Annotated in this window: 117 protein-coding genes, 2 pseudogenes and 3 riboswitches (2 of these 122 running past the window's edge); of the genes and pseudogenes, 73 read left to right on the top strand and 46 right to left on the bottom strand. The window is 47.5% G+C overall.

The window, feature by feature from the left end; translation table 11 throughout:
* The 9 genes and pseudogenes from NYE36_RS19855 to NYE36_RS19815 all read left to right on the top strand — a co-directional run.
* On the top strand, window positions 1-240 hold the end of the coding sequence (locus NYE36_RS19855; RefSeq protein WP_063093836.1) for a hypothetical protein. 240 nt of this gene lie to the left of the window's left edge; the window shows 240 of its 480 coding nt (coding positions 241-480); its start codon lies beyond the left edge, outside the window; it ends in the stop codon at window positions 238-240.
* 42 nt (window positions 241-282) lie between these two features.
* Window positions 283-1,110, top strand: coding sequence for a hypothetical protein (locus NYE36_RS19850; protein ID WP_032869339.1), 828 nt, complete (start codon window positions 283-285; stop codon window positions 1,108-1,110).
* A 61-nt stretch (window positions 1,111-1,171) separates the two neighbouring features.
* The gene (locus NYE36_RS19845) at window positions 1,172-1,681 is read left to right on the top strand and encodes a hypothetical protein (RefSeq protein ID WP_015240874.1); all 510 of its coding nucleotides are present in this window, start codon (window positions 1,172-1,174) and stop codon (window positions 1,679-1,681) included.
* Window positions 1,663-1,950: pseudogene (locus tag NYE36_RS19840) on the top strand (hypothetical protein); the annotation flags it as partial. The gene NYE36_RS19845 and the pseudogene NYE36_RS19840, both read left to right, overlap by 19 nt.
* A 135-nt stretch (window positions 1,951-2,085) precedes the next feature.
* On the top strand, window positions 2,086-2,547 hold the full coding sequence (locus NYE36_RS19835) for a DUF2716 domain-containing protein (RefSeq protein WP_094032026.1): 462 nt from the start codon (window positions 2,086-2,088) through the stop codon (window positions 2,545-2,547).
* A 49-nt stretch (window positions 2,548-2,596) separates the two neighbouring features.
* Window positions 2,597-2,962: an SMI1/KNR4 family protein gene (locus NYE36_RS19830; RefSeq protein ID WP_014306109.1), complete on the top strand. Its 366-nt coding sequence runs from the start codon at window positions 2,597-2,599 to the stop codon at window positions 2,960-2,962.
* Window positions 2,949-3,293: a hypothetical protein gene (locus NYE36_RS19825; RefSeq protein ID WP_144664751.1), complete on the top strand. Its 345-nt coding sequence runs from the start codon at window positions 2,949-2,951 to the stop codon at window positions 3,291-3,293. Before NYE36_RS19830 ends, NYE36_RS19825 begins: the two co-directional genes overlap by 14 nt.
* The gene (locus NYE36_RS19820) at window positions 3,274-3,648 is read left to right on the top strand and encodes a hypothetical protein (protein ID WP_144664750.1); all 375 of its coding nucleotides are present in this window, start codon (window positions 3,274-3,276) and stop codon (window positions 3,646-3,648) included. The genes NYE36_RS19825 and NYE36_RS19820 overlap by 20 nt, the downstream gene beginning before the upstream one ends.
* Before the next feature lie 54 nt (window positions 3,649-3,702).
* Window positions 3,703-5,142 (top strand): DEAD/DEAH box helicase, encoded by a 1,440-nt coding sequence (locus NYE36_RS19815; protein WP_033574330.1) that lies wholly within the window; start codon window positions 3,703-3,705, stop codon window positions 5,140-5,142.
* Window positions 5,143-5,172: 30 nt separating this feature from the next.
* On the opposite strand, the gene NYE36_RS19810 is transcribed toward NYE36_RS19815, so the two are convergent.
* The gene (locus NYE36_RS19810; protein ID WP_094032049.1) at window positions 5,173-6,423 is read right to left on the bottom strand and encodes an MFS transporter; all 1,251 of its coding nucleotides are present in this window, start codon (window positions 6,421-6,423) and stop codon (window positions 5,173-5,175) included.
* 171 nt (window positions 6,424-6,594) lie between these two features.
* On the opposite strand from NYE36_RS19810, the gene NYE36_RS19805 reads away from it, so the two are divergent.
* Window positions 6,595-7,422: a PRD domain-containing protein gene (locus tag NYE36_RS19805; protein WP_064115247.1), complete on the top strand. Its 828-nt coding sequence runs from the start codon at window positions 6,595-6,597 to the stop codon at window positions 7,420-7,422.
* Window positions 7,423-7,657: 235 nt separating this feature from the next.
* Window positions 7,658-8,389 carry a glycoside hydrolase family 16 protein gene (locus NYE36_RS19800; protein WP_007407782.1) on the top strand — a complete coding sequence of 244 codons (732 nt, stop codon included), beginning with the start codon at window positions 7,658-7,660 and terminating at the stop codon, window positions 8,387-8,389.
* 41 nt (window positions 8,390-8,430) lie between these two features.
* Here NYE36_RS19800 and citH read toward each other — a convergent pair whose 3' ends face one another.
* Window positions 8,431-9,711, bottom strand: a complete 1,281-nt coding sequence (gene citH, locus NYE36_RS19795; RefSeq protein ID WP_042635615.1) for a citrate transporter CitH — start codon at window positions 9,709-9,711, stop codon at window positions 8,431-8,433.
* A 200-nt stretch (window positions 9,712-9,911) separates the two neighbouring features.
* On the opposite strand from citH, the gene NYE36_RS19790 reads away from it, so the two are divergent.
* The 3 genes from NYE36_RS19790 (at window position 9,912) to NYE36_RS19780 (ending at window position 13,347) form a co-directional block, all read left to right on the top strand.
* Window positions 9,912-11,963: a catalase gene (locus NYE36_RS19790; RefSeq protein ID WP_095352524.1), complete on the top strand. Its 2,052-nt coding sequence runs from the start codon at window positions 9,912-9,914 to the stop codon at window positions 11,961-11,963.
* A gap of 260 nt (window positions 11,964-12,223) precedes the next feature.
* Window positions 12,224-12,532: a hypothetical protein gene (locus NYE36_RS19785; RefSeq protein ID WP_015418528.1), complete on the top strand. Its 309-nt coding sequence runs from the start codon at window positions 12,224-12,226 to the stop codon at window positions 12,530-12,532.
* A gap of 140 nt (window positions 12,533-12,672) precedes the next feature.
* Window positions 12,673-13,347, top strand: a complete 675-nt coding sequence (locus NYE36_RS19780; protein WP_124935059.1) for a DUF3298 and DUF4163 domain-containing protein — start codon at window positions 12,673-12,675, stop codon at window positions 13,345-13,347.
* A gap of 45 nt (window positions 13,348-13,392) precedes the next feature.
* On the opposite strand, the gene NYE36_RS19775 is transcribed toward NYE36_RS19780, so the two are convergent.
* On the bottom strand, window positions 13,393-14,586 hold the full coding sequence (locus tag NYE36_RS19775) for a NupC/NupG family nucleoside CNT transporter (protein WP_007407776.1): 1,194 nt from the start codon (window positions 14,584-14,586) through the stop codon (window positions 13,393-13,395).
* 135 nt (window positions 14,587-14,721) lie between these two features.
* A riboswitch (purine riboswitch) is annotated at window positions 14,722-14,822 on the bottom strand.
* Between the two features lie 361 nt (window positions 14,823-15,183).
* Between NYE36_RS19775 and NYE36_RS19770 the strand changes: the two genes are divergently transcribed.
* Window positions 15,184-16,065 (top strand): methyltransferase domain-containing protein, encoded by an 882-nt coding sequence (locus NYE36_RS19770; protein ID WP_124692664.1) that lies wholly within the window; start codon window positions 15,184-15,186, stop codon window positions 16,063-16,065.
* 34 nt (window positions 16,066-16,099) lie between these two features.
* Here NYE36_RS19770 and NYE36_RS19765 read toward each other — a convergent pair whose 3' ends face one another.
* The 4 genes from NYE36_RS19765 to pepT all read right to left on the bottom strand — a co-directional run bounded on the left by NYE36_RS19765 (window position 16,100) and on the right by pepT (window position 20,042).
* Window positions 16,100-17,236: a 5-methyltetrahydropteroyltriglutamate--homocysteine S-methyltransferase gene (locus tag NYE36_RS19765; protein WP_015418525.1), complete on the bottom strand. Its 1,137-nt coding sequence runs from the start codon at window positions 17,234-17,236 to the stop codon at window positions 16,100-16,102.
* 78 nt (window positions 17,237-17,314) lie between these two features.
* Window positions 17,315-17,401, bottom strand: a riboswitch (SAM riboswitch).
* Between the two features lie 84 nt (window positions 17,402-17,485).
* Window positions 17,486-17,962, bottom strand: a complete 477-nt coding sequence (locus NYE36_RS19760) for an LURP-one-related family protein (protein WP_012118790.1) — start codon at window positions 17,960-17,962, stop codon at window positions 17,486-17,488.
* Between the two features lie 103 nt (window positions 17,963-18,065).
* Window positions 18,066-18,233, bottom strand: a complete 168-nt coding sequence (locus NYE36_RS19755) for a hypothetical protein (RefSeq protein WP_003150808.1) — start codon at window positions 18,231-18,233, stop codon at window positions 18,066-18,068.
* A gap of 576 nt (window positions 18,234-18,809) precedes the next feature.
* On the bottom strand, window positions 18,810-20,042 hold the full coding sequence (gene pepT / locus NYE36_RS19750; RefSeq protein ID WP_265450966.1) for a peptidase T: 1,233 nt from the start codon (window positions 20,040-20,042) through the stop codon (window positions 18,810-18,812).
* Between the two features lie 210 nt (window positions 20,043-20,252).
* Between pepT and galE the strand changes: the two genes are divergently transcribed.
* Entirely contained in the window at window positions 20,253-21,269 is a 1,017-nt protein-coding gene (gene galE / locus NYE36_RS19745) for a UDP-glucose 4-epimerase GalE (protein ID WP_014419237.1), read from the top strand.
* 46 nt (window positions 21,270-21,315) lie between these two features.
* Here galE and NYE36_RS19740 read toward each other — a convergent pair whose 3' ends face one another.
* On the bottom strand, window positions 21,316-21,855 hold the full coding sequence (locus NYE36_RS19740; protein WP_132106642.1) for a DUF4352 domain-containing protein: 540 nt from the start codon (window positions 21,853-21,855) through the stop codon (window positions 21,316-21,318).
* A gap of 345 nt (window positions 21,856-22,200) precedes the next feature.
* Window positions 22,201-22,302, top strand: a riboswitch (guanidine-I (ykkC/yxkD leader).
* A gap of 65 nt (window positions 22,303-22,367) precedes the next feature.
* Here NYE36_RS19740 and NYE36_RS19735 point away from each other — a divergent pair.
* From NYE36_RS19735 to NYE36_RS19720, 4 genes are all read left to right on the top strand, one after another.
* A complete protein-coding gene (locus tag NYE36_RS19735) occupies window positions 22,368-23,204 on the top strand; it encodes a YitT family protein (RefSeq protein WP_003150818.1) in 837 nt (278 codons plus the stop codon).
* A 166-nt stretch (window positions 23,205-23,370) separates the two neighbouring features.
* Window positions 23,371-24,264, top strand: coding sequence for a helix-turn-helix domain-containing protein (locus NYE36_RS19730; RefSeq protein WP_342496867.1), 894 nt, complete (start codon window positions 23,371-23,373; stop codon window positions 24,262-24,264).
* Window positions 24,265-24,380: 116 nt separating this feature from the next.
* Window positions 24,381-25,481 (top strand): sn-glycerol-3-phosphate ABC transporter ATP-binding protein UgpC, encoded by a 1,101-nt coding sequence (gene ugpC / locus NYE36_RS19725; protein WP_061581619.1) that lies wholly within the window; start codon window positions 24,381-24,383, stop codon window positions 25,479-25,481.
* A 99-nt stretch (window positions 25,482-25,580) separates the two neighbouring features.
* On the top strand, window positions 25,581-26,423 hold the full coding sequence (locus NYE36_RS19720) for a polysaccharide deacetylase family protein (RefSeq protein ID WP_012118785.1): 843 nt from the start codon (window positions 25,581-25,583) through the stop codon (window positions 26,421-26,423).
* A 34-nt stretch (window positions 26,424-26,457) separates the two neighbouring features.
* On the opposite strand, the gene NYE36_RS19715 is transcribed toward NYE36_RS19720, so the two are convergent.
* Complete coding sequence (locus NYE36_RS19715) at window positions 26,458-27,801, bottom strand: 2-hydroxycarboxylate transporter family protein (protein ID WP_265450965.1); 1,344 nt, start codon at window positions 27,799-27,801, stop codon at window positions 26,458-26,460.
* Between the two features lie 502 nt (window positions 27,802-28,303).
* On the opposite strand from NYE36_RS19715, the gene NYE36_RS19710 reads away from it, so the two are divergent.
* The 5 genes from NYE36_RS19710 to NYE36_RS19690 all read left to right on the top strand — a co-directional run bounded on the left by NYE36_RS19710 (window position 28,304) and on the right by NYE36_RS19690 (window position 35,062).
* Window positions 28,304-29,710: a cytochrome ubiquinol oxidase subunit I gene (locus NYE36_RS19710; RefSeq protein ID WP_007407763.1), complete on the top strand. Its 1,407-nt coding sequence runs from the start codon at window positions 28,304-28,306 to the stop codon at window positions 29,708-29,710.
* A complete protein-coding gene (gene cydB / locus NYE36_RS19705; RefSeq protein WP_053104103.1) occupies window positions 29,694-30,710 on the top strand; it encodes a cytochrome d ubiquinol oxidase subunit II in 1,017 nt (338 codons plus the stop codon). Before NYE36_RS19710 ends, cydB begins: the two co-directional genes overlap by 17 nt.
* A complete protein-coding gene (gene cydD, locus NYE36_RS19700) occupies window positions 30,710-32,413 on the top strand; it encodes a thiol reductant ABC exporter subunit CydD (RefSeq protein ID WP_012118782.1) in 1,704 nt (567 codons plus the stop codon). The genes cydB and cydD overlap by 1 nt, the downstream gene beginning before the upstream one ends.
* A complete protein-coding gene (gene cydC, locus NYE36_RS19695; RefSeq protein ID WP_144664741.1) occupies window positions 32,410-34,140 on the top strand; it encodes a thiol reductant ABC exporter subunit CydC in 1,731 nt (576 codons plus the stop codon). The genes cydD and cydC overlap by 4 nt, the downstream gene beginning before the upstream one ends.
* A 91-nt stretch (window positions 34,141-34,231) precedes the next feature.
* The gene (locus NYE36_RS19690) at window positions 34,232-35,062 is read left to right on the top strand and encodes an NAD(P)H-hydrate dehydratase (RefSeq protein ID WP_052827997.1); all 831 of its coding nucleotides are present in this window, start codon (window positions 34,232-34,234) and stop codon (window positions 35,060-35,062) included.
* A 13-nt stretch (window positions 35,063-35,075) separates the two neighbouring features.
* Here the strand turns inward: NYE36_RS19690 and NYE36_RS19685 are convergent, their stop codons facing one another.
* Window positions 35,076-36,434, bottom strand: coding sequence for a cytosine permease (locus tag NYE36_RS19685; RefSeq protein ID WP_326243853.1), 1,359 nt, complete (start codon window positions 36,432-36,434; stop codon window positions 35,076-35,078).
* A 316-nt stretch (window positions 36,435-36,750) separates the two neighbouring features.
* On the opposite strand from NYE36_RS19685, the gene NYE36_RS19680 reads away from it, so the two are divergent.
* Window positions 36,751-37,737, top strand: coding sequence for a choloylglycine hydrolase family protein (locus tag NYE36_RS19680; RefSeq protein ID WP_265450962.1), 987 nt, complete (start codon window positions 36,751-36,753; stop codon window positions 37,735-37,737).
* Window positions 37,738-37,775: 38 nt separating this feature from the next.
* On the opposite strand, the gene katX is transcribed toward NYE36_RS19680, so the two are convergent.
* From katX to NYE36_RS19615, 13 genes are all read right to left on the bottom strand, one after another.
* Window positions 37,776-39,389 (bottom strand): catalase KatX, encoded by a 1,614-nt coding sequence (gene katX, locus NYE36_RS19675; RefSeq protein ID WP_061581625.1) that lies wholly within the window; start codon window positions 39,387-39,389, stop codon window positions 37,776-37,778.
* Between the two features lie 77 nt (window positions 39,390-39,466).
* Window positions 39,467-40,549: a glycosyl hydrolase gene (locus NYE36_RS19670; protein ID WP_076424746.1), complete on the bottom strand. Its 1,083-nt coding sequence runs from the start codon at window positions 40,547-40,549 to the stop codon at window positions 39,467-39,469.
* Window positions 40,550-40,568: 19 nt separating this feature from the next.
* Window positions 40,569-41,513 (bottom strand): mannose-6-phosphate isomerase, class I, encoded by a 945-nt coding sequence (manA, locus tag NYE36_RS19665; protein WP_094032015.1) that lies wholly within the window; start codon window positions 41,511-41,513, stop codon window positions 40,569-40,571.
* Window positions 41,510-42,391 carry an ROK family protein gene (locus NYE36_RS19660; protein ID WP_094032014.1) on the bottom strand — a complete coding sequence of 294 codons (882 nt, stop codon included), beginning with the start codon at window positions 42,389-42,391 and terminating at the stop codon, window positions 41,510-41,512. Before NYE36_RS19660 ends, manA begins: the two co-directional genes overlap by 4 nt.
* A gap of 19 nt (window positions 42,392-42,410) precedes the next feature.
* Window positions 42,411-43,811: a glycoside hydrolase family 1 protein gene (locus NYE36_RS19655; RefSeq protein WP_076424744.1), complete on the bottom strand. Its 1,401-nt coding sequence runs from the start codon at window positions 43,809-43,811 to the stop codon at window positions 42,411-42,413.
* A gap of 29 nt (window positions 43,812-43,840) precedes the next feature.
* Window positions 43,841-45,160, bottom strand: a complete 1,320-nt coding sequence (gene celB / locus NYE36_RS19650; protein WP_012118772.1) for a PTS cellobiose transporter subunit IIC — start codon at window positions 45,158-45,160, stop codon at window positions 43,841-43,843.
* 18 nt (window positions 45,161-45,178) lie between these two features.
* A complete protein-coding gene (locus NYE36_RS19645; protein ID WP_007407750.1) occupies window positions 45,179-45,496 on the bottom strand; it encodes a PTS lactose/cellobiose transporter subunit IIA in 318 nt (105 codons plus the stop codon).
* Between the two features lie 14 nt (window positions 45,497-45,510).
* Window positions 45,511-45,822, bottom strand: coding sequence for a PTS sugar transporter subunit IIB (locus NYE36_RS19640; protein WP_020958028.1), 312 nt, complete (start codon window positions 45,820-45,822; stop codon window positions 45,511-45,513).
* 152 nt (window positions 45,823-45,974) lie between these two features.
* Complete coding sequence (locus NYE36_RS19635; RefSeq protein WP_061581630.1) at window positions 45,975-47,273, bottom strand: arsenical efflux pump membrane protein ArsB; 1,299 nt, start codon at window positions 47,271-47,273, stop codon at window positions 45,975-45,977.
* Window positions 47,274-47,286: 13 nt separating this feature from the next.
* Window positions 47,287-47,637: a metalloregulator ArsR/SmtB family transcription factor gene (locus tag NYE36_RS19630; RefSeq protein ID WP_059367547.1), complete on the bottom strand. Its 351-nt coding sequence runs from the start codon at window positions 47,635-47,637 to the stop codon at window positions 47,287-47,289.
* 102 nt (window positions 47,638-47,739) lie between these two features.
* A complete protein-coding gene (locus tag NYE36_RS19625) occupies window positions 47,740-48,636 on the bottom strand; it encodes an ABC transporter substrate-binding protein (RefSeq protein WP_007614657.1) in 897 nt (298 codons plus the stop codon).
* A gap of 16 nt (window positions 48,637-48,652) precedes the next feature.
* Complete coding sequence (locus NYE36_RS19620; protein WP_007407745.1) at window positions 48,653-49,666, bottom strand: iron ABC transporter permease; 1,014 nt, start codon at window positions 49,664-49,666, stop codon at window positions 48,653-48,655.
* Complete coding sequence (locus tag NYE36_RS19615) at window positions 49,667-50,665, bottom strand: iron ABC transporter permease (RefSeq protein ID WP_042635747.1); 999 nt, start codon at window positions 50,663-50,665, stop codon at window positions 49,667-49,669.
* 242 nt (window positions 50,666-50,907) lie between these two features.
* Here NYE36_RS19615 and NYE36_RS19610 point away from each other — a divergent pair, with 242 nt between their 5' ends.
* From NYE36_RS19610 to licH, 7 genes are all read left to right on the top strand, one after another.
* The gene (locus NYE36_RS19610) at window positions 50,908-51,498 is read left to right on the top strand and encodes a DNA-3-methyladenine glycosylase (protein ID WP_007407743.1); all 591 of its coding nucleotides are present in this window, start codon (window positions 50,908-50,910) and stop codon (window positions 51,496-51,498) included.
* Between the two features lie 60 nt (window positions 51,499-51,558).
* Window positions 51,559-51,684, top strand: a complete 126-nt coding sequence (locus tag NYE36_RS19605; RefSeq protein ID WP_003150859.1) for a hypothetical protein — start codon at window positions 51,559-51,561, stop codon at window positions 51,682-51,684.
* A 146-nt stretch (window positions 51,685-51,830) separates the two neighbouring features.
* Window positions 51,831-53,786, top strand: a complete 1,956-nt coding sequence (licR, locus tag NYE36_RS19600; RefSeq protein ID WP_053573932.1) for a transcriptional regulator LicR — start codon at window positions 51,831-51,833, stop codon at window positions 53,784-53,786.
* A 98-nt stretch (window positions 53,787-53,884) separates the two neighbouring features.
* On the top strand, window positions 53,885-54,193 hold the full coding sequence (gene licB / locus NYE36_RS19595) for a PTS lichenan transporter subunit IIB (RefSeq protein ID WP_003150863.1): 309 nt from the start codon (window positions 53,885-53,887) through the stop codon (window positions 54,191-54,193).
* 15 nt (window positions 54,194-54,208) lie between these two features.
* Complete coding sequence (celB, locus tag NYE36_RS19590) at window positions 54,209-55,567, top strand: PTS cellobiose transporter subunit IIC (protein ID WP_015240833.1); 1,359 nt, start codon at window positions 54,209-54,211, stop codon at window positions 55,565-55,567.
* An 18-nt stretch (window positions 55,568-55,585) separates the two neighbouring features.
* Window positions 55,586-55,918, top strand: a complete 333-nt coding sequence (gene licA, locus NYE36_RS19585; RefSeq protein ID WP_003150867.1) for a PTS lichenan transporter subunit IIA — start codon at window positions 55,586-55,588, stop codon at window positions 55,916-55,918.
* The gene (gene licH / locus NYE36_RS19580; protein ID WP_014419213.1) at window positions 55,915-57,243 is read left to right on the top strand and encodes a 6-phospho-beta-glucosidase LicH; all 1,329 of its coding nucleotides are present in this window, start codon (window positions 55,915-55,917) and stop codon (window positions 57,241-57,243) included. Before licA ends, licH begins: the two co-directional genes overlap by 4 nt.
* Before the next feature lie 39 nt (window positions 57,244-57,282).
* Here licH and NYE36_RS19575 read toward each other — a convergent pair whose 3' ends face one another.
* The 6 genes from NYE36_RS19575 to NYE36_RS19550 all read right to left on the bottom strand — a co-directional run bounded on the left by NYE36_RS19575 (window position 57,283) and on the right by NYE36_RS19550 (window position 62,844).
* Window positions 57,283-58,371, bottom strand: a complete 1,089-nt coding sequence (locus tag NYE36_RS19575) for a branched-chain amino acid aminotransferase (RefSeq protein ID WP_014419212.1) — start codon at window positions 58,369-58,371, stop codon at window positions 57,283-57,285.
* Between the two features lie 186 nt (window positions 58,372-58,557).
* Window positions 58,558-59,736 carry a D-alanyl-lipoteichoic acid biosynthesis protein DltD gene (gene dltD / locus NYE36_RS19570; protein ID WP_012118763.1) on the bottom strand — a complete coding sequence of 393 codons (1,179 nt, stop codon included), beginning with the start codon at window positions 59,734-59,736 and terminating at the stop codon, window positions 58,558-58,560.
* Window positions 59,737-59,973, bottom strand: coding sequence for a D-alanine--poly(phosphoribitol) ligase subunit 2 (gene dltC / locus NYE36_RS19565; protein WP_003150875.1), 237 nt, complete (start codon window positions 59,971-59,973; stop codon window positions 59,737-59,739).
* A 16-nt stretch (window positions 59,974-59,989) separates the two neighbouring features.
* Window positions 59,990-61,171 carry a D-alanyl-lipoteichoic acid biosynthesis protein DltB gene (gene dltB, locus NYE36_RS19560; protein ID WP_064107975.1) on the bottom strand — a complete coding sequence of 394 codons (1,182 nt, stop codon included), beginning with the start codon at window positions 61,169-61,171 and terminating at the stop codon, window positions 59,990-59,992.
* Window positions 61,168-62,679 carry a D-alanine--poly(phosphoribitol) ligase subunit DltA gene (dltA, locus tag NYE36_RS19555; protein WP_012118761.1) on the bottom strand — a complete coding sequence of 504 codons (1,512 nt, stop codon included), beginning with the start codon at window positions 62,677-62,679 and terminating at the stop codon, window positions 61,168-61,170. Before dltA ends, dltB begins: the two co-directional genes overlap by 4 nt.
* A 15-nt stretch (window positions 62,680-62,694) precedes the next feature.
* Window positions 62,695-62,844: a teichoic acid D-Ala incorporation-associated protein DltX gene (locus tag NYE36_RS19550; protein WP_003150882.1), complete on the bottom strand. Its 150-nt coding sequence runs from the start codon at window positions 62,842-62,844 to the stop codon at window positions 62,695-62,697.
* A gap of 443 nt (window positions 62,845-63,287) precedes the next feature.
* Between NYE36_RS19550 and NYE36_RS19545 the strand changes: the two genes are divergently transcribed.
* From NYE36_RS19545 to NYE36_RS19535, 3 genes are all read left to right on the top strand, one after another.
* Window positions 63,288-64,223, top strand: a complete 936-nt coding sequence (locus tag NYE36_RS19545) for a 1,4-dihydroxy-2-naphthoate polyprenyltransferase (RefSeq protein WP_265450961.1) — start codon at window positions 63,288-63,290, stop codon at window positions 64,221-64,223.
* 131 nt (window positions 64,224-64,354) lie between these two features.
* Entirely contained in the window at window positions 64,355-64,987 is a 633-nt protein-coding gene (locus NYE36_RS19540) for a GTP pyrophosphokinase family protein (protein ID WP_007407732.1), read from the top strand.
* A gap of 259 nt (window positions 64,988-65,246) precedes the next feature.
* The gene (locus NYE36_RS19535) at window positions 65,247-66,107 is read left to right on the top strand and encodes a glycosyltransferase family 8 protein (protein ID WP_041482227.1); all 861 of its coding nucleotides are present in this window, start codon (window positions 65,247-65,249) and stop codon (window positions 66,105-66,107) included.
* A gap of 55 nt (window positions 66,108-66,162) precedes the next feature.
* On the opposite strand, the gene NYE36_RS19530 is transcribed toward NYE36_RS19535, so the two are convergent.
* Window positions 66,163-67,908 (bottom strand): S8 family peptidase, encoded by a 1,746-nt coding sequence (locus NYE36_RS19530; protein WP_094032048.1) that lies wholly within the window; start codon window positions 67,906-67,908, stop codon window positions 66,163-66,165.
* A 161-nt stretch (window positions 67,909-68,069) separates the two neighbouring features.
* Here NYE36_RS19530 and celB (NYE36_RS19525) point away from each other — a divergent pair, with 161 nt between their 5' ends.
* Window positions 68,070-69,404, top strand: coding sequence for a PTS cellobiose transporter subunit IIC (gene celB / locus NYE36_RS19525; protein ID WP_007407728.1), 1,335 nt, complete (start codon window positions 68,070-68,072; stop codon window positions 69,402-69,404).
* Between the two features lie 28 nt (window positions 69,405-69,432).
* On the opposite strand, the gene NYE36_RS19520 is transcribed toward celB (NYE36_RS19525), so the two are convergent.
* Window positions 69,433-69,816 carry a VOC family protein gene (locus tag NYE36_RS19520; protein ID WP_032875731.1) on the bottom strand — a complete coding sequence of 128 codons (384 nt, stop codon included), beginning with the start codon at window positions 69,814-69,816 and terminating at the stop codon, window positions 69,433-69,435.
* A 94-nt stretch (window positions 69,817-69,910) separates the two neighbouring features.
* Between NYE36_RS19520 and NYE36_RS19515 the strand changes: the two genes are divergently transcribed.
* Complete coding sequence (locus NYE36_RS19515) at window positions 69,911-71,098, top strand: class I SAM-dependent rRNA methyltransferase (RefSeq protein WP_007407727.1); 1,188 nt, start codon at window positions 69,911-69,913, stop codon at window positions 71,096-71,098.
* Between the two features lie 82 nt (window positions 71,099-71,180).
* Here the strand turns inward: NYE36_RS19515 and NYE36_RS19510 are convergent, their stop codons facing one another.
* The 6 genes from NYE36_RS19510 to NYE36_RS19485 form a co-directional block, all read right to left on the bottom strand.
* Entirely contained in the window at window positions 71,181-72,083 is a 903-nt protein-coding gene (locus tag NYE36_RS19510; RefSeq protein ID WP_094032010.1) for a DUF2268 domain-containing protein, read from the bottom strand.
* Window positions 72,070-72,831: a MerR family transcriptional regulator gene (locus NYE36_RS19505; protein WP_012118755.1), complete on the bottom strand. Its 762-nt coding sequence runs from the start codon at window positions 72,829-72,831 to the stop codon at window positions 72,070-72,072. Before NYE36_RS19505 ends, NYE36_RS19510 begins: the two co-directional genes overlap by 14 nt.
* 181 nt (window positions 72,832-73,012) lie before the next feature.
* Window positions 73,013-74,163, bottom strand: a protein-coding gene (locus NYE36_RS19500) for an IS3 family transposase (protein WP_241457897.1) whose coding sequence is annotated in 2 segments (ribosomal slippage) — window positions 73,013-73,890 and window positions 73,890-74,163 — 1,152 coding nt in all. Because the reading frame shifts where the segments join, the coding sequence is not laid out codon by codon here.
* A gap of 112 nt (window positions 74,164-74,275) precedes the next feature.
* Entirely contained in the window at window positions 74,276-74,470 is a 195-nt protein-coding gene (locus NYE36_RS19495) for a YwbE family protein (RefSeq protein WP_003150901.1), read from the bottom strand.
* A 128-nt stretch (window positions 74,471-74,598) separates the two neighbouring features.
* A complete protein-coding gene (locus tag NYE36_RS19490; RefSeq protein ID WP_015240826.1) occupies window positions 74,599-75,279 on the bottom strand; it encodes a CidB/LrgB family autolysis modulator in 681 nt (226 codons plus the stop codon).
* On the bottom strand, window positions 75,261-75,647 hold the full coding sequence (locus NYE36_RS19485) for a CidA/LrgA family holin-like protein (protein ID WP_007407725.1): 387 nt from the start codon (window positions 75,645-75,647) through the stop codon (window positions 75,261-75,263). The genes NYE36_RS19490 and NYE36_RS19485 overlap by 19 nt, the downstream gene beginning before the upstream one ends.
* 106 nt (window positions 75,648-75,753) lie before the next feature.
* Here NYE36_RS19485 and NYE36_RS19480 point away from each other — a divergent pair, with 106 nt between their 5' ends.
* From NYE36_RS19480 to NYE36_RS19455, 6 genes and pseudogenes are all read left to right on the top strand, one after another.
* Window positions 75,754-76,662: a LysR family transcriptional regulator gene (locus NYE36_RS19480; RefSeq protein ID WP_003150908.1), complete on the top strand. Its 909-nt coding sequence runs from the start codon at window positions 75,754-75,756 to the stop codon at window positions 76,660-76,662.
* A 2-nt stretch (window positions 76,663-76,664) separates the two neighbouring features.
* Entirely contained in the window at window positions 76,665-77,546 is an 882-nt protein-coding gene (thiM, locus tag NYE36_RS19475) for a hydroxyethylthiazole kinase (protein WP_342496866.1), read from the top strand.
* Window positions 77,543-78,217: a thiamine phosphate synthase gene (thiE, locus tag NYE36_RS19470; protein WP_265451100.1), complete on the top strand. Its 675-nt coding sequence runs from the start codon at window positions 77,543-77,545 to the stop codon at window positions 78,215-78,217. Before thiM ends, thiE begins: the two co-directional genes overlap by 4 nt.
* A gap of 105 nt (window positions 78,218-78,322) precedes the next feature.
* Window positions 78,323-78,611: pseudogene (locus NYE36_RS19465) on the top strand (Efem/EfeO family lipoprotein); the annotation flags it as partial.
* An 18-nt stretch (window positions 78,612-78,629) separates the two neighbouring features.
* Complete coding sequence (efeB, locus tag NYE36_RS19460) at window positions 78,630-79,886, top strand: iron uptake transporter deferrochelatase/peroxidase subunit (RefSeq protein WP_144463820.1); 1,257 nt, start codon at window positions 78,630-78,632, stop codon at window positions 79,884-79,886.
* Between the two features lie 85 nt (window positions 79,887-79,971).
* Complete coding sequence (locus NYE36_RS19455; protein WP_095352553.1) at window positions 79,972-80,574, top strand: DsbA family oxidoreductase; 603 nt, start codon at window positions 79,972-79,974, stop codon at window positions 80,572-80,574.
* 20 nt (window positions 80,575-80,594) lie between these two features.
* On the opposite strand, the gene NYE36_RS19450 is transcribed toward NYE36_RS19455, so the two are convergent.
* From NYE36_RS19450 to NYE36_RS19440, 3 genes are all read right to left on the bottom strand, one after another.
* Window positions 80,595-81,269 carry a glycosyltransferase family protein gene (locus NYE36_RS19450; protein ID WP_095352554.1) on the bottom strand — a complete coding sequence of 225 codons (675 nt, stop codon included), beginning with the start codon at window positions 81,267-81,269 and terminating at the stop codon, window positions 80,595-80,597.
* Window positions 81,269-81,949, bottom strand: a complete 681-nt coding sequence (locus NYE36_RS19445; protein WP_014306063.1) for a class I SAM-dependent methyltransferase — start codon at window positions 81,947-81,949, stop codon at window positions 81,269-81,271. Before NYE36_RS19445 ends, NYE36_RS19450 begins: the two co-directional genes overlap by 1 nt.
* A gap of 216 nt (window positions 81,950-82,165) precedes the next feature.
* Complete coding sequence (locus NYE36_RS19440; protein WP_003150917.1) at window positions 82,166-82,327, bottom strand: anti-repressor SinI family protein; 162 nt, start codon at window positions 82,325-82,327, stop codon at window positions 82,166-82,168.
* Between the two features lie 335 nt (window positions 82,328-82,662).
* Between NYE36_RS19440 and NYE36_RS19435 the strand changes: the two genes are divergently transcribed.
* From NYE36_RS19435 to galT, 4 genes are all read left to right on the top strand, one after another.
* Window positions 82,663-83,286: a TetR/AcrR family transcriptional regulator gene (locus NYE36_RS19435; protein WP_251257823.1), complete on the top strand. Its 624-nt coding sequence runs from the start codon at window positions 82,663-82,665 to the stop codon at window positions 83,284-83,286.
* A 79-nt stretch (window positions 83,287-83,365) separates the two neighbouring features.
* Window positions 83,366-83,752, top strand: a complete 387-nt coding sequence (locus NYE36_RS19430; protein ID WP_032863219.1) for a GtrA family protein — start codon at window positions 83,366-83,368, stop codon at window positions 83,750-83,752.
* A gap of 51 nt (window positions 83,753-83,803) precedes the next feature.
* Window positions 83,804-84,988, top strand: coding sequence for a galactokinase (locus tag NYE36_RS19425; protein WP_251257822.1), 1,185 nt, complete (start codon window positions 83,804-83,806; stop codon window positions 84,986-84,988).
* Window positions 84,978-86,519 carry a UDP-glucose--hexose-1-phosphate uridylyltransferase gene (gene galT / locus NYE36_RS19420; RefSeq protein WP_251257821.1) on the top strand — a complete coding sequence of 514 codons (1,542 nt, stop codon included), beginning with the start codon at window positions 84,978-84,980 and terminating at the stop codon, window positions 86,517-86,519. Before NYE36_RS19425 ends, galT begins: the two co-directional genes overlap by 11 nt.
* 16 nt (window positions 86,520-86,535) lie before the next feature.
* Here the strand turns inward: galT and NYE36_RS19415 are convergent, their stop codons facing one another.
* Entirely contained in the window at window positions 86,536-86,781 is a 246-nt protein-coding gene (locus NYE36_RS19415; RefSeq protein WP_241457756.1) for a GlsB/YeaQ/YmgE family stress response membrane protein, read from the bottom strand.
* A gap of 502 nt (window positions 86,782-87,283) precedes the next feature.
* Between NYE36_RS19415 and qoxA the strand changes: the two genes are divergently transcribed.
* The 4 genes from qoxA to qoxD are packed head-to-tail and all read left to right on the top strand — an operon-like array spanning window position 87,284 to window position 91,225.
* Window positions 87,284-88,249, top strand: a complete 966-nt coding sequence (gene qoxA / locus NYE36_RS19410; RefSeq protein WP_012118744.1) for a cytochrome aa3 quinol oxidase subunit II — start codon at window positions 87,284-87,286, stop codon at window positions 88,247-88,249.
* Window positions 88,250-88,276: 27 nt separating this feature from the next.
* Window positions 88,277-90,226, top strand: a complete 1,950-nt coding sequence (qoxB, locus tag NYE36_RS19405) for a cytochrome aa3 quinol oxidase subunit I (RefSeq protein ID WP_012118743.1) — start codon at window positions 88,277-88,279, stop codon at window positions 90,224-90,226.
* Between the two features lie 14 nt (window positions 90,227-90,240).
* Complete coding sequence (gene qoxC, locus NYE36_RS19400) at window positions 90,241-90,855, top strand: cytochrome aa3 quinol oxidase subunit III (protein WP_003150930.1); 615 nt, start codon at window positions 90,241-90,243, stop codon at window positions 90,853-90,855.
* A gap of 1 nt (window position 90,856) precedes the next feature.
* Complete coding sequence (gene qoxD / locus NYE36_RS19395; RefSeq protein WP_007407711.1) at window positions 90,857-91,225, top strand: cytochrome aa3 quinol oxidase subunit IV; 369 nt, start codon at window positions 90,857-90,859, stop codon at window positions 91,223-91,225.
* A 43-nt stretch (window positions 91,226-91,268) separates the two neighbouring features.
* Here the strand turns inward: qoxD and ywcE are convergent, their stop codons facing one another.
* On the bottom strand, window positions 91,269-91,529 hold the full coding sequence (gene ywcE, locus NYE36_RS19390) for a spore morphogenesis/germination protein YwcE (RefSeq protein WP_003150937.1): 261 nt from the start codon (window positions 91,527-91,529) through the stop codon (window positions 91,269-91,271).
* Window positions 91,530-91,820: 291 nt separating this feature from the next.
* Here ywcE and NYE36_RS19385 point away from each other — a divergent pair, with 291 nt between their 5' ends.
* The 3 genes from NYE36_RS19385 (at window position 91,821) to nfsA (ending at window position 94,520) form a co-directional block, all read left to right on the top strand.
* Complete coding sequence (locus NYE36_RS19385; protein WP_060673853.1) at window positions 91,821-92,279, top strand: GNAT family N-acetyltransferase; 459 nt, start codon at window positions 91,821-91,823, stop codon at window positions 92,277-92,279.
* Window positions 92,280-92,480: 201 nt separating this feature from the next.
* On the top strand, window positions 92,481-93,668 hold the full coding sequence (locus tag NYE36_RS19380; protein ID WP_007407709.1) for an FtsW/RodA/SpoVE family cell cycle protein: 1,188 nt from the start codon (window positions 92,481-92,483) through the stop codon (window positions 93,666-93,668).
* A gap of 102 nt (window positions 93,669-93,770) precedes the next feature.
* Window positions 93,771-94,520: an oxygen-insensitive NADPH nitroreductase gene (nfsA, locus tag NYE36_RS19375; protein ID WP_007407708.1), complete on the top strand. Its 750-nt coding sequence runs from the start codon at window positions 93,771-93,773 to the stop codon at window positions 94,518-94,520.
* Between the two features lie 58 nt (window positions 94,521-94,578).
* On the opposite strand, the gene NYE36_RS19370 is transcribed toward nfsA, so the two are convergent.
* Window positions 94,579-95,729 (bottom strand): IS3 family transposase gene (locus NYE36_RS19370; RefSeq protein ID WP_095352997.1). Its coding sequence is split into 2 segments (ribosomal slippage): window positions 94,579-95,456 and window positions 95,456-95,729, totalling 1,152 coding nucleotides; the frame shifts between segments, so codons are not numbered across the junction.
* Window positions 95,730-95,969: 240 nt separating this feature from the next.
* Here NYE36_RS19370 and NYE36_RS19365 point away from each other — a divergent pair.
* Entirely contained in the window at window positions 95,970-96,971 is a 1,002-nt protein-coding gene (locus NYE36_RS19365; RefSeq protein ID WP_094032585.1) for an LLM class flavin-dependent oxidoreductase, read from the top strand.
* A 41-nt stretch (window positions 96,972-97,012) separates the two neighbouring features.
* Here NYE36_RS19365 and NYE36_RS19360 read toward each other — a convergent pair whose 3' ends face one another.
* Window positions 97,013-99,424 carry a S8 family serine peptidase gene (locus NYE36_RS19360; protein WP_094032584.1) on the bottom strand — a complete coding sequence of 804 codons (2,412 nt, stop codon included), beginning with the start codon at window positions 99,422-99,424 and terminating at the stop codon, window positions 97,013-97,015.
* 525 nt (window positions 99,425-99,949) lie between these two features.
* On the opposite strand from NYE36_RS19360, the gene NYE36_RS19355 reads away from it, so the two are divergent.
* The 5 genes from NYE36_RS19355 (at window position 99,950) to NYE36_RS19335 (ending at window position 104,495) form a co-directional block, all read left to right on the top strand.
* On the top strand, window positions 99,950-100,264 hold the full coding sequence (locus NYE36_RS19355) for a hypothetical protein (protein ID WP_025285458.1): 315 nt from the start codon (window positions 99,950-99,952) through the stop codon (window positions 100,262-100,264).
* 23 nt (window positions 100,265-100,287) lie between these two features.
* On the top strand, window positions 100,288-101,118 hold the full coding sequence (locus tag NYE36_RS19350; RefSeq protein WP_253612734.1) for a transcription antiterminator: 831 nt from the start codon (window positions 100,288-100,290) through the stop codon (window positions 101,116-101,118).
* A gap of 219 nt (window positions 101,119-101,337) precedes the next feature.
* On the top strand, window positions 101,338-102,720 hold the full coding sequence (locus NYE36_RS19345; protein WP_144463827.1) for a sucrose-specific PTS transporter subunit IIBC: 1,383 nt from the start codon (window positions 101,338-101,340) through the stop codon (window positions 102,718-102,720).
* A complete protein-coding gene (locus NYE36_RS19340) occupies window positions 102,717-104,156 on the top strand; it encodes a sucrose-6-phosphate hydrolase (protein ID WP_265451096.1) in 1,440 nt (479 codons plus the stop codon). Before NYE36_RS19345 ends, NYE36_RS19340 begins: the two co-directional genes overlap by 4 nt.
* Before the next feature lie 63 nt (window positions 104,157-104,219).
* Window positions 104,220-104,495, top strand: coding sequence for a hypothetical protein (locus NYE36_RS19335; RefSeq protein WP_042635591.1), 276 nt, complete (start codon window positions 104,220-104,222; stop codon window positions 104,493-104,495).
* Window positions 104,496-104,526: 31 nt separating this feature from the next.
* Here NYE36_RS19335 and NYE36_RS19330 read toward each other — a convergent pair whose 3' ends face one another.
* Entirely contained in the window at window positions 104,527-105,339 is an 813-nt protein-coding gene (locus NYE36_RS19330; RefSeq protein ID WP_020958004.1) for a bifunctional hydroxymethylpyrimidine kinase/phosphomethylpyrimidine kinase, read from the bottom strand.
* A 149-nt stretch (window positions 105,340-105,488) separates the two neighbouring features.
* Here NYE36_RS19330 and NYE36_RS19325 point away from each other — a divergent pair, with 149 nt between their 5' ends.
* The 8 genes from NYE36_RS19325 (at window position 105,489) to NYE36_RS19290 (ending at window position 110,871) form a co-directional block, all read left to right on the top strand.
* A complete protein-coding gene (locus NYE36_RS19325) occupies window positions 105,489-105,827 on the top strand; it encodes a PadR family transcriptional regulator (RefSeq protein ID WP_003150960.1) in 339 nt (112 codons plus the stop codon).
* The gene (locus NYE36_RS19320; protein ID WP_136396702.1) at window positions 105,820-106,455 is read left to right on the top strand and encodes a permease prefix domain 1-containing protein; all 636 of its coding nucleotides are present in this window, start codon (window positions 105,820-105,822) and stop codon (window positions 106,453-106,455) included. The genes NYE36_RS19325 and NYE36_RS19320 overlap by 8 nt, the downstream gene beginning before the upstream one ends.
* A 44-nt stretch (window positions 106,456-106,499) precedes the next feature.
* Window positions 106,500-107,027 (top strand): hypothetical protein, encoded by a 528-nt coding sequence (locus NYE36_RS19315; protein ID WP_144664808.1) that lies wholly within the window; start codon window positions 106,500-106,502, stop codon window positions 107,025-107,027.
* Window positions 107,028-107,111: 84 nt separating this feature from the next.
* Entirely contained in the window at window positions 107,112-107,918 is an 807-nt protein-coding gene (locus NYE36_RS19310) for a glycosyltransferase family 2 protein (RefSeq protein ID WP_199022236.1), read from the top strand.
* A 14-nt stretch (window positions 107,919-107,932) separates the two neighbouring features.
* Entirely contained in the window at window positions 107,933-108,616 is a 684-nt protein-coding gene (locus tag NYE36_RS19305) for a uracil-DNA glycosylase (RefSeq protein ID WP_012118732.1), read from the top strand.
* A 59-nt stretch (window positions 108,617-108,675) separates the two neighbouring features.
* Window positions 108,676-109,098 carry a YwdI family protein gene (locus NYE36_RS19300; protein ID WP_032868202.1) on the top strand — a complete coding sequence of 141 codons (423 nt, stop codon included), beginning with the start codon at window positions 108,676-108,678 and terminating at the stop codon, window positions 109,096-109,098.
* A gap of 18 nt (window positions 109,099-109,116) precedes the next feature.
* On the top strand, window positions 109,117-110,436 hold the full coding sequence (locus NYE36_RS19295) for a purine/pyrimidine permease (RefSeq protein ID WP_007407695.1): 1,320 nt from the start codon (window positions 109,117-109,119) through the stop codon (window positions 110,434-110,436).
* Window positions 110,437-110,499: 63 nt separating this feature from the next.
* The gene (locus NYE36_RS19290; RefSeq protein ID WP_003150969.1) at window positions 110,500-110,871 is read left to right on the top strand and encodes a DUF423 domain-containing protein; all 372 of its coding nucleotides are present in this window, start codon (window positions 110,500-110,502) and stop codon (window positions 110,869-110,871) included.
* A gap of 46 nt (window positions 110,872-110,917) precedes the next feature.
* Here NYE36_RS19290 and gerQ read toward each other — a convergent pair whose 3' ends face one another.
* Window positions 110,918-111,463: a spore coat protein GerQ gene (gerQ, locus tag NYE36_RS19285; RefSeq protein ID WP_007614539.1), complete on the bottom strand. Its 546-nt coding sequence runs from the start codon at window positions 111,461-111,463 to the stop codon at window positions 110,918-110,920.
* 280 nt (window positions 111,464-111,743) lie between these two features.
* Between gerQ and NYE36_RS19280 the strand changes: the two genes are divergently transcribed.
* The 4 genes in view from NYE36_RS19280 to NYE36_RS19265 are tightly spaced (at most 22 nt apart) and all read left to right on the top strand, a layout consistent with a single transcriptional unit that may run on beyond the window.
* Window positions 111,744-112,514 carry a glycosyltransferase family 2 protein gene (locus NYE36_RS19280; RefSeq protein WP_015240806.1) on the top strand — a complete coding sequence of 257 codons (771 nt, stop codon included), beginning with the start codon at window positions 111,744-111,746 and terminating at the stop codon, window positions 112,512-112,514.
* A gap of 4 nt (window positions 112,515-112,518) precedes the next feature.
* Complete coding sequence (locus NYE36_RS19275) at window positions 112,519-113,943, top strand: CDP-glycerol glycerophosphotransferase family protein (protein ID WP_094032580.1); 1,425 nt, start codon at window positions 112,519-112,521, stop codon at window positions 113,941-113,943.
* 22 nt (window positions 113,944-113,965) lie between these two features.
* Complete coding sequence (locus NYE36_RS19270) at window positions 113,966-115,135, top strand: DegT/DnrJ/EryC1/StrS family aminotransferase (protein ID WP_007407691.1); 1,170 nt, start codon at window positions 113,966-113,968, stop codon at window positions 115,133-115,135.
* On the top strand, window positions 115,136-115,343 hold the beginning of the coding sequence (locus NYE36_RS19265) for a GNAT family N-acetyltransferase (protein WP_094032579.1). The gene runs 656 nt beyond the window's last position; 208 of the gene's 864 nt are visible here — the first part of the coding sequence; its start codon is at window positions 115,136-115,138; its stop codon lies beyond the right edge, outside the window. It abuts the gene before it with no gap.

Genomic DNA, 115,343 nt, shown 5'->3' with positions numbered 1-115,343 from the left:
TCGAAGAAGTTCATTCATATTGAATGTGCCCTAACCAAAGAACAATTGATGGCAGATCACTTATTAGATGAATTATATTTTTTAGCATCGATCAATGACTTTGTAGTTATAATAGCAAACCCTGCCAAAAATAAGTCCTACATGAACCTGAACACTCAAAAGGTTGATGTAACTACTGAAAATAATGAAAAAATCATTTGGTTTGAATACGATGCAGCAAATTTATATATCATTGATTAATTTAATATAAATTCCAGATTCTTAATCTATGGAGTGTTGCTGATGTTAGAACTTATCGCGGAGCGGGTTGGGTCATATAAAAGAGAGCACATCATTTATTTCAATGCGGGTCGGGATGATCAAGTATTTATTGTGTCGGTGCACGATCACAAAGTAATATTGGAGGTTATGAAAGGCAGCTCTCTTTTAATCAAAAAAGAGTTACACGGATTTTCTGAAGATGCCCATTTCTATCTGGTTGATTCGTATGATGACACTATCGTGATCGTTTACCTGGAAAATCATACGTGTCAATTGGCTGCATACTGCGTAAACAGTAATAAAATCAATCCGATTTGTTCTTTTCTATTAAGCGCTAATGTATTTCTTCTGGGTGAGGATGGATTACTATGGATCGGATTAACGGACGAGGGTATGTATGATGAGAGAAATCCTCAAGGAAAAGCGATATTTGCTTTTCATGCAGAAGACAGAACGTTTTATTTTGAAGACGATTTTAAAGAAATGATGCATGAATGCTATGCCGTACAATCGATCAAATCTGATTTGTATGTATGTTTCGAGGGAGAGGATTGCTGTATCATCGGGCATTATCAGATTGGACGGGACAGAATTCGTACTGTTGCAGAATATGTGCTGGACGGCGATCAATACTCCTATTGTGATCAGCTATCCGTTTCGAAAAAAAGGGTGCTGCTGATTCAGAGTCACGAGGATACCCTATTTGCATTTCATGAAGAGAACAAAGGCTTATCAGAGACTGACGTCATGATACACGGTATTGATAGAAAAGGAGAAACAACGTACAGAGCCGTACAGGACCGCATGTTTATCTTTAGTGATAACGATTTATATCTGGTGAAGTATTAATTACTTCTATGTAGCATACATGCCGGCAGAATGAAAATATCCTGTAAGGAAGTGTTCAGTGATGAGAGAAAAGTTAATTGACAAGCTTGAGGAAAACAAGAGGCATTTTTTAATGAAACAGGTGCGTGCCTCGCTAAGATCTTGTGAAGAATCAGGGTTTGTTTATCAATTAGCTGAGGCAGAACAAAGCAGGCAGATATTTGAGACTATATTATCGAATTCTTTCCCAAGTGCAGTGCGTGAAGTTGATATAAGCGACAAGGAGACAGCCATATCGCTTATTTTAGAAAACATTGCGGATACGGGGGTTGAACGGATGAATGATATTGTTTATCTGTTTCATCCGTATAGTAATGAAGTCGGTGCTATCAAATGTGCGCTGAAGGATTGTGCAAGTCATCTGCACTGTCTCATGGATTTTATAGATTTTGAAGGCCGGCTGCTTTCTAACAGCTTTATTTTAGTGGAGCCGTCCTTCTCATTTTCTGTCTGTTTATTTCACACAGAATACGGCTGTGAGCTTGTGTGTAAACCGCCGAAAAGAGGTACAAGATGCATCCCTTTTTTATAAAGAACACAAAGGAATCGGCAGTCTTTCAATCTCAAATATATTCCTTATTTCATGAAGACAAAACGTTGCCCGAACAAGTATTTAAACAACGAAAACATTATTATCTATTCGAGGAATTCCACTGGGTCTTGTCTGAAGAAGGTTGGGAAATGCTCAAAAGTTTGGCGCATCATCATCACGATGAATTTATCTTAATGGCTGTTCTGGAACAACCTGATGATATGAATCGGTTTCACGTGGAATTCGGCTATTTTGACTGGTTAAAGATTACGCGAGTGACTGCGTATCAAGATACGGCTGCGGGGATTGATGAGAGCAACCGGCTTTACTTACTAAGCTGACAGGCGGCTTTTGAAAAAGGAAGAGCAGAGGTGAAACGTTTGAACTGCGGGAGGCAGAAATACATGAATTGGCATGGTTTGAGTGAAGAGGAGACAGAGTGCTTGTGGCGCAGGGTGAATCGCGCAGTGAAATGGAAACCGGGCAGTATATTTGCTTCTATAAAACCTCCAAAGCCGTTTCAGGTCTTTGATGTATCTCAAGGATTCAATGGTATCGGTTTTCTGGAAGATGCAGAGATGCAGATACTAAAGGCATTTCAATCTTGTACGTTAAAGCAAGAGTCTATGTATGCGCTGGACTGGCAGCATGAATGTTATCTATTTAATCCTCATGCGCCAATTGATAAAGATGAATTCGGTGAATGGCTGGTCTCCGTTATTCCAAACGGAGACTATTGTTTCTTTATTCATCAGGACTTCCAGTGGGGGCTGCTAGGGGATCCGCGGCAGCAAACCATTACGGTTTTTGGCTCACCGCTAATAAGGGCGATAGAAAGAAACGCTCCTGTCTTATTTCAAAAGTGAAGACCGCTTGCGAATGAATCTCATGTTTTTACGGAGGAGGAATAACAGGATGACAGAAGAAGAGTTCAGGGCTGCGGAAAAAAGCTTGAGAGCGTCTTTTCCGAAAGCGTATAAACGGCTGCTTCATAAAAAGAACCCTGCGGAGATCGGAGAGTGGATTTTTTTCGCTATCCGTGAACAAAGCCGCTTACAGAAAACCTGGGATGATGTGATCAGGCAAAACAGTGTATGCAGAGAAGAGAACATGCCTGACGATTTGATCGTAATTGCCGACAACGGAACCGGGGATAAGCTGTGCTTGAAAAAGACGGACAGCGTAATGGAGGAGACTGTTTATCTGTGGGATCATGAGACTGCCGATGTTGAGTTGTATGCCGCTTCTATAGGAGAATTTATAGAAAATGAAAAAGAATAAGTGGCTGATTCAGGAGCTTTTAGAATTCCGCCTCCTTCGGGGACGAGAGATTTCTGTAATTGAGCTGGCATTTTCCTCCGAGTATGAACATCATCTCATTCGTGTAAGGCTCACATGCAAAGACGTTTCTTCCGTTCAAATAAAAAAAATGGAGAGTCAAACGGCTAGCTCAGGCATTGTAGCAATTGATCCTGCTGACGGCGATGATGGACAGCATTTTCTCGTGGAGGAGTGGGAGAACCAAACGTTCCGCTTTTACTGCCGTCAATATGAAGCAGCAGAGAAGAAGGTGTTAAGTAAGGAGGCACAAAATGGAATGGCACAAACATGAGAAAGCAGTTCTGCTGGGGCCGGATTCGCCGGGTTGTTTTGAATTGAAGGAGTTTACGTTCTATACCGGGTATAACGAGTATTATGATAAAATCCCGGTGTTTGAGCTGAAGCTGACTGATGGGCAGTATGATGCCGTGCTGCGGTTTGAGGATGTGAGGTCTGCCCGGCTGGATGATCTTGAAAGCATCACCGACATCCATCTGGATATCAGCCCGGTCGACGGCGGCTGGGAATCGATCCGCTACTATGTCGATGACGGGGAAGGAAGTATGAGCTTTTATTGCGCCAAATGGGTCGTGCTCGACATGAGGAAAAAGCAGTCCCCCGAATGGCCCGGCAAAACGTCAGGGTAAAGCGGCGGCATTTCGCGTATAATGAGGGGAGCCGGACAGAGAAGGAGTTTAGTCATGAATGAGTTTAATGAATATGCGATCAGCCCCGAGATCCGACGGGCGCTGAATGGCTTGCAATACACCGAGCCGACTGAAGTGCAGCGGCGCGTCATCCCCGCCGCGCTGCAAAAAAAAGACCTCGTCGTCAAATCGCAGACGGGCAGCGGCAAAACCGCAGCTTTCGGCATTCCGATCTGCGAGCTTGCGGAATGGGAGGAAAACAAACCGCAGGCGCTGATTTTAACGCCGACCCGCGAGCTTGCGGCGCAGATTAAAGAAGATATCACGAATATCGGCCGTTTCAAACGGATAAAAGCCACGGCGGTTTTCGGAAAAGCTTCTTTTGACAAACAGAAAACCGAACTGAAGCAAAAAAGCCACGTCGTTGCCGGAACGCCGGGGCGTGTGCTTGATCATATAGAAAAAGGGACGCTGCCGCTTGAACGGCTGGCGTATGTGGTGATTGACGAAGCGGATGAAATGCTGAATATGGGATTTATTGAACAGGTGGAAGCCATCATTCAGCATCTGCCGAAAAACAGAGTCACCATGCTGTTTTCAGCGACGCTGCCGGATGACGTCGAGAAGCTGAGCCGCACATATATGAAAGACCCTGAATTGATTGAAGTAAAAGCGGAAGGCCTGACGACGAAAGACATTGAGCATTTTGTCACCAGAACAGAAGAAGAGGACAAAACATCTTTGCTGCGTGATGTCCTGATCACCGAAAACCCGGACAGCTGCATTATATTCTGCCGGACAAAAGAAAGGGTCATTCAGTTAACCGATGAGCTGGACAGGCTGGGCTACCCTTGCGATAAAATTCACGGCGGCATGGTGCAGGAAGACCGCTTTGACGTCATGAATGAATTCAAGCGCGGCGAGTTCCGCTATCTCATTGCGACCGATGTTGCCGCCAGAGGAATTGATATTGAAAACATCAGCCTCGTCATCAATTATGATATTCCGCTTGAAAAAGAAAGCTATGTGCACCGCACCGGCCGAACGGGGCGCGCCGGACACCGCGGACTGGCCGTTACGTTTGTGACGCCTTCTGAATCGCGGTTCCTGAATGACATTGAGACATATATCGGTTTCCGCATCCAAAAGCGGGAGGCGCCGTCCGAGAAAGAAACAGCGGAACGGAAAGCGGCTTTTTCGGAAAAACTGAACGCCCGCCCCGATGTCAAAACAGACAAAAGCGAACAGTTAAACAAAGACATCATGAAGCTGTACTTTAACGGCGGGAAAAAGAAAAAACTCAGAGCGGTCGATTTTGTCGGAACGATTGCGAAAATCGACGGCGTTTCAGCCGATGATATCGGGATTATCACGATTTTGGACAACGCATCGTACGTCGAAATTCTGAACGGCAAAGGCCCGCACGTTCTTGACATCATGAAAAATACGACGGTCAAAGGCAAAAAACTGAAAGTCCATAAAGCCAAGAAATAAAAAAGAAAGCCTGCCGCGCGCAGGCTTTTTTTACGCCGTCTCCTCCGGCACGAACGCAAGGATGGCAATGCCGATCACAAATAACAAAATCAGGCTGAACACGGCGGCTGACGAATTTCCGGTCAGCTGGGCGGTGACGGCAATCAAAAGCGGGCCGATAATCGAAGCGAACTTGCCGAAGATATTATAAAATCCGAAAAACTCATTGGCGTTCTGTTTGGGGACAAGCTTTGCAAAGTAAGAGCGGCTCAGCGCCTGAATACCTCCTTGGGAAGTGGCGACAAGCATAGCCAAAACCCAGAAATCAAAAGCGGAATCCATAAAATAAGCATACGTGCAGACAATCATATACACGCCGATTCCGGCATAAAGCATCGTTTTTCCTTTAAACCGTTCGGCCAGCCGTCCGTACAAAATCGAAAAAGGCGCGGCGACGACCTGAGTGACAAATAAAACAATCAGCAGATTTGCCGCGCTGATGCCGAGGTCAGCCCCGTATGACGTGGACATTGTAATGATGGTGCCGACCCCGTCGATATAGAAGAAATAGGCGAGCAGAAACAAAAACAGCGCCCGGTGCTTCCTGATCTGCTTCAGCGTGCCGGCCAGCCGTTTAAAACTGCTGATTACAAGCCGCGGCTCCCTCTCGATATAATAGCGCTGGCGGACGCGGAGAAGGAGCGGGATCGAAAACAGCCCCCACCATGCCGCCGTAATCAAAAAGGCAATGCGGCCGGCAGCCTGGGCGGACAGCGGAATCACCTCCGCTTGTGCTGAAAGAATCACGGCAATGCTGAGGAGAAAAGGGATCGTACTGCCGATATAGCCCAGCCCAAACCCCCTGGCGGACACCATATTCATCCGCTCCTTTGCGGCCACATCAACGAGAAACGCATCATAAAACACATTAGACCCGGCAAAGCCGATCGTGGAAATCGTATAACAAATTAATAACAGCATCCAAGATTCGCCGGGAATCAAAGCCAGCGCGGCGGTGCCCGCCACACCGATCAGAAAAAAGAAGGCAAAAAACCGTTTCTTGCATCCTTTGTAGTCGGCAATCGTTCCTAAGACGGGGCCGAGCATCGCCAAAATAAAAGTCGCGGCGGCAATCGTATAGCCCAAATAAGCGGTGGAATCAGCCGCGCTGACACCGTTTTCCGCCGCCGCGGCTTTAAAAAACAAGGGGAATACCGCCGTCATAATAATGACCGAATAAGCTGAATTGGCCCAATCATACAGCATCCAGCTGCTTTCTTCTTTCGAAAACCGTTTCATCACACACGCTCCTTCCCAAAAACCGGTTCTCTGCATTATATGCGCCGCTGCCTCATCGTTGGACAATGATTTCTGAACGGCGTTTTCTGATTGACCTGGAGATATTGACCTAGTTCAAAAAGGATGTAAAATCAAGGTGTAGCAGGTAAATGGTCAGGCGGGAGGGAGACAGAATTGAAGATTGCGAAAGTCATTAATAATAATGTCGTCAGTGTGCTCAAAGAAGGCAATCAGGAATTGGTTATCATGGGCCGGGGCATTGCTTTTCAAAAGAAAACGGGAGACCCGGTAGATGAAGCCCGCATTGAGAAAGTGTTCACGCTCGATAACAAAGATGTATCCGAAAAGTTCAAAACCCTTTTGTATGATATCCCGATCGAATGTATGGAAGTATCCGAAGAGATTATCAGCTATGCGAAATTACAGCTCGGCAAAAAGCTCAATGACAGCATCTATGTGTCGCTCACCGACCATATTAACTTTGCGATCCAGCGCAATAAGAAAGGGCTGGATATCAAAAACGCCTTATTGTGGGAAACGAAACGGCTGTATAAAGACGAGTTTGCAATCGGCAAACAAGCGTTGGCCATGGTAAAAAACAAGACTGGCGTGTCTCTGCCGGAGGATGAAGCAGGCTTTATTGCGCTGCATATTGTCAACGCCGAGCTTAATGAAGAGATGCCCAATATCATCAACATTACAAAAGTCATGCAAGAGATTTTGAGTATCGTAAAATACCATTTTAAGATTGACTTCAACGAGGAATCACTTCACTATTATCGGTTTGTCACCCACTTAAAGTTTTTCGCGCAGCGTCTTTTTAACGGCACACTTATGGAAAGCCAGGACGACTTTTTGCTGGAGACAGTGAAAGAAAAGTACCATCGGGCGTATGAATGCACGAAGAAAATCCAAACATGCATTGAGAGGACGTATGAACACAAGCTCACCAGTGACGAGCTGCTGTATTTAACGATTCACATAGAAAGGGTAGTCAAATAAGCATAATGAAAGCGTTGGCATTTTTTTCTTCATTCACATATGATCTTGTTAGGATTGTTACTGATAAGCAGGCAAAACCTAAATTACAATGAGCGCTGATCATTTCTGTTTGTGCTGATGGTAATTTAGGTTTTTTTAAGATTCATTATTATCATTATTCTGACCGATGTCCCCTTTTAACAGAATCATGTATGATCGATAAAGAAATCGTTTTCAAAGAAAGGGGAATGCCGACATGTTTTATCGTATGAAACGAGTGCTGCTGCTTCTTGTCACTGGATTGTTTTTGAGTTTGTGTGCGATCACTTCTACTGCATCAGCTCAAACAGGCGGATCGTTTTTTGAACCTTTTAACAGCTATAACTCCGGCTTATGGCAAAAAGCAAATGGTTATTCCAATGGAGATATGTTCAACTGCACGTGGCGTGCAAATAATGTATCAATGACGTCATCAGGTGAAATGCGTTTGGCGCTGACAAGCCCGTCTTATAACAAGTTTGACTGCGGGGAGAACCGCTCCGTTCAAACCTATGGCTATGGACTTTATGAAGTCAGAATGAAACCGGCTAAAAACACGGGGATCGTTTCATCGTTCTTCACTTATACAGGTCCAACGGATGGCACTCCTTGGGATGAGATTGATATCGAATTTTTAGGAAAAGACACGACAAAGGTTCAATTTAACTATTATACAAATGGCGCGGGAAACCATGAGAAGGTTGCGGATCTCGGATTTGACGCGGCCAATGCCTATCATACGTATGCGTTCGATTGGCAGCCAAACTCTATTAAATGGTATGTCGATGGGCAATTAAAACATACTGCGACAAGCCAAATCCCGACAAACCCGGGAAAGATCATGATGAACTTGTGGAATGGGATAGGTGTCGATGACTGGCTCGGTTCCTACAATGGTGTAAATCCGCTATACGCTCATTATGACTGGGTGCGCTATACAAAAAAATAATGTACAGAAAAGGATTTCCGCTGGCGGAAATCCTTTTTTAATTAAAACGAAATAATCCCAATCAAAAGCGCCGCAATCGTCATCACAATCGTTGTCCCCACGGTCCATTTGATGGTGAATTTTTGATGATCGCCAAAGCTGACGCCCGCCATTCCGACCAATAGATAGGTGGATGGCACAAGCGGGCTGAGCAGATGCACCGGCTGGCCCAGCAAGGAGGCTCTTCCGATTTCAGCGGCGTCTATTCCGTAAGCGGAAGCGGCTTCGGCGATGATAGGAAGCACACCGAAGTAAAAGGCGTCATTTGACATGAAAAAAGTGAAAGGCATGCTGGCAATCGCAGTGATCAACGGCAGATGCGGGCCCATGGCATCAGGGATGAGGGAAACGAGAGAATGCGCCATCGCATCCACCATTTTTGTGCCGGAGAGAATGCCTGTGAATATGCCTGCCGCAAACACCATTGAGACAACGTTTAACGCATTACCCGCATGCGCTGAAATCCGTTTCTGCTGCTCTTTGACATTTGGATAGTTGATCATCAAGGCGATGGCGAACGCGATCATAAAAAGAACAGGGATGGGAAGCAGGCTGGTGATCAGCGCGGCCATCAGGGCGACAGTGAGCATCAGGTTGAACCATTGGAGAGCGGGACGCTTCAGCGGCGCCGCCTCCGGATCAGAAGACGGCGCGTGTTCAATTGAAATGACACCGAGCCGCTTCCGTTCTTTTTTTCCGAGGAGATAAGCAACGGCGATCACCCAGAGAACGCCGGCAATCATAGCGGGAATCAGCGGCGTAAAGACTTCCGACGTGTCCAATTTCAAGGAAGCCAAAACCCTCGCCGTCGGCCCGCCCCACGGAATAATATTCATGACGCCCGAACCGAGCATCGCGATCCCCGCCAACACCAAACGGTTCATGCCGAGCCGTTTGTAAAGGGGCAGCATTGCCGCAATCGTAATCATATACGTTGTTGTCCCATCTCCGTCCAGCGAAATGGTCATCGTCAGAACCGCTGTGCCGATGGCGATTTTTAACGGATCCCCTTTGACAAGCGATAGAATTTTGGCAATGAGGGGATCAAACAGACCTGAGTCAATCATAATGCCGAAATACAGGATGGCGAATAACAGCATAATCCCGGTAGGAGCGAGGTCTGTAACGCCTTGAATCATCATCTCGCCGAGATCTTTGCCAAATCCGCTGATCAGGGCAAACACAACAGGAACGACAATCAAAGCAATAAGAGCGGAAAGCCGATTAGACATAATAAGATACATAAAGACAATCATCATCACAAAACCGAGTATGGCAAGCACGATATGACCTCCCCTGTTCAAAAGCTATTTTGGTAAGCGCTTTCACAACTTCTTTCTGTGAAAATGGCTTATTTCAAAATGTGTATGACCGCATATGTAAATACAGACCTAAAATCCTAATGAGCGGATCAGCAGTTTATATGAAGAACGCCGCGGGTAAATGTGCTGTAGAATGTTTCGTTTTAAAAGGGGGAACTGACATGAGTGATGATCAAAACAAACGAGTAAATGAACACTCAAAGGACGAACAGCTGGAGCAGTACCGGTCTGATAACAGCGGCAAAAAAATGACGACCAATCAGGGGCTTCGCGTGTCTGAGGATGAGCATTCTTTAAAAGCGGGCGTCCGCGGCCCCACGCTGATGGAGGATTTTCATTTTCGTGAAAAAATGACGCACTTTGACCACGAGCGGATTCCGGAACGGGTCGTTCATGCGCGCGGGTACGGCGTTCATGGGCATTTTCAGGTGTACGAACCGATGACGGAATATACACGGGCGAAATTTTTGCAAGACCCTTCCGTCAAAACGCCTGTTTTCGTCCGTTTCTCAACAGTGGCGGGCTCCAAGGGGTCAGCCGACACCGTCCGTGACGCCAGGGGATTTGCGACGAAGTTTTATACTGAAGAAGGGAACTATGACCTCGTCGGAAACAATATTCCGGTGTTCTTCATTCAGGACGCGATCAAATTCCCGGATCTCGTTCACGCCATAAAACCGGAACCGCACAATGAAATGCCGCAGGCTGCGACGGCTCATGATACGTTCTGGGATTTTGTCGCTAATAACCCTGAGTCGGCTCACATGGTCATGTGGACGATGTCTGACCGCGGCATCCCGCGAAGCTATCGGATGATGGAGGGCTTCGGCGTGCATACGTTCCGTTTCATCAACGAGAAAGGAAAAGCGCGCTTTGTAAAATTCCACTGGAAGCCCGTGCTCGGCGTTCATTCCCTCGTATGGGATGAAGCGCAGAAAATTGCCGGGAAAGATCCCGATTTCAACCGCCGCGACCTGTGGGAAACGATTGAAAACGGCGGCAAAGTCGAGTATGAGCTCGGTGTTCAGATGATTGACGAAGAAGATGAATTTAAGTTTGATTTCGATATCCTTGATCCGACGAAGCTGTGGCCGGAGGAGTTGGTTCCCGTCAAGCTGATCGGAAAAATGACCCTTGACCGCAATCAGGACAATGTCTTTGCGGAAACGGAACAGGTCGCCTTTCACCCGGGAAATGTCGTGCCGGGCATTGATTTCACCAATGATCCGCTTCTGCAGGGACGGCTTTTCTCTTATACAGATACACAGCTCATCCGTCTTGGCGGGCCGAATTTTCACGAGATTCCGATCAACCGGCCGGTCTGCCCGTTCCATAACAACCAATACGACGGCTACCACCGGATGACGATTAATAAGGGTCCCGTCGCCTATCATAAAAATTCCCTGCAGAACAATGATCCGTCGCCGGCTTCAGAAGAAGAAGGCGGATACGTTCATTACCAGGAAAAAGTAGAAGGCAGAAAAATCCGCCAGCGCAGTGAGAGCTTCAATGACTATTTTTCTCAGGCCAAGATGTTCTGGAACAGCATGTCTCCCGCCGAGAAAGAACATATCATCTCCGCGTTCTGTTTTGAAGTCGGAAAAGTGAACAGCAAGGACGTGCAGCAGCAGGTGGTGGATGTCTTCAGTCACGTCGACGCCGGGCTTGCCGAGCGTGTTGCGAAAGGAATCGGCGTGAACCCGCCGCCGAAGGACCGTGAATCTGATGAAACGTTCACTTCCCCGGCCTTAAGCCAGGAAAACACGGTGAAGACGGCAGCGACAAGGCAGGTCGCGGTTTTAACCGACCACGGGTTTTCTGATGAGAAAGTCAAACAAGTGCTTGACGCATGCAAACAGGCGGGAGTCAGAGCCGATATCATCAGCCCCGCGCTGGGAACTGTCAAGGGAGAAAACGGTACGGAGCTGAAAGCGTCAGCCACTTTCCTGACAGCGGATTCCGTCCTGTACGACGCTGTTTTCATTCCGGGCGGAAAACAAAGCACAGACAGCCTCAAAGCCCAAAAATCGGCCAGAGACTTCGTCAGCGAAGCTTTCAGCCATTACAAAGCGATCGGCGCCTCCGGTGAAGGAAAAGAACTTCTCGCCCTCGCCGCCGGAACCGAAAGCGGCCCCGGCCTTGTTCCGGACGGAAACCATGAACAATTTCTGAAGGCCGTGGCTGAGCATCGGCATTGGGACAGAAACATATAAGAATGAAAAAGCGCCTTTTATGAGAGGGGCGCTTTTTCCTTGTGAAAGTGAAATATCTGAACGAAGCATTAATATTGGGAGAAAACGAAAATGGCTTCCGTGCAAATCCGTATCTTCCGCTGTCCGGGACATTCAGACAACAGTTTTAGAGAGTCAGGGCATTGCATTATTTAAAGGGTTCTGACTGATGGTGAAATGATCTTTGGTTTACTTCCGCTCTGTGTTTGTGTATCTTAGGGGTAGATTTTCTGGAGGAGCGAATGATAGTGAAGCCGTTTACCGAAAAACAACTTGAAGAATATTACCGGCGTGACGAAAACATGATGATTTTGGTGTTTGCCCAGTGGTGCGTCAATCATGACCTTGATCCGATGGCCATTTACAGCAAGGCTTATCCCGGACAGCCTTTAAACGAAGAGCTGCGAAAAACGGCTGAAGAGCTTGTCGTGCCGAAGGAGGAATCAGAACCGATTCCTGATCAAACGGTTATCGGCGTTTTGGAGATGTTCGGCAACTCCGATTTGGCGGAAGCCGTTTATGAAGCCATTGCGCAAAGACCTTCACGGTAAAAGAGGCGTGGATTTTCCATGTCTCTTTTTTTCATGGAGAAAATGTGAAAGAAGGCCCAGAAACAATTTGCTGATCTGCGCTGTCTATAGAGTGTAACCCGTTTTCAAAAAGGGAACGGTAATGAAAAGGAGGAGTTGTGATGAAAAAGGCATTCAAAATGATGGCGGCCGTGCTCTTAACCGTGCTGACAGCCGCGCCGTTCGGAGGTTTCGCGCCTTCAGCCGAGGCCGCGCAAACCGCAAAGCCCGTTGTCAAAAGCCATACGTATAAGCATGTAAAACAGCTGACGTACCCCGAGGTCGCAAATACGGGAAACGCATCTTTTGAAAAGAAAATCAATCAGGACTTCAAACGCTATATTGAACAATCGTACCAAGAATATGTGAAAAACAAAAAAGACGGTGAAAAACAAGGCTACAAAGCGGAATACCAAACAGATTTCAAAGTGAAGTATAATCAAGACGGCAAACTCAGCATTCAGACGGAAGACTACAGTTACACAGGCGGCGCACACGGGCTGACATCCGTTCAGACCTTTAATTACGACCTGGCCGCAAAAAAACGGGTCACACTCGATAATGTGCTGAATACAAAAACGAAAGCTAACAAAACGAGAGACTATCTTTACGGCTACATCAAAAAACATGACGATCTGTTCGATCAGGACGTTAAAAAACAGGAGATCATCCTGAATAATGAAAGACCTTTCTTCTTTACGAAAAACGGCATTGCCGTTGTGTTCGGACAATATGATCTCGGACCTTACGCGGCAGGAATCCGGGACGTTTTCGTACCTGCATCCGTCTATCAATAAAAAAAAGCGATATCACTCCAAAACGGAGCGGTATCGCTTTTTCTATTACCAGACAAACAATCCGACAATCGCCGCGCTCAATAAGGAAACGGCAATTCCGCTGACAAGCAGCTTCCAGACGTTTTTTCCGATGATGGCTGATTTTTCACCATCAAGCAGAGATTGATAAGATCCGTAGATCATACCGATGGTGCTGAAGTTTGCGAATGATGTCAGGAATGTCGTAGCCACGGCAATCGTGTGCGGCGGAAGTGAATTCAGCTGCCCTTTCAGATCGGCCATTGCCACAAATTCATTCGTCGCGAGCTTGATGCCCATCAGCTGTGCGACATACATCGCGTCATGTACGCCTAATCCGAGAAGGAAGGCAAACGGACTGAAGATGTATGAGAAAATCTTTTGAATGGTCAACCCGTGCATGAACAGCCCGAGTACGCCGTTTAACGCGGCCGTTAACGCCACATAGCCGATCACCATCGCTAAAATGACAATGACCATGTTCATGCCGACAAGCATACTGTTAGAAATCGTGGAGAAGAAGTCTTTTTTCTCCGCTTTTGAAGGCACGTAAATAATATCATCCTCTTTAGAAACGTCCACGGGATTCAGCATATTGGCGATTAAAAGCGCGTTTAAGCAATTCAGCGGGATGGCTGTAAACACATAAGTGGACGGAACCATCGTCAAGTATGATCCGATGATCGAGCCGCTGATGCTGCTCATGCTCATCAGCCCGAATGTCAAAAGCCGATTGTTGCTGACGGCGGCAAGCTGCTGGCGGATGACGGCTAAAGCTTCCGTATTTCCTAAAAACATCATCTGGATGGAGAAAAAGCTCTCCAGCTTCGGCAGACGGGATATTTTAGAAATCAGCCAGCCGATTTTATCAATGAGCCACGGCAGAATACCGAAATACGACAGCATATCAAAGAAGGTCACGACGAAGATAATCGGCAGCAATGCGCTGAAGAAAAAATCAACCGTCGGGTTCGCCATGACAGACGGAAAAGCGAACGCAATCCCTTGACTGGCGCAGGAAATCAGCCATGTAAAGAACGCGCCGATCTTCCCGATGACAAAGCCGCCGACTTTTGTCCCTAACATAAACCAAGTAATCAGAAACTCAAAGACGAGGAGCATGACAATCGGACGCCATTTAATCTTCTTCTTGTTGGGAGAGCATAAGAAAACAACAGCCATGACAACAATGAGACCGACAATGTTCAATAAAAAGTACATGTGAGCAACTCCTATAAGGGTATTATGGAAATAAAAAAAGCTCTTATTCGTCACAAATTCCTGAAAGCCAGAAAGTGTGATAAATAAGAGCCAAAAGAAAAGAATAGACAGCGTCATATGCTTTTCACTCGTTCAAATTTATGCAAACTTTCTTGTAGTCTAGTCTTTTACGGCACTAGGTAGAAACAATCAGACCATATTACTGATCATATACAAGAATAACGATATTACATGAGATAGCAGTATTTTATCGTTTCAATTTTTGAAAATCAACCTTTTTAGATATTTTCAAAATAATAAATTTATATTATAAATAAAGAAAATAAAGGATGTGCATAAGTAATTGGATAATAAAGGTATAAAAAACCCTAAAAACCGTTCCGGTTCATTGTAAAGACGGGATGCAGCTGATAAAATGGATCTGAGGGCACAGCCTTCAAAAGACGGCAGAAAAGGGGTCATTTTCGTGATCATCCAGTTCATTCGTTACAGATAATGAGAGGTATAGATGAATAGGTTAAACCTTCCAATTCGGCAAGGTTTATTTGTCTATGCCTTTTTCATTTCATCGGAATAACGAATGAATGAGGTGTTTTTTTGACGTCTATAAAAAGAAAACGCGCGGAATTACTGCAATCATGCCAGTCCGTGTTCAGGTGTCCGCTATGCCGGTCGGCCATGGCGGTCTCACAATACCGAAGCTTGATTTGCGGACAGGGGCATACATTTGATATATCAAAACAAGGATATGTGAATTTCCTCAATAAATCGGTCAAAACCCGCTATGACAGGCAGCTGTTCGAAGCGAGACGCGAGCTTTTTGACAGCCGGGAATTTTTTGCGCCGGTTCAAAAGGAGATTGCCGCCATCATCACCCATATTCAATCTCCGCAAACATCAGCGGCGATATTGGATGCGGGGTGCGGAGAAGGGTCTCATTTAGCCGCCGTATGCAAATGGCTTCAGCCTGCTTTTTCCGTGACGGGAATCGGCATTGATCTCTCGAAAGAAGGTGTGCTGCATGCCGCAAAGGCCTTCGGGAATCATTTGGTTTTTGCCGTCGCTGATGTGGCGGATGCGCCGTTTGCCGACAGCTGTTTTGATGTCGTGATGTCTGTTTTATCACCTTGGAATTACAAGGAATGCAGCAGGCTTTTACGAAAGGGCGGCACAGTCATTAAAGCGGTGCCGCGGCGTGATTATTTGAAGGAAGTAAGGGAATTCTTCTTCGGAGACAGTCCTCGGCTGAATGACACCGCCGATTCTGCGGCCGGACGATTCCAAGCGGGCTTTCAAACCTTTGAGCGCAAACGGCTGTGTTACACAAAGACTTTAGCGCAGCCTGACCTCGAGCGGCTTGTGAAAATGACGCCCTTAACATGGAAATGTACTGATGACAGCATCCGGCGGTTCATCAGCCGGAAAGAGGCTGCTGTCACGATAGATATCGATATTTTAATCGGAACCGATCCGCTGTAAAACGGAAAAGACACGCTAATCGCGTGTCTTTTTTTTATTTCCAGACTTCTCCGGCAATGTTGACGACATGGCGCAGTTTCGCCCATTGCTGTTCTTCTGTGATCAGGTTTCCTTCCTCAGTGGAGGCGAATCCGCATTGCGGGCTGAGGCAAAGCTGGTCCAGGCTGACATATTGTGAAGCTTCTTCAATCCGGCGTTTAATCGCGTCCTTGTCTTCAAGTTCGCCGTGTTTCGACGTAATCAAACCAAGCACAAGCTGAAGATCAGAGCGTTTGACATAACGGAGCGGTTCAAAGCCGCCGGAGCGGGAATCATCATATTCCAGGAACAATCCGTCAAGGTCAAGCCCGTCAAAAATCGTTTCAGCCGCTGCATCATAGCCGCCTTCAGCCGTCCATGTGGATTGGAAGTTGCCGCGGCAGATATGCATCGTAACCTTCAAATCGTCAGGGCGATCCTTGATGGCGTCATTAATGGAAGCGGCAAACAGCTTACGCAGCTCATCCGGCGTCGTGCCGAAAGCTTCAATCTGACGAAGCCCCGCTTCTGATAAGAAAACGGCCCATGCGGTGTCATCGAGCTGAAGGTAGCGGCACCCGGCGTCATAGAAAGCTTGAATCGCTTTTTTATACGCTTTTGACACATCGTGCTGAAATTGTTTGTAATCATTCTGGTAGGACGCTTTTTCCAATTTTCCGCGGAAAAACAGCATATTCGGACTTGGGATGGTCATTTTCGGAACAGCATCGCCGGCAATGCTGTGCAGGAATTTATAATCTTCGAGCATCGGATGCTGAGAAAAATCAATGTCTCCCGTTACTTTAATGCCGCGCGCTTTCGTCTGTACGTTGTGAAACTGAATGCCGCTTTCAGGCGTAAACGCTTCGACGCCGTCTAAATTTTCGAGAAAATCAAAATGCCACCAGGCCCGTCGGAATTCGCCGTCAGTCACGACATTGAGGCCGGTTTCTTTCTGCTTTTTCACACTGCGGATGATTTCTTTGTTTTCGATTTCGCGCAGCTGTTCTGCCGAAATCTCACCCGCCGCTCTTTGCAGGCGGGCTTGCTTCACAGCCGCCGGCCGCAGCAGGCTTCCGACCTGATCCGCGCGAAACGGCGGGTTTTTTCTTAGAAGCGTATGCAATGGTTGTTCTGTGTTTTGCTGTGACATGAACGATTCCTTCTTTCCTGATGAAATATAAAAAAACTCTTCCCTCGGATAGGGAAGAGCTTGCGTCCGCAAATCTCAACCTTATCTTCAGGATTTAGCACCATTCTGCTGAACAGCGGTTGCCGGGTATCATAGGGCCAGTCCCTCCACCTCTCTTGATAAGGAAATATGCTATTTTTCAGAATAAACTGTAATACTATTAATCTTAGTATGTTTTCTCATATTGTCAATATATTTCGATAAATATTTTTATTTGTCACCCTCAAATAGAATCATATCTATCACAATGGCGATCGCGAGACAAAGAACGATATCCTCTTCCTTTTCAATCTGCAAATGATAGGAATCGCCCCAGCTCATCCATGATTTGGTAACGGTCATCCGGTTTGATTTTCCGTCTGTCACTTGAAAATTCCGGCCCCACACATCGCCGGTAAGATCCCAGCCGAGTCCGGAAATTTCAAATTTCGGTTTGAAAAACGTGACTTTCTTGATGACTTGGCAGACGGGTTTGCCGCTGACGGAAATCTCGTAACGGGGAACGAGCGACATCAGTTTCTGGTTGACGCTGGCGAGCGTGCGGCCGTCCAAATCAGTCAGTTTCAGTTCATCACCGAATGAAAACAGCTTTCCTTCAACATTGTAGACTTCTTTTCCGCTTTCAAGAAACACTTGAAAACGATTCTTAAACGTAAACATTCGCTCTTTGATGTAAAAATGGTACATAAAAAAACTCCTTTTTTATGTTTTACGAAAAAAGGAGGCGGTTGGTTTCATATCGGGCGGGTACATAAAAAAAAGGCTGCCGATTTTGCGGCAGCTGTCGTTTTTATGATAGCGGCATCCGGCGTTTTTGACGGATCGCATTTAAATCAATGATGTTATTCGTGTCGGCAGCTGTCACCAGCGGGCTTGTCTTTGGCGTTTTCCGGCGGTTGTCCTTACTGAAAGAGAAAACAAGATACCCTGTCAAAGCAGCAAAAATAAGTAGCATCATTTTACATACCTCCCAAAAAAAGTTTTGGTATTATTATTGTACGAAAAAACAAACGAAAAGTATTCAAACAATTGTCACTTTTTTAAAAAATAACGTCATTTTCCGTAAAAATGACTATGGGTTGAAGAGATTTTGCTCTTGTTGTGGTTCTATAGATTGTATCGGCTGATGAATGATGATCGTTTATATAACTTTTTCACTATTTTTTGTAAGTGTCTAATTAACTACTTCAGTGTTTTCGTTTGCCTTGTGTTATTCAGTACCCTAAAAAACCTTATCATATGCAAAATAACTGCTTCTAACAGATGACTGCGGGATGACAGCGCTTTCTTTATTTTTTTAAAGAAAACGAGATGTTATCTTAAAAAAATCGTTTGAACATTTTCCGCAGTTTTTTAAAAGGGTTTGATTTCGTCTCCAGAATACGCGGGTCTTTTAAGGTTTTTTTCAATTCTTTCGCTACAGTCCCTCTTGCCATAGTCTTCACTCCTTCTTTCCAATTCATACCTTATATACGGAAAGAAAGAAGGAAAGGTTTCATGTGAAAGAAAAAAACCAAAGCAGGGGGCTTTGGTTTTAAGCGCGCTCTTCAAAGAGCCTGGCGATTTCAACAATGATGTTTACCGCCTTTTCCATATGATCGACGGAAATGTATTCATATTTTCCGTGGAAGTTTTGGCCGCCCGTGAAAATGTTCGGTGTCGGCAGCCCCATGTAAGAGAGCTGTGATCCGTCGGTTCCGCCCCGGATCGGTTCGATAATCGGTTCGATATCGAGGTTTTTCATGGCTTGATAGGCGACATCGACTATCTCTTTGACCGGTTCGATTTTTTCTCTCATGTTGTAATATTGATCACGCAGTTCAAGCTTGATGCTTTCCTTGCCGTATTTGGCCGCCAGCGCATCGGCGGTTTTCTGCATATATTCTTTTCGTTCTGCAAAGCGGTCTCTGTCAAAGTCTCTGATGATGTACGACAGGGCGGCTTCAGAAACGTCTCCGTTCATGGAAAGTAAATGATAGAAGCCTTCATACCCTTCCGTATATTCCGGCGCTTCTTCTTTCGGCAGCGCGTGATGAAATTCCATCGCGATTTTTGAAGCGTTGACCATTTTGTTTTTCGCCGTTCCCGGGTGGACGCTTTTTCCGTAACAAGTAAGCTTTGCGGCGGCTGCGTTAAAGCTTTCATATTGCAGTTCGCCGAGGGGGCCTCCGTCTATCGTGTAGGCGAATGCGGCGTTGAAGCGGCCGACATCGAATTTGTGAGGGCCTCTGCCGATTTCTTCATCGGGCGTAAACGCGACCCGGATCGTTCCGTGTTTGATGTCCGGATGTTTGATCAAGTACGCCATTGCCGTCATGATTTCGGCAATGCCCGCTTTGTTGTCGGCTCCGAGCAGCGTCGTGCCGTCTGTTGTGATCAGCGTCTGGCCTTTATAGCGGGAGAGCTCCGGGAATTGCTCAGGCGACAGGACGACATTGAGTTTGTCATTCAGAACGATATCATGTCCGTCGTAGCTCTCAATAATCTGAGGATTCACATTTTTCCCGGTAAAATCGGTCGCGGTGTCCACGTGAGCCAGAAAACCGACAGTCGGCACGTCTTTATCCGTATTTGCCGGCAGAGTCGCCATGACGTACCCATTGTCATCGACTGTGATGTCTGTCATGCCGATCGACTTTAATTCATCTGCCAGCATGTTGGCCAATGTCAGCTGGCCGGGGGTTGAAGGGCAGTTTTCATTGTTTTCGTCAGACTGTGTATCGACTTTTACATAAGAGGTAAAGCGTTCAATGATTTCATTTTTCATACCGTCATCTCCTTTGTCTTATCTTACCATGCGCGGGGGAGGGATTTCTATTTCGCAACCGGTTTGAATCGAAGGCTCTGTGTTTTACGCGAATGAAAACAAATTATGAAGAAACGATGACTAAACGATTAAACTTTTTGGAAATGGATGATTGAGGAAGAAAAAACCGATATAATATGGTCAATTCATTCAATAGGGGAGGCTTTCTTCATGGCGATTTTAGTGACAGGCGGAGCGGGTTATATCGGAAGCCACACATGTGTCGAGCTGTTAAACGGCGGCTATGACATCGTGGTTTTGGATAATCTGTCAAATAGTTCACCGGAAGCATTGGAGCGTGTGAAAGACATTACCGGAAAAGGGCTTGTATTTTATGAAGCGGATCTCCTTGACCGTGACGCCGTTCACCGGGTGTTTGCTGAAAATGAGATTGAAGCCGTCATTCATTTTGCGGGATTAAAAGCCGTCGGTGAGTCTGTGGCTGTTCCGCTCCGTTATTATCATAATAATCTGACGGGGACGTTTATTTTATGTGAAGCCATGCAGGCACACGGTGTGAAAAAAATCGTCTTCAGTTCTTCAGCGACGGTTTACGGCGTTCCGGAAACAACGCCGATCACTGAGGATTTTCCATTAAGCGCGACCAATCCTTACGGGCAGACAAAGCTGATGCTGGAACAGATTTTACGCGATCTGCATAAAGCGGATTCTGAATGGAGCATTGCGCTGCTCCGCTACTTTAATCCGTTCGGCGCGCACCCGAGCGGGCGGATCGGAGAAGACCCGAACGGCATCCCGAATAATTTAATGCCGTACGTCGCACAAGTCGCTGTCGGCAAGCTTGAGCAATTGCAGGTGTTCGGCAATGATTATCCGACAAAGGACGGCACCGGCGTGCGGGATTACATCCATGTCGTTGACCTTGCCGAGGGCCACGTCAGAGCGCTTGAGAAGGTGCTGAACACAACAGGCGCGGATGCCTATAATCTCGGCACGGGAAGAGGCTACAGCGTTCTTGAGATGGTCAAGGCGTTTGAAAAAGTATCGGGAAAAGAAGTGCCGTACCGTTTTGCCGCCCGGCGCCCGGGAGACATCGCCGCATGCTTCGCAGACCCGGCAAAAGCAAAGGCTGAATTAGGCTGGGAAGCAAAGCGCGGGCTTGAAGAAATGTGCGCCGACTCTTGGAAGTGGCAGTCCTCCAATGTGAACGGGTACCAAAAGGTGTAAAAAGAAAGAGACCTTCAAATGGTGAAGGTCTCTTTTATTACGGTCATTATTTAATTTTCACTTCAACATCGTTGCTGAACTTTAATTTCCAAGTGCCTTTAGAGTATGCGTTTTTATCAACTTCAAAAGCTTTTACGTCAGTAACTTTAATGTTCGGGTTCAAGTCACTTAAAATTTTACTGTTGTCTACTTTTGTTTCTGTTGCATAGCTTGAAGAAGCATCAATATCTGAATCATAGGATGTTCCTTTAGAATCTACTAATTTCGCTCTTGGAATGGAGAAAGAGCTTAACGGCTTGTTTGAAACATTTTTAACTGTGTATTGAACAGCTACGATAACGCCGCCGTCAGCTGCTTTTTTCTCGACAAATTGAGAGCCTACTGAATCTCTTTTTTCCACTTTCGTAACAGTAACTTCAGTTTTCTCAGTCTTAACAGTGTCACCGATGTTATACAGTTTTTCCTTGGATTCCGCAGCTTTTGAAGACGCGGTTTTAGATGATGAAGATCCGCCTCCGCCGCCGATGTTTACGAGAATGATAATAACCACTACTGCCAGAAGCAATGTGATAATTTTATGTCTCATAAAAAAGTTTCTCTGATCTTTACCGCAGTTTGGGCATTTTTTAACGCCTTTAGCGATTTCTTTGCCGCATGCCTTACAAGACACCAGGTTACCTGCCATAATATTTCCTCCTATGTAAACTATTTCTTGAAAACTACATACTATAATGCCTGTAAAATAACCTATAGTCAATAATATTTTGAGAAAAAAAGTATTTTAATGATTTTTTAGTCATGTATTTTAGTGCCTTTTTTAGTATCGGCAGATCGTTCATATTTTTTATACGTTTATTGAAAAAAGAGTGGTTGAACATGTTCGTGATTTCCCGTATAATCTTGAAAGATATACAAAAACTGAACATAAAAAACAGTGGTTTTCTAGGGTTCCGCAATGCTGAATTGGTCTGGACCGAGAGAAAACACACAGCAGGTTCCTGCTGTGACACGTTGGGATAAAAGCCCGGGAGTTTCTGCTCTTTTAATGAAGAGTGCTCTCCCGGGCTTTTTTGATTTTATATAAAGGGAGTGTCTGGGATGAAAAAGAGATTGCTGGATGTGCTGATGCTGATTATTGGGGCTTTTATCTTTGCTTTGGCCGTTAATTTATTCGCCATTCCGAATGATCTTGGAGAGGGCGGGGTAACGGGAATCACCCTGATTTTGTACTATGTGTTTGAATGGTCGCCCGGGGTGACGAATATCATTTTGAACGGAATCTTATTGATTATCGGATACAAATTTTTAGACGGAAAAACAACGCTTTATACGATCATTACCGTTGTCGCCAACTCACTGTTTCTGCATCTGACGCATGATTGGCACTCGCCTTCACATGAACTCATTATTAATACTATTTTTGCGGGTGTGTTTGCCGGTGTCGGAATCGGGATCATTATTCGAGTCGGAGGCACGACTGCGGGTTCTGCCATTTTGGCGAGGATTGCGAACAAATATCTCGATTGGAATATCAGCTATGCGCTTTTGTTCTTTGATCTGATTGTCGTCTTCAGTTCTTATTTCATCATCGGTGCGGAAAAAATGATGTTTACCATTGTCATGCTGTACATCGGAACGAAGGTGATGGACTTTATCATTGAAGGCCTGAATACGAAAAAAGCGGTGACGATTATATCTGAGCATAAGCACGAAATCGCCGAACAGGTCAACACGCTTATGGACAGAGGGGTTACGCTGCTGTCGGGTAAAGGAAATTACACGGGGCAGTCGAAAGAAATTTTATATATCGTCATCCAGAAACAAGAGCTTTCCATGCTCAAAAAAATTATTAAAAGCTGTGATACAAAAGCGTTTGTCATTGTTCATGATGTGCGTGACGTCTTTGGTGAAGGCTTCGTCGATATCTCTAAATAAAAAGGATCCCTCTGCCGGCGCGGAGGGTTTTTTTCTTATGCCGGCAGAAGCTGTTATGATCCGTTTCCCGGGAAATAGCCTGAAAGCTGTTTCTTAAAACGAAGTGGATACAATCGGCCGGACGTTTTATACTGACAATATGATAGAGCGATAGAGAGGAGCGCATATGAACCCGTTATTGGCAATTTACCCGAGGGCTGTGTTGTCTGATAAGTGCTGTACGGCGGAGGATGTCTTTTGCTTTTATGATGAGAAAAGGCGGGTCTATGTCGCCATTCCGAAGGAGGATATCACCCCGAAGGAGAAACTGCTTCTGGAATCATTTTTGGCGCCCGCTGAAGAAAAAGGCGTTTTTTTTCCGGAGACGGCGGCAGCAAAGAGGTGGCGGCGGTTTCTGCTGGAAGAAGGCCCGGTGCCTGATGTCAAGGAGCCGCGTGTCCGTTTTATCCATTATGACTTATTGGGAGAACGGGACTGGGGGGCATTTACGGAAGCGCTGCGCCATTTCTGGCCGGTTTCATATACAGTTGTCCGGACGGGAAGGGATCAGGGCGTGATTGTGGAGGAAGAAAAGCTGGAAGCGCCAGATTCGGATGACATCGCATCTTTTGTGAAGATTCTCGAAGGCGATTTTTATTTCAGTGTCCGTTTTTTCATCGGAAGGTATTATGGCGCGGGAGAACGTCTGCGCCTTCATTATCGGAGAGAACAGCAATATTGTCAGATTGGCCGGCGTTATCTCCCGCAGCTGAGCACGCTGACCGGGGAAACGGTATTTCCGGCTATGCTCATGGAAGAAAGCAGAGAAAAGCTCTCAGCCTTGCTTCACGAAGAAGCGGTGCTGCTGTTTCAGAAAGAACCGGAGCTGAAGCATACGATTCAGACTTTTATTGAACATAACTCGAACATGTCGCTCACATCGAAAAGACTGCATTTGCACCGCAACAGTCTTCAATATCGGATTGATAAATTTGCGGAACGCTCGGGTATTGATATTAAGACATATCGGGGCGCCCTGCTGGCTTATTTCATTTGTCTGCAGTATGAAAAATCACATTAAATGGGAAATGTGCACGAAGGCAGCGGACTTTTTTTATGAACATTGCCTATATCCGCCGCCGTCTGACGCTGTTACAATCCTATTAAAGAAAGCGTTTGCAAAAAGGGGGAGATGACATGGCGGAACTTCGGCTGGAGCATATTTATAAGTATTACGATCAAAAAGAAGCGGCTGTCGATGATTTTAACCTTCATATTAAAGATAAAGAGTTTATTGTGTTTGTCGGTCCGTCGGGGTGCGGCAAGTCGACAACATTGCGGATGGTTGCCGGGCTGGAAGACATTACGAAGGGCGATTTCTATATCGGTGACACGAGAGTGAATGACATCGCTCCTAAAGACAGGGATATCGCCATGGTGTTTCAAAACTATGCGTTATATCCGCACATGACGGTCTATGATAATATCGCTTTCGGTCTGAAGCTGAGGAAGATGCCGAAACCTGAGATAAAAAAACGGGTCGAAGAAGCGGCGAAAATGCTGGGGCTCACAGAGTATCTGCACCGCAAACCGAAGGCGCTCTCCGGCGGGCAGCGGCAGCGGGTTGCATTAGGCCGGGCGATTGTCAGGGACGCCAAAGTGTTTTTAATGGATGAGCCGCTGTCAAATCTGGACGCAAAGCTTCGGGTGCAGATGCGGGCAGAAATTATTAAGCTGCATCAAAGGCTGCAAACAACCACAATCTATGTGACGCACGACCAAACAGAAGCACTGACGATGGCGACACGCATCGTCGTCATGAAGGACGGAAAAATTCAGCAGATCGGCACGCCGAAAGACGTGTATGAACATCCCGAAAACGTATTTGTCGGCGGGTTTATCGGCTCCCCAGCGATGAACTTTTTCAAAGGAAAGCTGACGGACGGCGCCATTCAGATCGGTTCAGCCGCTCTCAGCGTGCCGGAAGGGAAAATGAAAATGCTCCGGGAAAAAGGGTATGCCGGCAAAGAGGTTATCTTCGGCATCCGCCCGGAAGACATACATGATGAGCTGATTGTGGTAGAATCCTATAAGAATTCATCCATCACAGCTAAAATCAATGTCGCGGAATTGCTCGGGTCAGAAATTATGGTTTATTCCCGGATCGGGGATCAGGATTTTATCGCCCGGATTGACGCCCGCCATGACATACGTGCCGGTGAGGAATTGACCGTCGCTTTCGACATGAATAAAGCTCACTTTTTTGACAGTGAAACAGAAATCAGAATCCGCTCATAACGCAAAGCCGGACAGCTGGATGTCCGGCTTTTTTGATGTAACAATTTATGACGCATAACCGATATAAAAAGTAAATAGAAGACAGAAAGCAGGAAAACGATGAAACGCATGATCATGTGCATGTGCCTTTTGGCTGCCGTGTTTACGCTTGCCGCCTGCTCGGGTCATGAGGCAAGCGCCGAACAAAGCATTCCGAAGGCAGAAGCGCACCACGATAAAAAGTCTGTAAAGCGCCAAATCAAAAAAGAGCCGGATACGTCCGCCTGGGTTCAAACGAAAGGAACGGCAAGACTGCCGATTCTGATGTACCACAGCATTTCTGAGGGAAACAGCCTGCGTGTGCCGAAGGAAGAATTTCGGCAGCATATGAAGTGGCTTCATGATCACGGCTATTATACGATGACTCCTGAAGAGGCCTATCTGATGCTGACGGAGGATAAGGAGCCGCGTGAAAAATGTGTTCTGATCACATTTGATGACGGCTATACCGACAATGTGAAAGCGGCCTATCCCATTTTAAAGAAATACAAGATGAAAGCGACAATCTTTATGATCGGAAACTATATCGGGCATAAGAATCATCTGACTGAGAAGCAGATGAAGGAGATGGCCGCCCACGGCATTTCCATTCAGAGCCATACGATGAACCATCTCGAATTGAACGGGCTCACACCGCAGCAGCAGCGACGTGAAATGAAGGACTCTAAGCGTTTATTTGATCAAATGTTCGGGCAGCGGACGTCTATGATCAGCTACCCAGTCGGACGATATAATAAGGAAACATTAAAAGCCGCCGCCGCGTCAGGCTACCGTATGGCGGTTACGACGGAGCCGGGAGCGGCGTCAAGAGATCAGGGGCTTTACGGGCTTCACCGCGTCCGTGTGTCGCCGGGCATGTCCGGCGCGGCGTTTGGCTCTTATATTCAAAATGTGATGAAATAACAGAGCCTCCGCATATGCGGAGGCTTTTTTCAGTTTAATAGAATTGATGAAGCAGCAGAAGGGTGACACTCACGGTAATCGCTCCGCCGATTCTGGTCGACACTTGGGCGAACGGCATAAGCTCAAGCCGTTCAGCGGCGCTCAAGATCGCGACGTCGCCGGTGCCGCCCTGGCCGGAATGGCAGGCATTAATAATTGCCGTCTCAATCGGGTACAAATTCAGCCATTTTCCGGTCAGAAAACCGACGGCCATCATCGTGACGACGATTGATAAAATGGTAATGATGTTGCTGATCGTAAACGCCGCAATCAGCTTGTCCCACGGTGTCATTGAAACGCCGATCGCAAATAAGAGCGGATAGGTCACGGCTGTCGAGAAAAAGCGCGAGACGCCGAAGGCTCCGTTTTCAATCGAAGCCGGCGCCAGCCTGAACAGCTTAATGAGAACGGCAAGGACGAGCATCACGACAGGAGCCGGAAGCTGAAAGAAATCATGCGCCAGCATGCCGACCAAATAGAGGGAAACCGCTAAAATACCGCCCGAAGCGAAAAAGGACAAATCAAACGTTTTATCATTGGCCGGCTGTTCCAATGCGGGAGCGGAATGATCAGACTTATCAACCTTCCCGTTGCCCGTCCATTCCGGTTTGCGTTTCCCGATGACATTCAGCAAACCCGATAACATAATGGCGCACAGGCTGCCGAGCATGATGGACGGCAGCACAAGCGCAAAGGCGTCTCCCTGGGACATCGGCATAATATCGGAGTAGCCGATGGATAAAGGAATCGCGCCTTCACCGACACCCCCCGCCATAATCGGAACGACAATATAAAGCAGTGTGTGCTGAAAGCCGAGCCCGAGCAGCGTCCCGACGCATAAGCCGACTATGGCGGCCGCGATCGAGCCGGCGATCAGCGGAATAAAAATCTTGACGAAAGCTTTGACGAGCGTCTCTCTTTTCATCCCAAGAATACTGCCGACGACGATACCGGCAATAAATAAATAGAGAAAGTTGGAGCTTTCTGTGAATTCTGTTGTTGAAGTAATAATGTCTTTCGGAAGCAGGTGGTAGTAGACGACAGCGGATGGAATAAAGGTTGCGAGAATCGCAGGGCCGCCGATGGAACGCACGATCGGAATGGATTTTCCGACCTGGCCGAAGGTAAATCCGAAAAAACTCATGACGGCAATTGATGTCAGAATGTCGCTTTTTACATCACGGCTCATGACAAACACCGTAATAAGCAAGAAAAGCAGGATATAGATAGGAAGAGGAATAATGCCGATTCTTATATTCATTGCTCTGGCAAACCAGTTATCAGTCCGTTCCTGTTTTTGGATTGAATCCGTTTGCAATTTTGGTTGAAGTTCTCCCATGCTTGTTCCCCCAGTCGTTAGGTAGTGAAAAAATATCCCCATTTAAAGTATACTAAAAAATTTAAATTGTTCATATATTATGAATTTACTAGAGGGCATGCTTTCTTCACATTTTCTTTCTCAAAATGTCGATTTGGCGGGATTTTTCACCGAGAAAAGCATTTTGTTCGCCACACGAATAAAAAAGAGGTACGATATCAAAGGGACAAATATCCTAGGTGCTGACATAAAATCTCTACAAATCCGACAATAATCGGTCACAATTTCAGCCTTATTTTAGGTATATTGATCTTTTTTTTTAGGCTGAATCGTTGTAAAGTAATGATATTGAATCATTTCTATGACAGCCGCTGTCCCCCAGGGTGTACAGGCTGATATTTCAATAGTTTTGACGAATTTGTGAAACATTGAGCAAATATATCATTTTTTGTGAAATACCGAGCAATGATTTCGCTATGTTTGTGAAGTGTTGAGCAATTTACCAGATTGGAGGAAAAACATCATGAGTGAGTTGGTATTAGCCCGCATTCAATTTGCATCTACAACATTGTTTCACTTCTTGTTTGTGCCTTTGTCTATCGGGCTTGTGTTTATGGTTGCTTTGATGGAGACGCTTTATGTTGTCAAAAAACAAGAGACCTATCTCAAAATGGCTAAATTTTGGGGGCATCTCTTTTTAATTAACTTCGCTGTCGGCGTCGTCACAGGGATTCTTCAGGAATTCCAGTTCGGATTGAACTGGTCTGATTATTCCCGTTTTGTCGGAGACGTATTTGGGGCTCCGCTTGCGATTGAAGCGCTTTTGGCGTTTTTTATGGAGTCTATTTTTATCGGATTATGGATTTTCGGCTGGGACCGTTTATCTAAAAAAGTGCATTTGCTTTGCATTTGGCTTGTATCTTTCGGAACGATTATGTCATCTTTCTGGATTTTGACGGCAAACTCATTCATGCAGGAGCCGGTCGGCTTTACGATTAAAAACGGCCGAGCGGAAATGAATGATTTCGGGGCGCTTTTGACAAACCCTCAGCTTTGGGTTGAATTCCCTCACGTCATTTTCGGGGCGCTTGCGACGGGTGCTTTCTTTATCGCCGGTGTCAGCGCATTTAAATTATTGAAGAAAAAAGAAGTGCCTTTCTTCCATAAATCTTTCAAGCTTTCGATGATTGTCGGTCTGATCGCCGGTATCGGCGTTGCGTTCAGCGGACATATGCAGGCTGAGCATTTAATGGAATCGCAGCCGATGAAAATGGCTGCCAGTGAAGCGCTTTGGGATGACAGCGGTGATCCTGCCGCGTGGACGGCTTTTGCGAACATTGATACGAATAAAGAAAAAAACACATCAGAAATTTCAATTCCTTACGCACTCAGCTACTTGGCTTACCAGAAGTTCAGCGGCAGTGTGAAAGGGATGAAAACACTTCAAAAAGAATATGAAAAAACGTACGGAAAAGGCGACTATATCCCGCCTGTCAAAACGACGTTCTGGAGTTTCCGCATTATGGCGGGAGCGGGCGCGCTTATGATTTTTGCCGCGATTGCCGGCTTTATTCTGAACCGCCGCAAAAAGCTTCATACGAGCAAGTGGTATTTACGGGGCATGATCGCGCTGATCGCATTCCCGTTCATTGCGAACTCTGCCGGTTGGATTATGACTGAAATCGGCCGCCAGCCGTGGACGGTCATGGGACAAATGACGACCGCACAATCCGTTTCGCCTAACGTAACGACGGGATCTCTGCTGTTTTCAATTATCGGCTTCGGCGTCATGTACTTGATTTTAGGCGCGCTGCTTGTCTTCCTATTCGTTCGTGAAATTAAAAAAGGTGCGGACCATGATGATCACAAGGATGTTCCTGTATCAACGGATCCGTTCAGTCAGGAGGTCTACCATGGGGTCACTTCATGATCTTTGGTTTGTACTCGTTTCAGTTTTGTTTGTCGGATTTTTCTTTTTAGAAGGTTTTGACTTCGGTGTCGGCATTTCGACCCGATTTCTTGGCCATAATGAATTAGAACGCAGAGTGCTGATTAACACCATCGGCCCGTTCTGGGATGCGAATGAGGTATGGCTGCTGACAGGTACGGGAGCGATCTTCGCGGCATTCCCGAACTGGTATGCGACGATGCTGAGCGGATATTATATTCCGTTTATCATCATCCTTCTTGCTTTAATGGGCCGCGGCGTGGCGTTTGAATTCCGCGGAAAAGTGAATCATTTAAAATGGGTCAAAACATGGGACTGGGTGATTTTCTTCGGCAGCCTTATCCCGCCATTTGTATTCGGACTTATTTTCACAAGCTTGTTCCGCGGTGTGCCGATTGACGGACATATGAACATTCACGCAGGTTTTTCAGATATTGTGAACGTGTATTCCGTTCTTGGCGGAGCGGCCGTCACCCTTCTTTCATTCCTGCACGGTTTAATGTTTATCACCCTGCGCACGATCGGTGATTTACAAGAGCGTGCGAGAAAAATGGCAAAACGCGTAATCGGTGTTATCTTTCTTGTTGTACTTGCTTTCTTTGCGATGTCTGCATACGATACGGATATGTTTACACGCCGGGCAAACATCACGATTCCGGTATTCGTGCTGATTGTCATCTGCAACGTTCTTGCCGTTGTGTTCATGAGCAAGAAAAAAGACGGCTGGGCATTCGGTATGACCGGCGCGGGTCTTGCTTTGACAGTTGCGATGATTTTTATCTCTCTGTTCCCGCGCGTCATGGTCAGCTCGCTGAAAAGCGCGTATGACTTAACAGTAGCTAACGCGTCTTCCGGTGATTATTCACTTAAGGTCATGACAATTGCCGCACTGACTTTGCTGCCGTTTGTCATCGGCAGTCAGATCTGGAGCTATTACGTCTTCCGGAAACGCGTCAGCCATAAGGAGCCTATGACTTATTAATGGGAAAAGACCTGTTTCTTTATAAAGGAATGAAGCGGATTCTTGCGATCATTACGGGATTAACGATTATACAAACGGCCGCCATCATCTTGCAGGCGGAATGGCTGAGCCAGGCGGTAACCGGATTATTTAACGGGAAGCGGATTGCTTCTCTTTATCCGGTTATCGGCTTTTTCCTGCTTGCGTTTTTGGTCCGGCATGCGGTGACAACGGTCCGGCAGAAAATCGTGTACCAATATGCCGCGCAAACCGGCGCAGACTTAAGAAAAAGATTTCTTGAGCAATTGTTCCGTCTCGGCCCCCGCTTTGCGAAAAAAGAGGGGACAGGCCGGATGGTGACGCTGGCGATGGAAGGCATCAGCCAGTTCCGCCGTTATTTAGAGCTGTTTCTGCCGAAAATGGTCAGCATGGCGATTGTGCCGGCTGCCGTTGTTATTTACGTGTTTTTTCAGGATAAAACATCGGCTTTGATTCTGATTCTTGCGCTTCCGATTTTGATTGTATTTATGATTCTGCTCGGACTTGTGGCACAGAAAAAAGCCGATCGCCAATGGAAGTCCTATCAGACGCTTTCCAATCATTTCGTGGATTCGCTCCGCGGACTGGAGACATTGCGGTTTTTAGGATTAAGCAAATCACACAGTAAAAATATCTTTCATGTCAGTGAGAGATACCGCAAGGCGACGATGAGCACGCTCCGGGTCGCGTTTTTATCATCATTCGCCCTGGATTTCTTTACGATGCTGTCGGTGGCGACAGTGGCGGTGTTTCTCGGCTTGCGGCTGATAGACGGACAAATTCTGCTCGGACCGGCATTGACCGCGCTCATTCTCGCGCCTGAATATTTTCTCCCGGTCCGCGAAGTGGGGAATGATTACCACGCGACGTTAAACGGGCAGGAGGCGGGGAAAACCATTCAAGCGATTTTGGCGCAGCCCGGTTTTAAAGAAGAAAAGCCGCTCGAACTTGATACGTGGACTGACGGGGATGAATTACAGCTTACGCGTTTGTCCGTCCGAGAATCGATGTCTGAATTTCATCTGTCCTTCAAAGGGAAGAAGAAAATCGGGATTATCGGGGAAAGCGGTGCGGGAAAATCGACACTCATTGATGTGCTGGGCGGCTTTTTAGAGCCTGCGTCCGGTGAGATCAAGGTAAACGGTGAATCCCGCTCACATCTGCAGTCGGACGGCTGGCAGAAGCAGCTGCTTTATATTCCGCAGCACCCGTACATTTTTGATGACACGCTTTTGAATAATATCCGGTTTTATCATCCTGATGCTTCGCGTGAGGAAACGGCGCAGGCCGCTAGATCGGCGGGTCTTTCCGGACTGATCCGTGATCTGCCCGGCGGTCTTGACGGCCGGATCGGCGAGGGCGGACGGGCGCTCAGCGGAGGGCAGGCTCAGCGTGTCGCGCTGGCCAGAGCCTTTTTAGGAAACCGGCCGATTCTCCTTTTGGATGAGCCGACCGCTCACCTTGATATTGAAACAGAATATGAAATAAAAGAAACGATGAAAGACCTGTTTGAAAACAAACTTGTCTTTCTGGCCACTCACCGTCTTCACTGGATGCTTGAGATGGACGAAATTATCGTGCTTGATGACGGCGCAGTGGCGGAAATCGGCACCCACGACGAATTGATGGCGAAACAAGGCGTATACGCCAAACTTGTAAAGGCGCAACTGGGGGAAAGAACATGAGAAAAGAAGAATGGATTCTGCCGTATATGAAGCAAAATGCCCGTTTGTTTGTTCTTGTGATTTTTTTAGGCGCGGTGACGATTTTTTCGGCGGCCTTTCTCATGTTCACTTCCGGTTTTTTGATCTCTAAGTCGGCGACCAGGCCTGAGAATATCCTGCTGGTGTACGTTCCGATTGTAGCCGTGCGGACCTTCGGGATTGCCCGTTCAGTCTCACGGTACGCCGAGCGTCTGACGGGGCACCATATCATTCTGAAAATCGTGTCCGACATGAGGGTGCGGCTTTACAATATGCTGGAGCCGGCCTCGCTCATGCTTTCATCCCGTTTTCGGACGGGCGACATGCTCGGCATTTTGGCTGAGGATATTGAGCATTTGCAGGATGCGTTTTTAAAAACGATTTTTCCTGCGGTTTCCGCTTTGCTGCTGTATGCGGCATCCGTTATCGGACTCGGCTTTTTTTCCTGGCCGTTTGCCGCTTTTGCGGCGATTTACCTGTTTATATTGGTTGTATTGTTTCCGGTTGTGTCGCTTCTTGTGACGAGAGCGAAAAACATGAGGCTGAAAAGCGGCCGGAATACGCTCTACAGCCGGCTGACAGATGCCGTGCTCGGCGTGAGCGACTGGATGTTCTCGGGACGCCAGGCGGCCTTTATTTCCTCTTATGAAGAGAAAGAGAAGGCATGGTTTGATCTTGAAAGCAAACGTCAGCGGTTTACGAGATGGCGTGATCTCGCCGCGCAATGTCTTGTCGGCGGCTTCATATTGATCATGCTGTTCTGGACGGCGGGTCAGTATGCGGACGGCAGCATCGCCAACACGATGATCGCGGCCTTTGTGCTTGTCGTATTTCCATTGACAGAGGCGTTTCTGCCCCTTTCGGATGCGCTGACGGAAGTGCCTTCTTATCAGGATTCCATCAATAGAATGAGTCAGGCGGCTCCGGAGCTGCGAAGTCGTGAGGTGAAGCAGACAGATGAGAAACTGGATGTATCTGATGTGACACTTACATTTGATAACGTGACGTTTTCTTATGATCAGCACAGTCATGTGCTTGACCGTTTTTCCTTCACTCTCCGCCAAGGTGAAAAAATGGCGCTGCTCGGCAGGAGCGGCTCCGGTAAGTCGACCTCTCTCGCTTTAATTGAAGGCGCCTTAGTTCCCGATTCGGGCAAAGTGATGCTGAATGGGCTGGAAACTGCGGCCGTGCAGGAGCAGATTTCCTCAGCGGTGGCCGTTTTGAATCAGAAACCTCATCTCTTTAACACGAGCATTATGAACAATATCCGGCTCGGAAACGGCAAGGCGAGTGATGAAGATGTTAAGCGTGCGGCTCGGCAAGTGAAGCTGCATGATTATATTGAATCACTGCCTGACGGATATGAAACGTCCGTGCAGGAGACGGGGATTCGTTTCTCAGGCGGGGAACGGCAGCGGATCGCGCTTGCCCGTATTCTTCTCCAAGACACGCCGGTCATTATCCTTGATGAACCGACGGTCGGCCTTGATGCGGTCACTGAACGCGAATTGCTTGATACGATTTTTGATGTCTTTAAAGAGAAAACGATTCTCTGGATTACACACCATTTAGCGGGTGTGGAAACAGCCGATAAAATCGTCTTTTTAGAAAATGGAAAAGCAGAAATGGAAGGAACCCATCAAGAGCTGCTTGCAGAAAACGAACGGTACCGGAAGCTTTACCGTCTTGATGTTCCGATCAGAACATAAACAGCCGCAAGCAAGCGGCTGTTTTTTTTGTGCGGTTTAAAATCTCTTCTTGTTTGGAATATAAATAGGAGACAGAAGAGGAGGTACAGAGATGAATATAATGGATTGGACGGAACAGGATGTGAAAGATACGCTGCCGAAACGGGAGGCAGACAGCCATAAAGGGACGTTCGGGACGGCGTTATTGCTGGCCGGCAGCGAAGACATGCCGGGAGCCGCCCTTCTGGCCGGATTGGGCGCGATGAGAAGCGGTGTCGGCAAGCTCGTCATCGGTACATCGGCAGGCGTCATCCCGCTTATCGTCCCGGTGCTGCCGGAAGCGACGTACTGGCGTGACGGCTGGAAAAAAGCCGCGGCGGGCCAGCCCGGGGAAACCATCCGGGCCGCTGCCATCGGACCGGGCCTTCCCCAAACAGACGAAGTGCAGCAGGCGGCTGATCAGCTGCTTTCTGCCGATTATCCCGTCATACTGGACGCGGGCGCCATTACGAAAAGAACCTATCCAAAGAGGAAAGCCCCCGTGATCTTGACGCCTCATCCCGGCGAATTTTCCAGAATGACAGGCCTTCCGATTCAAGAGATTCAGCAGAACAGAGCGGGATATGCCGCGGAATGGGCGGAGCGGCTTCACGCCACGATTGTCCTGAAAGGAAACGAAACCATTATCGCTTTTCCCGACGGGGAATGCCGCAGGAATACAACAGGAAACGGCGCGCTTGCAAAAGGCGGGACCGGCGACACGCTGACGGGAATGATTCTCGGCATGCTGTGCTGTCATCAAGACCCGAAGCATGCCGTATTGAACGCCGTCCGCCTTCACGGTGAATGTGCGGAGTTATGGACGAAAGAGCGCTCCGCCCATACCTTATTGGCGCACGAACTTTCTGAACTGCTGCCGCGTGTATGGAAGGAATATGAATAAAGAAAAGGCGTCTTCATAGAGAAGGCGCCTCTTGTTGTTTTACCCTTGATTTCATCAGGACATAATACAGCAGCGACGGAACGGCCAGGCCGATGACCCAGGCAATGTCGCCTCCGCCGAATATTTCAGCGAGCGGCCCGATGTAAAAGGATGTATTGATGAATGGGATTTCTAATATAATCGACAAAACGAAGGCGGCCGCTGTAATCCAATTGACCCTGCCGTATTGTCCGTTGACGTCAAACATCGATTTGACGTGGTATTTTCCGCGGCGGATAAAATAGTAATCCACGAGGTTGATCGCCGTCCATGGAATTAAGAAATAACTGATGAAAAAGATGAAATTTAAAAACAGTTCCATGAAATTGCTTTGGCCCAAGAGACTTAATACAGTACCTGCTGCCGTCACATAAAGGATCATTACCACTCTCGTTTTCGGCGTCACCTTCAGTTTTAAAAACGGCTCTAAGGTAGTCGTCGTAGACATAAAGGCTCCGTATAAATTAAAGACGTTGATCGCCATTTGCCCGAACAGGACGATGATCAGCATAATAAAGGAAAACGGACCGAACAATCGGACAATCTCATTTCCCGCATTAGCGGTAAATTCCGGGAGCGCCGTCGTCAAAATGGCGCCAAGAAGCATCATCCAGATGGAACTGACTGACGTACCTGCGTAGCTGTACCAAAAAGTATGCGATGCCGGTGTTTTGACCGGCAGATAACGGGAATAATCTGCGACATATGGTGCATATGCCAGCTGCCATGTGGCCACCGCGCTGACCGCCACTAGGAAAACAGGCAGGTCTAATGAGCCGGGCACCCAGCTTCCTGAAGGAATCGGCAGTTGAAAAATAAGAATCGTTGCAGCAAAAAAAACGGCAAAGGAGGTCCAAGAGAGGATTTTCTGCATTTTGTGAATCAGATCATGACCGTAGATCGTGAGTAAAAAACAGATGGCGCTTAAGCCGATAATACACCATGAAGCCGGAATCGGTACAAAGCTGCTCAGTGTACCGGCTGCGAGAATCGTACTGCTCGCAAAGAAGCCCAGGTAGATAAACATGACCAAAAAGAGGGGCAGAATCGCTCCGATCACGCCGAATTGCGCGCGGCTTTGAATCATTTGCGGAATTCCGAGCTGAGGTCCTTGTGCGGAATGAGACGCCATAAAGATTGCGCCGATAAAGGTTCCGATAATAATGGCGGCGATACTCCAAAAGAGATCGAGCCCCATTGTAACGGGCAGTGTGCCTGTGACTAACGTCGTAATATGCATATTCGCCCCGAACCAGACGGGGAATAAATCTTTAGCCTTTCCGTGTCTTTCGTCATGCGGAATATGTTCAATCGTTCGCCTTTCTACTTTCAATAGATAATCTCCTCCGTATGTTCTTCTTTAACATAAAGACATAGCTTAACAGATTGACCTGCCGTTTACAAATTCCAGCATGCAGGAAAAACATTGTAAAGCCTCGTTGACAGCCGTTCAAAAGTTTTTTTGAAAAACGGAACAAACACTGCCGCCAAAACGATTTGCCAGGGTTTAAAAGGCATGGATATGCTTACGGACTAATATGTATTAAGGAGAAATGTGTCAATCTTTTGACGAATGGAGCCATTATTCGTTAAGCTGGAAGAATAGTTTACTTTGTGTAAATTTCATTAATGAAAAGGGGATTGATGATATGTGTACAAGTCTTACATTGAAAACGACAGACGGTAATCACCTATTGGCGCGAACGATGGATTTTGCATTTCAGCTCGGTACGGACGTCATGCTTTACCCTCGTCAGTACAGCTGGAAAAGCGAAGCTGACGGCAGGATGCATAAGACGAAATACGCATTTATCGGCATGGGGAGAAATCTCGGCAATGTTCTGTTTGCCGATGGCGTGAATGAAAAAGGGCTGTCGTGTGCGACGCTGTATTTTCCGGGCTTTGCGGGATACGAGAAAGCGGAACGGGAGGGCACCTGTCACATCGCTCCTCATGAGTTTGTCACCTGGGCCTTATCAAACTGTGAATCTCTTGAAGACATAAAGGAAAAGCTCTCAATGCTGACGATTGTAGAGAAGAAGTTAATGTTATTGGATACGGTGCTGCCTCTTCATTGGATTTTATCAGACCGCACGGGCGGCTGCATTGTCATCGAGCCGACACCGGAGGGAATGAAAGTATATGACAACAAACCCGGAGTGATGACCAACAGTCCGGAATTTCCTTGGCATGTGACCAATCTGCGCCATTATATCGGAATCAGGCCGCAGCAGTCAGAAAGCAAAACATTGGGCGGAATGACATTAACCGCTTTCGGCCAAGGATCTGGAACGATCGGGCTTCCCGGTGATTACACGCCGCCATCCCGATTCATCAGAGCCGCTTATCTGAAAGAGCATTTAGAGTCTGCCGCTCATGAAACGGATGGCGTTACGGCCGCTTTTCACGTGCTGTCCAATGTGAATATTCCAAAAGGCGCGGTGATCACAGAGGAGAATGAAATTGATTATACGCAGTATACGTCGGTCATGTGCTGTGACACCGGGAACTACTACTTTCATCTGTACGACAACCGGCAGATTCACAAAGTAAGTTTATTCCATGAAGATCTTGACCGTCCGGAGCCGAAAGTATTTGCGGCCGCGGCGGAGCAGAATATACAGGAGCTGAATTAGCTCAAAAAAAACAGGACGCGATTGTCCTGTTTTTTTATTTAATACGGATCAGACGGATGGCTTTCCTGTTCAGCCTGTTTTGCGGCTTGTGCTGTATCAGTAGTGCCGATCGGCCCGCCGCTGTTGCTTTCGGAGGCTTTTTTCAGCCCTTCCGCCACACGTTTTCCGTAGTCCGGATCTGCTTTTGTGAAATTCTCAATCATTTGATCCTGAATGTCTTTGCGGCAGGAAGAAAGCGTATTGACCAGGTTTGTGATCAATTCGTTCCGTTCAAATTCTGAAAATCGACGGTATGTTTTTCCGGCCTGGCCGAAATTATTCGACCGGTCGATCGCTTCCCGCTTCACATCGCCTTCGACATGAGGTGTATGGTCTTTCCCATCCTGCTTTGCTTCGTTGAGTCCTCCCATAATGGACGGCTCATAGTTGACGTGCGGGTTTTGTCCTTCTGCCCGATCGACCCGATACTGCATTTGCCCGCCTTCCTGGTTGGTGGCGACATGCTTTTTCGGCGAGTTGATCGGAAGCTGCAGATAGTTTGCGCCGACGCGGTACCGCTGGGTATCTGAATAGGAGAATGTCCGCCCCTGAAGTAATTTGTCATCCGAAAAATCAAGGCCGTCCACAAGCACGCCCGTTCCGAATGAGGCTTGTTCCACCTCGGCATGGTAGTTTTCCGGGTTTTTGTTCAGAACCAATTTACCGATCGGCTTCCAAGGGAAATCGTCTTTATACCACAGCTTGGTCGGATCAAGCGGATCAAAATCCAGCTCGGGGTGTTCGTCATCAGTCATGATTTGCGCATACACTTCCCATTCAGGGTAATCGCCTTTTTCAATCGCTTCATACAAATCCTGTGTCGCATGGTTAAAGTTTTTCCCCTGAATCTCTTCCGCTTCCTTCTGTGTCAGGTTGCGGATGCCCTGTTTCGGTTCAAAGTGATATTTGACGAGCACGGCTTTTCCTTCTTCATTGACCCATTTGTAGGCATGGACGCCTGAGCCCTGCATCTGCCGGTAGTTGGCCGGGATGCCCCACGGCGAAAACAAGAAAGTGATCATATGAGTCGCTTCCGGTGATTGGGAAATGAAGTCGAAAATACGCTCGCCGTCCTGAATGTTCGTAACGGGATCAGGCTGAAATGCGTGCACAAGATCCGGGAACTTCAGCGGATCACGGATAAAAAAGATTTTCAAGTTGTTGCCGACCAGATCCCAGTTGCCGTCTTCGGTATAAAGCTTAACGGCAAACCCCCGGGGATCACGCAATGTTTCCGGGGAATGCTTTCCGTGGTTGACGGTAGAAAACCGCACAAACGCCGGAGTTTTCGTTCCTTTCTTTTGAAACACTTTCGCTCTTGTGTATGTAGAAATCTCCTCGTCTCCAAAACTTCCGTACGCCTCAAAGTATCCGTGTGCCCCGGCGCCGCGCGCGTGAACGACGCGCTCGGGAATTCGTTCGCGGTCAAAGTGGCTGATTTTCTCCAAAAAATCATAATTCTCCAATGTCGTCGGTCCTCTATTGCCGACTGTCCTGACATTCTGGTTGTCAGTGACCGGATGGCCCTGCCGGTTTGTCAGCGTGTCTTCTGACTCGCCTTTACCGGTCGTCTTACTGGAAAGCGTTTCTTCGCTGTTTTTGTTATTTTCCATTGTTGAACCCTCCTTTTTGAACGGTAACAATATGCCCAGCAGAGCCGTTTCTTAAAACCGATTTTCAAAAGAAGCAGTTATTCCGCGATCGGCGTCAAGGACCCGTCGTTCCATATTTCGCCTTTGTTCAGCGTCCAGCTGTTTTGATAAAGGCTTTGCGCGCCTTGATTGGCCGCCGGACTTAATTGTTCATCCCATGTCAAAAAGTACGTTGTCTCGGGATACTTTTGCCTGATCGCATTGATAAAAGCAGCATAATCAAAGCTTCCGATATTACCGGACGGACCGGTTTCGGCAAAGGCAAACGGTTTTTTCAGAGACAGCATTTCATCATAGCCTGATATCGCATACGGATCAGTGAAGTAAGCGTCCAGACCGGTAATATCCACATAAGATGAGCCTGGGTAAAAGTCTGTTTTAAAGTCTCTGTTGGCATCCGGCGAATACACCCACAAAAGGTTATCCAATCCTCTTGTCTCTGTCATATAGCGGTATATCTTCTTGTAAAGCTCTTTGTACAGCGAGATTCTCTCATTGTCTTTTTGGTTGTAGCCTGTCAGCCCCCACCAGAACCACTCGCCGTTCATTTCATGCAGCGGCCTGAACAGAACGGTGACGCCTTGATTTTTCAGCTGAGTAAGGCCGTCGGCGATTTTGCTGAGCAGCGCCTCAAGCCGTTTTCCTTCAACAGTTGAAGGGTCCAGGATGTTTTTGTACTGGCTGTTTGAGATGGCCGTTTTATAGTTTCCGGATGGAAAAGCCGGATTTGCGAGATGCAGGCTGACCTGAGGGAGGCCGCCGCTTTTCCAGTATGAGATTAAGCTGCTGTTGCAGCTGTAATCGATAGAATCGGTGATATCCGCTGTTTCAAGCCATCCTCTCCCATAGTCACAGCCGTAGATGGCGGGAGACTGTCCCGTCGCGTTTTTCAAGCGGTTTTCCTCTGTCATTGAAAAAGTGACATCGCTATACCCGCCGAACGCCCCGGACATGACCCTGTTTTCTGAACGGTTGGGCAGGTGCGCCAGCCAGTTCATGATATCTTTTGTCGTCTGCTGGGCATTTGGGTTGACGGGATAAACGGTGTGAGCCGATATCGGACTGGCGGCTCCTAAGAGTAATAAAACGATAGACAGGCAGACTGCTAACCTTTTGAGCATATAAAAGACCTCCTGATTTTTAGGATGATGAAGGATGTGAAACGATAACCTCACAATCTCCTTCTATAACAAAATCTCCGGAATCCGCCGGCACGATAAAGTGATCGCCTTTGTGAATGGGGCATCCATCCAGTTCTCCGCGTCCTTTCATGACGCTTGCGAGTAAATACCGGCCGGGTGCGGGGAATGATGCTTTCCCGCTCACATCCCATTGATAAACTGAAAAGAAAGGTGTTTCGGCGAGTATCGTAATCAGAGCATCTCCAATCCGATGCTTTGTGCTTTTTACATTTTCATCGGTATGGGGAATGTCTGTTACGTCAATTGCTTTCTGAAGATGAAGCTCGCGTTTATTCCCGTTCCCATCCGTCCGGTCATAGTCGTAAAGCCGGTAGGTGGCATCAGAGCTTTGCTGGATTTCAAGAACGAGCGTACCTTCACATAAAGCGTGCAGTGTGCCGCTCGGGACATAGAAAAAGTCGCCGGGCTTAATGGGGATGCGGCGGAGCAGGTGATCCCACTCGTTTCGTTCAATGAGCCGAACGAAGTCTTCTCTCGTTTGGGCGCGGTGTCCTAAAATGAGCTCCGCGTCTTTTTTGCAGTCCAACACGTACCAGCATTCCGTTTTTCCGAGTTCTCCGTTTTCATGCCGATGTGCATATGCGTCATCCGGATGCACCTGTACGGATAAGTCCATATTTGCGTCAAGAATTTTTGTAAGCAGGGGAAAGGCGTCTTCTTTCGGATGTCCGAACAGGTCAGGGTGTTCATTCCAGAGACGGTGTAATGATGTTCCGGAAAAAGGCCCGTTCCGCACGATGGATGTGCCGTGAGGATGAGCTGAAATCGCCCAGCACTCGCCCGTCCGCTCAGAAGGAATCTCATACCCGAATGTATCGCGCAGCTTCGTCCCGCCCCATAATCTTTCTTTAAAAACCGGTTCCAAAAATAAGAGTTTCGTCATTTTTCCGCCTCCCGGTTTGCCGCCTTTAATGCGCGCTCCGCCAATACGAGCGAACCGGCCGCGCCGGAGTGAATCCCTAATTGAGGGGGAACGATGTATTTTTCAATATCAGGCAGATCAATATATTGATTCAGCCGCTTTTTCACGTGCTGACGGATAGAAGAGAACAGCTGCCGCTGCTTCATGACGCCTCCGCCGAGAATGATCTTTTCCGGCGAAAGTATGAGAATATACTGCACAAGCGCTTCGGCAATATAATAGCCCTCAAGCTCCCACACTTCCTGCTGATCCGTGAGCAAAAATGCTTTTTTCCCCCAGCGTTTCTCAATGGCGGGGCCTGCCGCGAGGCCTTCCAGACAATCTGTATGGTATGGGCAATTGCCTTTGTAGCCGTCGTCCGGATGTCTTCTGACATAAATGTGGCCCATTTCAGGATGAGACAGCCCTTGAACAAATCTGCCGTTCATGATGGCGCCCGCGCCGATGCCTGTGCCGACCGTCAAATACAGGCAGCTGTCCGCGTTTTTGGCCGCGCCGAAAGAAGCTTCTCCGAGCGCCGCCGCATTCACGTCGGTGGTGAAGCCTGCGGGAATATCCAGAGCGCTTTTGATCGTTTGAAGAATAGGGCAGTTCCGCCAGGCTGTCTTCGGCGTCGCGGTGATGCACCCGTATGTTTGACTGTCAGGACGGATATCAATCGGCCCGAACGAACCGATGCCGATGGCGTCTATCGGGAAATCTGTAAAGTAACGGATGACCTGTCTGAGTGTGTCATCCGGTTCTCCCGTCGGAAACTCTGCTCTGTCCAGAATGGTGCCGTCTCTTTGTCCGGCGGCACAGACAAATTTCGTGCCGCCGGCTTCAATACCTCCAAGCATGGCCGTCCCTCCTCATCTGTTAAAATCCGTTTTGATCGGAAACGGATTTGAACCAGCGGCCGCTTTTTTTGACGGTCCGTTCGCCCCCGTTTTCCAGATTGACAGATACAAAGCCGTAGCGGTTTTTATAAGCATTTGTCCAAGACCAGTTGTCCATGAAAGTCCACAGGTGATAGCCTTTTACATTTGAACCTTCTCCGATGGCCCGATGCACCCATTTGAGATGTTCCTGGATAAATTCAATCCTGTAATCATCCTGAATGATGCCGTTTTCATCGCGGAAGCGTTCCTCGCCTTCAACTCCCATGCCGTTCTCAGAAATAAAACACTCGATATTTCCGTAATGTTCTCTGAGATTGGTAAGAATGTCGTAGATTCCTTTTTCGTAAATTTCCCACCCGCGGTGAGGGTTCATTTTCCGGCCGGGCATGACATACGGATCGAAGAAACGCTCAGGCAGGAAAGGGGCATGCGGATTCGGAACATATTCTTTTGCCTTGACGCGCCTCGGCTGATAGTAGTTCACGCCTAACAGGTCGACCGTATGCTCCTGAATGAGGCGGAGATCTTCTTTCTCATAATGCGGCAGAAAGCCTTCCGCCTTGAGAATCTCGACAAGCTCCTCAGGAAATTCGCCCTTTACGGCGGGATCTAAAAATGAGCGGTTGAAAAAGGCGTCGGCAATCCGGGACGCTTTGACATCTTCTGGATGTGAGCTTCTCGGATAAGAAGGCGTCAGATTCAGAATGATTCCGATTTGTCCGTCCTGTTTCAATTCTCTGTAGGCTTTGACAGCCCTTGCATTCGACAGCAGGGTATGGAAACCGGCCTGCACCGCTTCTTGAAAATTAACGTGATTCGGGTAATGAAAATCATATAAGTAGCCGCCTTCAATCGGCACAATCGGCTCGTTGTGAGTGAACCATTTTTTCACCTTGTCACCGAATAGCGAAAAGCAGGTTTTGGCGTAATGTTCAAACGCGTCAACGGTGTTCCGGCTGACCCAGCCCCCCTTACGCTGAAGGGCGAGCGGCATGTCAAAGTGAAACAAATTGACAAACGGCTCAATATGATGGGCAAGCATTTCATCGATGACGTCCTGATAAAACGCGACCGCTTTCTGATTGACCTCGCCGGTTCCGTCCGGAATCAATCTTGACCAGGAAATAGACAGCCGGAAGGAGTTATGGCCGATTTCTTTCATCAGCCGGATATCCTCCTTGTATTGATCGTAAAAACGTGACGTGTCGCCGGGGCCGACGCCGTTAAAAAAACGGCTCGGCTCTTTTTCATACCAGTAATCCCATATGTTTTGGCTTTTTCCGTCTCTGTCAGCGGCGCCTTCTGTTTGGGTGGCGGATGCGGAAGAACCCCACCAGAATCCTTCCGGAAAACGATATTGAATATTTGATTCAGTCAATTGATTTCTCTCCCTTACTGCGATTTTGATTACATACTCATGCTGTCATCCCGGGCATGCTGCTCGGTCTCAGCTTCTTTTTCCTTTGCCATGTTTAATTTGTCCAGCGCTTTAAGAAACGGGAACCAGATGACAAACACAATACAGAGGTTGACCAGCTGCATAATGCCGCCCATGACGGAATTGGTCGCCATAATCCCGTTAATGAAAAGGGGGACGGTCCAAGGCACGGTCACGCCGGTAGGAGGGGGCACGATCCCCGCCGACATGGCCAGGTAGGTGACAAGGGTGACAACCATCGGCGCGATCACCCACGGAATGATAATGATCGGGTTCATCACGATCGGCAAACCGAAAATAACCGGCTCATTGACGTTGAAAATGCCTGGCGCGAGACCGAGTTTGGATATCTGTTTCATCTGTTTGCTTTTCATAAAAAGCAAGATGGCGATCACTATGGCCAATGTCATTCCGGTTCCGCCCATTCCGACGGTGTAAATCTCCATAAACGGCTTAGAAATAATATGGGGAATCTCTTTCCCCGCTGTATACGCTGCCAAATTTTCGACCTGTAATGTATTCCAAATCGGGTCCATCACGGAATTGATAATGATTTGTCCGTGAAGTCCGAAAAACCATAAAATCTGAATAAAGAAAACAGCGATTAATGTAGGAATGATGCCGCTTCCAAGTCCGACAAGCGGTGCTTGAACCGTATGATAAATGACATCATGCAGATTGGTGTGAAAGATCTGGGTGACAGCCGCATTGATCAAGAGGAAGACGGTAAGCGTGATAAAAGCCGGAATCAATGCGGCGAACGATTTAGCAACAGCCGGAGGAACACCGGCAGGCATCTTAATCGTTAAGTTTCTCTGAACGATTCTTCTGTAGATTTCACCTGACAAAAACGCGGTCATCATGCCGAGAAACATCCCTTTTGCTCCAAGCCGGTCAACCGGAATGACGCCTGCGACCGCTTTGCCCGTTTCCGGCTCTAAAACGAACGGGGTGAGCAGCAGAAAAGAAACCAATGCGATCGCTCCGCCGAATACGGCCTCCACTTCGTAGCTTTTGGAAAGGTAATAGCCGATCCCGAAGACGACAAAAATGGACATAATCCCCATCGTCGCCGTCGAAGCGCCGCCAAATCCGGATTGAAAGACAGACAGGGCGGAGCTGCTCATGATTTTGTTTAAAAACGGCAGGTTCGTCAGCACGACGAACACCGAACCGAAAATGGTCAGCGGAAACGCCAGCATAAAAGCATCCCGTAAGACTTGCAAGTAGCGGTTATTGTTTAATTTTCCCGCGATCGGAACAAGGAATTGGCTGATTTTCTCAAACACGTCTTCACCCCCGGCTTTTTATAAATTCTTTGATTGAAATAAGTCGAGCATTTCTTTGACGAGCTCTTTCATTGAAAGCGCTGACATTAAGTGATCTTCAGCATGCATAAAAAGCAGAGAGACATCCGTCTTGGCGCCGCCGGCTTCTTTTTGAATCATCTGAAAATGGATGTCGTGCGCTTTCCCCAGTTCTTCTTCAGCCTTTGTCAGAAAGGTGTCTGACTCATCTGTCCGGCCGTCTTTATATGCGCGTATCGATTGAATAATATTGCTGCGGGCATTGCCGCTGTGAAGAATCAGCTGAAAACTGATCTGTTCATCCGTGTACGTTTCCATGCTTATCGCCTCCTTTATTTGTTCTCTATCAAGGCAACGGCCTGTTCGTATGCTTTTTTGCCGTCTCCCATGCCGTAAGCCATCATGTCAATCACATCAACGGTGATGTGAAGCGGGTCCGCATCTTTTTGAAGCTCACCTTTTAAAAAACTCATCTGCGGGCCGATCAGTACGACGTCTGCGTCTTTCATCGCTTCTTTTGCTTTATCCTGTCCGACTGCCCAAATCTCGGCTTCCTCACCGATGGAGCGGGCGTAATTCTGCATTTTCGTAACAAGAAGGCTGGTGGACATGCCTGAGCTGCAGGCTAATAAAATTCTTTTCATGAGGAATCCCTTCTTTCATAAAGTTAAAACGTTTTCATGAATATTATAATCTTTTGAAATTAAATGTCTATACTTTTAAAATATAAAGTTTTACTTTTCGGATTTTTGACACAAAAAAACCTTTTAAGATTCAACTTAAAAGGTTTTTCATCTCAAGCGAGCCATAACAGCCATAAATAAAGTCCGATCAGGGTGATGAATAACGTCGGAATGGTTAATATCAGACCTGTCTTGAAATACATTCCCCAGGAAATTTTCACGTTTTTCCGGCTTAGCACGTGGAGCCATAACAACGTCGCCAGCGATCCGATCGGCGTGATTTTCGGCCCGAGGTCCGAACCGATAACATTCGCGTAAATCAATGCTTCTCTCATCAGCCCGTGAGTTTCCGTTCCGCTGATGGCTATGGCGTCAATCATCACCGTCGGCAGGTTATTCATAACGGAGGAGAGGATCGCCGCGATAAACCCCATTCCGAGTGTGCCCGCAAACAAACCGTGATCCGCCGCTTTCTGTATAAGCTGAGAAAGAAGATCCGTCAGTCCGGCATTCCGCAAGCCGTACACGACAACATACATGCCGACAGAAAAAAACACGATGGCCCACGGGGCGTCCTTGATGACTTGTTTCGCAGGGACGGCGGGGCTTCGCTGCGCCAGAATGAGAAAAATGACCGCGATGGAGCCGGCAACGAAGGAAACGGGTATCGACAGCAGTTCGCTGACGAAATATCCGATCAATAAAACGGCCAGCACAGCCCACGATAACCGGAAAAGGCGTTCATCCTTAATCGCGGATGCCGGATGTTTCACAAGACCGGTGTCATACCGTTTCGGAATGTTTTTTCTGAAATAGAGATACAGCACCAAAATGCTTGCCGCCAGAGAAAAAAGGTTGGGCACCAGCATGCGTGATGCATATTCAATGTATCCGATATGAAAGTAATCGGCGGATACAATATTGACCAAATTGCTTACAACGAGCGGAAGCGAGGTGGTGTCGGCGATGAATCCTCCGGCGATAATAAAAGGAAAAACCAGCTTTTCAGGTAAATTCAAAGCCCGCACCATCGCCAGTACGATCGGGGTCAAAATGAGCGCCGCTCCGTCATTGGCAAATAGGGCGGAGACAACAGCCCCTAAGACCGACACATAGAGAAACATCCGCAGCCCGCTGCCTTTGGCCGCCATGGCCATATGCAGCGCGGCCCACTCAAAAAAACCGATACTGTCAAGAATCAATGAAATGATAATAATGGCGATAAAGGCAAGTGTCGCATTCCAGACGATTCCCGTCACTTCCGCGATATCGTGCAGGCTGACTGCTCCGGCGATCAAAGCGAGGACCGCTCCGCCGCAGGCAGACCAGCCGATTGATACATGTTTCGGCTGCCATATGACAAACACAAGTGTCAGCACAAAAATCAGCGCTGATAAAACCGCAACTCCCAAGAATATATCCCCCTTACCGGCATGTAACAGTGACTTCTTTTTGCCGCAATGTCTGTAAAACTTCGTCCTTTTCATCTATCTGCTGCAGAATCGAGCAAACCAGCGCGTATTCCGGACCGGACGGATGAATGGCATAGTACCGCCACTGACCCTCGCGTCTTTCCCGCACAAGGCCGGCGTTCTTTAATTTCCGCAAGTGCTGGCTGATGCCGGGCTGACTTATATCAAAAATAGCCGTCAGCTCGCAGACACAATATTCCTTATCCTTCAGAAGCTTCAGCATCAAAAGCCTCGTCGGGTCGCTTAGAAGTTTGAGGCACTGGCTGATCCCTTCGGAACTTAAAGCATGATGCCTCCGTTCCATGCGCTCACTCCTTTTTTATACTATTATATAAGCAGATGTTTATATAAGTAAACGACAATATAAAAAAGCCGGCCTTGCACTTTTTGCAAAACCGGCTCATGTTTATTTTTGGAACAGTTTTTTCGCTTCATCCATTGCTAATTTATTTCCCAGTGCTGAATAATCAAGCCAAGGCTGATCGGCAATTTTATAGACGTGGTTTGCTTTCACGGCCTTCAGCCCTTTCCATACAGCGCTTTTTTGCAATTCTTTATAGGCTTGCTGTGATTTGTCGTCTCTGTTAACGACGACGAAAATCGCATCTGCGTTGTAATCAGGCAGAACTTCTTGAGAAATGACTTCATAAGGGCGGGAGGTGTTCATTTCTTTAATGCCGTCAGCCGGTTTCAGCTTCAGATCGTCAAACAGAATCGGTCCCATCGGACGGCGTGTGCTGAAGACGCGAAGCTCTTTTGCGTTCACGCGGATCGCCATGACTTTGGCGTTTTTCCCTAATTCCTTATTCATCATGGATCTGACTTGTTTTGTTTCATCTTCGTAATCTTGAATAAATGTTTTCGCTTCTTTTTCACGGTTGACGATTTTTCCGATATCTTTTAGATGATCGCGCCAAGTGCCTTTATCAAGGTCGAAAACGTGTGTGTTTCCGATTTTCTTGTATTTTGACACATCTTTTCCCGCAAATTCTTTATCAAGATAAATGTTGTCTGGATTCAGCTCAAGTAAGGCTTCCATATCCGGGTCTGAGGCAGGTCCGAGTTTTTTCGTGTCTTTCAGCTGATTTTTCACATGAGGGAGAAAATCTTTTAATTCTCCGCCCACGACGGAACCGGCAGGTGTAACGCCGAGAGCCAGCAGATCATTTGTCAGGTGAATGGACATCGAAGCGATTTTATGATCGCCGGATTTCTTTTTTGACTCCGGCTGTGTTGAATCGGATTGGCAGGCAGCCAATAAGAAAATACACATGAAACTGATGAGCGCAATTATTTTTTTCATGGGAATACTCCTTGTTTTATGATTTGATTTTCATGACGAGATAGAGAAAATACGGCGCGCCGATGGCTGCCGCAACCACGCCGGCCGGAATGGCGTTCGGCTGAAACAAAGACCGGCCGATGGTGTCTGCCGCGACAAGAATGACAAGTCCGATTAATCCCGCAATCGGAATAATATGCTGATGCATGGTGCCGACGAGCCGTCTTGCCAAGTGAGGGGCGGCAAAGCCGATAAAGCCGATTCCGCCGGCCATCGCGACGCTCGCGCAGGACAAGCCGACCGCTATGGCGATCAGCATGATCCTTTTTCTCTGCACGTGTGCGCCGAGCCCCGCGGCTGCCTGGTCACCGAGCATTAAAATATTCAAAGAGCGGGCGTTAAGCCATGCAAGCGGTGCGAGAATGCCGATCCAGGGCAATAGCGACCACACGTGAATCCAATCCCTGCCCCAGACGTTTCCCACCAGCCAGCGGGAAGCGAATGTATAAGTTTCTTCATTCAGTCGCAGCGACATAAACAATGTAACGGCGCTGAAGCCCGCGGAAACGGCGATCCCGACTAACAGCATGCGGATCGTTAAAAAACCGTTCAGCCTGTCGTACGTAAGCACTACGATCAGCAGGGCGGCGAGTGTTCCGCCCGCAAACGTAAACAGCGGGATGAACATCGATGCCTGCGCCTCCAGGGAATGAAAGAACGTGATATACATCATCAAACCGAAGGAAGCGCCGGCATGCAGTCCGAGAATGCCCGGATCGGCAAGCGGATTTCGGGATACACCCTGCAAAATAGCGCCCGACACTCCTAAACCGATGCCGGCCAGCATCGTCACCAGAATCCGGGGAAGCCGGTAATCGAATAAAACGGTTGTGCTTTGAAACGTGCCGTATCCGAACAGCGTTTTTCCCACCGTGAGAGGAGAAAGCCGGAATGAGCCCGTATGCAGCCCGATCAGAATAATGCAAACGGCGATGACCAGCAGAATGAGTCCTGCCGCCGCCGCTTTTTTTGTTTCTTTCTGCACTTTCATTTATAAGTCTCTCCCTTCCTTGCGGGCAATATAAAGAAAGAAAGGGACACCGACAAGTGCGACCATAATGCCTATCGCCAATTCCCTCGGGGGACTGACCGTGCGCGAGGCCAGGTCAGCCAAAATCAATAGAATCGCGCCGAGTAACGCGGACATCGGAATAATCAGCCTGTACGTAACGCCGACGATCTTTCGCGCGATATGGGGAATGACCAGCCCGACGAAGCCGATCGCGCCGGCAGCGGAAACAGACACACCGGCAAGAACGACGGCGATCATTAATCCGGCGGCACGCGTCAGCGCCGTGTTCACCCCTAAATTCGCCGCCACGTCATTTCCCATTGAGAGAAGGGTGACGGACCGGCCCATGAATGTCGCGAGAATGATGAAGACCGCAATCACGGGAACAAGGACTTGTAAATGAGCCCACTTGATCCCTGACACCCCGCCGGCGTACCAGAAGGCCAAATCCTGGCTTAAATCGTAATAAATCGCCACACCGGTACTGAGTGAATGTAAAAGAGCGGCTACGACCGCCCCGGCAAGCGTTACTTTTAAAGGTGTCATGCTGCCTTTTCCCGCCGCACTGATAAAGAAAATCAAGCCGGTGCTTGCCAGTGCTCCCAAAAATGACATCACCATCAGCAGGGCGTATGATAAATGAGGGAAAAAAGCAAAACTGAGCGCAACAACAAACATGGCGCCCGCGTTTACGCCTAAGACACCCGAATCGGCAAGCGGGTTTCTCGTGACACCCTGCATGAGGGCGCCGGCTGCGGCAAAAGCGGCTCCTGTAACGGCCGCCCCGAGCACCCTCGGAAGACGCAATTCATGAATGATCTGCTGGCCCGTTATATTCGGATTGTAATCAGCAACAGCCGACCAAACCGTATGTAAAGTAATGTCTTTCGCACCGAATGAGACGGCGAAAAAAATAGATACAAGCAGCCCGATCACAGCGATCAGGAAGAAAACCCCGTTTTTTAAGATGCTGATCAGACGGTTTGCGGACCTGACAGAATCGCTCAAAAATCAATTCACCTACTTTTATGATCATTGTCCGGTATTTATTGAACATGAGAATCATTTTCATTTGAACCATCATATTATACCGAGCCGATTTTCAAAACGCAATAGAGCGTTCAACAATAATGTCCTTTTTTTCTCTCATGTTTATATTGTAAAAAAGAAGTGAAAAACGTGAAAGAGGAAATCGCTATATTCAGAAAGGAGGGAGGCAAATGGCGGGAGAACGAAAGCCTTTGCCGATTGAATTTTACCAGAGACCGTCAGTGGAGCTTGCCCCTTTATTGCTCGGCTGTCTCTTGGTGAAGGAGACGGATGAGGGAACGGCTTCAGGTTTTATCGTGGAAACGGAAGCTTATATGGGAGCGGAAGACCGGGCGGCGCACAGCTTCGGCAACCGGCGCACGAAACGGACGGAAATTATGTTCCATGAGGCGGGCCGCATTTATACATACGTCATGCACACTCATACATTAATGAACGTCGTCGCCGCGGACATCGGCATTCCGCAGGCCGTGTTAATCAGGGCGGCGGAGCCTCATGAAGGACAGTTCCTGATGGAGAGCAGGAGACCGGGCAGACCCCCGAGAGAGTGGACAAACGGTCCGGGAAAACTGACGAAGGCGATGGGCATTTCAATGAACGACTACGGCGGCATGATCACGGAACCGCCGCTGTATATTACGGAGGGCTTTACGCCTGAGCATATATCAACAGGCCCGAGAATCGGGATTGACAACAGCGGAGAAGCCCGGGATTATCCGTGGCGCTATTGGGTGACGGGGAACCGGTATGTCTCACGCTGACCATGTTTATAAACGCTGATAACAGGGGAAAGACAAGGTAAAAGAAAGGGGATTCAGACATTGAAAAAATTTTTCAAAACGATTATCAAATGGGCGCCCGTCATCTATCCGATCATCAGAAAAATCATAAAAGAACGGAAGGCATCTAAGCGGAACCGCATGTCCGCATCCCGAACAGCCGGCTGATCCGGCTGTTTTTTTACGGGCTTGGCATCGGATTGCCGCATTGACTTGAAATCCTCCCCATTATAGAATTTACATACATTTACCCCTTCCTCATTCTATTTGCCCATTTTTCACGTCTGCATCTGATCTGATAGGAGGTTTTTCTCATGCTTCATGGGCGGCTTCGTGAACTTCTGCGCTTGCTTTTAGCTGCTGAAACACCGGTTACAAGCTCAGTCATCGCTGCAAATGTAAAGGTAACGACGCGGACGGTCCGCAATGACATAAAGGAACTGCAAACCATTGTAGAAAAACACGGCGCATCCATTCAATCTGTCAGAGGGAGCGGCTATAAGCTGCTGATCCGGAATGAGCAGCCGTTTAAAAACTGGCTTCAGGACAATTTCCAGCAGAACAGCACCGTGCCGATTTTTCCCGATGAACGGATAGATTACCTTATGAAAAGAATGCTTCTGGCCGACGGCTACCTCAAGCTGGATGACTTGGCGGAAGAACTATTCATCAGTAAATCCACACTTCAATCTGATTTAAAAGAAGTCAAAAAACGGCTCCGCCCCTATGACATCATTTTGGAAACAAGGCCGAACTACGGCTTTAAGCTGCGCGGCGAAGAGCTCCGCCTCCGTTATTGTATGGCGGAATACTTAGTGGACGACCGCGAGCCTGAGCCTGATCTCCTGAGTGAAAAGGCCGGTATTCTGCCGAAAGACGACATTCATGTGATCCGCACAGCCATTATGAAGCAGGTTCGAAACCATAAGATCCCGCTTTCTTTCTTCGGCCTGAACAATCTCATCATCCATATCGCCATTGCCTGCAAACGAATCCGGACAGAAAACTATGTATCTCTCATTCCGGAAGATCTTCATGATATTAAGCTTGAAACAGAATATCAGTCAGCGGAAGCCATCGTAAAAGAGCTTGAATCGGCGCTTTCGGTCACCTTTCCCGAACAGGAAACCGCCTATATCGCCATTCACCTGCTCGGGACAAAGCGCATGACCCAGTCACAACTGGAAGGAAAAGAGCTTACAAGGCTGATAGACGGGGAAACCAGCCGTTTGACGGAGGCCATGATTGAAGCCATTGAGCGGGAGCTTAAGCTCGGAATCACGGACGACAATGAGCTGAAAGCGGGTCTTGCGCTCCACATCAAGCCGGCGATTAACCGAAACCGGTACGGAATGAACCTGAGAAACCCGATGCTCTCCGCCATAAAGGAAAATTATCCGCTCGCATTTGAAGCGGGAGTGATTGCGGGAATCGTGATCAAGGAGCAAACCGGCATTGATATTCATGAGAATGAGATCGGATATTTGGCGCTTCATTTCGGAGCCGCCATTGAAAGGAGAAAGACGGAACGGCCGCCTAAGCGCTGCTTGATTGTCTGTGCGTCCGGCGCCGGCAGCGCGCAGCTTTTAAGAGAAAAGCTCCGTTCCCGGTTCGCAAAGCGTCTTGAAATCGTCGGAACTGCTGATTACTGCAGCCTTGACCAGCTTTCCTTTGAGTCGATTGATTTTGTGGTCAGCACAGTGCCGATCAAAAAAGATCTGCCCGTTCCCGTGTTGAAGGTTCATACGCTGTTGGGCGGCGGGGATTTTACAAAAATCGACGCCATGCTGGAAGAAAAGCGGGAACAATTGAACTTTCTGAAACCGGAGCTGGTATTTTTGCAGCAGGATCTGGAGACGAAGGAGGACGTCATCCGTTTTCTCGGACAGCAGGTTGCTGAAGCCGGCCTCGCTTCTGATTCTCTGACCGATTCTATTTTTGAAAGGGAAGCGATTTCTCCTACGAGTTTCGGCAATCTTACGGCGATTCCGCACCCGCTCGTTCCGCAGACAGACACGACGTTTTGGGCGGTATGCACGCTGAAGAAGCCGATTGACTGGGCGGATAAGCGTGTCCAATTTGTCTGCCTGCTCTGCGTCGAGAAAGAAAGCAAAGCCGACCTCCAGCATATGTACAAATGGCTCGGCGGGATGTTAGATGATCCGGCCGCGGTAAGCCGTCTCTTAAAATGCACAGCCTATCAGGAGGTTTTACGAGTATTCAGAGACAAACGATCAGAGAAAGACCGGGATACACCTTTTTTCCGTTAACAGCGGAAAAAGCCTGAGTAGTTATGAAAGCGATTTCATAATATGATGGTACTAACATCGAGACATACAAAATATCAAACTTTCAGGAGGTCTTTTACATGAATATATTACTCGTTTGTGCAGCAGGGATGTCAACAAGCTTACTCGTCACCAAGATGGAAAAAAGCGCGCAGGAACAAGGAAAAGAATATAAAATCTGGGCGGTGTCAGGCGATTCAGTCAACCAGCATATTGATAAAGCGGACGTATTGCTGCTTGGGCCTCAAGTCCGTTATTTGCTTCCGCAGCTGAAAAAATTGGGTGAATCAAAAGGAGTGCCGGTTGAAGTCATCAATACCGTCCATTACGGCACATGCAACGGAGCGGAGGTTCTGAAATCAGCGGAACAGCTCGGAAACGCATCGTAGAAAGGGGCGGGCCGTGTGAATAAGGTGAACCAGTTTTTAGAAGAGAAAGTCATGCCCATTGCTGGAAAAATTGCCTCCCAGCGGCATCTGCAAGCATTGCGTGACGGGATCATCCTCACCATGCCGCTTATTATCATCGGTTCATTTTTTCTGATCATCGGCAACCTGCCGATTCCGGGATATGCGGATTTCATGGCAAAGACGTTCGGAAGCGCCTGGTCTCAAAAACTGCAATATCCGGTTGATGCGACCTTTGAAATCATGGGTCTTGTCGCCGCTTTCGGAATCGCCTACCGCCTGGCCGAAAAATACGGGGTGGATGCATTATCGGCCGGTGCGATATCTTTGGCGGCGTTTCTCTTGGCAACGCCGTACAAAGTTCCGTTTCTGCCTTCCGGCGCCAAAGAGGAAATCATGGTCGGCGGCGGCATCCCGCTGTCTCTCATGGGAAGCAAAGGGCTGTTTGTCGCGATGATCATCGCCATGCTGTCGACGGAAATTTACCGCCTGATCATCCAGCGGAATTTCGTCTTCAAAATGCCGGACGGCGTGCCTCCTGCGGTCAGCAAATCGTTTATCGCTTTAATTCCCGGTTTTGCCGTCATCTTTCTGATCTGGGGCGCGCGTTTAATTGTCGAAGCGACACCGTTTGAAAGCCTTCATAACATTGTAAGCGTTGTACTGGGGACACCGCTCTCGATTCTTGGGGGAAGTCTCGGCGGAAGCCTGATAGCCGAAGCGGTTCAAATGCTCTTGTGGGCGTGCGGATTACACGGGGCGAACATAGTCGGCGGCGTCATGGCGCCGATCTGGTTCGGAGCGATGGATGCCAACCGGATTGCGTTTCAGGCGGGCGATGCGCTTCCGAATATTTTCACCCAGCAGTTTTTTGAAATCTGGATCAACATCGGCGGAAGCGGCGCGACACTGGCGCTCGTGGTCACCATGTTTCTCCGTTCGCGAAGCAAGCAGATGAAGCAGCTTGGGAAACTCGCCATCGGGCCGGCCGTCTTTAATATTAATGAGCCGATTATTTTCGGAATGCCGATCGTCATGAACCCGATGCTTCTCATTCCGTTCATTATCACACCGCTTGTCACACTGGTCCTTACCTATATCGGCATGAGCACTGGCCTCGTCGCCAAACCTGCCGGCATTGCCGTCCCATGGACGATGCCGCCGATTTTCTCCGGCTATCTTGCCACGGGCGGAAAAATATCAGGGGCTGTCATGCAGGCGATTAACATCATCACAGCCTTTATCGTGTACTATCCGTTCTTCAGAATGTGGGATTCGCAAAAGCTGAAAGAAGAAAACGAACTTGAACAATCGCAGGCGCCAGCCGTACAGGGAGACGAAAAAGCCGTGCTGTAGAGAAAGGGAGTGAAACACATGAATGAAAAAATGGAACAGACCATTTTTCAGATCATCCTGCATGGCGGCAACGGCAGAAGCGCATCAATGGAAGCCATTGCCGCCGCAAAGCGGGGGGACAGAGCCATGGCGGAAGAAAAGCTTCAGGAAGCCGCAAGGGAACTGACGGAAGCCCATCATTATCAGACAGAACTGATCCAAAATGAAGCCGGCGGAGAAAAAACAGACATGACGCTTTTAATGGTGCATGCGCAAGATCATTTAATGAATGCCATGACCGTGAAAGACTTGGCCGCTGAGTTAGTTGAGATTTACGAAAAAGTGAGTCTGCAAGGGGGAGCGAAAATATGACAAAAGGAATTAAAATTGTAACGATCGGCGGAGGCTCAAGCTATACACCGGAGCTTGTGGAAGGCATCATTAAACGCTATGAGGAACTGCCTGTCAGAGAATTATGGCTCGTCGACATTCCCGAAGGCGAGAAAAAACTCAATATTGTCGGCACGCTTGCAAAACGCATGGTCGAAAAAGCGGGTGTTCCGATAGAGATTCACCTGACGCTTGACCGGAGAGAAGCCTTGAAGGATGCGGATTTCGTAACGACTCAATTCCGCGTCGGCCTTCTTGAGGCCCGCGCCAAAGACGAACGGATTCCGTTAAAATACGGCGTAATCGGCCAGGAGACAAACGGTCCGGGCGGTTTATTCAAAGGGCTGCGCACCATCCCGGTTATTCTGGAAATCGCGAAAGACATCGAAGAGCTTTGTCCGAATGCATGGCTCGTGAATTTCACAAACCCTGCCGGCATGGTTACCGAGGCCTTGCTCCGCTACTCGAATCTCACAAAAGTCGTCGGCCTCTGCAATGTGCCGATCGGCATTAAAATGGGCGTCGCAAAAGCATTGGACGTGGATGTCAGCCGGATCGAAGTGCAATTTGCCGGGCTGAATCACATGGTCTTCGGATTAGATGTTTTCTTAGACGGCGTCAGCGTGAAAGATCAAGTCATTGAAGCCATGGGAGACCCGAAAAACGCCATGACGATGAAAAATATCTCAGGCGCGGAATGGGAGCCTGAATTCCTGAAGGCGCTCGATCTGATTCCTTGCGGCTACCACCGCTATTATTTCAAAACGAAAGAAATGCTCGAGCATGAAATAGAAGCGTCACAGACGGAGGGCACACGCGCCGAGGTCGTACAGAAGGTTGAGAAAGAACTGTTCGAACTGTACAAAGATCCGAATCTCGCCATCAAACCGCCGCAGCTTGAAAAACGGGGCGGAGCGTACTACAGTGACGCGGCCTGCAACCTGATCAGCTCCATCTATAACGACAAACATGATATCCAGCCCGTCAATACGATAAACAACGGCGCGATCGCCAGCATTCCGAATGACTCAGCGGTCGAAGTGAACTGTGTTATGACGAAAGACGGCCCGAAACCGATCGCCGTCGGTGATCTGCCGGTGTCTGTCCGCGGACTCGTCCAGCAAATCAAATCATTTGAGCGTGTCGCCGCTGAAGCAGCCGTCACGGGAGATTATCAAACGGCGCTACTTGCGATGACGATCAATCCTCTCGTCCCGTCAGACTCCGTGGCAAAGGCCATTCTGGATGAAATGCTTGAGGCCCACAAAGAACATCTGCCTCATTTCTTTAAGTCGATTGAAGCATAAGAGCAGTAAAAAACCCGGATTCGCTTCCGGGTTTTTTGCTTATTTTGATTCGCTTAGTGAGGCGACTTCCGTCGTCCAGCCGAACACGTCGGCTTCCGCGCCTTTTTGAATGCCTGTAATGGTATCATACAATTTCTTCGAGATCTCTCCGGTTTCACCGCTGCCGATGACAAGACTTTCATCATTCCAGATCAGTTCGCCGACCGGAGAAATGACCGCCGCCGTACCGGTTCCGAATGTTTCTTCCAATCGGCCGTCACGATGCGCCTGGATGATTTCATCGATCGAAATCTTCCGCTCAGACACAGTCAGTCCCCAATGTTTGAGAAGGGTGATGACGGAATTTCTCGTAATTCCTTCAAGAATGCTTCCGTTCAGCTCCGGCGTCACGATTTCGCCGCTGATTTTGAAGAAGATGTTCATGCTGCCGACTTCTTCGATGTATTTTTTCTCAATGCCGTCAAGCCATAAAACCTGGGAAAATCCCTTCTCTTCCGCAACCTGCTGCGCCTTCAGGCTTGATGCATAGTTGCCGGCGGTTTTCGCGTTTCCGGTGCCGCCTTTGACGGCGCGCACGAATTCGTTTTCCACGGCGATTTTTACCGGTTTAATGCCTTCTTTGTAATAAGAGCCGACCGGGGAAAGAATGATAAACAGCTTGTACGTATGGGATGCCGCTACACCGAGGAAAGGCTCAGTCGCAATGATAAACGGACGGATATAAAGGGAAGTGCCTTCCGCTTTCGGAATCCAGTCTTTGTCGATGGCTACGAGCTGTTTCAGGCCTTCAAGAACAAGCTCTTCATCAATGAGCGGGATGCAAAGGCGGTCATTTGACTGGTTCAGGCGCTCCATATTTTTCTCCGGTCTGAACAGAAGCACTTCCTGATCCTTCGTTACATACGCTTTAAGCCCTTCAAAAACGGTTTGGCCGTAATGATAAACCATGGCCGCAGGATCCATTGAGATGGACTGATAAGGGATAATTCTCGGATCATACCAGCCTTGATCGGCGTCGTAATCCATAACAAACATATGGTCGGTGAAAATTCTGCCGAACGCAAGGTCATGGGGGTCCGGTTTCGGTTTTTTGGCTGAAGTCAATTCAACACGAATGTCTTGTTTCATATTGTTCTGTCTCCCTATTGGTGTTATTGTCAAACTTATTTGAAAATAATTTATATTCTATTGTATACTTTCAACAAATATTCGCAATAGTTTTCCTCAAATTTGTGAAAAAATCAAATCACATAAAAAGCAGGGGAGAGAATGCCCCCTGCGTGTTCGTTTTTACGTATTCTGTCATCACCGTGCTCAGTGAACCGTCACCTTGCCGGTTTTGTAAAACTGCTCCATTGCTTTATCGACGTACACCCAGCCCTTCCAGGCGATATGGATGGTGTCTTTCATAAAGTACGGATCATATTCGTGCCCGGATAAGTCGGCAACCTGAAAGCCCTTCGCTTTAATTTGCTTAGTGACTTTTTTGTAGTAATCAGTCCGGCCTTTTTTCGGGAAGCCGGTGTAGTCATACCATTTTCCGTTGACCGGAATAACCACGAACATCGGTTCAGCGCCGGCATCTTTCAGAATGTCCAGCATATCCTCAAAGTCGTGATATTCGACTGATTTGGCGTATGTTCTTCCTTTGTTGATTCCTTTCACTCTCTTTACTTTCTTCTTAATCTTTTTATAAGAAGCGTCATCGATATAGAAAGGATTGGACTTGGAGCTCCGTTCTCCTAATTGAGCGGCGGCTGTTTTTAACTCTGACCACGATTTTCCTTTCAGGTTTTCAGAGATCGTCCGTTCAGGGCCCTTGTTTTCTCCCATTGAATAATAAAGATCTTTTTTCTCAAGCAGAGAATAATAAGCTTTGGCAGCCGGCATGACCGCTTTCACTTTCCATGATTGTCCGTTGACCATTCCCTTGTACAATTCAGAAAGGACGGCATCATGCTGAACGACTTTAAAACGGAGCATGCGCTTCATCATGTTCTTTTTGACCGCGGGATCAATCTGGTTATTAAATGCTAAATCCAATGCCTGAAGTGATGAAAAATTCGGCGCAAAGTGCTGTTCATCAGAACCTTTTTTGATAAACCATTGCGGAGAAACAATGAATACCAGCTTTTTGCCTTTCAGCTGCTGATAATGCGCCGCAAAGTTCACGGCGTGTATCAAGGATTGGTCCCCGCCTTTTCCGACAAGATAAGGCGTAAAGCCTTGGTTGTTCACTTGGAAATAGTTGGACGGGTGAAACTCATCCAGTCTTGAAAGCTCGGAAGAACCGAAAATCGGCAGATACTTCGAGTCTTCGAACATTTTGTTTTGAAGATAGAGCCCCTGGAACATATTCGGATTTAAGGCTGCCGCCGACTCTTCGACACGTTTTTCAGGAATGAAGCGCGTAAGCCATGAAGCCGGAACTGCGATAGCTCCGACAAACAGGACGAACGCTAAAATAATTGGTCCAAAGAAACGCTTTTTCATTTACTTCAACTCAGTCAGTTTGTTTACAATGTTGTTTGGCGTATTCCACTCGTCACGGTCAAATTCAGTGATCGGCACTGTAATGCCGAAGCGGTTTTCGATGGCGACAAGCAGTTCTACAGTTCCGAAAGAATCAAGCAGTCCTTCTTCAAAGATTTCAATATCAGGATTTTCTTTCACAGCGTCCTCCTGACAAACTTCAGCTAATACGTCTAATACTTCCTGTTTAAATTCCATGTGTTTTCAATCTCCTTTAGTGATGAAATGGTTTTCCTGAGAAAATATAAAATCCGAAACATACGAAATGGAATGTGATGACGATGGCTAAAAAGGCCGTAAAACGATTGGCGGGCAGCCACTTGTATTTCTTATTCCATTTCTCAAAAAAGTTATACCCGGTCATTAATACGGCGTGGTACAGGCCGTATATAATATATTGCAGGGCGAGTCCGTGCCAGACGCCCATCAGCATGAACAGCAGGAAATACCCGATGTTCGAGACGGCCATCCGGTTCTTTATCCATTTTTTCTTTGTCATCCAGAAAACAAAGCGCATAAATACGTAGTCTCTGAACCAGAAGGATAAGGACATGTGCCAGCGGTTCCAGAAGTCTTTAATGTTTTTGCTGATAAACGGCTTATTAAAGTTTTCCGGAGATTTGATACCCATGATATAGCTTACACCGACGGCAAACATCGTGTAACCCGCAAAATCAAAAAACAGGTATAAGCTGTATCCGTACATGTACAGCACATTACCCCACAGTTTGCTGTGGGTGATATGAGACAGATTCATAATGAAATACGTGTTAATCGCATATCCGATAATGAATTTGTATAAGAAACCGATAAAAATTTTATGAATGCCGGTATACAGTAAATCAGCGTATTCTCCCTTTGTCCATACTTTCTGTTCGTCCTTGGCAAATCTGCGGTATCTGTCGATCGGACCGGAAGAAATGGTCGGGAAAAACATAATAAAGTACAAAAGGCGGTGAAGCGGCATTTTTTCTTTAATCAGCCCGTCTCTCGTTTCCATGATCAGCTGGACGCCTTTAAATGTCAAATAAGAAATTCCTAAGAAACTGATCAGGTTATGAACCGGGTGATGAGGCACCGGCGGAAAGAAAAACGGCCATAATTTAGATAAAAACAGGGGTAAAATGGACGCGATCACGGCCATACTGAAGACAAAGCCGCTGTTGGCTTTCAGTCTGTAAGCGAGATAACCCCTGATTAAAAGCACCTGCCACAGCGTAAAGATACATAGTGCGATCACGCCGTGCAGATCATGCGCGAAAATCAAAGCCAATACGATGATGGATATAAACATGTTGTATCCTTGGAATCTCTTGCCGTTCAGCCCTAAAATAATCGTCGGCAAAAGAAGGATTCCAAGTAAGATAAAGAAGAAAAACGAGCTGTAAGGCGTCATACAAGAACCTCTTCGCCAATGCGTTTACGGTCGATTTTTCCGTTCGCAGTCATTTGAATGTGATCCTGATAAATGAATTTTCTCGGAATCATGTAGGCCGGAAGCGAAGCGGCCAGTTCTTTCTTAATGGCGCTTGTCAGCTGGAATTCTTTTTCAAAATCATGTTTTTCAGGCACGATGGCGGCAATTAGATATTCGACAGGTCCGTTAGGCTGATACGGGATGACAACCGCCGTGCGCACATATTGAGACTGCCTTACATGTACTTCGATTTCCTCCAGCTCCATGCGGTAGCCGTGAAGCTTAATCTGGAAATCAAGGCGTCCTTGGCAGAAAATCTGACCATCCTGAACATAACCGGCATCACCCGTGTGATATGCCCACTGGCCGTCGATCGGGAAAAACGCTTTTTCCGTCAGAGAAGGTTCTCCGAGATAGCCTTTGCTTACGCTCGGGCCCGCGATGATGATTTCCCCTTTTTCTCCGTCCGGAAGCTTATTCCCGTTTTCATCCATGATGAAGATATCCATATCGGGTTTTGCAAAACCGACGGGCAGGGATTCATTTTCATCGATGATCTGCTGCGTAATTTCAACGGAGGTGACGGCAACCGTTGTTTCAGTCGGGCCGTATGTATTGAATACGCGGGCCTTCGGAAAACGGTTTAACAGCTCCTGTGCCACGGCAGCCGGAAGCGCTTCTCCGCAAAACATAAATACTTCTGCCTCAGGCAGGAGCTCCTGCGTAAAGCCGGGGTCCATCAGACACATTTGGACGAAAGACGGCGTCGATGTCCAGACGTTCAGTTTGGATTTCTCCAGCTCTTCAAATAGTACTTTCGGTTTATTGATTTTGTCTTTCGTTACGCAGTGCAGCGTACCTCCCGTTTGAAGCGACGGGAAAATGTCCATGACAGATAAATCAAAAGAAAACGGAGCTTGGTTTAAGAAAGTCTTACCCTCGCCCACAGGAAAATCCCTGCAGATCCAGTCAGTAAAGCTTTGCAGGTTATCAGCCGATATCTGCACGCCCTTCGGATTTCCCGTGCTGCCGGACGTGTAAATAATGTAAAACGTGTCCAGCTCTTTTACCCAGTTCTCACGGCTGAGGTCTGCATCTCCGTCAGCTGCAAGCTCTTCGGGCGTAACGGTTTTAATCAGATTGCTTCCCGTATCGACTGCATCGCCCGATACGCTGATAAGCAGCTCTGCGCCTGAGCTTTCAATGATTTTGACGATCCGCTCCGCCGGAATGGAAACATCGACAGGGATGTAAGGGCGGCCCGCTTTGACGCTTCCTAAGAAAGAAACGATCATATTCGGCTCCATATGTCCGTAAACCAGGACAGGCGCTTTCGAACCGTCAGCTGTATGTTTTTGAATGCCGGACGCAACCCGCTCCGACAAATCCCATAATTCCCCGTAAGTGAGGGAATGATCTAAGGAACGAAACGCTTCGGCCTGCGGCTTGGCGTCTGCGTATGTTTTTATAGCATCAAGTAGTTTCATAGTTATCCTCCCCGATTAGAAATCGTTGTAAATATAAGTGCCGGTATTCGCTGTATGAAATCCATACATCCAAAAGAGCAATACTAATATCAGAAAATAAAAGCCCGTATGAAACGTCCATTTGATCAATGTATTTTCATAAGCACGTTTTAATTTTTGCATCATATTCAAAATTCCTTCCCCGCGTATTCAATAATTACACCAGTATATGACGATTAGATTAACAAAAAGTTTCAAAATATGTCTAATATCCTAAGCTTAAAATTTCCTTAAAAATGAATGAGAAACAAAAGGATGGAAAACACGCATGTATAAATTGGCAAATGATCATACTAAAAAGGCGCTGTTCAGGCGGGATTTTTAACTTATCGTAAATATAAACGAGGTAAAAAAATTTTGGCGGCTTTTTCTTAAGCAGGCTTGTGCCGAACCCCAATGGAGAAGGGCGAAAAGCCGTTTCCGGCAGGATAGCCGATAAAGCGCCGCATCTTGTGAAATGAGGAAGAAATTATTATGATAGATAAGGTAGCAGAAAACGTGAAAACCCCAATTCAACACTACTGTTATCGGCTGACTGTGAAAGCCTTTTAATAGAAAGGAAGAGGAAAATGAATCAAAACAATATGGGGGGCGGCCAAAAGACGCCCGAGAAAGAAAGCATGGGCCGCATTTTGTGGCAGCTAACCCGCCCTCATACATTGACGGCATCGTTTGTGCCCGTACTTCTCGGCACCGTATTGGCGATGTTTTACGTAAAGGTTGATTTCCTGCTGTTTTTGGCCATGCTGTTTTCCTGCCTTTGGATCCAGATCGCCACGAACTTATTCAATGAATATTACGATTTTAAACGCGGTTTAGATACGGAGGATTCCGTCGGTATCGGCGGAGCGATCGTCCGTCACGGCATGAAGCCGAAAACAATTCTGCAGCTGGCGCTCGGCTCTTATGCGATTGCCCTCGTGCTCGGTGTTTATATCTGCATGGGCAGCAGCTGGTGGCTTGCGGCTATCGGCCTTGCCGGCATGCTGATCGGCTATCTGTATACGGGCGGCCCGCTGCCGATTGCGTATACACCGTTCGGGGAACTGTTCTCCGGCATTTGCATGGGCTCTGTATTTGTCCTTATTTCTTTCTTCATTCAGACAGGCAGAATTAATGAACAGAGCATTTTGATTTCCATCCCGATCGCCATCTTGGTCGGAGCCATTAATCTGTCCAACAATATCCGTGATATTGAGGAAGATAAAAAGGGCGGACGTAAAACCCTGGCCATTTTGATGGGGCATAGAGGGGCCGTCATGATACTGGCCGCATCTTTTGCCATCGCTTACATCTGGATCATCGGTCTTGTCATCATGGGTTACACAAGCCCGTGGCTGTTCCTGGTCTTCCTGAGCGTGCCGAAACCCGTTCAGGCCGTGAAAGGCTTTGTGAAAAACGAAATGCCGATGAACATGATTATTGCGATGAAATCAACGGCGCAAACCAATACATTTTTCGGATTCCTGCTTTCCATCGGACTCCTGATCAGTTATTTCCGCTGATCAAATGAAAAGGCAAATGCCATAACCGGCATTTGCTTTTTTTTATGACATAATCTTCACGATTTTGTAAAGAACCTGACCGCGGACTGATCCGTCTTATATACGGACAGCAAAGCAAGGAGATGAAAAAAATGGACTTGTCAACAGCCCATATGGATGATTTGAAAACGGTCATGGAAGATTGGAAAAATGAATTATTAGTTTATAAATTCGCTTTAGATGAGCTGGATACGAAGTTTTCTATCATCAGCCAGGAATATAATCTGATTCACGGGCATAACCCGATCGAGCATACAAAATCACGCGTAAAAAGTTTCGAGAGTATCGTCAATAAACTGATGCGCAAAGGCTGTGATGTGACGACGCAGGAAATGAAAGAGCATATTCATGATATTGCGGGTGTCAGGATTATCTGTTCCTTTATTTCCGATATTTATAATGTCGCTGAGGTTTTGAAGCAGCATAAGGACCTGAAGATCGTAAAGGTGAAGGATTATATCAAACACCCGAAGCCGAACGGCTACCGCAGCCTGCATTTGATTATTGAAATTCCCGTTTATTTGACGAATCGTGTGGAATATGTGAAGGCGGAAATTCAAATCCGCACCATTGCCATGGATTTTTGGGCGAGCCTTGAACATAAAATTTATTACAAATTAAATAACGAAGTCCCAAAGCATCTGACCGACGAGTTGAAGGAAGCAGCGGACATCGCCCATTATTTAGACGAAAAGATGCTTGGGATTAAGAAAGAAGTCGATTAAACGATTGACCCATCACAACCAGCCGGACCGCTTTTATGTGCAGTCCGGCTGGTTGTTTTTATGTTTACGTGTTTTCGCTTTCCTGCGCGATATATTCTGACGATGATTCAGGCTGAAATCCTGATTGAATTTGAACAGGGAATGCAGTAGATATCAAATCGCAAACAGCACATTCCCGCAGAAAAAATGTGTAAGATCGAGGTTTACTTTTTAAAAAAAGGGAAAGACATTTGTACAACAAAAAGGGAGATGAATATCAGTGGGAAAGAATGAAACAATGCATATCGTATCATGTGCCGATGATCATTATGCTCGTCATTTGGGTGGGATGTTCGCTTCTTTATTGATGAATATGGATAAAACAAGGGATGCAAAATTATATGTAATCGACGGCGGAATTACTGCCGAAAACAAGGACAAGCTTGAACAGACCGCGATGTCATTCGGGACGCCGCTTGAATTTTTAGAAGTAGACGCTGATCAATACAAGCATGCAGTCGAAAGCAGCCACATTACAAAAGCGGCTTATTACCGCATTTCCATCCCTGATTTAATTAAGGATGAGTCCGTAAAGCGGATGATTTACATTGATTGCGATGCAATTGTGATGGAAGATATTTCGGTTTTATGGGACTTGGATATTTCCCCGGCAATAGTTGCGGCGGTAGAAGACGCCGGACAGCATGAAAGGCTGAAAAAAATGAATATCAGCGACACTGCCAAGTATTTTAATTCCGGTATTATGATTATAGATTTCGAACCTTGGAGAAAACAAAATATTTCCGAAAAGGTGATTGATTTTATTAACGAAAACAGCTCGGAGGATTTTCTCGTGTTTCATGATCAGGACGCGCTTAACGCGATCTTATATGATCAATGGCATGAACTGCATCCGCGCTGGAACGCGCAGACGCATATTATCATGAATGAGAAAACGCCTCCTGAACTGATCGACCGTATACGTTACAGAGAAACACGTGCCGAACCGGCCATCGTCCATTTCTGCGGCAGTGACAAGCCTTGGAATACAGGCACCTCGCACCCGTATCGTGATCATTATTTCCGATATATGTCCTATACGAAATGGAACACGATCGACCGCCCGGCCATGAACCAATAGGCAGGTGTGATGAAACGCTTGTGAAGCCGTTATCCGGCTCATAAGCGTTTTTTTGCTATTTCACCCGAATCGCACGCACGCGTTTTTGCAGGCTGGTCTTTTCGGCAGACGGCTTCAATCGGCTGACTGCCGTTTGCGCCGCTGATTTTGCTTTTTTCGTCTTTGTTTTTTCAGCCGTTTTTACTTTGTCTCTAGCCTGCTGCCGGTTGAGTTTATCTTTTATCCGGTCAAGCCGTTTTTCCAGAGCGTTTTTTTCTTTTCCCGGCTGGATTTCGCTGACTGCTTTTTGGGCTTTTGCGGTGCTGGCCTCAGAGGTCTTTTTTTCCGCCTGCTTGACGCTGGCCTCAGCTGTTTTCAAAAGGCTTGAGTTGACAGCGTTCAGCCGCTTTTGCAGCCCTTTTTTTTCTGAACCGGCCGGTAATTTGCGAATGGCGCTTTGTGCGGCATTGACGGCGGTTTTTTTCTTTTGTTTTTCGGCAGTCCGGACTTTGTCTCTTGCGTCCGTCACATTTCTTGCCGTCTGAACTTTATTGATCCGGGCCTCGAGAGCGGTTTTTCCCTTTGACTTGGACAGCTTGCTGACGGCCGTTTTTGCTTGATTGATATCTGCCTGTTTTTTCGTCTTTTCCGCTTTTATTACGGCCCGTTCGGCATAGCTCTTTTGCTTTACATGATATTGCACCAGGCCGTACCCGAATCGGCTGTCACGTCCGGGAGCGCCCAGATCTTTGACGTTTTGCTGCATCTGCTGCCGGAGCTGTGTATTTGTTTCCTCGGGATATTTCTGCCTGAGCAGCGCGAACATGCCGGTGACGTGGGGCGCGGCTTGAGATGTGCCGTCAGCCGTGGCGTACATTTGATTCAGATACGTGCTCGTAATATTGGTGCCGGGTGCGGTAAACTCAATTTGTTTTCCGGTCGTGGAAAAAGCCGCGAGCCCGTTTTTTTCAGTTGACGCTGAGACTGCCGTTACGCTGCTGTAGGCACCCGGATAATTGACGGGTTTTTTGTTGCCGTCGTTTCCTGCGGCGGCTACGATCACGATTCCTTTTTTGTATGCTTTATCTACGGCGTCGTGAAGAATTTTGCTGTCTGCGTTAGTTCCGAGGCTCATATTGATGATGTCCATTTTATTGGCGATCGACCAGTCGATTGCTTTAAGAAGGCTCTTAAGATCCCCTGCACCCTTTCTGTCTAATGCCTTAACCGCATATAACCGGACATCCGGCGCGATGCCGTCAATGCCGTATCCGTCATGTTTTGCCGCAATGATTCCGGCGACATGCGTCCCGTGTCCGTTGTCATCTTTGTATGAGGAAGTATAGCTGACTGCGGAATAGCCTCCGGCAATGGAAAGGTCATCATGAGGGTAAATGCCGCTGTCAATGACAGCCACTTTCACCTTTTTTCCCGTCAAGCCTTCTTTCCACGCCTGCTTGACCTGAGTCGGTTCTATATCCCATTGCGGCAGTGCGTAACTGCTGCTTTGGGCTGCTGATAACGGGCGGATATCAGAACCGTCTGCTGCCTGAAAGGATACATTGTCTTCTACATATAAGATGTCAGGGTCCTGTTTCAGGTCTTTCACCGTTTGTGAATCGGCTGACACGGCGACTGCCGGGAGATGCTGATAGGTCTGTTCCACATCCGCTCTGCTGTCTATGGCGGATTCCTTGCCGTTTTGATTTTTGTACACCACGATAACGTCCCGGTCGTGCGTCTCGGCGTGCGCGGGCGCCGCGGCGGAGAACAGGCCGACGCACAAGGCCGCGGCCATTATCGGTTTCAGGGTGTGATACATTGTGATTCCCCCTTTTTCTTTATATATCGGCAGTGCGGAATTCTTTTTTTCCTGAGGGATAAGGAAAATTTCTGTATGCAAATGTAAGCGTTTCCAAAATATGATGGAGAAAATGCTTTAAGACATCTGCGCAATGAACTCAAAAAGGGGGTTTTTGATAAATGAGTACGTTCAATCGGGTCATGGAAGAAAAAATCATGCCTGTCGCCGGAAAAGTCGCCGGCCAAAGGCACTTAAGAGCTTTGCGGGACGGCATTATTTTGACTATGCCGCTTATCATCATCGGATCGGTTTTTCTGATTCTGACGAGTCTTCCGATTCCCGGTTATGCCGATTTTATGGCTGGTCTTTTCGGTGAAAATTGGGTTGAAAAGCTCGGGTATCCCGTGAATGCGTCCTTTGATATTATGGCGCTTGTCGCCGCCTTTGGGATTGCTTACCGGCTTGCGGAAAGCTATGAGGTGGATGCCCTGTCGTCGGGAGCCATTGCCCTTGCCGCCTTTTTATTGGCGACGCCGTATCAGATTCCGTTTATTCCTGACGGCTCGGCAACAGAGATTATGGTGGGAGGCGGCATTCCGATTTCGCTGCTCGGAAGCAAAGGTCTGTTTGTCGCGATGATCATTGCAATGCTGTCTACGGAAGTGTACCGGTTTATCATACAAAGAAATATCGTCATTAAAATGCCTGACGGAGTGCCGCCTGCGGTCAGCAAATCGTTTGTTGCGCTCATCCCCGGTTTCATTATTATTACGCTTGTATGGCTGGCCCGTCTGTTTATTGAAATAACTCCTTTTAAAAGCCTCCACAATGTGGTAGGCGATCTGCTGGGCACCCCGCTGTCTATTTTGGGCGGGAGTCTCGGCGGAAGTCTTATCGCCGAATTCGTGCAAATGCTGCTTTGGTCGTGCGGCATACACGGCGCGTCCATTATCGGCGGCGTCATGTCGCCGATCTGGTACGGGGCGATGGACGCCAACCGTTTGGCTTTTCAGGCGGGAGAAGCGCTGCCGAGCATTTTTACGACACAGTTCTTTCAAATATGGATTAATGTCGGCGGAAGCGGAGCGACGCTTGCCCTTGTGCTGACCATGCTTGTGCGCTCCAGAAGCAAACAGATGAAACAGCTCGGCCGTCTCGGCATCGGGCCCGCGATTTTTAACATTAACGAACCGATTATTTTCGGGATGCCGCTCGTCATGAATCCGCTGTTAATCGTGCCCTTTATCATTGCGCCGCTCTTGACCATTACGGCGACGTACATCGGGATGAGCACGGGGATGGTGGCAAAACCGGCGGGAATCGCCGTGCCGTGGACGATGCCGCCGCTGATTTCCGGTTATTTGGCGACGGGCGGGAAAATCTCCGGTTCGGTCATGCAGCTGATCAATCTCCTGATTACATTTATCATCTATTATCCGTTTTTCCGAATTTGGGATCTTCAAAAATGGAGAGAGGAACGGGCGGCGGAACAAAACGTCACTGAAGAAACATAAAAAAAACGGGCACTTTCGCCCGTTTTTTTTAACGCTGGAAAAATTCGATCCATTCGCCGTCTGGTCCTTCAATGTAAAAGTAGCGGTACCCGTTCGGAAGCGTCGTGATTTCTTCATCGATAAATACGGCGCCCTGACGCTTCGCATGCGTGAATTCCGCCGCGATATCTTCTGTCAATAAAGCGATATGATGGACTTTTCCTTCTGCGGGAAGCTCGCTGCTGTAGCCCTGGATCAGCTCAATTTCTGTCTCCGGCCCTTCCTGAAAGCCGAGAAAGGCAAGTTCAATAATGCCGTTCGTATGAGTGATACGATCCTTTAACTGCATACCGAGAACGTCTTGATAAAAGGCGATGGATGTTTCTATATCTTTGACCATAATGCCTGTATGGTCGATTCTTTTGGCTGTCATGGTTTTCCCCCTGTTTTGAATTTTTCGGGACAATGCGGTGTTGATCATGTTTTATGGTACGATAAGAGAAAGCAAAACGAAAGAGGAATGCACAATGAAGCTACTTACAGTGAAAGATACATTTGCCGGAAAGCTGAAAAAAGGATTCCCCCTGATTGAAAAAGACGCTCTGTCCGGAAGCTCGGCTCATTTAACAGAGGGCGATCTTTTTGATGTGACATCCGAGAAGGGTGAGTTTATCGGAAAAGGCTATTACGGCTTGCAGAATAAAGGAGTCGGCTGGGTGCTGTCCCGCGCGAGAGATGAACGGATCGACGGACGTTTCTTTCTGGACAAGCTGAAAAAAGCGGCTGAAGCGAGAGCCCATCTGTTTAAGGCGCCCGATACGACGGCGTTCCGGCTTTTCAACGGTGAGGGCGACGGCATCGGCGGCGTCACGATTGACTTTTATGACGGTTATCTGCTGATTCAATGGTACAGTAAAGGCATTTACGCTTATAAGGACAGCATGATTGAGGCGATTGACGGACTGGAGCTTTCTTATAAAGCGATCTATGAAAAGAAACGATTCGATACGGCCGGGCAATACGTGGAAGACGACGATTTTGTCAAAGGCGAAAGAGGAGATTTTCCGGTCATTGTTCAAGAAAACGGCATCCGATACGCGGTGGATCTAAACGACGGGGCGATGACGGGCATTTTCTTAGACCAGCGTCATGTACGCAAAGCGATTCGGGACAAGTATGCAAACGGCAGACGGGTGCTGAATACGTTCTCTTATACGGGGGCATTTTCCGTTGCGGCGGCGCTTGGAGGAGCTGAGAAAACGACCAGCGTCGATGTCGCCAACCGCAGTCTCGCAAAAACGATTGAACAGTTCAGCGCCAACGGAATTGATTATGAGGCGCATGACATTAAAGTCATGGATGTTTTCAAATACTTCGGCTATGCGGAGAAAAAAGGGCTGGAGTTTGACCTCATCATCCTTGATCCGCCTTCTTTCGCCCGCACAAAAAAACGGACGTTCAGCGCGGCGAAAGATTATAAAAATCTGCTGAAGGAAACGATCGCCATCACCGCAAAAAACGGCATCATCGTCGCTTCGACAAACAGCAGCGCCTTCAATATGAAGAAATTTAAAGGCTTTATAGAGACCGCCTTTAAAGAAACAAATGAGCGTTACGACATTTTGGAAGAATACACGCTTCCGGAAGATTTCAAAACGATTCCCGCGTTTAAAGAAGGGAACTATTTGAAGGTTGTTTTCTTGCGGAAAAAATAGAATGACCATTTATAGCGATGAAAGAGGGGAAAAGAAAACCCTCTTTCATCGCGTTAATACGGGATAAAATAATCTTCATATCTTAAAGAAACAACCCGCTATTACTTAGTATCTCATCTGTGCTAAGTAAAGTGGTCTCACTAATCCCCACATTGTTGGCTTTCATGAAGGATTGCACCGCTTGGTAGCCAACCGCATAACCTGCAAACGGTGATAAGCCGACAGGCTGATAACCTTGTTCGGCTGCAAAGGTGTCACCAAACATGTAACTGCTGACCTCAGCAAACCCTTTCTTATTTAACGAGTCTTTGATGATTTCTTTTGAGTATTCTAAGTCTTCTTTTTCAAAAGAAGTAACCCAAGGACCTAACAGAGCTTCTCCGTAAAGTTCTTTGGCAAACGATTCTGCCAACCCCTCTATAATTAAGTAATCACCAACCGTTACGTTCCCATAATCCCAATTGAAATACGAAAAACGAATATTATGATGAAATTCATGTGCGATTACAGCAGGCAGTCTCGGTATGTTATAAGAATTGGGGAATATTGAAACTTGAATAAATCCCGGAATTCCTCCGAATCCACAATACCCTCTATGTAACTCAAGCTTTTTTTGATTGGCCAGATACATCCCAAACCTTATTTCATCAGCATTTATTTTTAAGCGGTTTTGTTTGATAAATTCTACACAATGAGTTAAAGTGCCATATGCAATTTGAAGAGCTTGAATTTCTTTTAAATTCTCTAATGCTTTTCTTCCGGTTTCCGTATCAAATATGCTCAGATAGCCCAGCATATTTGCAGCCATGATTACATCATATCCGTTAGGTTGCTTTGCCTTTAAGGGAACATTCATCTTTTTCCACATATCTTCAAAAGGTTTCATCATTGAATACCGATAATAATCTTCTCTATTTTCAATCATTGAAAATAACGTTTCGTATTGCCCAATTGTATCCTCGATAATGATTTTAATGGGTACCACCCTTTTTTTGATGATCTATATAAATTGTAATGGCATCACTCATGAGCTTCGCCAACCCTTCACCATACTGATCGATGTTCTTAGTGAAGCGTTTATCTTCAATATAGAGTTGACCTAATCCGTAAAAGGCATCAAAAGAATATTCACCAAAATTTTCATTGAGAAAATCAAACCACTCTTTGATAGCTGTTTGTACGTCTGGGGACTTGGGAGATTGGTTAATAAGGAGTGCAAATTTATTGAACATTGCAGTCCACTTATCAGATAAATCTTTTTGCTCACCATCAGTCATGTTTTTCAATCTAATATTTACCTTATCGACAGGTTGATCACCCCACCGTTTGCGAGCTTCTTGTTCATAAAGATTATGATTGAAGTTCATTCCCTCAAACCGCTCTTTGTTCGTCATGCAAATCTCTCCCATCAAATGTTTGATTGATTTATCGATGGTTTCAATCATTTTATCGACTCTATTCCGTTTCTCAATCAACATTTTCTTTTGTAAAATTAATGCCTCCCTTCGGTTAAATGAAGGACTATTAATGATTTCTTTAATCTCTTTTAAGGAGAAATCGAGCTCCTTGAAAAATAGTATCTGCTGCAGCTGTTCAAGATTCTCTTCAGAATAAAGCCGATAACCGGAATCGGTCGTTTCCTGAGGAGTCAATAATCCGATTTGATCGTAATGATGGAGAGTACGTATGCTTACTCCAATCAGTTCAGCTACTTCTTTTACTTTCATACCCATCACGTTTGCCGCCTCCTTAATGGCTACTCTAAAGTATTACGCAACGTAAGAGTCAATAGTTGGTTTAAAATTTTTTGTATATAAAGGGAGAACATATGAGGATTTCATTGCTGAAATTAAAGAAAAAAAGCCGGGCGTGAAGGGACTGACCCCCGTTTTTGAGACAGGGATCAAAACACCTTCATACAGCCAATTGCCGATATTGTATCGGCGATTGGCTGTTTAGTTTCGTTTGAATACGAATATTGTTATAATAATGAATGTATTCTATGGCAGTGCGTTCTACGATGGCGGTCGTAGTTCGATCAATGCTGTTAAGATAGAACGTTTCAGACTTTAGTGAGGAATGAAACGATTCGATGGAGGCATTATCAGCGGGCGTCCCTTTGCGGGACATGCTCATGGTAATGCCTTTTGTTTTAACAGCTTTCTGATACTCATAAGATGTATAAACAGAACCTTGGTCACTATGTAACACGCAGTTTTCAGGAAGTGTTGGCAGCTGATCAAGTGTGTCTAAGACAAAGTCTGTGTCCTGCTTATCTCCAATCGTAAAAGCAATCACTTCTCCATTGTATAAATCCAATATACTGGAAAGGTACAATTGTTTCTGTCCATAAGGCAAATATGTGATGTCCGTTACCAGTTTTTCAAGAGGGCGATCAGACTGAAAGTTCCGATCCAATATATTATCGACCACAGAATATGGCTGCCCACTTTTTTTACGCTTTTTCATCTTAACCCGACACTGCCATTGATTTTTCTGCATAATACGTTGAACAGATTTATGATTAATACTTATTCTCTTTTTTAGTATGGCTGTGATTTTTCGATATCCATATCGATACTTGTGTTCTCGGCACAACGTGCCGATTTGTTTCTCCAGTCGCATCTTAGGATTACTCTTAGTCAGATTCTTTCTCCATCTATAATATGAAGTGCGTGAAATATCTAAATGGACACAGATGTCCTGTACCGTCATCGTCTTGCGCAATTCTTCTACCAGTTTGATTGTCGTTTCCCTATCAGCTTCCTTTCCAATTCGTTGTACTTTTTTAACACTTCATTCTGTTGTCTCAGATAACGATTCTCTGCCTGGAGTTTCTCTAATTCAGAAGAATACTCCGGACCCTTTCCATAAGTATATTGCTTTCCAACAGGCTGTTCGAATCGGTGGGTATCCCCAGCCTTATGCCATCTAACCCATGTCTGAACCTGAGTCTTATTTTTGATATTCAATTCCTGCATGATCTCTTTCATAGGCACGCCCGCCAATCTCATTCCTACAGCCTTCTGTTTGACTTCAACCGGATAACTCACTCTTGTCCCCATAGAAAAACACCTCCAAGTTTTATTTCGGATAACAACGGTCCGTTTTCAAACTTGAAGGTGTTTTTTGTTTGTCTCATATTATGGGGTCAGTTCCTGAAGCTCCGGCTTTTTTCTATTCAATAATGTGCTGCACCCGGCCGATTCGTCCGTCTTCAAGGCGGACCTTAATGCCGCGCGGGTGGAAGCTTGAGTTCGTCAAAATATCTTTCACGATTCCTCTTGTCAGCTTTCCTGAACGCTGATCGGCTTTCAGGACGATATCGACTTCAAGTCCTTTTCTGATGCTGCTTCGCTGCTGGCCGTTCATATGACACATCCGTTCTTCAGTCTTTTCACTTCATATCTTATCATATCGTGTTTTCGTCTTTTTATGAAGGACAGACAAATCCATCTGAGTGGCAAATAAAAAAAGACCGCTCTGTAAGGAGCAGTCTTTTATGACATAAACGAAAGCAAAATCGGGGCCGCGCACAGCGTCATAATTGCGGCGAGAATCATGGACACGCTTGAGATCGTTCCTGATACGGAGCTGAGCTCAAATGCTTTAGATGTTCCCGCTCCGTGCGCGCTAGTTCCGAGCAGCACGCCCCGGGCAATTTCGTTATCAATGCGGAAATAGCGGATGACCATCGGCCCAATGATCGTTCCCAATAAAGCCGTTAAAATGACGAAAACCGCTGTAACGGCCGGCATCCCGCCGATCATTTCTGAAACGTTCATGGCAATCGGCGTCGTCACGGATCGCGGCACGAGACTGTCGACTAAGCTGCTGCCGAGATGGAACCATTTCGCGATAAAGGCCGTTGACAGAATGGCGATACATGAACCGACCGCTACGTTCAAAATAATTTCCACGGCGTATTTCTTTAAAATCGGGAAATATTTATAAAGCGGGATGGCGAACGCCACTGTTGCCGGCTGAAGCATATCGGTCAGCAGTCCGCCGCCGAGATTGTATGTCTGATACGGGACATTGACAAGAAGCAGCAGTACGACCAAAACAGCGGGCGTAATCAGAAGCGGCGACGTATACACCCGCGGAAAACGAATGTAGAGTTTTTTCGCGCCCAAATATACTAAGACAGTTAAGAATAAACTTATGACTCCGATGAACACGTTTGTTTTTTCTCCTTTCTTTTTGCTATCAGCTGTGTAAGCGTACCTGTTGAAACCATCACGACAAATGTGCTGATGACGACGACAAGTAAAATGCTTACGCCGAATTTAGACATAATATCTCCGTATTCAATCACTCCGACGGCAGACGGGATGAAAAACAGCAGCAGCTCACCGAGGAGCCATGCTGCGCCAAGCTCAATCCATTCAAGTTTGATAATCTTGAAATGCAATAATGTGAAAAGAATCACAATCCCAATTATACTGCCGGGAATATTTATATGAAGAGCCGCCGTGACCCAATTGATCAGACGCGCAAATATAAACAGCAGAGCGATTTGAATAACGGTAAGCAGCAATTTTTTCATAATGATGCCTCCCTTATATTTATATTGTACAGAAGGTTTTGCTATAGGTAAAATACATATAAAGAATAATGTGTATTCCTTTTGTCTATAGAAAGGATGAAATGTAATGGATATCCGGCACTTAACGTATTTTTTGGAAGTGGCCCGTTTGAAAAGCTTTACGAAGGCTTCACAGTCGCTGTATGTTTCACAGCCGACAATCTCAAAAATGATTAAAAACCTGGAGACGGAGCTCGGCATTAAGCTGTTTTACCGCAATGGCCGGCAAGTTGAACTGACTGACGCCGGGCAGAGCATGTATGTGCAGGCGCAGGAAATCACAAAGTCATTCCAAAACCTGACGTCAGAGCTGAACGATATTATGGAAGTGAAGAAAGGGCACGTCCGCATTGGTCTTCCGCCGATGATCGGGTCCGGCTTTTTCCCGAGAGTGCTCGGTGACTTCCGCGTCACATATCCCGATGTGACGTTTCAGCTTGTTGAGGACGGCTCTATTAAAGTGCAGCAAGGGGTGGAGGACGGCTCGCTTGATATCGGGGTCGTCGTGCTTCCCGCAAATGAAGAGATTTTTCATACGTTCACAATCGTCAAGGAAACCCTTATGCTCGTCGTCCATCCGTCACATCGGCTCGCTGACGAGAAAGAATGCAGTCTTCACGAATTAAAAGAAGAGCCGTTCATATTTTTCAGGGAGGATTTTGTCCTTCATAATCGAATTATGACGGAATGCGTGAAAGCCGGATTCAGGCCGCACGTCATTTATGAAACGTCACAGTGGGACTTTATCAGCGAAATGGTATCCGCCAATCTCGGTATCGGCCTCTTGCCGGAAAGAATCTGCCGCGGTCTTGATCCGGACAAAGTCAGAACCATTCCGCTCGTTCATCCGGTCATTCCGTGGCATTTAGCCATCATTTGGCGGAAAGACCGCTATATGTCCTTTGCCGCCAGAGCCTGGCTGGAGCATACGAAATCGTATTTATGGAATCCGAAAAAGAGAAAAAAGGATGATTAAGCATGGACGCACAAACCGCAGCTCAACACTTGAGTAAAGTGCGGGATCAAAACCCGCTCGTTCACAGTATCACCAATAATGTCGTCACGAACTTCACCGCTAACGGACTGCTCGCGCTCGGCGCATCGCCCGTTATGGCTTATGCAATTGAGGAGGCCGCCGACATGGCGAAAATCGCAGGAGCGCTCGTCCTGAATATAGGCACCCTCAGTTCGGCGTCGGTTGAAGCTATGATCGCGGCCGGAAAATCCGCCAATGAAAACGGTGTTCCGGTCATTTTTGATCCGGTAGGCGCCGGCGCCACGCCGTTTCGGACGGCATCAGCCCGCAAGATCATACAGGAGGTCCGCTTGTCCGCCATTCGCGGAAATGCCGCGGAAATCGCCAATATTGCCGGCGCCCCTGATTGGAAGATAAAAGGCGTGGATGCGGGGGAAGCCGGAGGAGATGTGGTTCAGCTCGCTAAGACGGCTGCAAGCGGGCTGAAGACGGTCATTGCAGCCGGAGGAGATGTGGTTCAGCTCGCTAAGACGGCTGCAAGCGGGCTGAAGACGGTCATTGCGATTACCGGAAAAACCGACGTCATCTCCGACGGCACCGACACATATGCCGTACATAACGGTGATAAACTGCTGACGAAGGTGACGGGGGCGGGATGTCTGCTGACGTCTGTCATCGGAGCCTTCTGCGCGGCGGGACAGGACGTTCTGCAAGCGGCCGTTTCAGCCGTTTCTGTATACGGAAGCGCCGCTCAGCTTGCCGCTCTGGACACCTCCCATAAGGGGCCGGGCAGCTTCCAGATTGAGCTTTTAAACAAGCTGGCAAGCATCTCAGAACAAGAAGCGGCCGAGCTTGCCGCAATTGAAAGGGTGACAGAAAAATGACGCGTATTTCTCGGGAAATGATGAAGGATATGTTATCGGTTTATTTTATTATGGGATCAAACAATACAAGCGCAGACCCCGTTTCCGTGGTGAAAAAAGCCATTGAGGGCGGCGCTACGCTTTTTCAATTTCGGGAAAAGGGGAGCGGTTCTTTAACAGGGGAGGGACGTGTCCTGTTCGCGAAGCAGGTACAGGATGTCTGCAGGCAGGCCGGGATTCCTTTCATCATTAATGATGATGTCGAATTGGCCTTGCGCCTTGAGGCGGACGGAGTGCATATCGGGCAGGATGACGCAGACGCCGAAGAAACGAGAGCGGCAATCGGCGATATGATACTCGGTGTGTCAGTACATAACGTCTCCGAGGTGAAGCGGGCGGAAGAAGCCGGAGCCGATTACGTCGGAATGGGCCCGGTCTATCCGACCGAAACAAAAAAAGATGCTGAAGCCGTGCAGGGCGTTACATTGATTGAAGAGGTGCGGCGTCAGGGCATCAGCATTCCGATTGTAGGAATCGGCGGCATTACGGCTGACAACGCGGCGCCCGTCATTGAAGCGGGTGCAGACGGCGTCAGCATGATCAGCGCCATCAGCCAAGCTGAAGATCCAAAAGCGGCAGCGCGCAAGTTTTCAGAGGAAATTCGGCGCTCCAAAGCAGGGCTGTCCCGATAGGGCGGCCCTTTTTCTGTGTGCGCAAAAAGGCAGTGACGGACTTGGAGAATATAAGCCGTATGTCAAGAACAGGGCAATCAGCTTGCAATATCGACCGGAACGTTTGACGGCTCTATCGCTTCTCTCAAAGTGACGCCTGAACCAATCACCACCGGCGCCGAAGGCTTAAAAGCCCTCTATAAACAGTGAAAAGCGCGCAGTGAGAGATCATTTCGACGTCACGGAAAAACTTGATGCGGAATTCAGCGAATTTGAAGGTTTGATGTCGAAATACAAAACGTGCGATCAATCGTATATGTCTTGTGATACATTAAGTACAGATCAAATCAGAGAGATAAGCACGAAGCTGACGGCTCTTTCTGAAACCATGTCGAAGATTGCCGATGTGCTTTAAAAGGAGTTAAGACGCAGCATGAGCGATGAACAAAACAAGGAAAAACAGATCCACAGACGGGATGTCCTGAAGTGGGGCGCCGTCGCGGGCGCCGCCGTCGCTGTCGGAGCGAGCGGCCTCGGAGGACTCGCGCCGCTCTTCAAACCGGCGGCCACCGCTTCAAAGAAGAATGATGAAAAAAGTGATCGTGATCAAATCGTTCCTTTTTACGGAAAGCACCAAGCAGGAATCACAACGGCGCATCAGACGTATGTGTATTTTGCAGCGCTTGATGTCATGTCAAGCGACAAAGCCGATGTCATCTCCCTTTTCAAACAATGGACAAGCCTGACGCAGCTGCTGACTTCAGGCGCCGTCCCGTCGGGCGAACAGAAAAATAACTATATGCCTCCGCAGGATACCGGGGAGTCGCAGGATCTGGCACCGGCGAATTTGACCGTTACCTTCGGCCTCGGCCCCGGGTTTTTCGAGAAAGACGGGAAGGACCGCTTCGGACTGAAAGATAAAAAACCGAAGCACCTCGCCGATATTCCGCCGATGCCTAACGACAAGCTCGATAAGAAACAAGGCGGCGGTGATATCGTCATACAGGTCTGCGCGGATAATGAACAAACGGCGTTTCACGCGGTGCGCAACCTGATGAAACAGGCATCGGGGGTGTGCGAAGTCCGCTTTCTCAATAAAGGTTTCTTAAGCGGCGGGAAAAACGGAGAAACACCGCGCAACCTCTTCGGGTTTAAAGACGGCACCGGCAACCAAAGCACGAAGGATGAAAACCTGATGAATTCGATCGTTTGGGTTCAATCAGGAGAGCCTGACTGGATGACGGGCGGCACGTACATGGCATTTAGGAAAATTAAGATGTTTTTAGATATATGGGACCGTTCATCCTTGAAGGAGCAAGAGGACACGTTCGGGCGGGTGAAAAGCTCGGGCGCGCCTTTCGGACAAAAAAAGGAAACCGATCCCGTGAAGCTGAATCAAATTCCCGCCGACTCGCATGTCAGCGTGGCAAAATCAACCGGCAGACAGATTCTGCGCCGGGCATTTTCCTATACGGACGGAATTGATCAGAAGACGGGCTATGTTGACGCAGGCCTGCTGTTTATCTGCTTTCAAAAAGACCCGGACCGCCAATTTGTCCCGATGCTGAAGGCTTTGGCGGCAAAGGATGCGCTGAATGAATACACACAAACGATCGGCTCTTCCGTATTCGCCTGTCCCGGCGGCTGTAAAAAAGGAGAATATATCGCCCAAAGGCTGCTGGAATCGTGACACCTTCCATATGGAGGGTGTTTTTAAAAAAACACTTGTAACTATATGTGTTACAACTTAAAATGAAAAGGAAAGGAGACTTACAATGACACTGCAGATTAAAGTATATTCTGATTATGTATGTCCGTTTTGCTTTGTCGGCAAAGCGGCGTTTGAAGAAGCAATCAAGGACAAGGACGTACAGGTGGAATGGATGCCGTTTGAATTGCGTCCGAGCCCCTCGCCGAAACTTGATCCGGTGAATGATCCCGCCAAGCAGCAGATGTGGAAAAACTCCATTGAGCCGATGGCGCAGTCGTTAGGCGTTGAAATCACATTCCCCCGCGTGTCACCGCATCCTTACACGGATTTGGCATTTGAAGGCTTTCATTTCGCAAAGGAACATGGGAAAGGAAGCGAATACCATACACGCGTTTTTCAGGCGTTCTTTCAGGAAGAACAAAATATCGGTGACGTTGGCGTGCTGACAAAGCTTGCGGAAGAAGCAGGACTTGACGGCGCTGCCTTCAAAGAGGCGCTTGAGACAAGAGCGTACAGACACGTACAGCGGGAAGCGCTCCGCCATGCTTATGAGGAAGCCGGCATTACGGCAGTGCCGACGTTTATCATCGGCGATGAGAGAATCCCTGGCGCGGCGGGAAAGGAAACCTTTGAACAAATCATTGAGCGGGAACTGAATAAACGTTAACCCGAAAAAAGCCCTCTCGATCAGCGAGAGGGCTTTGCCATATAGTGTTTGACAAATGTTTGTCTGTCCGCTTCATATGCCGCGGCGTCAAATGAGTCGCCGCAAAAATGAAGGCACCAAGGGTCTTTTTGGCAGGCGACGCCGACTTGATATCCGTGTTTTTGAAATTCAAGCGACTGTGATGTGTCGTAAAAATGAAAGCCGCGAAACAAATCCTCCCGCCACTCCACGTCATATTGAGCCGCCATTAACAAGCCGTCAATGGCGGCAGCGGGCATAAACAGGCCGTCTTCATCACCGTGCTCAAAGTCCAAGGGGTGATAAGCATTCCCCCGGTATTCAATCACTTTTCCCATCCGCTGTCCGCTTTCCCACCAAATGCCGTTCGGCGGCAGGGTTTTGCAGCCGGCGACACCGAGAAGGCCGAGCTCCTGATGAGATTGAAAGATATGAAGCATGTCATGAAGGAAATGCTGATGAATGATAAAGGTATCCTGATGCAGATAAATTTTATATTTGGAGGGATGTCTCAGCGCTTTGTTGTAGGACGAGGCCATGCTTGCTGAATCGTATATCGGCATGATATCAACGGAGTATGAAGGGGGGACGGTAAGCTGCATGATATGGCTCTTGCACCGGGAGTAGAGCGGCTCGTCATTCACACAGACGACAAACAGAAATGAATGTGAATCCATTACATGCTCCTCTCGGCCTCAATCACATATTGATACGCCGATGCTTCTGTCATAAAGTCATGCCTTATGCCAAGCTGTACGCATACTTCGTGCAATGATGCGATGGCTTTGTGATAAGAGGGGTGATCAACGCGGATCGCCTCAATGCGTTTCACCTCATAGCCGGCGGCTTTAAATAATGAAAGCGTCTCTTCACGGGTAAAAAAACGCAGGTGGGTCTGATCCATTAATCCGGCGTCACTGTAAGTCCATTTGCCGGCTAAAAGCTCCAGCACCACTGAGATGTGGCCGACATTCGGTATGCATGCAAGCACCGTGCCGTCTTTTTTTACATACGGGCGAAGCTTTTTCAGCACGGACCACGGGTCGACAAGATGCTCAAGAACGTCTCCGAACAGCATGCAGTCGAATTGTTCTGATTCGTACGGAAGAATGGCGGATTCAATGTCGCCGCAAAGCACGTGGCTCAATTTGCTTTCCGCCTTTTTTGCGGCTTCGGGATACGCTTCAATGCCGTAAACCGTTATTCCGCGGTCTTCGATCGCCGCTCCTAAATTGCCTGTGCCGCAGCCGACATCAAGCACTGTCCGCCAGTTTTCGTCTATTTTGTTCAATAAATAAGGATTCAGGCCTTCGTAGTAGTTCTGTTGTTTTTCATCATAATAGGGATTCGTATCCATCTGTGTATCACCTCATAAATGGGCATATACACAAGATATGCAGCGGGGGGATCTCATATCACCATGTTTGGCTGTTCAATTGCGGAATGCGGACGGGAATGGTTATCCGGTATACGGTTTGTTCTCTGATTCCCCTCTTATTGCGGATGTTCCTTTGAAAACTCGGGTGCGGGCGGACTGTGGCAGGTCATATAGTAAAAGGATCCGCCTGTAATCTTACCGCTGGCGGATGGTGTTTTTCATTGGTGTTTTTTTCTTCACCGCTTTTTCAGTATTTAAGAAGCGCCTCACATCGTCAATGTGCAAACCCATGATTCTAGCCTCTTGAATTAACAATTGCCAATCTTGATCTATATCTTTCATTACATGAGTTTTCATAAGAACCTCCAATTGAAAAATTGATTTGCCCAGCTACAGCAGCCAATGTATAACAAATATCACACATAGTTGGCCGGTAATCCCAAATTGAAGATGAATTCACCTACCTATTCCCTAAGAAAATGACTGAAATAACCAAAATCCTTCAAGAATTCTTACATATAATAATAAACAAATAAATACTGACTGGATAGTATGCAAATAAAAATAAATCATATGACCTATTAATATTTACCCTCAAAGCGTCGACTAGCATATTCTTTTTGCATAAAAAATACCGCAAAAGAATGATTCGGTGTAAGATAAAGTGAATGATCAAACAGCTGGGGTAAAAAATGAAAAAAAACAAATTTCAAATTAAGAGAGAAGAAACATTTGAAAGTTTTATTGACGCAGGCCTTCATCTCCTGATTGAAAGAGCTTACGATTCAGTCTCAATCGATGACATCAGTAAAGCGGCGGGTTTCAGCAAAGGCGCGTTTTACGTTCATTTTGAAAGTAAGGAAGATTTTCTGAAGCATTTGTTAGACAGGCGTCAGATTAAAAAAAGGATTATCACTGGCTATCTCGACGAATTAGAAAAGCAAACAGCGCGGCCGTTGACGCTTTGTGAAGCTGCGGCAAGCGCGGCCAGCCTGTTGATGCGGTTTGTAAACAGCAAGCCTGCCTGGAATGTTGTGTCTTTTGCCGTTCATATGCCTACTTACAAAGTCGTCAGTGAATATGAAGCTTATATCCGTCTTTATAAGTTATGGATAGAAGAAAGCACCATGTACATAAATTGGCTCAAATCGAGAAATTTAATAGAAGACCATATAGATACCGAGCATACCGCTAAAATGATGTGCGCGCTCATCGACGGGATGATTAAGCAATCCAATGTGCTGGGAAGGCCGGTTACTTTCCGCAGCATGTTTGAAGCGCTCTATGTTTTTGTCAGCGGCAGAAAATCAGGGTAACGTTCTTCTTGATTTGACAAAAGGTTTAGAAAAGTCTTTCAGAAAGCGAGGAACTGCCATGCGCTACAGAGAAATTATGATGTATATCATTATGGGGATATTCACGACCATCGTGAATATCGTCAGTTTTTACTTTCTGACGTCGGCATTTGAGATGGATTACAAGGCGGCGACCGTCGCTGCTTGGATTCTGTCCGTTCTATTTGCATATGTCACGAATAAACTGTATGTATTTCAGCAAAAGACCGCGGGGATGCGGAGTCTGATGAAAGAATTGACGGCCTTTTTCAGCGTGCGGGTATTGTCTCTCGCCATCGATCTCGCCATGATGATTCTTCTGGTCAGTCAATTTCATATGAACGAAACGTTGGCGAAAATCGCAGATAACGTCATTATCGTAGTCGTCAACTATGCGGCCAGCAAGTGGATTGTCTTCAGAAAAGCGAAAGAAGAAGGCGTGTCATAACGGTTTCTTTCCGCGCCCCGGGGGAAAGTGTAATAGTGAAAGGGGATGCGTATGAAGCACAAAATAAAGAAAGCGTTTGCTGATGTATTCGGGGAATCGGAGGACCTGCGCATTTTCTTTGCGCCCGGCAGAGTGAATCTCATCGGAGAGCATACGGATTATAACGGGGGCCACGTCTTTCCTTGCGCGCTGACGATCGGTACATATGCAGCCGTCCGGGAGAGAGGGGACAGGCTCGTCAGAATGTACTCTCATCATTTTAAGGAAGCGGGCATAAAGGAATGCAGTCTCGATAATATCCGTTATCAAAAAGAGGACGGGTGGGCCAATTATCCGAAAGGGGTCATGGCAGAATGTCTCGGCAGCGGTTTTTCCCTTCCGCACGGCTTCGATATTGTGTTCTGGGGAAACATCCCGAACGGCGCGGGGCTGTCATCTTCGGCTTCGATTGAACTTGTTACGGCGGTCATTCTCAAGGAATGCCATGAGCTTGAGGCGGATATGCTCGACTTGGTGAAGCTCGCTCAGACGGCGGAAAATTCCTTTATCGGCGTCAGCTGCGGAATGATGGATCAATTCGCCATCGGAATGGGAAAGAAACATCATGCGATTCTGCTGAATTGCGGGACGCTCAGCTTTGAATATACAAAACTCGGGCTGTCGGGGCTGTCGATCGTTATTGCAAATACCAATAAAAAACGAACGCTTGCAGACTCAGGCTATAATACGAGGCTCAAGGAGTGCGGGGAAGCGCTTTGTGATCTTCAGAAGCATCTTTCCGTTCAATCACTGGGAGATCTGACCCCTTCCGCTTTTGACGCCCATGCGGAGCTGATTCAGAATGAAGTGAACAGACGCCGAGCGAAACACGCCGTCTATGAAAATCACCGCACAATAGAGGCCGCCGACATGTTCAGTAACAATCAGCTTCATCATATCGGTGAATTAATGAGGGATTCGCATCTCTCTTTACGCGATGACTACGAGGTGACGAGTCATGAGCTGGATACACTGGCTGAAGCGGCCTGGCGCCACGGCGGGGTGATCGGATCAAGGATGACGGGAGCCGGTTTCGGCGGCTGTACGGTCAGTATCGTCAAGGACGATGCGGTTTCGGATTTTATTGAAACGGCAGGGGCCCGCTATGAGGAAAAGACAGGGAGAAAAGCTGACTTTTACACGGCGGATGTCGGAGCCGGAGCGAGAGAACTAAAGGGGGATGACGATGGCAATTGAGCGGCACGTGGAACGTTTAATCCGGTACGGATTGCAAAAAGAGCTGATTTCCTATCTTGATATTGAATATACAAGAAACCGTTTATATGAAGCTTTGCATATCACCCATCCGGAGGTTTCAGAACAGAAAGAAAATGAATCGGCGGCATCATTGCCGGACATATTGGCCCCGATTTATGAATGGGCGGCAGAAACGGGCCGGATTGCAGCCGATACAGACACCTATCGCGACCTGCTGAGCGCGAAGATCATGGGCTGCTTTGCCCCGCAGCCGTCCGAGATTGTCCGTCGTTTTGAAGAAACAAAGGCGGTGCACGGGCCGGAGCAGGCGACAAAGGCGTTTTACCGATTTTCAGAGGATGTGTATTATATCCGTTCGGACAGAATACAGCGGAATGTCGGGTGGACGGCTGAGACGGCTTACGGAAAGCTGGACATCACGATCAACCTTTCAAAACCGGAAAAAGATCCGAAAGCAATTGCCGCTGCCAAAGAGCAGTCTCAATCCGATTATCCGAGATGTGTTCTTTGTAAAGAAAATGTCGGGTACGAGGGGAGACCGGATCACCCGGCGCGTCAAAACCTTCGTGTCATTCCGGTAATTCTCGGCGATGAGCAGTGGTTTCTGCAATTTTCTCCGTATGTGTATTACCGGGAGCATTGCATCGTTTTGAAAGACCGGCACGAACCGATGAAGATCAGCAAAAAAACGTTTGACCGGCTGCTGTCGTTCGTCAGCCAGTATCCTCATTATTTTCTCGGTTCCAATGCTGATCTGCCGATTGTCGGCGGCAGTATTTTAAGCCACGACCATTTTCAGGGGGGCAATTATGAATTCCCGATGGCGCGGGCGGAGACAGAAAGCCGGTACAGGCTGCCTGACTATCCGAAAACGGTGTTGGGAATTGTGAAGTGGCCGATGTCGGTCATCCGCCTGCAAAGCGAGAGCGCGTCTGAGCTTTCCGGCGCGGCGGATGCCATCCTGCGGGCATGGCGCGGTTATTCCGATGAGGCGGCTGATCTCCTCGCCTGTTCAGGAGAAACACCGCACAATACAATTACGCCGATTGCCCGGCGGAGAAACGGTTTATTCGAATTAGATCTCGTCCTCAGAAATAACCGCACCTCTGATGAGCATCCGCTGGGAATTTTTCATCCCCATCAGGAAGTTCATCACCTGAAAAAAGAAAATATCGGACTGATTGAGGTAATGGGGCTTGCGATTCTGCCGGGCCGCCTTGAACAAGAAATGAAATACACGGCTGAAGCGCTGTGCTCACCGGACCCGGAAGCGGTCTTAACGGCAGACCCTTCTGCGGCAAAGCATAAAGATTGGGCGCTCAATGTGCTGCATAAGCGGAAGGTAACGAAAGAAAACGCGGAACAGATTCTGAAAGAGGAAATCGGCCATGCCTTTGCGCGGATACTGGAGCATGCCGGCGTCTTTAAACAGACAGAAGAAGGCAGAGCGGCTTTCCGGCGGCTTATCCGCCATTTGGGCGCTCTACCGGAAAAAAGCCTCATCCCATAAGGGACGAGGCTTTTTTTTATCCTCTGCTTCTGGCGATCAGGCTGAATAAGAATACCACGATCGCAGCTCCGATGATTGCCGGAATGATGGCAAAGCCGGCAAGTTGAGGACCCCATGTGCCGAGCAGTCCGTGCCCGATCCATGCGCCGATCAGACCGGCGATCATTGACCCGATGATTCCTCCGGGCATACTGCCTTTTACAAATAAACTTCCGATCCAGCCGATAATAATAGCGACAATCAGAGATACGATAAAACCCATAAATATCACTTCCTATTTTTTATTATTTATGCCTATATGTTTCCTTCGTTTTGTCCATATTAAACATATGAATGCGTTTTTTATAATGAACATATCAAGGCGCGTTCCGGTCTTTTTTTTCATAATGCGTTGCGTTAAAATGGAAACCGTGTGAAAAGGTGTGAGCAAAGGAAAAAATATTTCTTTTGTAGAATGTTTAACAAAATGAAACTTTTTGTTGACCAGCGTTTTTTATTATGGTAAACCTTTATTTGGTATTATTCGTTCTCACTATCTTTTTTCTCTATATATGCTAAATGATCTAAAACTTTTTATGTTTGGTTTGCGCAAGTGGAAAAAGTTCATGCATTTTTTGACGATTTTGTGACATTAGGTCGAAAAAAAGATGAACTTTAGAAAAAAATAAAGCTAATAAGGGCAGATTTTGATAGCATAACAAGGTAGATAGAGAAAAGATTTTGAGAAAGTACATTTCAGATTCACTACATCAATAGGAAGGATGGTGATCTTCTTGTTCAGAGCATTTAAACCGTTACTTTTATTAGCGATGTTGGCTGTTGTTTTCGTACTGGGCGGATGCAGCGACATTTCCGTTTTAGATCCGAAAGGACCTGTAGCAGACCAGCAGAAAGATCTGATTCTCTTGTCAATCGGATTTATGCTGTTCATTGTCGGCGTCGTTTTCGTACTATTTACAATCATTTTAGTGAAATACCGCGACCGCAAAGGCAAAGACAGCGGAAATTACAAGCCCGAGATGCACGGCAACACGTTCTTAGAAGTAGTCTGGACAGTGATCCCAATTTTAATTGTTATTGCACTTTCTGTGCCTACCGTACAGACGATATATTCGTTAGAAAAAGCGCCTGAAGCGACAAAGGATAAAGAGCCTCTTGTTGTTTATGCTACTTCGGTAGACTGGAAATGGGTATTCAGCTACCCAGAGCAGGATATTGAGACGGTTAACTACCTGAACATTCCTGTAGACCGTCCGGTTTTATTTAAAATTTCTTCAGCCGATTCAATGGCATCGCTATGGATTCCTCAGCTTGGGGGACAAAAATACGCGATGGCGGGAATGCTGATGGATCAATACTTACAGGCTGACAAAGTGGGAACATATGAAGGCCGCAACGCGAACTTCACCGGCGAACACTTTGCCGACCAGAAATTCAACGTAAAAGCTGTTACGCAAAAAGACTTTAACAGCTGGGTGAAAAAAGCCCAAAGCGATTCTCCAAAGCTGACGAAAGAGAAGTATGACGAACTGATGCTTCCGGAGAATGTCGGTAAATTAACGTTCTCTTCTACACACTTAAAATACGTTGACCACGGCCAAGATGCCGAATATGCGATGGAGGCGCGCAAACGCCTTGGCTACAAAGCCGTATCACCGCACTCTAAAACAGATCCGTGGGAAAATGTAAAGAAAAACGAATTTAAAGTATCCGACGATAAACAAGATTGAAATTGAACAAGAAAGGAGGAAGCCCGAATGAAATTGAGATGGGATGAATTTTTTGTAACAGGTGACCCATTAATTCTGGGCGCACAAGTTTCCATTGCGCTTTCCACTATTGCTATCATCGTTGTACTCACATACTTCAAAAAGTGGAAGTGGCTCTGGTCTGAATGGCTTACGTCTGTAGACCATAAGAAACTTGGAATCATGTACATTATCTCTGCTGTTATCATGCTGTTCCGCGGCGGGGTCGACGGCTTGATGATGCGCGCCCAGTTAGCGCTTCCTAATAACAGTTTTTTAGACTCAAACCACTATAATGAGATCTTTACGACTCACGGTACGATCATGATTATCTTCATGGCGATGCCGTTTTTAATCGGTCTGATCAACGTTGTCGTACCTTTGCAGATCGGTGCGCGCGACGTAGCATTCCCTTACTTGAACAACCTGAGTTTCTGGACGTTCTTCGTAGGTGCGATGCTTTTCAATATTTCTTTCGTTATCGGAGGTTCTCCGAACGCAGGCTGGACGAGTTACATGCCGCTGGCAAGCAACGACATGAGTCCCGGGCCTGGTGAGAACTTCTACCTGCTCGGTCTTCAGATTGCCGGTATCGGTACGCTGATGACGGGTATCAACTTTATGGTGACGATCCTGAAAATGCGTACGAAAGGCATGACGCTGATGCGTATGCCGATGTTCACATGGACGACGCTGATTACAATGGTTATTATCGTATTCGCCTTCCCTGTTTTGACAGTGGCATTGGCGCTGTTATCATTTGACCGTTTGTTCGGCGCTCACTTTTTCACGCTGGAAGCCGGCGGTATGCCGATGCTCTGGGCTAACTTGTTCTGGATTTGGGGACACCCTGAAGTATATATCGTTATCTTACCGGCATTCGGTATTTTCTCTGAAATTATTTCAGCGTTTGCAAGAAAGCAGTTATTCGGTTACAAAGCGATGGTCGGCTCAATTATCGCCATTTCCGTCCTGAGTTTCCTTGTATGGACTCACCACTTCTTCACAATGGGGAACAGTGCGTCTGTTAACTCTTTCTTCTCGATTACAACGATGGCGATTTCGGTTCCGACCGGGGTTAAAATCTTTAACTGGCTCTTTACGATGTATAAAGGCCGGATCAGTTTTACAACACCGATGCTGTGGGCGCTCGCGTTCATCCCGAACTTCGTTGTCGGCGGGGTAACAGGGGTTATGCTTGCGATGGCTGCAGCCGATTATCAATACCATAATACGTACTTCCTCGTATCTCACTTCCACTATGTGCTGATCGCGGGTACGGTATTTGCATGTTTCGCAGGATTTATTTTCTGGTATCCGAAAATGTTCGGCCACAAGCTGAACGAAAGAATCGGAAAATGGTTCTTCTGGATCTTTATGATCGGATTTAATGTATGTTTCTTCCCTCAATACTTCTTGGGGCTGCAAGGTATGCCTCGCCGTATTTACACTTACGGACCGAATGACGGATGGACTGCATTAAACTTTATTTCAACTGTCGGAGCCTTCATGATGGGTGTCGGATTCTTAATCCTTTGCTACAACATCTACTACAGCTTCCGCTACTCTACTCGCGAGATCAGCGGAGATTCATGGGGCGTGGGACGTACGCTTGAGTGGGCGACTTCATCTGCGATTCCGCCGCATTACAACTTTGCGGTGCTTCCTGAAGTGAAATCTCAAGATGCGTACCTGCAATTGAAAGAAGACAAAACGGATATTCATCCGGAAAGCAAGTTCAAGAAAATCCATATGCCGCACAACTCCGGAAGACCGCTTATTATGTCAGTGGCGTTCGGTATTGCAGGCTTCGGACTTGTATTTGAATGGTTCTGGATGGGCATTGTCGGCTTGATCGGCATTCTGCTTTGCATGGTGCTTCGTTCATTTGAATATGACAATGGCTACTATATACCTGTTGAAGAAATAAAAGAGACGGAAAGAAAGATTTCCGAATAAAGGAGGCGTGATTTATGGAACATGCAGAACACGGCAATTCTAACGCGCCTATGGAATATCAATCTGAAACCGGCAGACTCAATATTCTCGGGTTTTGGATCTTTTTAGGGGCAGAGATTGTGTTGTTCTCAACACTATTTGCAACCTTCTTCGTTCTTCAAAGAAGAACAGCAGGAGGAGTCTTACCGGCTGAATTATTTGAAGTGAAGCTTGTCATGATCATGACATTCCTGCTTCTGATCAGCAGTTTCACCTGCGGGATCGCTGTTCATGAAATGCGTCGCGGAAGTTTAAAAGGCGTCGTCATTTGGACGATCATTACGCTTCTTCTCGGCGCGGGCTTCGTCGGATGTGAGCTTAACGAGTTCATCCACTATGTACATGAAGGAGCATCTCTCGGTACAAGTGCTTTCTGGTCTGGATTCTTCGTCCTTCTGGGAACGCACGGAACGCACGTAACGATCGGTATCTTCTGGATTGCCGGCATCTTACTGCAATTGAAGAAACGCGGATTAACGCCGCAGACGTCTTCAAAAATCTTTATCTCAAGTTTATACTGGCACTTCTTAGACGTTGTTTGGATCTTCATCTTTACAGGCGTCTATCTCATCGGATTGGGGGGACTATAATATGGCAAACAAATCTGCTGAACACAGCCACTTTCCGTGGAAGCATATCGTAGGTTTTGCGTTGTCTATTATTCTGACCCTGCTGGCCCTTTGGGTTGCAGTATATACGGAATTAAGCCCATCAGCAAAACTCTGGATCATTTTCGGATTCGCATTTATCCAAGCCGGTCTTCAGCTTCTCATGTTCATGCACATGACAGAAAGCGAAAACGGCGGAATTCAAGTCGGAAACACGCTCTTCGGATTTTTCGGAGCGATTGTTATCATCCTTGGTTCCATCTGGATCTTTGCGGCGCACTACCATCACGGTGACCATATGGATGGAAACCCTCCTGGCGGTGCGAAGCATCATTCCGAACATCAGGAATAAAAAGAAACCCTCTTCGTTTATGCGAAGAGGGTTTTTTGTGCCTTTATTGGCTTCTTCTCCGGCGCAGGCGCGGAAGGCCGTAAATGATAAAGGCGGCGATATGGGCAACGATGACGTTGACGGCAAACAGGATGATCATAAGTGTGTGGCCGAGAGGGGATAGGCTGCTGGTTGCGTAAAAGTAGAAGAAAACCCACATGAGAATAATTGGCGGTATGGCCGAAAGAGCGACTTTTTTGTTATCCAGCCAGATAAAGAGGGGTGTTGCGCTTGCGACCAGTAAATAAGCAAAAAACATGTCCATCTTACATGTCTCCTTTCATTTTATGGGAGCGTTTCCAAAATGAAATACAGAGAATAAAATGTGTCTGTTTTGTGGTCGTTTTTTGAACATTTTGTTACAATTATTATACCATGTTTTCCAATTTTTGATACCGCTTTTTCGAGAAATGTATTGCAACTATTGCCTCATTTTTGGATAGGTACAAGAAACCGGAAAGGCCAAATACCCTGTCACATTTCCGGACAATGGAATGGCGAAGGCTGTGAACCTTTGCTATGGTCAAAGAAACATGCACAGCAAGGGTGGTTTGAAGTGGACGTAAGGAAAGAAGATGTCACAGCGCCGGATGTCATTGCGCTTTTGCAGGATCATCTGAAGAGCATGACCATGCATTCTCCTCCGGAAAGTATACATGCGCTCAATGCGGACCGGCTGCGTCAGCCTGACGTTACGTTTTGGAGTGCGAGGGGAAACGGCATCCTGCTCGGCTGCGGTGCCTTAAAGGAGCTAAACAGCCGGCACGGTGAGATCAAATCAATGAAAACCTCTCCGCATCATGTCAGAAAAGGCGTTGCCAACCGGATCCTCCGCCATATGCTTGAAGAAGCAAGGCGGCGGGGCTATCAGCGGATCAGCTTGGAAACCGGTTCTATGGAGGCTTTTCTCCCCGCCAGACGCCTGTATGAAAAAGCCGGGTTTCAATATTGTGATCCGTTTGCACATTATAAAGAGGACCCGAACAGCTTGTTTATGACGTTAAACATAGGCTGAAACCCCTTTTCTGACGAGAAGGGGTTTTTTATCGGAAAAGTTTCATCATGACCGAAACATTTCCTTTTCTGACACGTCATATGTCGTGTAGTCCCCAAACCGTAAAAAATAAAAAGGAAGCAACCTCAACATGTTTTCTTGAACGGTGTTCATGTATAATAAACAATAGTGACTTCCGATGAAAATGTAAGGCGGGATAGAATGAGTCGATATAAGAAACAGCAAAATCCCTATTATCAGGGGGATTTGATTTTTATATTTGGTGTGTTTTTAATAATTAGTGTTGCCGCGATTTATGCGGCCGGACAGTTCGGGCAGTACGGAGGCAGTGCCTGGATGAAACAGATTGTCTTCTATGTTATAGGTGCGGGATTCATCGGATTATTGCTGTACTTTGATTTAGAGCAGCTTGAAAAACTGAGTCTGTACGTATTGATTGCCGGCGTGCTGTCGCTGCTCCTTTTGCGTGTGGCGCCGGAATCCATCGCGCCGATTAAAAACGGAGCGAAGAGCTGGTTTCAAATCGGAAACTTTACCCTCCAGCCCTCTGAGTTTACGAAAATAGGAATTATGATGATGGTCGCGTCCATTATATCGAAGGCGGGCCCGAAAGATCAAAGGTCACTTAGGGAAGATGTGAACCTGCTTTTGAAAATTGCGGCATGGACGGTTATTCCGATCGGGATGATCGTTTTGCAGGATGCCGGAACGGGTGCGATTTGTCTGTTTATCGTTATGGTGATGGTGTTTATGTCAGGTGTAAACTGGAAGCTGATCACCATTATCGGCGGTTCGGCCGCACTTGTGCTTGGCCTTTTCTTAGTTCTCGTTATTGAATTTCCCCATGTGGCGAATTCAATCGGCATTGCGGATTATCAAATTAACCGGATTACATCGTGGATGTCTGACTCCAGTGCGGCAACGACTCAGGCAGAGAGCGATAAAAGCTGGCAGGTGGATCAGGCCGTTATGGCGATCGGATCGGGCGGCATTACCGGAAACGGCGTTCATAATCTGAAGGTGTACGTACCTGAGGGACAGACCGACTTTATCTTTGCGATTTTGGGTGAAAGTTTTGGGTTTTTAGGCTGCGCCATTGCGGTTGTCATGTTTTTCTTTTTAATTTACAGGCTTGTGGTGCTGATTGACCGCTTGCATGCGTTTAACCGATTTGGCGCGTTTTTTTGCGTAGGATTTACTGCACTTATCGTGATTCACACCTTCCAGAACATCGGGATGAATATCGGCATTATGCCGGTTACCGGTATTCCGCTGCTGTTTGTCAGCTATGGGGGGAGCTCGGTGCTTTCTACATTAATCAGCTTCGGGATCGTATATAACGCAAGTGTGCAGCTGACGAAATATAAAAGCTACTTGTTCAATTCTTAATGTGAGACGGCTCGTTCTTCGGGCTGTCTTTTTTTGTTTAGAGCATTTCGCTTTTGACATGATTCCCTTTCGGATATGATATAGAGAGAAGGAGGCTTTTATATGAACAATACCATTGAAACCATACTTAATCATCGGTCGATCCGATCATTTACTGACGAGCTTCTGACAGCAGAAGAGATAGATACATTAGTGAAAAGCGCCCAGGCGGCGTCAACGTCCAGTTACGTGCAGGCTTACTCCATCATCGGCGTAACTGATAAAGAGAAAAAGCGGAAGCTGGCGGCACTGGCCGGAAACCAGCCTTATGTCGAGAATAACGGGCACTTGTTTGTGTTTTGCGCTGATTTGTACCGCCATAAAAAACTTGCTGAGGAAAAAGGCGAAAATATTACCGAGCTTCTTGAGAATACGGAAATGTTTATGGTCAGCGTCATTGATGCCGCACTTGCCGCACAAAACGTAAGTGTTGCCGCGGAATCAATGGGACTTGGCATTTGTTATATCGGAGGCATTCGAAATGAACTTGATCAGGTGACGGAAGTGCTTGGAACGCCTGACCATGTGCTGCCGCTGTTCGGCTTGGTAGTCGGTCATCCCGCTCATCCGTCCGGTCAAAAGCCGCGCCTGCCGAAACAAGCCGTATATCATGAAAACACGTACGATACGAATGAAGAACACTTCCGCAGTTATATGAAGGAATATGATGAAACCATTTCCGCTTATTATGATAAACGGACAAACGGCAAGCGGGTTGAAACGTGGTCTGATCAAATCCTGCAGTTCATGAAACAAAAACCGAGAACCTATTTAAATCAATATGTAAAAGATAAAGGTTTTCAAAAGAATTAAGAAAAAACCTCTCCTGACGGGACTGACCCCCGTTTTTGAGACAGGGATCAAAACACCTTTAAGCAGCCAGCTGTCGGTATGTGACCGGCGGCTGGTTGTTTAGTTTCGTTTGAATACGAATGTTGTTATAATAGTATATATAGGTTTCGACAGTTTGCTCTACGATGGTCGTCGTAGTGCTTTCCAACCTGTCGAGGTAGAACGTTTCAGACTTTAGTGAGGAATGAAACGATTCGATGGAGGCATTATCAGCGGGTGTCCCTTTACGGGACATGCTCATGGTAATGCCTTTTGTTTTAACAGCTTTCTGATACTCATAAGATGTATAAACAGAACCTTGGTCACTATGTAACACGCAGTTCTCTGGCAGTACGGGCAGCTGATCAAGTGTGTGTAAGACAAAATCTGTGTCCTGTCTATCGCCAATCGTAAAAGCAATCACTTCTCCATTGTATAAATCCAATATACTGGAAAGATACAATTGTTTCTGCCCATAAGGCAAATATGTGATATCCGTTACCAGTTTTTCAAGAGGGCGATCAGACTGAAAGTTCCGATCTAATATATTCTCGGCCACGGCATATGGCTGCCCATTCTTCTTGCGCTTTTTCACCTTAACCCGGCATTGCCACTGATTTTTCTGCATAATGCGCTGAACCGTTTTATGATTAATACGCATTCCCTTTTTTAATATGGCTGTGATTTTCCGATAGCCATATCGATACTTGTGTTCTCGGCACAACGTGCCGATTTGTTTTTCTAAATGGTATTTAGGGTTATCTTTCATCAGATTCTTCTTCCAACGATAATAAGATGCTCGTGAGATACCTAAATGAATACAGATATCCTGTATGGTCATTGTGCCGCGCAATGCTTCTACAAGCTCGACTGGCGTTTCGCTATCAGCTTCCTTTCCAATTCGTTGTACTTTTTTAACACTTCATTCTGTTGTCTCAGATAACGATTTTCTGCCTGCAGTTTCTCTAATTCGGAAGAATACTCTGGACCTTTTCCATAAGAATATTGCTTTCCGACAGGTTGTTCGAATCGATGTGTGTCCCCAGCTTTATACCACCTGACCCATGTCTGCACCTGCGTCTTATTCTTTATATTCAATTCCTGCATGATCTCCTTCACAGGCACGCCCGCCAATCTCATTTCTACAGCCTTCTGTTTGACTTCAACCGGATAACTCACTCTTGCCCTCATAGAAAAACACCTCCAAGTCTAATTTCGGATAACAACGATCCGTTTTCAAACTTGAAGGTGTTTTTTGTTTTTCTCATATTATGGGGTCAGTCCCGACCGGGAGAGGTTTTTATGTTTCACGTGTAACATATTTCGACAAAATGGAACAAGGTATATATATGTTTATCATCAGGGATGCTTATAAGCATACAGAAAGAAAAAACGGCTTAGCAGTGGTACGATGTTGATGAGGTGACAGTGATGATTTCATTAAGCATATTAGATCAATCTCCTGTATCAGAAGGGTCTTCTGCGGAAAATGCTCTGCGGAATACAGTAAGACTGGCGCAGGAGGCGGAAAAGCTCGGATATAAGAGGTTTTGGGTGTCAGAGCATCATTTTTCAGAGCGGTTGGCGGGTTCAAGCCCTGAAGTGCTGATCAGCCATATTGCGGCGAAAACGAATGAGATTCGTGTAGGCTCGGGCGGTGTCATGCTTCCGCATTACAGTGCATATAAGGTGGCGGAGAATTTCCGCGTGCTTGAAGGGTTGACGCCGGGCAGAATCGATCTCGGATTAGGGAGAGCGCCGGGCGGAATGCCGATCGCATCATGGGCGCTGAATGATGGCGGGAAGCGTAACGCTGATCAATATCCGCAGCAGCTTCGTGAGCTGGCGATGTATTTGCATGATGCAACTGATGACAATCACCGTTTTCCGAATCTGACCGCATCACCCCTTATTAAGACGGCGCCGGAACTCTGGCTTCTCGGTTCTTCGGGGGAAAGCGCGATTCTGAGCGCAGAAATGGGAGCAGGCTATATGTTTGCCCATTTTATTAATGGTGAAGGCGGAGAAAGCACGACAGCACAATATAAGCGCAGATTTAAACCTTCCGCATTAGGAAAAGAACCAAAAACAGCCGTGGCGGTGTTTGTGCTGTGCGCGGACACGGAGGAGAAAGCGGAGGAACTCGCGGCCGTCATGGATTATACGCTGCTTGCGGGTGAACAGGGGATTCCGCTTCACGGCGTACCGTCTTACGAAACCGTCCGCGGCAATACGTACACACCGTATGAACAAAGACGAATTGCCGATAATCGGAATCGAATGATCATCGGAACGAAGCAACAAGTGAAAGAACAGATTCTGGCTCTCAGTAAAGCATACGGAACGGAAGAAGTGATGGCTGTAACCATTACTCATCATTTTGAAGATAAACTTCAGTCATACCGCCTGCTTCGAGAAGCTTTTGCCGAATGATCAGAAAGAAACCCTGCTGATGCTCCAGCAGGGTTGTTCGGTTATTCAATGATAAAAGGTTTTTCAGTCAGCACCTGGCTTGATTTCCCTTTGTTCGCGGCATAGGCCAGCATATAATATTCTCCTGCCGGCAGTGCGTTGTCACCATTGACTTTGCCGTTCCAGTCGAAATATTGATAGCCTTTATCCTGCTTTTTGTAGATGCCGGCTTGGCCGACAAAGTCAAGATTGCTGTCATATACAAGGAAGGCAAGCTCTTCGGCTCCCGCCGGAAGATAGGTTTCAATTTGGTAGGTTCCCTGCGTTGTGCCGTCCTGCACGTCGATTGACGTCACGCGCGGATAGTCCGGCTCTTTTACAATCAGCAGCGTCGGCACTTTTGCGACTGTTTTTCCGCCTTCACGCACTGTGACGGTTCCCTCATAGGTGCCCGCCTTTACTTTTTTGGCATTGACCTTTACTTTCGCATTGAACTTTCCGGTTTGATGAGCGGGGATCACGACCCGGTCTGTGCCCGAAACGGTAATGCCCGTGCCGTTGAAAGAGTACTCGAGCTGATATGATTTTCTGATGGACGATTGATTTTCAATCGTAAAGGTTTCTTTTTTCGTTTCATTGCCTTTGTCTTTCATAAACGTTCCGTAAGAATAACTTCCCGGGGCGACAAGGGAGTCTGCTTTGATCGCCTTCATGATTCTGATGCTTCCGGCGCCTTGCGCATTATGCGGGTATACGTCACCGTCCGCGTCCGTTAAGGTTTCGGCCGTGTTCATGAGAGCGGCTTTTATTTGTTCCGGGCTCCATTTCGGTTTGGCCTGCTTGATGACGGCAGCTGCGCCGGCTACATGCGGGGAAGCCATGCTCGTTCCCTGCTTCGATCCGTAGCCGTACGGGTCGGCCGGATCATGGGTCGGAATGGTGCTGACGATGTTTACGCCGGGAGCGGAGACGTCGGGTTTAATCATCCACGTGTCCATAACCGGACCGCGTGACGAAAAGTCTGCCATTTGTTCAGTGAGCGATTTAGCCACGGATAAATTGAATGTCGCTTTTGTGCCGCCCGCTTTTAATTGGCTGACGAGTTTTTCGCCGTCTTCTGATGAAAGCTTAATCGTCGGCACGGACATGCCCGGTACGTTGGCTTCAATTTCTCCCGGGGCATTGTTATACACAACCATACCTATCGCGCCCGCTTTTTTGGCGTTGTCTGCTTTATCCACAAAGGCGATGCTGCCCCGTTTGACGACAGCGACTTTTCCCTTCAGATCTTTGCCTTCAAAATCCTTTTGCTCGCCGATACCCGCCTCTATGAGCTCTGTTTCTTTTTTATTCAGTGCTTTTATGTCATCTTCTTTGTTGTAGCCCATTACTTTCGCTGAGGAATAGGAACCGAAGGACACGGCGTACTCGTTCAGCGGCAGCTGGGTCGCTCCGACGGAGATCGCTTCTCTGGACGTTCCCGGAGAGCCGACGGTCCAATTGTTCGGCCCGCTGTTTCCGTTTGATGTAACGGCCGTGACGCCTTCTGACATCGCCCAGTCAAGCGCCGTGCTTGTCGCCCAGTCTGGGTTATTCACAGAATTGCCGAGAGAAAGGTTCATGATATCCGCTCCGTCCTGTACGGCGCGTTCGATGCCGGCGATGACGTTCTCCGTTGTTCCGCTTCCGCCCGGACCGAGCACACGGTAGGCAAGGAGTGTAGCATCCGGCGCGACGCCTTTGATCGTTCCGTTTGCCGCTACCGTGCCCGCGACATGGGTTCCGTGGTCAGTCGACGCGCCTCTTGGATCACCGGACGGCGTTTCTTCAGGATCGTAATCGTTATCCACAAAATCGTATCCTTTATATTGTCCGAAATTTTTCTTTAAGTCAGGGTGTTTATATTCGACACCGGTGTCAATAATGGCAACCTTGACGCCTTTACCCGTATAGCCGAGCTTCCATGCGTCATTTGCCCCTATATAAGGCGCGCTGTCATCCATCTGCGGAGACACGGCATCCTTAGATAGGGTGATGTCTTTATCTTTGAGCTGATCGGTATGATAGGTGACATTCGGATAAACCGCTTTGACATCCTGATCACTCAGCAGTTTTGGGATTTCATTTGCCGGGAGTTTCATGGAGAAGCCGGAAAACACTTGCTCATATTCCCTGTTGATTTTTCCGTGTTTAATGGTTTTGAGCGCTTTCTTTTTCACTTTTGCGCGTTCGCTTTTCAGCTGGCTTTTTGTCTGTGCTTTGCCGAGTTCCTTTGCTTCCGCCAGTGACTTTTCCTTCAGCTCCACGATGACTGTCGTTTGTTTGCCGGTGGTCATATCAATGTCACCGAACACCTCAGCCTTCTCAAGATCAGGAGTTTGCGGTTTTGAAGCCGGCGCAGCCTGTGAACTTGTGGATAAGGTAAAGGATAAGACAAAAGCCGGAAGCAGATAACGGATGATTCCTTTTTTCAATCGTGTTTCCCCCTTTTTCTTTATCTAAATTAGAAATCTAGTATATATTTCTTGAAAATTCAAAATAATCCTTGTGACATATGACTCATTTATGGAAATTGGTCTGTGAATAAGGAGGGAGTTATACACAGAATCTTGTGTATAACTGAATAAATTTGTGTATATATATTGTTGGGAACGAGTGTTCCTATACAAAATATAGATCGAATTTGTGGATATGTGGATATACCCTGTGTTTAAGCTGTGCTTAACCAAGGGATAAGGTGTGTATAACTTTTTTTATCGGCTTTTCCATTTTTCAGGTCATTTCCATCAGCTTTCAACAAAACTTCTGAAAACTAGTTTGTTTTTTCACTCATATTGTGACAAACAATTCGCCCGGCCGCGTCTATCATAGAGTCATAGGGTTGCTAGACCCGCTAGTTTTTAGCGGAGAAGGATCGGCCGCCTTTTCCGTTAAAGCGGAGAGAAAAACAGGCCTGCGAACAAGCTGTCTGTCAAAAAGAAGCGGAGGGATGATTTGCAATGAAACGTTTGCTAGTATCTTTACGGGTGTGGATGGTCTTTCTGATGAACTGGATGGCGCCGGGTAACGGAAGATATCCATTAGCCGCCGTGTACGGAAACCAAGCGGCTTATTATAAGAAAGCGAAGCGGACGGCTGGGGCTTTTTCGTTTGTGAGCCGTGTCCGATCGGCGGATTTGACCGATGAAACGAAATCGGCCCGCGGCAGGCTGGATAAAAACCGATGGATGCCTGTCCGCAAAGAATTGCCGAAACGGGAGCGCGCGGGTCCGGCACCTTTACATCATATGAAAAAGAGGGTACAATCCCACTAAACATATGAACGGGAGCGAACCTCTTGAGAATAGACAAAGTATTAAATAACAATGCGGCGTTAATAAAAGAAGACGGACGGGAAAAGATCGTAATGGGTCCCGGAATCGCTTTTCAAAAGAGAAAAAATGATGTGATTCAAAAACATAAAATTGAAAAAATATTTGTCGTGCACGACGAAAATGAAAAGTTCAAACAAGTGTTAGAAACGCTTCCCGAAGAGCATATAGAGGCGGCTGAAGATATCATCAGCCATGCGGAGGGAGAGCTTGCGGCACCTTTGAGCGATCACATCCACATTGCGCTGGCGGACCATTTATCCTTTGCGATCGAAAGGATTCAAAACGGCCTTCAGGTGCATAACCGATTGCTTCATGAAATTAAGGCGCTTTATAAAAAAGAATATGAGATCGGCCGCTGGGCGGTTGAACACGTGAAACAAACCCTCGGTATATCATTGCCTGATGATGAGGCGGGGTATATCGCGCTTCATATCCACACTGCCAAGGCGGATGCCAAAAGCATGTATTCGGCGATGAAGCATACAACCATGATCAAAGAAATGATCGAAAAGATCGAATCCTTTTTCGAACAGAAGGTGGATGAAGACAGTATTTCCTATCAGCGCCTCGTCACGCACTTACGGTATGCGGTCAGCCGGTTGGACTCAAATGAAGCACTCCATTCCATGGACGAGGAGATGCTTTATTTCATCCAAAAAAAGTATCCGTTTGCTTATCGGTGTGCGCTTGAACTGGCGGCGTTTTTAAAAACTGAATATGATTTGAAGCTGCCGGAATCCGAGGCCGGCTATATCACGCTGCATGTCCAGCGTCTGCAAAAAAACCCGGAATAACGCGTCTGTTTCGAGAAACAGACTTTTTTTTTGAAAATATATTGACGAAAGCGCTATCATGAAATAGAATGAAAGCGCATTAAAAAAACTGAATCCGGCGGGATTGTGACTGGTAATGCAGGCAAGACCTAAAATTTGCGTACATGAAAAAGGGATCATGCTGACCTTTTTCGTTGGCGAATTTTAGGTCTTTTTTGATTTTAGAAAGGGGGATACATCATGAATTATCAAGAAACGGCAAAACAGCTTATCAAACATATCGGAGGGAAATCAAATATCATCAGCGCGACACATTGCGCGACGCGGCTCAGGCTCGTCATTCAAGATGAACAGAAGATCAGCCAGGCCGGCATTGAAGAAATAGAAGGCGTAAAAGGGGCTTTCAGCAGCTCGGGGCAATATCAGATTATATTCGGCACCGGCCTCGTGAATAAAGTGTATGACGCTTTTTCAAAAGAAGCCGATTTGGGGCGGGAGGATCGTGAGACACATCAGGACGCAGCGAAAAAAAAGCTGAATCCGGCCGCAAGATTTGCGAAGACACTGTCTAACATATTCGTTCCCATCATTCCGGCTATCGTGGCAAGCGGACTTTTAATGGGGCTGCTCGGCATGATGAAGGCTTTTCACTGGGTGTCTGAACAATCATCGCTGTTTAAGCTTTTAGACATGTTTTCAAGCGCGGCGTTTATCTTCCTGCCCGTATTCATCGGGTTCAGCGCGGCGAAGGAATTTGGCGGTAATGCCTATCTTGGTGCCGTGCTCGGGGGAATTATGATCCATCCGGCGCTTTTGAATCCGTGGGGGCTTGCGGATGCATCGCCTGATTTTATGCAGCTCTTCGGCTTCGACATTGCGCTGCTCGGCTACCAAGGGACGGTCATCCCCGTACTGTTAGCCGTTTACATTATGAGCAAAGTGGAAAAGGGCACGAGAAAAATTGTGCCTCACGCATTCGATTTATTGGTCACGCCGTTTGTCACGGTGATTGTCACAGGATTTATCACCTTTATCGCAATCGGTCCGCTTGGCAGGGCGATCGGATCAGGCATTACCGTCTCGCTGACATATGTGTATGATCATGCGGGCATTGTTGCCGGACTGCTTTTCGGCGGTCTTTATCCGCTTATTGTGCTTACCGGTGTGCATCACAGCTTTCATGCGATTGAGGCCGGCCTCATCGCTGATTTGGGCAGAAACTATATCCTTCCTATCTGGTCGATGGCGAATGTCGCTCAGGGCGCGGCGGGACTGGCTGTATTTTTCCTGACGAAAAAAGCGAAAATGAAAGAAATCGCTCTGCCGGCCGCATTTTCCGCTTTTCTCGGTGTAACCGAACCAGTCATTTTCGGTGTGAACCTAAGATACCGCAAGCCGTTTATCGCGGGAATGATCGGCGGAGCGCTGGGCGGAGCCTATGTCGTGGTGACCGGTGTCGCCGCCAATGCCTACGGTCTGACCGGAATTCCGATGATTGCCATCACGGCTCCGCTCGGTTTAGGAAATCTTATAAACTATCTGATCGGAATGGGCATCGCCTCTGTCTCGGCGTTTATTGCCGCTTACATTATGGGAGCTAAAGAAAAGGAGGCCGTCAAATGAGGACACCGGATCAAGAGCTGCGCCTGCAGGCTGAGGAAGCGAAAAAGAAGCGGGGAGAAACAGCCGCGTCAGATCCATACCGCCAGAACTATCATATTATGCCGCCGGTCGGGCTTTTAAATGATCCGAACGGCGTGATCCAATGGAACGGCGTATATCACTTGTTTTTTCAATGGCAGCCATTTCATACGGGGCACGGCGCGAAATTTTGGGCGCATGTGACGACGAAGGATTTCGTTGAGTGGAAAGAGGAAGAAATCGCGCTTGCGCCGGGTGAGTGGTATGACAAAAACGGCTGCTATTCCGGAAGCGCCATCGAAAAAGACGGGCGGCTCTGCCTGATGTACACAGGCAATGTCCGTGACGGAGAAGGCAATCGGGAAACGTATCAATGCCTCGCCGTATCCGAAGACGGGATCGTATTTGAAAAAAAAGGAGTTGTCGCGCGTCTCCCGGAAGGCTATACCGCTCATTTCCGTGATCCGAAGGTTTGGAAGAAAGACGGAGCGTATTACATGGTGCTTGGCGCGCAGACAGAAAAACTCACCGGAAGCGCTGTGTTGTTCACATCAGAGGACTTGACGGATTGGACGTTTCTCGGTGCGATTGCGGGAGCGGACTCCGGCGGTCTCGGGTCATTCGGTTATATGTGGGAATGTCCCGACTTGTTTTCCCTTGACGGAACCGACGTGCTGCTCGTATGTCCGCAGGGGCTTGAAGCCGACGGGATAAAATATCATAACAGCCACCAGGCGGGCTATTTCCTCGGCAGGCTGCATACAGAGCCGCCAGAATTTAAGCACGGTGAATTTACGGAGCTTGACAGAGGATTTGATTTTTATGCGGCGCAGACGCTGGAAGATGATAAGGGACGGAGGATTCTGTTCGCGTGGATGGGCGTTCCGGATCAGCATGAGGACAAACATCCGACCCATGCGTATCACTGGATTCACTGCTTAACGATGCCGAGACAGCTGTCACTGTCCAACGGCAGAATCATACAGCGCCCGCTTTCGGAAATGAAATCACGCCGCACGGATGAACAAAAGCACCGTCTTCAATTGAATTGCTCGTCTGTAAGCCTCCCGGTGAAAGATGCGTCCCGGGCTGAAGTGCTGCTGGAGGACATCACTTGCGAATCCGGTTTTGAAATCTCAATTCGGGGCGCGGCCCGGTTTATATTTCATCAGGAAGAGGGGCTGGCTGTGCTGGAGCGCACCGCTTTCAGCGGAGAAGAAAAAGAAAAGAGAAGCTGCGCCATCAGCGAGGTGCATTCCGTGCAGCTCTTTCTGGATGCATCCTCGATTGAATTGTTTTTGAATGATGGAGAAGAGGTATTCAGCGCCAGATATTTTCCTTTCCCGGGAAATGATGACGTAACCGTCACTTCGGCAGGAAAAACGGAAATAAATGGCTCGATTTGGACACTTTTGTAGAAAATCGTTCTTTTTTCTTATGTGAAACCTATGCCATCTGTGCTATTCTTCAAACGGAAGCCTATGATTCCAGGAATAAAAGGAGTTGTTTTCTCAGTTTTGAAAAATCAGAAGATGACGCCGAAATGTTTACTTGTCAAAGCCGCAGAGCAAGTGGAAGATAAGCGGGAAGAATATAAAGAAGTATTGCTTCAGCTGAATCGCATGCTCAAGAGAGCTGAGCCGCACAATGAATGGAGTGATCGGCTGATGCATACATATGAACAGATGAAGGAATATGCGCTGTTTGTGCAGTCTATTGAGATGTTTTTGCGGTCATCCGCGAAAAAAATGAAATAATCCCCCTCGGGTAATGAGGGGGATATTTATTTTATTTTCCGTTAAGACGCATCGCCGAATGTTTAGTCGGTCCGATGTATTGGTTCAGCGGGAAGGATTCTTTGATTGCCGCGGTGATAAATTCTTTTGCCGCGTAGATGGCTTCCTTCACTTCAGCGCCTTTGGCCAGTTCTGCCGTCACGGCGGCGGAGAATGTGCATCCGGCTCCGTGCGTGTAAGGTGTATCAATCATTTCGCTTTCTAATACTTCCGCGGTTTCTCCGTCATACAGCACGTCGATCGCTTTTTCATGTTTCAATTTGCCTCCGCCTGTAATCAATACATATTTCGCGCCGAGTTCGTGAATTTTCTTGGCCGCTTCTTTCATGTCTTCCACCGTTTTTAATTCATCCATACCGCTCAGCTGGCTTGCTTCAAACAGGTTTGGCGTGATGACGGTTGCCAGAGGCGCCAATTGGGTGCGAAGCGCTTCGGCATGCTCCGGATACAGCACTTCGTTCGCTCCTTTACAGACCATGACAGGATCGATAACGACATTCTTCAGCTGTTTTTCTTTAATCGTTTTCGCCGCAAGCTCTATGATCTCCACGGTAGGGAGCATTCCCGTTTTCATGGCGTCTACGCCGATTCCGTCAACAATCGTCGCCAGCTGTGCGCGAATCGTATCGGCATCGATCGGAAATACTTGATGATCCCAGCTGTTCTCCGGATCCATCGCTACGATCACGGTCAAAGCCGTCATTCCGTATACGTTTTTTTCTTGAAATGTTTTTAAATCGGCCTGAATTCCCGCGCCGCCGCTGGAATCAGAACCGGCAATAGTAAGTGCTTTGTGCATTGACATATCAATGGCCTCCATCAGTGTTTTATATCTCATTATAGTTAGATTTTCTTCCGATCACAATACGGAAGGCTTGGAGGAATGATTTGACAGCCGCGGGGGATGTGCGTACAATACCTACATAAGAATACTAGGTAAGGGTGAGAAAATAAATGCTCAACAGGGAGCTTGTAAAGGGAAGCACGGTCATTCTGGTGCTGACGCTGCTGAATGAACGGCCCATGTACGGGTATGAACTTGTGAAAGAAATGGAGAAAAGAAGCGGGAATGAACTGCAAATGAAGGAAGGCACGCTGTACCCATCGCTTCATAAGCTTGAACGCCAAAGCTATATTTCTTCTTACTGGGAAAAGCAGACCAAAGGGCCGGACCGAAAATATTACCGGATCACCGATGAAGGAAAAAACATTCTAGCCGAACGGACGAAGGAATGGAATCTGTTCTCTGCTCTGATGGACCGGATGCTGAAGCGGGGCGGGCAGAATGGATAAAGACCTTTATGTGCAGGAAATCAGAAAAGGGCTGGAAGGCAAGTCCGGAAGCCGTGAATTATTAAAAGAAATCGAAAGCCATATTCATCATGCCATTTGTGATCATCTGGAAAAAGGCAAAACCGAAAGCGAAGCGATGGCGCTTATTCTGCGGGAAGTAGGGACTCCGTCTGAGATTATCTCTGCTTTTCAAAAAGCTTCGGCGGTGCCCGCGCGGACTTTTATGCTCTTTTATCTGTTCTGCAACTGCGGTCTTTTTGTGATGGGGGCGATGATTACGATGATGCACGCGTGGAGAATTCATCCCGCTGTTGACGCGCTGTGGAAAGGGATTTCCGTGTCAGTATGGCTGATCATGATCGGTTATGTGCTGTATTGGTTCCAAATCGGCTATCAAGCTGGCAAAGAGTTCGGGGCTGGCGGCAAAAAGCTTGCTGAGCGGACGGTATGGGCTTCAATGGTGCCGAATCTATGTTTTATGTTTGTCTTTTTGTTCAATCTGGTTCCGGCTGGGCTGTTTCCTTCGGCGGTCACACCGAGTTTTGCGGCAGTATGCGCCGTTGTGACGGTCTGTTTTCCGTTTTGCGGAAAATTGGGTTTTTACGCAGGCAGGCAGAGACTTGCCTGATTTTTTTCACTATATACATAGAATTTCTATATAGGAGTGATGAAATGAGACTGGGTTCGTGGATATACGGCGCGTGCGCCCAAATAGCCGTTACCGTGTTTACCGTTTTCAGCTTGCTTCTCGTATTGCCTGTTGTGAGTCTTTTTATTATGGTAATGAACACGCTGCAAGACGCTTTTTTTGCTGTTTTCGGGATTTTGTTCCTTCTCTTATTTTATGCGCTGGGGTGGCTTTGGGCTGTTTCATTTGCACGGGAGTGGAAAGTGAAACTTTTCGAGCTGCAGATCAGTTCGCTCATTCCGCTGGCGGGTATATTATACTTGTACATTGACAGCGGGGTGAGTATACCGGAACTGATTCATGATTGGGATGAGGATGGATGTGCGCTTGTCCCGCCGGCTTTCGTCTGTTTGTGCACATGCTATGCGATGGTGTTGGTGCCTGTTTATCAATCAAAACTTTGGAACGCCATGGAGGCGGGCAGACTTAATGCCAAGGCGGTCTGCACTGTTTGGGGAGACCTTCTGATCATTCTCGTTTTGCTGGCGGGCATGACCTGGATTTGTTTCTGAATGGGCCGAAATCAAAAATCCCCCCTGATCTCTCCGCCGCTTTATGTTTTAATAGAACATGAGAAAAAGCAGAAGGAGCGGATCATGAATATATCAATTGTCATAGTCACGTATAATCGGATTCCGGCTTTGTGTGAGCTGCTGGAGTCGATTTCCATGCAGACCATAAAGCCTTATGAAGTGATCATTGTAAATGATGCCGGGGAATCGGTCGAACAAGCGAAGCAGCTGTACAGCGATCTGCCGATTCAGATTATTGATTTAGAACAGAATGCCGGACATGTGGAAGCTCGGAACGCAGGTGTGAAAAAAGCGTCGGGTGATTGTATCATGCTGTGCGATGATGATGATTTCATTACGCCGGGCCATTTGGAAAGAATGGCGGCTGCACTTGCTGATGCGGATTTTGTCCATTCTGACGCGGAAATTGTGTCATTTGAAGAACGGGGCGGCACAAGATATCCGATGTCACGGAAGCCGTTCGCCTATACGGCGGATTATGCGGATATGCGGGTATTTTCCACGTACGTTCCGTCAGGCAGCATGTACAGGCGTTCTCTGCATGACACGTTAGGGTATTTTGATCCGGATGTCCATAATTATTGGGACTGGGACTTTTATTTGCGCGCCGCGAAACAGCACCGTGTGAAGCGTGTTCCTTGCGCGAGCGTCATATATGCGTTTTTTGAGGGAGGCGGCAATCAGTCCGCGGATCTCGGCGGCAAACGGAAGCGGTACTTAGACCGGTTAAGCGAAAAGCACGGGCTTGGGGAGCTCCCGACGAAAAACTTCGCGGTTCTTCTTGAAGAGCCGGACATGAAGAGGCGGGAGGCGCCGACTGACATTGTGTGGGACGGAAAGCCCGTCCATTCAAGACTGCACAGTTCATAAGGGGGACGGACAGTTTGAAACAGCTTTTAAAAGACAGCTGGTGGAATCAGCTGAAAGATGAATTTGACAAACCGTATTATCAAGAGCTGAGAGAAATGCTGAAACAAGAATACAGCAGCCAAACGATTTATCCTGACAGCCATGATATTTTTAACGCCTTGCATTATACGCCCTATGAGGATGTAAAAGCGGTCATTCTCGGACAGGACCCGTATCACGGGCCAGGACAGGCGCACGGGCTTAGTTTTTCCGTTCAGCCCGGGGTCAGACAGCCGCCGTCTTTGAAAAATATTTTCATAGAGCTTCAGGACGATATCGGCTGCTCCGTACCGAACCACGGATCGCTCGTCAGCTGGGCGAAGCAGGGAGTGCTTTTGTTAAACACAGTGCTTACGGTTCGCCGCGGTCAGGCCAATTCCCACAAAGGCAAGGGATGGGAGCGGCTCACTGACCGCATCATTGATGTGGTGAATGAAAGAGAGAAGCCGATTGTCTTTATCCTATGGGGGCGTCACGCGCAGATGAAAAAAGAGCGCATTGACACATCGAAACACATTATTATTGAATCGACTCATCCGAGCCCGTTTTCGGCAAGGAACGGCTTTTTCGGGAGCAGACCGTTTTCCCGTACAAACGCCGCCCTTGAAAAAATGGGGGAGCAGCCGATCGATTGGTGCATCCCCGACCTGCCGCAATAAACGGTTTTTTTGAGGCGCTTCCGCCCGGCGGAAGCGTCTTTTTTGACGTTCCGGGCGGTATGCCGTCAGAAAAAATAACAAACTCAATTCTGCGATTCGCTCAGAAATTTGATAAAATGCAGGAAGAAGACAAATTACTGCTGGAGGATTTACTCATGAACATACATATCTCTGCTTTGATTCAGAAGATGGAAGAAGAACTGAGGCAGGCGAAAACGGCGACCCGCACCGAGGAGGTCAAAATGCACGCGGCCGCCATCCGCTCTCTGTGTGATGTCGTGCTCGGCACTCAGACGCACACCGCTCTGGCGCCTGTGCAGAATCCGATTCCGAAAGCGGCGCCGAAACCTTCCGCGTCTCCTTCGACAGACCCGCTGCTGCTTGAAAAAATGATGGGCAGCGCCGGGCTGAACCAATATCAGAAAAAAGCGAAAGACGAACGTGAGGAAGACGGAAACGGGGATTCCATTTTCGATTTTTAACAGGAGAGGTTGATTGACTTGAAACTGATACTCGGGGGTTTGCAATGGACGGCATTTATGATTGCGGCTGCGATTGTAGTTCCTGTCGCCATCGCACAATCATTTCACTTGAACCATGCCGATTCTGCCGCATTGATTCAGAGCACATTTTTTGTGCTTGGCGTCGCCGCGGTCATCCAATGTCTCCAGGGACATCGTCTGCCGATTAATGAAAGCCCGGCAGGCTTATGGTGGGGCGTATACACGATTTACGGCGGACTGACTGGCACGGTGTTTGCGACATTCGGCGAGACGCTGCGGGCGCTGCAGGGGGCGCTGTTATTAAGCGCTGTCTTTTTCTTTTTGTTCAGCCTTTTTAAAGTGATTGAACGGCTGGCCGTGCTGTTTACGCCGGTTGTGACCGGTGTGTATCTGCTGCTGTTGGTCATGCAGCTGAGTCAGCCGATTGTGAAAGGCCTTTTGGGCATCGGCTATTTAAAAAACAGCGTCGACGGCCTTGTATTCGGGCTCGCCATGGTTGTGACGGCGGCGATGTTCATCATGTCCCGATCGAATGTTACGTTCTTAAGACAGTATGCGATTCTCCTTTCGCTTGCCGGCGGATGGATCTTATTCGCCGTCTTCGGCGCTGCCAAACCGATTCAAATACCGGACCGCGTGATTCAGCTGCCGGCTCTTTTTCCGTTTGGAAAACCCGTGTTTGACAGCGGCCTGATTATTACATCACTCTTCATTACCGTGCTTTTGATTGTCAACATGCTCGCGAGCATCCGGGTTGTAGAAGCGGCGGTGAAAAAATTCGGCGGCACCGTCGGGAAACGGCGTGAGCGTCCGGCTGGGTTTGCGGCTTCGATCAGCCACCTTTTGAGCGGACTGTCAGGGGGCATTGCGCCTGTGCCGATTTCAGGGGCGGCCGGTTTTATTGAGACGACGAAGCTTCCTTCGAAAAAGCCGTTTCTTTTGGGAAGTGTATTTGTCGTGATCATCAGTATGATCCCGCTATTTATGAATGCGTTTGCGAGTCTGCCCTCACCGGTCGGCTTTGCGGTAAACTTCGTCGTTTTCTCCACGATGGCGGGTCTTGCCTTTACGGAGTTTGACTCTTATGAGAAAGCGGAGCAAAAACGAATCCGTTCCATTATCGGTCTGGCGCTCCTGACGGGAGTCGGTGTGATGTTTGTGCCGGAGAGCGCGTTATCGGGAATGCATCCGATACTGATTTCGCTCTTAAGCAACGGTCTTGTGCTCGGGACGCTGCTGGCGATAGCGATTGACCGAATCCAGCTTATCAAAAAGAAAAAATCCGACAATCTCGTGTCATCGGACGGCGGACGTTGAATTTTGCCGATGTTGGGTTATGATTGAATTGGAAACTTTAACGAAAAGGCGGGAGAAAAATAGATGAAAGTGTTTATTATTCTTGGTGCGATTAACGCTTTATTGGCCGTGGCGCTGGGCGCTTTCGGCGCGCATGGGCTTGAAGGGAAAATCCCCGATAAATATTTACAGGTGTGGCACACAGGTGTGCAATATCATATGTATCACGCGCTCGGTCTTCTGGCTGTCGCGTTTTTGGCCGAAAAGCTTTCTGGCGCAGGCAGTGTTTCTGTTGCGGGCTGGCTGATGTTTGCGGGCATCGTTCTGTTTTCAGGAAGCCTGTACGTATTGAGCGTGACGCAGATTTCCATTCTAGGCGCGATTACACCGCTCGGCGGCGTGGCGTTTATCATCTCTTGGATTATGATTATCGTCGCGGCCGTCAAATATTTATAAAGAAAAAAAGCCAATCCTCTGTCAAGTGAGCGATTGGCTTTTTGATTTATCTCGGAGAATAAGAAGACATGGAGTACGGATAAGTATAAGCGATTTCCTCATCAAACGTGATGTAATCAAGGTAAATGGTCAGAAGCAGATAGCGGGTGCCCGTTTTCGGATCGCTGATGATGATATGGTCACGTCCCGCCGCCTGAATCACACCGCGGAAAATCTTTGAATTCCATTCTTTGCTGTTTTCAAATGTCATATAAATCGTCGCCGTTTTGCCCCGGTTCAACCGCAGAATATTTTCAATGTATGACTCTTCAATCGGCAGCATGCCGGGAACGTTTTGTGACGATGATGGACCTGACGGAATCTGAAAGCTGCCGCCGCCCTGCTGCTGCGGCTGGCCGGGGAACCCCCCGCCGAAGCTCTGCTGGCCTTGCTGCATCGGCATTGTCATTTGCTGCTGCATCGGCATCATTTGTGATCCTTGGCCCTGAGGCTGCGGATAAGGATTAGGCCCGAGCTGCGGCTGGTATCCTTGCATATCCATTCCCATCCCCATCCCTTGCATTTGCTGATATTGATTCTTTTTCGGTTTCATATTTTTCCTCCTTTGATGAAAACCTCTTGATGCTGAAACCTCCTGACAAGTATCAGACAGCCGACAGAGCGGCTGCTGTTTTTATCTATTCCACCATATGAGCCCAAAGAAAGATTTATGCGAAAAAAGAAAATACGCTCCAATGAGTCCGGACATCAGAGCCGGCTTTTTTTGTGCGCGCAATGCTGACTTTTCACATAATAGTCTGTATTCCTAGCGCATCTTCCGCATAAGGAACATATGATAGCGGTAGTTTCAGGTGCGAAAAGGGGGTGACGAGTTGCCTAAAGTGTCAGTGATCATGACGAGCTATAACAAAAGTGACTATGTGGCCCGCTCTATTAAAAGTATTTTGTCTCAGACGTTTACGGACTTTGAGCTGTTCATTATGGATGACAACTCAAATGAAGCGACATTGGCGGAAATACGTCCTTTTCTCACGGATGACCGCATCCGGTTTTATCAAAGCGATGTATCGGGCGTCAAAGAAAGAACGGAAAAAACACGCTACGCCGCCTTGATTAATCAGGCAATAGAAATGGCGGAGGGCGAGTACGTGACGTATGCGACCGACGACAACACGTATGTGCCGGAACGGCTTGAGAAAATGGTGAAAGAGCTTGATGAAGACCCGGAAAAAGCCGTCGTGTATTCAAGTTCCAAAACCTATCATCTGAATCAGCGGAAAGAGACGGTGAAGGAGACGGCCAGGCCCGCCGAACGGATCGTGTGGAACGCGCCGTGCGCCATTGACCATTGTTCGGTCATGCACCGGTTTTCCGTGCTGGAACAGGTCAAATCGGCATTCGGTTCCTATTGGGATGAAAGCCCGGCGTTTTACCGGATTGGTGACGCCCGTTTCTTCTGGAGAGTGAATCATTTTTATCCGTTTTACCCGATTTCTGAGGAGCTTGATATCAATTATATTACCGATCAATCCATCCATTATCAGCTTTTCGCGGCGGAGAAAAACGAGTTTGTGAACAGCCTTCCGCAGCAGACCACGTGCCGGGAGCTGAGGGAATCATTAAAAAAGCTTGGAAAGGGGTGAGGGCTTGTCGGCATACTTAGCGAACTATTGGGTGCTGTACCGGCAGTATATTGACCTTTTTCAGTCACTTCGCTACAAAGACATCCCGCTCGCATTGATCAGTAATTTTTATCAATATATCAGTCCGGCGCTTCGGGAGAGCATGGAGCAGAACCCAGAGCTTTTCGGTCCGGCTGATCAGCATATTTCTGAAGCCGGTATACAGCCATATTATGATCAAAAAAGGCAAAACATTAAGAAAACAGATGAGAAACCGGTAAACGGAAAGGTCATTCTGCATTTCGATCATCTTCGGTTCACCGAGGGAAACTACCGGCAGTTTGATCCGGCAAAAACAGCGGTACTGGCCAGATGGAGTCTGCCTGACCATTACGGGCTGCCCGTTATCTGCAAATTGGAGCTGACGGGAATGGAGCAAAAAGGGAATCCCGTCCCTTATATTGAAAAAGCCCATTCCATTTTGAAAGAGCTTCACAGCCATCCCGCTTTCGGAAACAGAGAATTTCAGGAACGTTTGTATAAAGACATTCCATTATTTATTGAAGCGATTGACGCCGTTGATATTTTGTTTACGGCCGAGAAGATTTCCGCCGTTGTAGTCGGCACGACGGAGGATATTTACAGCCGTGTGCTGGCGCTGATGTCCGCGAAAAAAAACGCCGTCAGCATCTGTCTGCAGCACGGAGCGCTCATGGGAGATGAAGCGTTTCTGCCCGTATTTACGGACTATCAGGCCGTATTCGGGGCTTATGAAGCGGAGTGGTATAAAGCAAAAGGCTGCAGGGATGAACAAATCATCATTACGGGGCATCCCCGTTTCGACGAGATTTTCTCAAGAGAGCCGATAGATCAGGACACGTTTTACCGCAAACTTTCTTTTCTCCCGTCAAAGCGGACGGTGCTGATCGCCACGCAGCCGTTTTCTGATGAATTTTATACGGGCGTGCTTGAAGAGCTTGCCGGCCAAAAGAACATGCAGCTCATTATTAAACCGCATCCGTGGGAAATCGGCAAAAACAAGCTGGATGTTTACAATCAGGTGCTGCGGAAATATAAAGCAGGAAAAATCATCAAAAAAGAGATGGAGCTGTATGATATTCTCCCTTATGTTGACGCTGCGGTGACACAGACATCAACGGTCGGTCTTGAAGCGATGCTGTTTCAAAAGCCCGTGCTGATCGGAAAATCAGCGGGAACCCGCCGATACCCTTATTATCATTCACTTGGAGAATTTGTTTTTGAGGACCCGCAGGCACTTGCTCAGGAATTAATCCGGATATGCGAAAGCCCCGCAGAATATCAAAAAGCGGAACAGGCGCGCCGTGCTTTTGTCGCCGCGAACTACCCGGTTCAGGATTCGCTTGCCGCTTTATGCCAAGTGCTTCAGGAAAAAACCGGAGTCAGCTTCAGACGGGTTGACCCTTCATAAAAAAGATAGGAGCGCAAAGAAAATGGTGCAAAAAAGATCAGCTTTTCTTCCCTATTCATTGCCCATGATCGGGAAGGACGAAATTCAGGAGGTTATTGATACGCTTGAATCGGGCTGGCTTTCAAAGGGACCGAAAGTAGAGGCGTTTGAAAAAGCCTTTGCCGCCTGGACGGGGGCAAAGCACGCGATCGCGCTGAACTCATGTACCGCCGCTTTGTTTTTGGCCCTGAAAGCGAAAGGGATCGGTCCCGGCGACGAGGTCATCACGTCTGCCGTGACGTTCAGTTCAACGGCCAATACAATCGTGCACACAGGCGCCGTTCCGGTGTTTGTTGACATCGATCCGCTTTCGCTGAATGCGGACCCTAAAAAAATTGAGGCGGCCGTCACCCCGCGGACAAAAGCGATTGTACCCGTTCATTTCGCCGGCCAGTCGTGTGATATGGATCAGATTCTGGCCATTGCCGAAAAGCATCAGTTATTTGTCTTAGAGGATGCCGCACATGCCGTGTATACCACGTATAAACAGAAAATGATCGGATCAATCGGCGATGCGACGGCATTCAGCTTCTACGCGACAAAAAACCTGGCAACCGGTGAAGGCGGCATGCTGACGACGGACGATGACGGGCTCGCCGATCAGATCAGGGTGCTCAGCCTTCACGGCATGAGCAAAGGCGCGTGGAACCGCTATTCTTCAAACGGAAGCTGGTACTACGAGGTCGAAACGCCCGGCTATAAAATGAATATGTTTGATCTTCAGGCAGCGCTTGGGCTTCATCAGCTGAAACGGATTGACAGCATGCAGCAAAGAAGAGCCGACATTGCGAGCCGCTACCAGGACGCCTTCAGACACATGAAAGGGCTGACCATCCCGCATGTCAGTGATGACGGGCGGCATGCATGGCATCTGTATGTTCTTCAAATAGAGGAGCAGGAGGCCGGGGTCAGCCGGAACGATCTGATTTCCGCTTTAAAAGACCAATATAATATCGGTACAAGTGTTCATTTTATTCCGGTTCCGTTCCATCCGTATTATCAAAAAACGTACGGGTATAAGGAGACTGACTTTCCGGCCGCTGCAGCGTATTATCACCGCACCGTGTCACTCCCTCTTTATCCGTCAATGACAGATGACGACGTTGAATACGTCATTGCAGCCGTTACGGATATCGTCAAAGGGGCTGATTAGGTGTACAGACTGAGGGAAAATCTTGCGCAGGACATGATTCATACCTTCCTGCATCAGAAGGGCATTCAGCCGGAAGCCTATGAATCGTCGCTCTGTTTATTGGAAGAAAACAGCCTTCAAGGCGTGATTTTATATGAAAACTCTTCGTGGGAAAGTCAATTGTTCCGAAAAAATATCATCAATGTGAAGCTTGCAGCCGCAAACAGCG

It is taken from the genome of Bacillus sp. FSL R5-0593 (assembly GCF_038603755.1).
In the GTDB taxonomy this organism is placed as follows: Bacteria; Bacillota; Bacilli; order Bacillales; family Bacillaceae; genus Bacillus; species Bacillus velezensis.
The sequence above is the reverse complement of the archived record's forward strand: the minus strand, read 5'-3'. Positions and strand labels throughout refer to the sequence as shown.

Bases quoted from the DNA above. Each gene is read 5' to 3' on its own strand.
- NYE36_RS19850 (WP_032869339.1), top strand. From the start codon at position 283: ATGTTAGAACTTATCGCGGAGCGGGTTGGGTCATATAAAAGAGAGCAC.
- NYE36_RS19845 (WP_015240874.1), top strand. From the start codon at position 1,172: ATGAGAGAAAAGTTAATTGACAAGCTTGAGGAAAACAAGAGGCATTTT.
- NYE36_RS19835 (WP_094032026.1), top strand. From the start codon at position 2,086: ATGAATTGGCATGGTTTGAGTGAAGAGGAGACAGAGTGCTTGTGGCGC.
- NYE36_RS19830 (WP_014306109.1), top strand. From the start codon at position 2,597: ATGACAGAAGAAGAGTTCAGGGCTGCGGAAAAAAGCTTGAGAGCGTCT.
- NYE36_RS19825 (WP_144664751.1), top strand. From the start codon at position 2,949: ATGAAAAAGAATAAGTGGCTGATTCAGGAGCTTTTAGAATTCCGCCTC.
- NYE36_RS19820 (WP_144664750.1), top strand. From the start codon at position 3,274: ATGGAATGGCACAAACATGAGAAAGCAGTTCTGCTGGGGCCGGATTCG.
- NYE36_RS19815 (WP_033574330.1), top strand. From the start codon at position 3,703: ATGAATGAGTTTAATGAATATGCGATCAGCCCCGAGATCCGACGGGCG.
- NYE36_RS19800 (WP_007407782.1), top strand. From the start codon at position 7,658: ATGTTTTATCGTATGAAACGAGTGCTGCTGCTTCTTGTCACTGGATTG.
- NYE36_RS19790 (WP_095352524.1), top strand. From the start codon at position 9,912: ATGAGTGATGATCAAAACAAACGAGTAAATGAACACTCAAAGGACGAA.
- NYE36_RS19785 (WP_015418528.1), top strand. From the start codon at position 12,224: ATGATAGTGAAGCCGTTTACCGAAAAACAACTTGAAGAATATTACCGG.
- NYE36_RS19780 (WP_124935059.1), top strand. From the start codon at position 12,673: ATGAAAAAGGCATTCAAAATGATGGCGGCCGTGCTCTTAACCGTGCTG.
- NYE36_RS19775 (WP_007407776.1), bottom strand. From the start codon at position 14,586: ATGTACTTTTTATTGAACATTGTCGGTCTCATTGTTGTCATGGCTGTT.
- NYE36_RS19765 (WP_015418525.1), bottom strand. From the start codon at position 17,236: ATGTCACAGCAAAACACAGAACAACCATTGCATACGCTTCTAAGAAAA.
- NYE36_RS19760 (WP_012118790.1), bottom strand. From the start codon at position 17,962: ATGTACCATTTTTACATCAAAGAGCGAATGTTTACGTTTAAGAATCGT.
- NYE36_RS19755 (WP_003150808.1), bottom strand. From the start codon at position 18,233: ATGATGCTACTTATTTTTGCTGCTTTGACAGGGTATCTTGTTTTCTCT.
- pepT (WP_265450966.1), bottom strand. From the start codon at position 20,042: ATGAAAAATGAAATCATTGAACGCTTTACCTCTTATGTAAAAGTCGAT.
- galE (WP_014419237.1), top strand. From the start codon at position 20,253: ATGGCGATTTTAGTGACAGGCGGAGCGGGTTATATCGGAAGCCACACA.
- NYE36_RS19740 (WP_132106642.1), bottom strand. From the start codon at position 21,855: ATGAGACATAAAATTATCACATTGCTTCTGGCAGTAGTGGTTATTATC.
- NYE36_RS19735 (WP_003150818.1), top strand. From the start codon at position 22,368: ATGAAAAAGAGATTGCTGGATGTGCTGATGCTGATTATTGGGGCTTTT.
- NYE36_RS19730 (WP_342496867.1), top strand. From the start codon at position 23,371: ATGAACCCGTTATTGGCAATTTACCCGAGGGCTGTGTTGTCTGATAAG.
- ugpC (WP_061581619.1), top strand. From the start codon at position 24,381: ATGGCGGAACTTCGGCTGGAGCATATTTATAAGTATTACGATCAAAAA.
- NYE36_RS19720 (WP_012118785.1), top strand. From the start codon at position 25,581: ATGAAACGCATGATCATGTGCATGTGCCTTTTGGCTGCCGTGTTTACG.
- NYE36_RS19715 (WP_265450965.1), bottom strand. From the start codon at position 27,801: ATGGGAGAACTTCAACCAAAATTGCAAACGGATTCAATCCAAAAACAG.
- NYE36_RS19710 (WP_007407763.1), top strand. From the start codon at position 28,304: ATGAGTGAGTTGGTATTAGCCCGCATTCAATTTGCATCTACAACATTG.
- cydB (WP_053104103.1), top strand. From the start codon at position 29,694: ATGGGGTCACTTCATGATCTTTGGTTTGTACTCGTTTCAGTTTTGTTT.
- cydD (WP_012118782.1), top strand. From the start codon at position 30,710: ATGGGAAAAGACCTGTTTCTTTATAAAGGAATGAAGCGGATTCTTGCG.
- cydC (WP_144664741.1), top strand. From the start codon at position 32,410: ATGAGAAAAGAAGAATGGATTCTGCCGTATATGAAGCAAAATGCCCGT.
- NYE36_RS19690 (WP_052827997.1), top strand. From the start codon at position 34,232: ATGAATATAATGGATTGGACGGAACAGGATGTGAAAGATACGCTGCCG.
- NYE36_RS19680 (WP_265450962.1), top strand. From the start codon at position 36,751: ATGTGTACAAGTCTTACATTGAAAACGACAGACGGTAATCACCTATTG.
- katX (WP_061581625.1), bottom strand. From the start codon at position 39,389: ATGGAAAATAACAAAAACAGCGAAGAAACGCTTTCCAGTAAGACGACC.
- NYE36_RS19670 (WP_076424746.1), bottom strand. From the start codon at position 40,549: ATGCTCAAAAGGTTAGCAGTCTGCCTGTCTATCGTTTTATTACTCTTA.
- manA (WP_094032015.1), bottom strand. From the start codon at position 41,513: ATGACGAAACTCTTATTTTTGGAACCGGTTTTTAAAGAAAGATTATGG.
- NYE36_RS19660 (WP_094032014.1), bottom strand. From the start codon at position 42,391: ATGCTTGGAGGTATTGAAGCCGGCGGCACGAAATTTGTCTGTGCCGCC.
- NYE36_RS19645 (WP_007407750.1), bottom strand. From the start codon at position 45,496: ATGGAAACGTACACGGATGAACAGATCAGTTTTCAGCTGATTCTTCAC.
- NYE36_RS19640 (WP_020958028.1), bottom strand. From the start codon at position 45,822: ATGAAAAGAATTTTATTAGCCTGCAGCTCAGGCATGTCCACCAGCCTT.
- NYE36_RS19630 (WP_059367547.1), bottom strand. From the start codon at position 47,637: ATGGAACGGAGGCATCATGCTTTAAGTTCCGAAGGGATCAGCCAGTGC.
- NYE36_RS19625 (WP_007614657.1), bottom strand. From the start codon at position 48,636: ATGAAAAAAATAATTGCGCTCATCAGTTTCATGTGTATTTTCTTATTG.
- NYE36_RS19620 (WP_007407745.1), bottom strand. From the start codon at position 49,666: ATGAAAGTGCAGAAAGAAACAAAAAAAGCGGCGGCGGCAGGACTCATT.
- NYE36_RS19610 (WP_007407743.1), top strand. From the start codon at position 50,908: ATGGCGGGAGAACGAAAGCCTTTGCCGATTGAATTTTACCAGAGACCG.
- licR (WP_053573932.1), top strand. From the start codon at position 51,831: ATGCTTCATGGGCGGCTTCGTGAACTTCTGCGCTTGCTTTTAGCTGCT.
- licB (WP_003150863.1), top strand. From the start codon at position 53,885: ATGAATATATTACTCGTTTGTGCAGCAGGGATGTCAACAAGCTTACTC.
- licA (WP_003150867.1), top strand. From the start codon at position 55,586: ATGAATGAAAAAATGGAACAGACCATTTTTCAGATCATCCTGCATGGC.
- licH (WP_014419213.1), top strand. From the start codon at position 55,915: ATGACAAAAGGAATTAAAATTGTAACGATCGGCGGAGGCTCAAGCTAT.
- NYE36_RS19575 (WP_014419212.1), bottom strand. From the start codon at position 58,371: ATGAAACAAGACATTCGTGTTGAATTGACTTCAGCCAAAAAACCGAAA.
- dltD (WP_012118763.1), bottom strand. From the start codon at position 59,736: ATGAAAAAGCGTTTCTTTGGACCAATTATTTTAGCGTTCGTCCTGTTT.
- dltC (WP_003150875.1), bottom strand. From the start codon at position 59,973: ATGGAATTTAAACAGGAAGTATTAGACGTATTAGCTGAAGTTTGTCAG.
- dltB (WP_064107975.1), bottom strand. From the start codon at position 61,171: ATGACGCCTTACAGCTCGTTTTTCTTCTTTATCTTACTTGGAATCCTT.
- dltA (WP_012118761.1), bottom strand. From the start codon at position 62,679: ATGAAACTACTTGATGCTATAAAAACATACGCAGACGCCAAGCCGCAG.
- NYE36_RS19550 (WP_003150882.1), bottom strand. From the start codon at position 62,844: ATGATGCAAAAATTAAAACGTGCTTATGAAAATACATTGATCAAATGG.
- NYE36_RS19545 (WP_265450961.1), top strand. From the start codon at position 63,288: ATGAATCAAAACAATATGGGGGGCGGCCAAAAGACGCCCGAGAAAGAA.
- NYE36_RS19540 (WP_007407732.1), top strand. From the start codon at position 64,355: ATGGACTTGTCAACAGCCCATATGGATGATTTGAAAACGGTCATGGAA.
- NYE36_RS19530 (WP_094032048.1), bottom strand. From the start codon at position 67,908: ATGTATCACACCCTGAAACCGATAATGGCCGCGGCCTTGTGCGTCGGC.
- celB (WP_007407728.1), top strand. From the start codon at position 68,070: ATGAGTACGTTCAATCGGGTCATGGAAGAAAAAATCATGCCTGTCGCC.
- NYE36_RS19520 (WP_032875731.1), bottom strand. From the start codon at position 69,816: ATGACAGCCAAAAGAATCGACCATACAGGCATTATGGTCAAAGATATA.
- NYE36_RS19515 (WP_007407727.1), top strand. From the start codon at position 69,911: ATGAAGCTACTTACAGTGAAAGATACATTTGCCGGAAAGCTGAAAAAA.
- NYE36_RS19505 (WP_012118755.1), bottom strand. From the start codon at position 72,831: ATGGGTATGAAAGTAAAAGAAGTAGCTGAACTGATTGGAGTAAGCATA.
- NYE36_RS19495 (WP_003150901.1), bottom strand. From the start codon at position 74,470: ATGAACGGCCAGCAGCGAAGCAGCATCAGAAAAGGACTTGAAGTCGAT.
- NYE36_RS19485 (WP_007407725.1), bottom strand. From the start codon at position 75,647: ATGAAAAAATTGCTGCTTACCGTTATTCAAATCGCTCTGCTGTTTATA.
- NYE36_RS19480 (WP_003150908.1), top strand. From the start codon at position 75,754: ATGGATATCCGGCACTTAACGTATTTTTTGGAAGTGGCCCGTTTGAAA.
- thiM (WP_342496866.1), top strand. From the start codon at position 76,665: ATGGACGCACAAACCGCAGCTCAACACTTGAGTAAAGTGCGGGATCAA.
- thiE (WP_265451100.1), top strand. From the start codon at position 77,543: ATGACGCGTATTTCTCGGGAAATGATGAAGGATATGTTATCGGTTTAT.
- efeB (WP_144463820.1), top strand. From the start codon at position 78,630: ATGAGCGATGAACAAAACAAGGAAAAACAGATCCACAGACGGGATGTC.
- NYE36_RS19455 (WP_095352553.1), top strand. From the start codon at position 79,972: ATGACACTGCAGATTAAAGTATATTCTGATTATGTATGTCCGTTTTGC.
- NYE36_RS19450 (WP_095352554.1), bottom strand. From the start codon at position 81,269: ATGGATTCACATTCATTTCTGTTTGTCGTCTGTGTGAATGACGAGCCG.
- NYE36_RS19445 (WP_014306063.1), bottom strand. From the start codon at position 81,949: ATGGATACGAATCCCTATTATGATGAAAAACAACAGAACTACTACGAA.
- NYE36_RS19440 (WP_003150917.1), bottom strand. From the start codon at position 82,327: ATGAAAACTCATGTAATGAAAGATATAGATCAAGATTGGCAATTGTTA.
- NYE36_RS19435 (WP_251257823.1), top strand. From the start codon at position 82,663: ATGAAAAAAAACAAATTTCAAATTAAGAGAGAAGAAACATTTGAAAGT.
- NYE36_RS19430 (WP_032863219.1), top strand. From the start codon at position 83,366: ATGTATATCATTATGGGGATATTCACGACCATCGTGAATATCGTCAGT.
- NYE36_RS19425 (WP_251257822.1), top strand. From the start codon at position 83,804: ATGAAGCACAAAATAAAGAAAGCGTTTGCTGATGTATTCGGGGAATCG.
- galT (WP_251257821.1), top strand. From the start codon at position 84,978: ATGGCAATTGAGCGGCACGTGGAACGTTTAATCCGGTACGGATTGCAA.
- NYE36_RS19415 (WP_241457756.1), bottom strand. From the start codon at position 86,781: ATGGGTTTTATCGTATCTCTGATTGTCGCTATTATTATCGGCTGGATC.
- qoxB (WP_012118743.1), top strand. From the start codon at position 88,277: ATGAAATTGAGATGGGATGAATTTTTTGTAACAGGTGACCCATTAATT.
- qoxC (WP_003150930.1), top strand. From the start codon at position 90,241: ATGGAACATGCAGAACACGGCAATTCTAACGCGCCTATGGAATATCAA.
- qoxD (WP_007407711.1), top strand. From the start codon at position 90,857: ATGGCAAACAAATCTGCTGAACACAGCCACTTTCCGTGGAAGCATATC.
- ywcE (WP_003150937.1), bottom strand. From the start codon at position 91,529: ATGGACATGTTTTTTGCTTATTTACTGGTCGCAAGCGCAACACCCCTC.
- NYE36_RS19380 (WP_007407709.1), top strand. From the start codon at position 92,481: ATGAGTCGATATAAGAAACAGCAAAATCCCTATTATCAGGGGGATTTG.
- nfsA (WP_007407708.1), top strand. From the start codon at position 93,771: ATGAACAATACCATTGAAACCATACTTAATCATCGGTCGATCCGATCA.
- NYE36_RS19365 (WP_094032585.1), top strand. From the start codon at position 95,970: ATGATTTCATTAAGCATATTAGATCAATCTCCTGTATCAGAAGGGTCT.
- NYE36_RS19355 (WP_025285458.1), top strand. From the start codon at position 99,950: ATGAAACGTTTGCTAGTATCTTTACGGGTGTGGATGGTCTTTCTGATG.
- NYE36_RS19345 (WP_144463827.1), top strand. From the start codon at position 101,338: ATGAATTATCAAGAAACGGCAAAACAGCTTATCAAACATATCGGAGGG.
- NYE36_RS19340 (WP_265451096.1), top strand. From the start codon at position 102,717: ATGAGGACACCGGATCAAGAGCTGCGCCTGCAGGCTGAGGAAGCGAAA.
- NYE36_RS19335 (WP_042635591.1), top strand. From the start codon at position 104,220: ATGATTCCAGGAATAAAAGGAGTTGTTTTCTCAGTTTTGAAAAATCAG.
- NYE36_RS19330 (WP_020958004.1), bottom strand. From the start codon at position 105,339: ATGTCAATGCACAAAGCACTTACTATTGCCGGTTCTGATTCCAGCGGC.
- NYE36_RS19325 (WP_003150960.1), top strand. From the start codon at position 105,489: ATGCTCAACAGGGAGCTTGTAAAGGGAAGCACGGTCATTCTGGTGCTG.
- NYE36_RS19320 (WP_136396702.1), top strand. From the start codon at position 105,820: ATGGATAAAGACCTTTATGTGCAGGAAATCAGAAAAGGGCTGGAAGGC.
- NYE36_RS19315 (WP_144664808.1), top strand. From the start codon at position 106,500: ATGAGACTGGGTTCGTGGATATACGGCGCGTGCGCCCAAATAGCCGTT.
- NYE36_RS19310 (WP_199022236.1), top strand. From the start codon at position 107,112: ATGAATATATCAATTGTCATAGTCACGTATAATCGGATTCCGGCTTTG.
- NYE36_RS19300 (WP_032868202.1), top strand. From the start codon at position 108,676: ATGCCGTCAGAAAAAATAACAAACTCAATTCTGCGATTCGCTCAGAAA.
- NYE36_RS19290 (WP_003150969.1), top strand. From the start codon at position 110,500: ATGAAAGTGTTTATTATTCTTGGTGCGATTAACGCTTTATTGGCCGTG.
- gerQ (WP_007614539.1), bottom strand. From the start codon at position 111,463: ATGAAACCGAAAAAGAATCAATATCAGCAAATGCAAGGGATGGGGATG.
- NYE36_RS19270 (WP_007407691.1), top strand. From the start codon at position 113,966: ATGGTGCAAAAAAGATCAGCTTTTCTTCCCTATTCATTGCCCATGATC.